Below are 114496 nucleotides of genomic sequence, written 5' to 3'. Positions count from 1 at the left end.
ACCGGCACCTCCGCACCTGCCACGTGCTCGGCGAGGCAGATCCCGACGGGACCGCCGTACGAGCCGCGACGGCGGACCAGGTACTCGCTCGGATCGGGGATCCGCCTGTCGCGTATGCATTCCAGCTCCCAGCACTGCCCTTCGGCGTAGTCCATCTGCGCTTGCAGCATGTCGCGTTTCCACGCCGTGGTCCGGGTCGGGGCCAGCCGCAGCCATATGTCGGCGAGAGACCTCTCGATGGGGTTCTGCGGCTCGGGCATCGCCCGGGCGGAGCCGTCCAGGGGCATGAACAGTGGTAGCCGGTCGACCATGGCCCGTGCGCCGTCGAGATCGCGATCGGCCTTGAAAGTCCGCACGAACAGCAGGTCCAGGGCGAACATCCACGCGTACACGTGGTACATGAGGAACAACTCGTCCCTCGGTGCGACTGGATAGCACCACGCGGCACATTCGGGCAGTCGAATGGCGGACCACTCGTCCGGAGTGGCTGAGACGGGCAGGAGCCCCATGCTGTAGGTCCACGTGTCACCGTCATGCCGCAGCAGGTCGGCGCTCGGATTCTCCCGCCACGCGTAAGGTATCGAGGACGAGGTAATACTCATCGTGCTGATCTCCCGTCGCGTATCCAAGACCTGGAATGGCCAGTCCTTCTCAGGTCCTTCGGCTTGGGTAGGACACGGAATCGAAAGGCGTTCCGGGGTACTCGGGACGCGAGGGGGCGCGGGTCACAGCCAGGGTGACGTGCGCCCGGCGAGGAGTGCGTGCCCGATCAGTGGAACGGCCCGGGCGACTCGCCTGGAGCAGAGCCATTCATGATGCCCTCCGGGTGACGGAGTCGACGAAGTCCATGAACTACGCGTTGTGTTCCTTGCGCCGCGATCGCGGCGTGGCTGAACTCGTGCACGAAACCGGCCTCGTCAACCGCGTGCCCGGCGGCCGTGGTCTTCGCGGCGGCAGCCGGACGGTACGGAGAATCGGTGGCCACCACCGCCACGACAGCGTTGTCGCAGGCGAGGTCGTGGATCATCCCTACCTTCCAGTGCCACCATGGGTTTCGTCAACTGTGCGGGGCGAGTTGACGCTGGTGCGGGGCACTGCGGTGGACGGTGGCGAGGGGTGCGTCCAAGGGAATCCGGTGCGCTGATCTCGGTGACATTCCGGACAGCGCGGTCGGTAAAATACGGGTGTTCGGCACGGGAGGATTCGCACTGGTACACGGTTCAACCGGCGGCGTACGCGCCTCACACGCCCCACGCCCCCAACCCCTCCCGCCACACATCGCAGCCATCCGGCCACCACCCTCACGGGCCCGGGTGCGACACCGCTCATGCTCGCAATTCGCCCTGACAGCCCACCACTTCGCACCATGCGACGATTTCCGGCCGCGGGAAAGGGGGCGCAGCCCCGGCGCACGGAGTGGATCCCCTGGCCGCCGGATGCACGGCCGCGCATTCCAGGCCGCCGATGCGCCGCGGGTACCACCCTCGTTTGCGGCAGTTGGGAAGCAAGTTCGGTGCGGGGACGGCGCGTCCGATCCGGGCGGACCGGGTGGCGAGGGTCGCCGGCCCAGGGCGCGTACCGAGTGTCCGCGTCTCATCTTCGGTGAGAACAAAACCCGTTGGGATGCGTCTCGCGCGGTTGGCAGGATGCGGGTCATGCCGTACCTCACCCGCCCGGTGCTTACACCCGGCACCCTCTCCCGCACCGTCCAGCCCACCCTGCCCACCGGTGACGGCCTGCTCCTGCGCCCCTGGCGGGCCGAGGACGCTTCCGCGGTCCACGCCGCGTTCCAGGACCCGGTGATGCACCAGTGGCATGCCCGTGCCGCCGACTCCGTGGAGGAGGTCGGCGGCTGGATCGCGGAGTGGCGCGGGGCGTGGGCCCAGGAAAGGACCGCTCAATGGGCCGTGGTGGACGTCGGCACCGGCCTGTTGCTCGGCCGGGTGGCGCTGCGCGAGATCCAACTCGACGACGGGCAGGCCGAGATGGCGTACTGGACGACCCAGCAGGCGCGAGGGCGGGGTGTCGCGGCGCGTGCCGCGGTCGCCCTGTCCCACTGGGCTCTCGACGACGTCGGTTTCCACCGACTCGAGCTCCTGCATGCCGTCCGCAACGAGGCGTCCTGCCGGGTCGCGGACAAGGCGGGCTTCCTCCTGGAAGGCACCAAACGGAGTGCGGTGCTGCATCCGGACGGCTGGCACGACATGCATCTGCACGCGCGCGTGCGGGGCGACTGAGGGGCGGAGGGAGACGGACGGGAAGTGACTACGGGAGGGCACTTCCCGCGCCCGTCCCCGACGTACGCTTGCGCACCCCGCTACCCCGCCGACGTACGCCTGCGCACCGCCCGCCACGTCATGCCCAACCCCACCGTGCCCCCCAAGAACAACACGGTGAACCACTGGAAGTACCAGTGCCCGCCCGCCGGGTCGTACACCTCCGCCCTCGGCCACGCCAGGTTGACGGTCATCAGGAGGCCGTAGAGCAGGGCCAGGGCGTTGACCGGGATGCCCCAGCGTCCCAGGGAGAACAGGCGGGCGCCCTCCTCGTCGGTGCCCGATGAGCTGAACTCGCCCCGCACGCGCCGGAGCAGCAGGGGGCCCGTGACCATCGCGTACGCCAGGTACAGCATCACGATGCAGGTCGTGCCGATCGCCAGGAACGCCTCCGGTGAGGCGAAGTTGAGCAGGAGCAGGGCGGCGGCCAGGATGCCGACGACCAGGGCGGGGGCCGTGGGCATGCCCGTGCGGGGGTTCACGCGCGCGAGGCGGCCCGCGAAGGGCAGTTGGCCGTCGCGGGCCATGGAGAAGAGCATGCGGCAGGCCGCTGTCTGGATGGCGAGCGTGGCCACCGCGATCGCGACCACCACGTCGGCCAGCAGAGCCTTGCCGACACCGTCGCCCAGGCTGCTGGTCAGGACGTAGCTGAGACCGTCGACCGCAAGGCGCCCGTCGGTGAGGCTGGGCGCGGCGAGCAGGCCGCCCAGGACGATCAGGCCGCCGAGCGCGCCGGCCGCGCCGAGCGCCGTGAGGATCGTGCGGGGCGCGGTGCGGCGCGGGGACCGGGTCTCCTCGCTCATCTCGCCCGCGCTGTCGAAGCCGATCATCACGTACGCCGCCGTGAAGGAGCCCACCAGCAGTGCCCCGAACAGGCCGTTCTGCGCGGCGCCCGCGGTGTGGAAGGTGATGCCCGGCGTGCGCTCGGAGTGGGTCAGCAGCAGCACGACGATCAGGACGGCGCCGATGATCTCGGCGGTGACGCCGACCCGGTTGACCAGGGACAGGACCCGGTTGTCGAGGACGTTCACGACGGTCGTCAGGACCAGCAGGACCACGCCCAGGACCGCCGCGTTCGCCGCCCCGTCCGCCGAGGTCGGCGCCGGGTCGGTGCCGACCAGCTGGAAGCCGGACCAGATCGCCGGGAGCACCATCTGCAGGGCCAGCGCCGCCGCGGCGACCACGACGATCTGCCCGATCACCATGATCCAGCCGGCGAACCAGCCGAAGGTGAGGTTCGAGAGGCGGGAGGACCACTGGTAGATCGCGCCCGAGAGGGGGTAGCGAGCCGCCAGTTCCGCGAAGCAGGCCGCCACCAGCAGTTGTCCGACCAGCACCGCCGGCCAGGCCCAGAAGAAGACGGGGCCGCCGAACGCGTAGCCGAAGGCGAAGAACTGGAAGACGGTCGTCAGGACCGAGATGAAGGAGAACCCCGCAGCGAAGGACGCGTACCGCCCCAGGCTGCGGTGCAGCTCCTGGTGGTAGCCGAACTCCGCGAGGGACCGGTCGTCGGGGGAGGGGGAGGGGGAGGGGGAGTGCGGGGGATCGGGACGGACGTCGGAGGGGCTGGTCGTCGTCACGCGGCACCTGCCTTAGGCGGCGAATTCCTGTCGGGCGACAGAAATTAGGGAGGTGCTGTTTCCGGTGCATGACGGGGCCGTGTCCGGGCTGGGCCCAAGTCCTCACGCCCTTGCGGAGCCAGCCGCCCGGCGTCCGGTCAAGGGCTGCTCCGGCGGCATGCGACGGCGGCTCGACGCCGCCCTCGGCCTGGTGCACCATCCCGAGGTGACTGGGCGATGGTGGCGGGCCGTTCGGCACTGTCGGCGGACCCCGACCGGGAGGCCGTGACCCCGCTCCGGACCGACGAATGGGGGCGGCACCTGAGAAGGTGCCGCCCCCATTCACGGGCTAGGCCACAGACGAGGTCACAGACAAGGCCACGGGCGAGGCCACTGACGCAGACCCGGGACGTTCGCCTAAGCGGCGGGCGCCGCCCCCTCCTGCTCCGCCTCGATGCGCGCGTTCCAGTCCCGCTTCGAGGCCTGCCAGCCGTCCTCGTTGTGGCCGAGGCGCCAGTAGCCGGAGATGGACAGGTCCTCGCGCGGGATTCCGCGTTCGACCCGCAGCAGGTGGCGAAGCTGCTTCACGAAGTGCGCCTCGCCGTGCACGAACGCGCACAGGCGGCCCTCCGGGAACTCCAGTGCGCGGACGGCCTCCACCAGGGCCTCGCCGACCGGGCGGGAGCCGCGGTGCAGCCAGACGACCTCCACGTCGGAGTCGATCTTCTGCTCCTCCTCGGGCCCCGACACCTCGATGAAGGCGTGCGCGGGGGAGCCGTCGGGCAGCGACTCCAGGGAGCGGGCGATCGCGGGCAGCGCGCTCTCGTCGCCGGCGAGCAGATGCCAGTCGGCGTCGCGGTTCGGGGCGTAGGCGCCGCCCGGGCCCATGAAGCGCACGGTCTCGCCGGGCTGCACGCGCACCGCCCAGGGACCGGCAAGGCCCTCGTCGCCGTGGATCACGAAGTCAAGGCTGAGCTCGCGGTGCTCGGGGTCCCAGTGGCGCACGGTGTACGTGCGCGTCACGGGCCACTGCTCGCGCGGGAACTCCTCGCGGATCCGCTGGATGTCGAAGGGTTCGGGGTAGGTCGCGCCCTCGGCCGGGAACAGGATCTTGACGTAGTGGTCGGTGCAGGTGTCCGCCGCGAAGTCGGCGAGTCCGTCGCCGCCGAGCACCACGCGCTGCATGTGCGGGGTGAGGCGTTCGGTGCGGACGACCTGTGCGGAGTGGGGCTTCCGCGGCTTGCGTCCCGGTCCTTCTGCCATGGCGGCCTCCCAGTCCCTGTGCTTAGGCTTACCTAAGTTAGCATCAGCCCCCCTGGCGACGGCATGCCACTCGTGGAAAGCGAGGGCAATATTTACGCGCCGAGCGTCGTCACCAGCCGCTGCAATGATCCACCCAGTCCCCATCGCTGTGCCAGCTTCTCCAGCGCCGCGGGATCGCGCGGTGCGCGCGGAACCGCGGTCTCCACCTTCGGCAGCGGGACGTCACCGGCCACCCGCACGACCTTCGGTGCCACGGCCACATAGGGCCGCGACTCGTCCAGCCGCTTGCGCTGCGACGGCGTGAGCCTCGCCTTCGGGTCGTCGACCGCGGCCATGATCCCCGCCAGGTCGCCGAACTCGGCAAGGAGCTTGGCCGCCGTCTTCTCACCGATGCCCGGCACGCCCGGCAGACCGTCGCTCGGGTCGCCGCGCAGCAGGGCCAGATCCGCGTACCCACGGCCGTCGACGCCATACTTCTCGCGCAGCCACGCCTCGTCGGTGAGCTGGAGGGTGCCGACGCCCTTGAGGGGATACAGCACCCGCACCTGGCGCTCGTCGTCCACCAGCTGATACAGGTCGCGGTCGCCGGTGACGATGTCGACCGGGCCCGTCGCCCGCGCGGTGAACGTGCCGATCACGTCGTCCGCCTCGTACCCGGCGACCCCCACGCGCGCGATGCCGAGCGCGTCCAGGACCGCCTCGATGACCGGAACCTGCGGCGACAGCGTGTCCGGCACCTCCTCCTCGTCCGGGCCGCTCTCGCGCTCCTCGGCGACGCGGTGCGCCTTGTAGGAGGGGATGAGGTCGACCCGCCACTGGGGCCGCCAGTCGGCGTCCATGCAGGCCACGAGCGCGTCGGGGTGATGGTCCTTGACCAGGCGGTCGATGAATTCGAGGAGGCCGCGCACGGCGTTCACCGGCGTGCCGTCCGGGGCCTTCACCGACTCCGGCACGCCGAAGTAGGCACGGAAGTAGAGCGAGGCGGTGTCGAGGAGCATCAGTCGTCCGGTCACGCCTCGCATCATGCCGTACGGCACCGACAGCGGCCGTCGCCGCTTGACTCGTTCGGCGGTGTGAGCGTCCTGTGAACCGGCACACCGGTGTGTTTGGCCGGAAGGCTTATGGGCAGGCGCGGCCTCGGAGCGAGGCAGGTTGCATCTTCAACTGTTCGCGACCCTTCGTCTCCCACCCAGTGGTCAAGAGACAAGAGGTACGCGTGTCATCACGGCTTGAGGCAGAGCAGCTCTACAAGGTCTTCGGAAGACGGCCGCACGAGGCGGTCGAGAGGCTGCGCGAGGGCGCCGACCGGGAGGGACTGCGCGCGGAGGGCACCACCGCGGCGGTGATCGACGCCTCCTTCACCGTGGACCCCGGCCAGATCTTCGTCGTGATGGGCCTGTCCGGTTCCGGCAAGTCCACCCTGCTGCGCATGCTCAACGGCCTGTTGGAGCCGACCGCGGGCCATGTCCGCTTCGACGGCCAGGACCTCACCGCGCTCACCGACCGCGAACTGCGCGCCGTACGCGCCCAGAAGATCAGCATGGTCTTCCAGCACTTCGCGCTCTTCCCGCACCGCAGCGTCCTGGAGAACGCCGCCTACGGCCTCGCCGTCCAGGGCGTCCCCAAGGCCGAGCGCGTCGAGCGGGCCACCGAGGCCCTGGAGCTGTGCGGACTGGGGGGCTGGGAGAAGTCCTGGCCCGACGAGCTCTCGGGCGGCATGCAGCAGCGCGTCGGCCTGGCCCGCGCCCTCGCCACCGACGCCGACCTGCTCCTCATGGACGAGTCCTTCAGCGCGCTCGACCCGCTGATCCGCCGGGACATGCAGGACCAGCTCCTCAGCCTCCAGAAGACCCTGAAGAAGACCATCGTCTTCATCACCCACGACCTCAACGAGGCCATGCGGCTCGGCGACCGGATCGCCGTGATGCGCGACGGCCGGATCGTCCAGACCGGCAGCGCGGAGGACATCCTCGTGCGGCCCGCCGACGACTACGTCGCCTCCTTCACCAAGGACGTCGACCGCTCCCGTGTCCTGACCGCGTCCGCCGTCATGGACACCGACGTCAGCGGTGACGAGGCCGTCTGCGGTTGCACCGGCGACTGCGAGACCGCGACGCCCGACACGCCGTTCACCGAACTGTGCGCCATGAGCGCCCGCTCGACCCACCCGGTGGCCGTCCTCGACGACAAGCACCGGCTCGTCGGCGTGGTCCCGCAGGACCGCCTGGTCGGCTTCCTCGCCGACGCGGAGGTGGCCCATGCCTAGGATCCCGCTCGGCGACTGGGTCAACGACACCGTCGACTGGCTGCTCACCCACGTGTCCTGGCTCTTCGACTTCCTGAAGACCGTCTTCACCGGCACCTACGACGGCATCGACGCCGTTCTCCAGGCGCCCCAGCCCCTGCTGCTCGCGGGCATCTTCGCCGTGATCGCGTTCTGGCTGCGCGGCACCCTGGCCGGTGTCCTCACCTTCGCGGGATTCGCCTTCATCGCCTCCCTCGACCTGTGGGAGGACGCGATGACGACCCTCTCGCTGGTCCTCGTCGCCACCATCATCGCGCTGGTGATAGCCGTGCCCGTGGGCATCTGGGCGGCCAGCTCGAACCGGGTCAGCGGGTTCGTGCGCCCCGTGCTGGACTTCATGCAGACGCTGCCCGCGATGATCTATCTCATCCCGGCGATCCTGTTCTTCGGCACCGGCGCCTCCGCGGGCATCGTGGCCACCCTGATCTTCGCGCTCGCCCCCGGCGTCCGCATGACCGAGCTGGGCATCCGGCAGGTCGACAAGGAACTCGTGGAGGCGGCCGAGGCGTTCGGCACCACCCCGCGCGACACCCTCCTGCGCGTGCAGCTCCCGCTGGCGCTGCCCACCGTGATGGCCGGCGTCAACCAGGTCATCATGCTCGGCCTGTCCATGGCCGCGATCGCCGGCATGGTCGGCACCGGCGGCCTCGGCGGCGACGTCAACGAGGCCATCGGCCAGCTCAACGTGGGCCTCGGCTCCGAGGCCGGTGTCGCCATCGTGATCCTCGCGATCTACCTCGACCGCATGACCGGCGCGCTCGGCACCCAGGTCTCCCCGCTGGGCCGCCGCGCCGCCGCCAAGGCCCGCGCGAGCCAGGGGCTGCGGATCTGGTCCTACCGCCCCCGCCCCCAGGTCGCCGTGATCGGCGTCGTCGTCCTCGCCCTCGTCGCGGGCGGCATGGGGATCCTCGGCGGCACCTCGGGCGAGGCCACGGCCGTCTCCGGCGGCAAGGACGTCGGCCAGGGCAAGAAGATCAGCATCGGCTACGTCCCCTGGGACGACGGGGTCGCCTCCACCTTCCTGTGGAAGGAGATCCTGGAGGAACGCGGCTACCGGGTGGACGCCGAGCAGTTCGACGCGGGCCCCCTCTACACCTCCGTCGCCTCCGGCAACGCCGACTTCATGACCGGTGCCTGGCTGCCCACCACCCACGAGCAGTACTGGAAGAAGTACGGCAGCAAGCTCGACGACCTCGGCGCCTGGTACGACAGGACGTCCCTGGAGCTGACCGTCCCGTCGTACATGAAGGACGTCGACTCCCTGGCCGACCTCAAGGGCAAGGGCGCGCGGTTCGGCGGCAGGATCACCGGCATCGAGTCCAGCGCCGGTGAGACGGCCCTGCTCAAGAGCAAGGTCCTGAAGGCGTACGGCCTCGACAAGGAGTACGAGGTCGTCGACAGCTCTACGCCCGCGATGCTGGCCGAGCTGAAGCGGGCGTACGCCCAGAAGGCCCCGATCGTCGTCCCGCTCTGGTCGCCGCACTGGGCGTACAACGACTACGACCTGAAGAAGCTCAAGGACCCCAAGGGCGCCTGGGGCTCGGGCGACGGCATCCACACGGTGGCCCGCAAGGGCTTCGCCGAGGAGAACCCGGTCGTCGGCGGGTGGCTGAAGAACTTCAAGCTGGACGAGAAGCAGCTCACCGGCCTGGAGGCCGAGATCAACAAGGCGGGCAAGGGCAGGCAGCAGGACGCCGTGCGCACCTGGCTCAAGCAGCACCCGGGCCTGGTCGACAAGATGGCCCCCGTCAAGGACAGCGGCACTCCGGCCGAGGCGAAGCGGCCGGTGAACGTGGCCTGGTTCCCCTGGGACGAGGACATCGCCGTCACCTACCTGTGGAAGAACGTCCTGGAGAAGCGCGGCTACCGGCTGAACCTCAAGCAGATGGACGTCGGCCCGGTCTACACCGGCCTCGCCTCCGGCGACCTGGACCTCAACTTCGACGCCTGGCTGCCGTACGCCCAGAAGAACTACTGGGACAAGAGCAAGGACAGCCTCGCCGACCTCGGCACCTGGTACCGGCCGACGTCGCTGGAGGTCGCCGTGCCGTCGTACGTCAAGGGCGTGAAGACGTACGAGGACCTCAAGGGCAAGGCGGACCTGTTCGACGGGAAGATCATCGGCATCGAGCCGGGCACCGGCGAGATGAACCTCCTCAAGAACAAGGTCCTGCCGGGCTACGGCCTGGACAAGGAGTACGAGGTCGTCGACGGCTCCACGCCCGCGATGCTGGCCGAGCTCAAGCGCGCCTACGCCAGGAAACAGCCCGTCGCCGTTGTCCTGTGGTCCCCGCACTGGGCGTACAGCCAGTACGACCTGACCAAGCTCAAGGACGACAGGAAGCTCTTCGGGGAGGGCAACACGATCCGCACCATCGCCCACGAGGAGTTCCCGGAGAAGTACCCCCGGCTCACCAAGTGGATCAAGGGATTCCATATGAGTGAGGACGAGCTCGGTACCCTGGAGAGCGAGATCAACAAGTACGGCCAGGGGCACGAGGAGCAGGCGGTCGCCGCCTGGCTGAAGGAGCACCCGGAGATGGTCGGGCGGATGACCCCGTCCTGACCGCTCCGGGAGCACGGTAAGGATCCGGCCAACCACATAGAGCTACGTCATCGCCCGAACTCCGATGCCGACGAGGGGACTTGGGTGGCCCGCGACGGACGGGTGACCGAAACCCGGCCCCCTGGCTGTCTTCAGGGGGCCGGTGGGCTGGCGTGAATCGTGAGGTACGGTCGCACGCCGTACGACCTCGATGTGACGGCCGCGTGAAACGGTTTGCCGAACATGCGTAGGGTGCAGACAACTCATCAGGGGACGGGTCACGGGACCGACGGGCGGAGGAAGGAGCCGGAGCCATGGGCGACCACAAAGAACAGCCCCTCCGGGTCGGCGCGGCCGTGCGCCGCAGGCGCCGGGCCCTGGAGCTCACCCTCGCCGTCGTCGCCGAGCGCAGCGGCCTCTCGGTCCCCTTCCTGAGCCAGATCGAGAACGAACGCGCCCGCCCCAGCCGCAGCTCCCTGGAGAAGGTCGCCGACGCCCTGCGCACCACGGCCGTCGAACTCCTCGCCGCCGCCGACCCGGCGTGCAGCGTGGACGTCGTGCACGCCGAGGGCGCGGAGCCGGGCCTGGAACCCCGGATGCGCTCCCTGGTGCGCGGTCACCACCAGATGCACGCCCAGGAGTTCACCGGCGACCACGACGCCGGCCGTGAGTTCCAGTACCGCAACGACCAGTTGCTGTACGTCGCCGACGGCGCGGTGGACGTCGAGGCCGAGGGGCGCGCGTACCGGCTGGGCCGCGGCGACACCCTGTACCTCACCGGCGGGGTGCGGCACCGCTGGCGGGCGACCGTGGCGGACACCCGCGTGATCGTCGTCGCCGTGGCCGAACATGTCGAGGCGCTCCAGGACCGGCCCCGGCAGTGAGGGTCGTCTCCCTGGTCCCCTCGCTGACCGAGGCGATCGCCCGCTCCGCCCCCGGCGCCCTGGTCGGCGCCACCGACTGGTGCACCCACCCGGCCGACCTGGACGTCCCCCGGATCGGCGGCACCAAGAACCCGGCGCTCGACCGGATCCTCGCCCTCGCCCCCGACCTGGTGATCGCCAACGAGGAGGAGAACCGCGCCCCGGATCTCGAAGTCCTGCGCGAGGCGGGCCTGAAGGTCCTGGTCACCGAGGTGCGTGACGTCCCGCAGGCCTTCCGCGAGCTGGCCCGGGTCGTCGAGGCGTGCGGCGCCCTGCGGCCACGCTGGCTGGACGAGGCCGAGGAGGCCTGGTCGGCGCTCGAACCCCCCTCGCGCCGGGCCACGGCGGTCGTGCCGATCTGGCGGCGGCCGTGGATGGTGCTGGGCCGGGACACCTTCGCGGGTGACGTGCTCTCCCGTCTGGGGGTGGACCACGTGTACACCACCCACGCGGACCGCTATCCGCGCGTCCCCCTGGACGAGCTGCGGGCGGCGGCCCCGGACGTGGTCGTCCTCCCCGACGAGCCGTACCGCTTCACCCCCGACGACGGCCCGGAGGCCTTCCCCGGTCTGCCCTGCGCGCTCGTCAGCGGACGGCACCTGACGTGGTACGGGCCGTCGCTGGCCGAAGCACCACGGGCACTGGGCGAGGCCCTGCGAGCAGCGCTCCGCTGACCAGCCCCCGCGCGGTGTGCACGGCGGCGGTGGTCCAGGCGGCGACGAGGACGACGTAGAGCCCCGTGGCGAGCCAGTCGTAGACGACGAGCCCCGTGTGCCGGGCCAGCGCCTCGGCGCCCGTGACGCAGGTGCCGACCGGGAAGGTGAAGGCCCACCAGGTCATCGCGAACCGCATCCCGTGCCGGCGGGCACGGACCACGTGCGCGGTGGCGAGTGCCAGCCAGAGCAGGGCGAACCCCGTCACGGGAACGCCGTACAGGACCGCGAGGACGCCCAGGCCCTCGCTGTAGGGGGCCGGGACGACACCGGGGGCCACGTCCGCGAACTTGCCGACCGCGGTGGTGGACTGGCCGAGCGGGCCGAGCACCAGGAAGAGGGTCGGGGTCAGGGCGAGGGGGAGCGGGCCGCCGGTGACGGTCCGGGCGAAGACCAGCGGCAGCATCAGCAGGGTGGCGAGAAGACTGAGCCCGAACAGCGCGACGCAGCCGAGGAGGAGGGTCTCGCGAGGCTGGCCCGCGGGGAGATACGGCACCAGGAGCGGTCCGAGGGCCGCCGACACCATGGGCGCGACCAGGGGGAGCAGCCACACCGGCGTGACCTGCCCCGGCTCGGCCTTCTGGTGTACGGCCATGAGGTACGGCACGGCGACGGCGGCCGCGAGCCCCACGGCCGTGCCCGCGGTGAACAGCACGGCGTCGAGCGCGACCGCGGCCGTCGTCCCGATCCAGTCCCGGCCGACGGTGAGGGCACCGCCGCCGACGGCCAGCAGGGCCATGGCGAGGCAGCCGTAGAAGGGGGCCGTGGCGGGGTCGAGGAGGTGGGCGCGGGCTTGGTCGGCGTGATGACGCCAGTGCAGGGCGCGGGCGCCGAGGAGGGCGAGCAGCAGGGCGAGGGACAGCAGCCAGACGGCGGCGCAGATCGTGCGCAGGCCGGGGAGGTGCACGGGGAGCGCGACGCCGGCGGTGGCGACGATCGCGGTGCCCATGACGCAGGCGTACCAGTTCGGCCCGAGGTGACGGACGGCGGTGACCATGGCTCCACGGTGCCGTCGGGGGAGGTCCGCGACCAGGGAGTACGGGTCTATGAGGGCATAAGCTGTCTTTATGAGCGGTGTGGAGGAGCACGGGGCGGCGGCGAGCGGAGGGCTGTCCCACCGGGTGCCGGATCTGGGAGCGCTGGAGCTGCTGCTGGCCGTGGCACGGCTGGGGAGCCTGGGCGGGGCGGCCCGCGAGCTGGGCATCACCCAGCCGGCGGCGAGCAGCCGGATCCGCTCGATGGAACGGCAGCTGGGGGTGGCCCTGGTCGACCGCTCGCCCCGCGGCTCCCGGCTCACGGACGCCGGGGCACTGGTGACCGACTGGGCGCGGCGGATCGTGGAGGCGGCGGAGGCCTTCGACGCCGGGGCGCAGGCGCTGCGGGTGCGCCGGGACTCCCGGCTGCGGGTGGCGGCGAGCATGACGATCGCGGAGTACCTGCTGCCGGGCTGGCTCCTCGCCCTGCGCGCGGGGCGCCCGGACACGGCGGTGTCGCTGCATGCCGGGAACTCGGCGACGGTCGCGGAGCGCCTGCTGTCCGACGAGGCCGACCTGGGCTTCGTCGAGGGCCTGACGGTCCCCTCGGGACTGGACTCGGTGGTGATAGCCCATGACCACCTGATCGTGGTGACCGCCCCGGGGCACGCCTGGGCCCGCCGCCGGCGCCCCCTGGAAGCCGCCGAACTGGCCGAGACCCCCCTGATCCTCCGCGAGAAGGGCTCCGGCACCCGCCAGGTCCTGGACGCGGCCCTCGGCGGCCTGGCCCGCCCTTTGATCGAACTCTCCTCCACCACGGCGGTGAAGGCGGCGGCGGTCGGCGGCGCGGGCCCGGCCGTGCTGAGCGAGCTCGCGGTGGGCGAGGAACTGTCGATGCGGCGGCTGGTGCGCGTACCGGTGGACGGGGTGTCCCTGGCCCGCGACCTGCGAGCGGTCTGGCCCACGGGCCACCGCCCGGTGGGACCGGCGAGGGACCTGCTGTCACTGACGCGCGCTTAGCAGCGGACGGCGGCGACCAGCTCCGCGCTCAGGTGCGGGCGGCGGCGGCCGGCTCATGCTTCACCCGCGTCCAGGTGTGGGCGGCGGCGGCCGGTTCATGCTTGGCCCGCGTCCAGGTGTGGGCGGCGGCGGCCGGTTCATGCTTGGCCCGCGTCCAGGTGTGGGCGGCGGCGGCCGGTTCATGCTTGGCCCGCGTCCAGGTGTGGGCGGCGGCTGGCTCATGCTTGGCCCGCGCTCAGGTGTGGACGGCGGCGGCTGGCTCATGCTTGGCCCGCGCTCAGGTGTGGACGGCGGCGGCTGGCTCATGCTTGGCCCGCGCTCAGGTGTGGACGGCGGCGGCCGGTTCACGCTTGGCCCGCGCTCAGGCGTGGACGGCGGCTGGCTCATGCTTGGCCCGCGCCCAGGTGCGGGCGGCGGCGGCCGGTTCATGCTTGGCCCGCGCTCAGGTGCGGGCGGCGGCGGCCGGCTCACGCATCACCCGCGCCTAGGCGTGGACAGCCGCGGCCACCAGCCCCCGCATCACCCGCAGGTCCTCGCCCATCTCCGGATGCCACTGCACGCCCAGCACCCAGGGCGGACCGGGGAGTTCGACGGCCTCGATCGTGCCGTCCGGTGCGTGGGCGGAGGGCAGGAGGCCCTGGCCCAGGCGGTCCACCGCCTGGTGGTGGTAGGTCGGTACGGAGGTCTCCTCCGGGGCCAGGTCGCCGTAGAGCGTGCCTGGTACCGGCTTGACCGCGTGGCGGCCGAAGACCCCGGGGGTCACCGCGTGGCCGTCGATGTGCTGGGTGAGGGTGCCGCCCAGGGCCACGTTCAGGAGCTGCATGCCCCGGCAGATGCCCAGCAGGGGGGTGCCTGAGGCCAAGGCCGCCCGGATCAGGGCCAGTTCCCAGGTGTCGCGGGCGCGGGCGGGTGGACCCGTGCGCGGGTCGGGGGCGGCGCCGTAGTGGACCGGCTCCACGTCCGGGCCGCCCGCGATCACCAGGCCGTCCAGGCGGGCCACCGCCGCCGCCGCGTGCTCCGGCGCGTCCGGCGGGAGCATCGCGGCCAGGCCGCCCGCCCGCTGCACCAGCCGCGGGTAGCCCACCGGCAGCAGCGCCGCCTCCAGCTCCCAGACGCCCCAGCGCGCCCCGGCCTCCAGATAGGTGCTGACACCGATCAGCGGTCGTACGGTCGTCACTCGGCCCTCCCTGCCCTGTAATGGCCCACGGTCATACCTTTGCGGTTCGGGGCCCGGGAGGCAAGGTCACGCCAGGAAGCCGCGCAGCAGCGCCGCCGTCCCCGCGCAGTGCTCCCGCATCATCTCCCGCGCCCCGTCGGCGTCCCCGTCCAGCACCGCCTCGACCAGCGCCGCGTGCTGGCGCTGCGAGTGCTCCAGGTTGCGGACCAGCAGCGGGATGCAGTCCAGCAGGTCGTTCACCGAGGCCCGCACCGCCGCGTACTGCGCGGTCAGCGTGGGGGAGCCGCACAGTTCCGCGAGGGTCAGGTGCAGCAGCGTGTCCAGCCGCCGGTAGTCCGCCAGCGGAGCCTCCTGCGTGGCCGCCAGCGCCTCCCGCAACCGCCGGGCCTGCTCGTCGGTGAGGCCGTGCGCCGCGCACAGACCCGCCGCACCCACCTCCAGCACCTCCCGGAACCGCAGCACGTCCTCGATGTCCACCTCGGCGGTCCGCCGCCGCAGCTCCTCCTCGCCGACCGCGCTGTGGGTACGGGGCAGCACGAACGTGCCCCCGTAGCGCCCCCGCCGCGACTCCACCAGCCCCTGGTCCTGGAGCACCTTCAGCACCTCGCGCAGCGTCACCCGGCTGATCCCGAGCCGCTCCGCGAGCTCCCGCTCGGCCGGCAGCCGCTCACCCCCCGGCACCAGCCCGAGCCGCACCACCTGGAGGATCTGCTCCAGCGCCTCCTCGAAGCCGTTGCCCGCCCTGACCGGCCGCAGCACCGGCGTCAACCGGTCGTCCGGGCCGCCGTCAGCGTCCACCGACATATGGCCGAGCCCCCTTCCCAAGCAATGGTTCAGAGCAATACCTTATGGCTCCCGGCCCGGTCGGAAAAACGCGCAGCAGCCGAAGGAGCTCTCCCGTGGCAGACCGCACACCCCCGCTCAGTGTCGAGGAGCTGCACGCCCTCGTCGCGAGCGGTGAGATCGACACTGTCGTCCTGGCCTTCCCCGACATGCAAGGGCGGCTCCAGGGCAAGAGGTTCGCCGCCCGCTTCTTCCTCGACGAGGTACTCCACCACGGCACCGAGGGCTGCAACTACCTCCTCGCCGTCGACACCGAGATGAACACCGTCGACGGCTACGCGATGTCCTCCTGGGACCGCGGCTACGGCGACTTCGCCATGCACCCCGACCTCGGCACCCTGCGTCGCGTCCCCTGGAACGCCGGTACGGCCATGCTGATCGCCGACCTCGCCTGGGAGGACGGCTCGCCGGTCGTCGCCGCGCCCCGCCAGATCCTGCGCCGCCAGCTGGAGCGGCTCGCCGAACTCGGGTACACCGCCCAGGTCGGCACCGAGCTGGAGTTCATCGTCTTCAAGGACACCTACGAACAGGCCTGGGACGCGAACTACCGGGGGCTCACCCCGGCGAACCAGTACAACATCGACTACTCGGTGCTCGGCACCGGCCGCATCGAGCCCCTGCTGCGCCGCATCCGCAACGAGATGGCCGCCGCCGGACTCACCGTCGAGTCCGCCAAGGGCGAGTGCAACCCCGGCCAGCACGAGATCGCCTTCCGCTACGACGAGGCCCTGACCACCTGCGACCAGCACGCCGTCTACAAGACCGGCGCCAAGGAGATCGCCGCCCAGGAGGGCATGTCGCTCACCTTCATGGCCAAGTACAACGAGCGCGAGGGCAACTCCTGCCACATCCACCTCTCGCTCGCCGACGCCGCCGGCAACAACGCCATGGCGGGCCCGGACGGCATGTCCGACGTGATGCGGTACTTCCTCGCCGGACAGCTCGCGGCCCTGCGGGACTTCTCGCTCCTCTACGCCCCCAACATCAACTCCTACAAGCGGTTCCAGCCCGGCTCCTTCGCCCCCACGGCCGTCGCCTGGGGCCACGACAACCGCACCTGCGCCCTGCGGGTCGTCGGCCACGGCCGCTCCCTGCGCTTCGAGAACCGGCTGCCCGGCGGTGACGTCAACCCGCACCTCGCGGTCGCCGGACTGGTCGCGGCCGGGCTGTACGGCATCGAGCAGAAACTGGAGCTGCCCGAGGTCTGCACCGGCAACGCCTACACCGCCGAGTACGCCCACGTCCCCACCACCCTGCGCGAGGCCGCCGAGCTCTGGGAGAACAGCCCGATCGCCCGAGCCGCCTTCGGCGACGAGGTCGTCGCGCACTACCGCAACATGGCCCGCGTCGAACTGGAAGCCTTCGACGCGGCGGTCACCGACTGGGAGCTGCGCCGCTCCTTCGAACGTCTGTGAAGTCGACGCCCGTGAGAGGTACTTCGTTGTCGTACGAGCATGAGCTGACCGTCCTCAACCCGGCCACCGAGGAGGTCGTCGCCACCGTCCCCGCCGCCGGCGCGGCCGACGTGGACACCGCGGTCGCCCGCGCGGCGAAGGCACAGGCCCGCTGGGCCGCCCTCGCCCCCGCCGACCGGGCCCGCCTCCTGCGCCGCTTCGCCGACGTCGTCGACGCACACGTGGAGGAACTGGCCCTGCTGGAGGTCCGGGAAGCCGGTCACCTCCTCGGCAACGCCCGCTGGGAGGCCGGCAACGTCCGTGACCTGCTCGCCTACGCGGCGGGCGGCGTGGAACGGCTCAACGGCCGCCAGATCCCGGTCCCCGGCGGGCTCGACGTCACGATCCTCGAACCGCTCGGCGTCGTCGGGGTCATCGCGCCCTGGAACTTCCCGATGCCGATCGCCGCCTGGGGCACGGCACCCGCGCTCGCCGCGGGCAACGCGGTGATCCTCAAGCCCGCCGAGACCACCCCGCTCACCGCCCTGCGCCTCGCCGAACTCGCCCTGGAGGCGGGACTGCCGGAGGGCCTCTTCCAGGTGCTGCCGGGACACGGTCCGGTCGCCGGGACCGCCCTCGTCGAGCACCCCGGCGTCGCGAAGATCGTGTTCACCGGCTCCACCCGCACCGGCCGCGACGTCATGGAACGCTGCGCCCGCCAGGTCAAGCCGGTCACCCTCGAACTCGGCGGCAAGAGCCCCAACATCGTCTTCGCGGACGCCGACCTCGCCCGGGCCGTCGACCCCTTCTCCTTCCTCGACAACTCCGGCCAGGACTGCTGCGCCCGCACCCGGATCCTGGTCCAGGAGACGGTCTACGACGAGGTCCGGGAACTGCTCGCCGACGCCGTGGCGTCCGTCGTGGTGGGCGACCCGGCCGACGAGAAGACCCAGATGGGGCCGCTGATCTCCCGTCAGCAACTGGACCGCGTCCGGCAGTTGGTGCCTGCGGACGCCCCCGGCCTGCGCGGCGGCGCACCCGACGGGCCCGGCTTCTGGTTCGCGCCGACCGTCCTCACCGGCGAGGCGCCCGACTCCGAGGCCGCCCGCGAGGAGATCTTCGGCCCGGTCGCCGTCCTGCTGCCCTTCACGGACGAGGAGGACGCGATCCGGCTCGCCAACGACACCCCCTACGGCCTCTCCGGCTCCCTCTGGACCCGCGACATCGGCCGCGCCCTGCGCCTGTCCCGGGCCGTCAAGGCGGGCAACCTGTCCGTCAACTCCCACTCCAGCGTCCGCTACTGGACCCCCTTCGGCGGCTACAAGCAGTCCGGACTCGGCCGGGAACTCGGCCCGGACGCCCTGACCGCCTTCACCGAGACCAAGAACGTCTTCATCAGCACGGAAGGCCCCGCCCAGTGACCTCTGCGACCCCTGCGACCCCTGCGGCCTCTTCGACCTCTGCGACCGATCAGATCGTGTGCCGCCGCCTCGTCGGCCGTACGGCCGTCATCACCGGAGCCGGCAGCGGCATCGGCCTCGCCACCGCCCGCCGACTCGCCTCCGAGGGCGCGAACGTCGTCTGCGCCGACGTCGACGAGGCCCGCGGCAAGGCCGCCGCCGAGGAGGTGGGCGGCATCTTCGTGAAGGTCGACGTCACCGACCCGGAGCAGGTCGAGGCCCTGTTCGAAACGGCTTACGACACCTACGGCAGCGTCGACGTCGCCTTCAACAACGCGGGCATCTCCCCGCCCGACGACGACTCCATCCTGGAGACCGGCCTCGAAGCCTGGAAGCGGGTCCAGGAGGTCAACCTGACCTCCGTCTACCTGTGCTGCAAGGCGGCCATCCCCTACATGCGGCGGCAGGGCAAGGGGTCCATCATCAACACCGCGTCCTTTGTGGCCAGGATGGGAGCGGCCACGTCCCAGATCTCGTACACCGCCTCCAAGGGCGGGGTGCTCGCCATGTCCCGTGAACTGGGCGTGCAGTTCGCACGGGAGGGCATCCGCGTCAACGCCCTGTGCCCCGGGCCGGTCAACACCCCGCTGCTCCAGGAGCTGTTCGCCAAGGACCCGGAGCGGGCCGCCCGCCGCCTGGTGCACATTCCGGTCGGCCGGTTCGCCGAGGCGGAGGAGATCGCCGCCGCCGTCGCCTTCCTGGCCAGCGACGACTCCTCCTTCGTCAACGCCAGCGACTTCCTGGTCGACGGCGGCATCTCGGGGGCCTACGTCACACCGCTGTAGGAATCTTCCCCACCGGTGACGGGACCGTTCGGACGGGGCTCAGAGGAAGGTGTGGCCTTCCCCGCGGTACGTCGGGACGGTCGCCGTCACCGTGTCCCCCTCGATCAGGTGCAGCGTCTCGAACCGCTCGCACAGCTCACCGGCCTTGGCGTGCCGGAACCACACCCTGTCGCCGAGCAGCAGGTCGTCGGCGGGGGCGCCGAGCAGCGGGGTCTGCACCTCGCCGGGCCCCTCCTGCGGGTCGTACCTCAGCCCCTCCGGCAGATACGGCACCGGCAGCCGGTCGGGACCGGCCGCGCCGGAGGCCGGGTAGCCGCCGCCGAGGACGGTCACCACTCCGACGCCCGGCCTGCGCACCACGGGCTGGGCGAACAGGGCGGCCGGACGCCCGCTGAAGGACGTGTAGTTGTCGAACAGCCGCGGTACATAGAGCCCCGAACCCGCGCCGATCTCCGTGACGGCGTCCTCCGCGGCGGTGTGCTGCACACTGCCCGTGCCGCCGCCGTTGACGAACCGGAGGTCCGGTACGACGGCCCGCACCGCACGCACCACGGCGGCGCGGCGCTCGGCCAGTTCCCGGCGGGCGGTGGCCTGCATCAGCCGGACCGCCCGGGACCGCAGCGGCCGTCCGGCGACCGAGTCCCCGACCCCGGCGATGTGCCCCTCGTAGGCCATGATCCCCACAACCTCGAAGCCGGGCCTGCGGGACACGGCCCGCGCCATGTCGGCCACCTGCGCGGGGGAGTGCAGCGGCGAACGCCGGGCCCCGACCCGCACCTTGCCGCCGAGCAGCTTCAGCGAGGTGTCCAACTCCAGGCAGACCCGGATCACTTCGGTGCCGCCCGCGCGGGAGGCGTCGATGAAGGCGAGCTGCGCGGGGTCGTCGACCATCACGGTCACGGCGGCCGCGAGCTTGGGGTCGGCGGCGAGTTCGGCGTACCCGGCACGGTCGGCGGAGGGGTAGGCCAGCAGAATGTCGTCGAAGCCGCTCCTCGCCAGCCACAGGGACTCGGCGAGGGTGAAGGACATGATGCCCGCGAAGCCGTCCTTCGCCAGGACGCGTTCCAGCAGCGCCCGGCACCGCACGGACTTGCTGGCGACGCGGACGGGTTTGCCCGCCGCACGGCGGACGAGATCGTCCGCGTTGGCGTCGAAGGCGTCCAGGTCCACGATCGCGAGGGGGGCGTCGAGATGGGCGGTGGCCCGGTCGTAACGGGCCCGGTCGGCGGAGCGCGCAGTCATGAACGAAGCCTGCCAGACAGGATTACCGCAGGGTAGGGGGACGTTCCGGGCAGATGCCCCCGGCCTGGTGGACTGGTTCCCGGTCGACCCGCAACAACCCGTAGAGTGACGCGCACGCACGCAGGGCCGTACACCCCCCGTCGCCGCCGCGCCGGGATGGCGGCTCTTCCGTGCGGGTATGCGTGCCCGGACGGCCGTCTTCCACACCGACGACCGCGACGAGGGCCCGCGCACGACCGAGCGGCCCGGACATGAGGAAACGGGGGGTGCATGAGCACGGAAGCACGCCGCGCCTCCATTCCTCCACGCCCGACGACCCCACCGAGGCCGGCCCAGCCGCCGACGGCGGGCGAGGAGCCGGGCGAGCGGATGAACGACGACTCCGACTGGCAGGCCTTCGGCGAACGCAGTGGACGGGGCGGTGGCTCCGCAGCAGCGGCCCGGCCGACGTTCGGCGGGTTCGACTGGCAGGAACCGGAGGAGACCGACAGCCGCGTCCCGGACGGGCCGGGGGGCCGTGCGCCCGGTGACATGAGCACGGGGCGGGAGTCCGGCCTGCCGGGCGGCGGGGAACGGTCCCAGCGGCCGGCCGCCGTGGGCCGGCCGCCGATACGCACGACGAACGGCACCGATCCGGGCGAGCGGGACGGCTCCGTCCCCCAGCAGCCCCGGAGCCCGGGAGCCCCGCGCCCCGGCAGCATCCCGCCCCCGCCCCCGGCCTCGGCCCGCTTCCCCGACGCCCCACCTGCCCCCGGCGACACGGACCCGGCCGGCTCCGCGCCGGGTGACCGGACCCCTCGTCCAGGCCCGAGAGCATCCGTCCCCTCGCCCAGGCCCGAGACCGACACGCCCCCGCCGCCGGCGGGCCCACGCAGACCCGCCCCCGGCCCGATGCCGCCCGCCACGAGCACCGCCGGCGCGCCTGCGTCGCCCTCCGCGAACCCACCTACGGCCGCCCCCGGCCCGATGCCGCCCGCCGAAGACGCCCCGGCCCGCCCGGCGGCCTCCGGTGGTGCGTCCGTGCCGCCCAGGCCGAGGTCGCAGCCCGCCGTGCCCCCCGCCGTGCCCCCGCGTCGCACCGGCGCCCCCGCCGAGACCGCCTCGGAGACGACCTTCCGGATGCGGCCCGTTCCGACGGCCGGGGACGGTCGTACGGGGGCGGAGTCCGGCACCGCCGTACCCCCCAGGCCCGACGGCCGCCCCGTGTTCCCGCCGCGCCCTTCGCGGGAGGCGCCGGGCTCCGTCGGTACGGGGACGCCTCCGCCGCCCGCCACGCCGCCCAGGACCGCCGCCGCTCCCCTCGCACCCGACCCCGCCCTCTCCTGGAGCGCCACCCTGCCCCCGCAAGCCGGAACTCCCGGCAACGGGCGGCCTGTTGTGTCGTTCGCGGAACCCGAGGTCGGTTACCGGGAGCGGTCGTGGGGGGTGCGCATCCCTCCCCGCGTCGCCGCCGTGGCCGCATGCGTCGTGCTCGGACTCGGGCTCATCGGCGGCGCGGTGACCGGGAGTTGGCTGATCGGGGACTCCGGGGACGAGAACGGCGGCGACACCTTCGCCCAGGCCCGCGAGCTGTGGCACAGCGTGCCCGTCGACCGGTTGTTCCCGCCCACCGTGGACGGCCAGGGCGCCGGGCCCGGCGGTGCCGACCGTATCTGGACGCGGATCGCCGTCGCCCCGGACAGCGGCTGCCAGAACGCCTTCGACCCCCTGCTGCGCAAGGCACTCGCCCCCGTCGGCTGCGAACGCCTCCTGCGCGCCACCTACACGGACGCCACCCAGAGCTACGTCACCACCGTCGGCCTCCTGTTCACCGAGGCCGACGCCAGCGCCATGCGCGAGCTCGACACCCGCTTCACCCGGGAGGGCCTCGACACCCGCACCGACCTGATGCCCCTCCCGTACGCCGCGAAGAACACCCTCGCGGCAGGGTTCGGTGCCGGGCAGCGGGCCTCCTGGACGATCTCCGTCCTCACCGACGCCCCCGTGGTCGCCTACGCCGTCTCCGGCTGGGCGGACGGCCGTACCGTCGACACCCCCGAGCCCGCCGAGGAGGCCATGGAGTCCGGCGACACCACCCCCGCCGCCCAGGCCGGCCTCGGCAACGAGGCACAGGGCCTGGCCGACCGTGTCGAACGCACCCTGCGCAAGACCGTCACCACGCCCCCGGAGCAGCCCTCATGAGCCTCACCACCCGCAGGGCTGGCCTCCTGAGCGTCCTCCTCGCCGCCTCCGTCGCCCTCGTCCCGCCCACCGCCGCCCACGCCGACGGCATCCGCGCCAAGCAGTGGGCCCTGGACGCCATGCACACCCAGCAGGCCTGGCAGACCACCAAGGGCGCCGGCGTCACCGTCGCCGTCCTGGACACCGGCGTCGAGAACGACCACCCCGACCTCGTCGGCAACGTCCTCACCGGCAAGGACATGATCGGCTTCGGCGCCACCCGCGGCGACCGCTCCTGGGCCCGGCACGGCACCGCCATGGCCGGCATCATCGCCGGTCACGGACATGGCGTCGGCAACGGCGACGGGGTCATGGGCATCGCCCCCGAGGCCAAGATCATGCCGGTCCGCGTGATCCTGGAGGACGGCGACCCGGCCCGCGCCAAGGCCCGCAACACCCGCGGCAACGCCCTCGCCGAGGGCATCCGCTGGGCCGCCGACCACGGCGCCGACGTCATCAACCTCTCCCTCGGCGACGACTCCGCCTCCGCGCACCCCGAGGCCGGCGAGGACGACGCCGTGCAGTACGCGCTCAAGAAGGGCGCCGTCGTCGTCGCCTCGGCGGGCAACGGCGGCGAGAAGGGCGACCACATCTCCTACCCGGCCGCCTACCCGGGCGTCATCGCCGCCACCGCCGTGGACAAGTTCGGCACCCGCGCCTCCTTCTCCACCCGCCGCTGGTACGCCACGGTCGCCGCCCCCGGTGACGACGTGGTCATCGCCGACCCCGACCACAAGTACTACGAGGGGTGGGGCACCAGCGCCGCCTCCGCGTTCGTCTCGGGCGCGGCCGCCCTGGTCAAGGCCGCCCACCCCGAGCTGACGCCCGCGCAGATCAAGCGCCTCCTGGAGGACACGGCCCGCAACGCCCCCGCGGGCGGCCGCGACGACTCCCGCGGCTTCGGCTTCGTCGACCCCGCGGCGGCGCTCAAGGCGGCGGACCGTCTGCGGCCGCAGGGCCTCGAGCCGGCCTCCTACGGCGAGAAGTACTTCGGGTCGGGCCCGGACACCGCCGAGTCGCAGGACGACACGGCCAGTTGGGCGGCCCCGCTGGCGGGCGGCCTGGGGGTGGCCCTGCTGGTCGCCGCGGTGGTCCTGTGGCGCGGCCGCCGGGGCCCGCGCGGGTCCGGGTCCTACGAAGGCTTCTGAGGCGGGACCGAGGTCTCAGCGGGCCGCCGTGGCGTTCGCCGACGCCGACGCGTCCTCCACCGCCGGCTCCGCACCCGTGAACACGGACACCGCCGCCTTCGCCGCCGCCTCCACCAGTGAAATGCCCTCCGCCTGCGTGGAGTTGCCGTTCGACAGTACGGCCACCAGGTACGCGTGCCCGTCCACCGTCACCCGCCCGATGCTGTTGACGTCCCACAGCCCGGTCGTGCTGCGCGGCAGCCACCCGTTCTTCAGCGCCCAGCCGGACCCGTCGGCCGCGGCCGAGACCCCCCACCGCTGATCGGCCGCGATCCGCCCCATCAGGCCCCGGAGGTAGGCGCGCGAGGACTCGCTCAGCTCCGAGTCGTCCCCGAACACCTGCTGGAGCAGGGTCAGCTGGTCGGCGGCCGTGGTCCGGGTCAGCCCCCACAGTGCCCCGTCGCCGCCCTCGGTGCCGGTCAGCCCGAACCGCTCGTTGGCCGCGTCCAGCCCCGAGGCCCTGCCGATGGCGTCCCACAGCGCGGACGCCGCGGTGTTGTCGCTGTTCTCGATCATCGTCGTGGCGTAGGCCTTCTCCTGCGCGCTCAGCCGCGTCCCCGCCTGCTGGTGCCGGAGCAGCAGCGCCGCCAGGATGTCGACCTTCACGATGCTCGCGGTGTCGAAGGCGCCCTCGCCGTGGACCGCGCTGTCGCCCGACTCCGGGTCGAGCACCGCCACCGAGACCTGCTGCTCGCCCGTCACCTCCACCGACCCCATGGCGTCGGCCAGCCGCTCGTCGTAGTCCACCACCGGCTCCGCCACGGCCGCCTCCTGAGTCGTGGTCGCCGGCGAGGACGAGACCGACGGCGTCGCCGCCGACGATACGGCGCTCCCGCCGGTGTGCGCCTGCGCCTTCACGTACACGGTCCCGCCGGCCGTGGCGCCGACGACGGCGAAGGCGGCGAGCGCGGTGTACAGCAACGGCCGTCGAGGGGACCTGCGGGCACGGCGCCCGGCGGCTCTGGAGGACTCCATGGCGCCGATGCTCGGGCCGCCGACTGTGCGGGCCGTTAGCCGGAGGTTAGAGCTGTGTCAGCGAACTCTGAGAAACCCGTGAAAGCCGTCACGGGCGGGTTTCCGGGCCCGCACAACCGCAGCAGCAAGCCCCCGATAGGGTCGGTGACCGTGGCGAACAAGAACATTCCCGACCCCGGCTTCTCCGACGACGACGGCTCCGCCGATCCCGGGCTGAGCGCGGCGCTCGCGGCCTGGGCCGAGGACCGTGCCGCCGTCGGCCCCGTCCTCGCGGCCCTCAAGGGCGCCCGGCTGCTCGTCCCCGTGGTGGCCGTGCTCGGCGAGGTCGAGGAGGACGAGAACGGGCTGCGCCGCGAGAAGACCAGCGACATGGCCGTGCCGACGCTGAAGGCCGGATCCCGCACCGCCCTGCCGGCCTTCACCTCCACCGACTCGCTGGCCCGCTGGGACCCCGCGGCCCGCCCCGTCGCCGTACCCCTGCACCAGGCGCTCCAGGCCGCCGCGCACGAGAAGGCCGACACGGTCGTACTGGACCTGGCGGGTCCGGTGCCCTTCGAGCTGACCGGCCAGGCGCTGCTGGCCCTCGCCGAGGGCCGGGTGAGTGCCGACCCGCTGACCGACCCGGCCGTGATCGGGGCCGTGCGGGAGGCCGTGGCCGCCGAGCCCGGGGTTCTCCGCGCCCACCTGGGGCCCGGACAGGCCGACGGCACGCTGGCTCTCGTACTGGAGCCGTCCGCGACGCCCGCGGAGGCCGCGCGGGCGGTCGCCGAGCGCCTGGCCGCCGACGAGACACTGAGGGCTCGCCTGGTGCGCGGCCTCGACCTGGCAGTCCTGCCAGCCGGGGCCACGCCCCCTGGCGAGCCCTTGTACGTACGGGGGTGAACTAGCCGTAGACCGGCCCGGTGTACTTCTCACCGGGGCCCTGGCCCGGCTCGTCCGGGACCAGGGACGCCTCGCGGAAGGCCAGCTGGAGGGACTTCAGGCCGTCCCGGAGCGGGGCCGCGTGGAAGGAGCTGATCTCCGTCGCGCTCCCGTCGAGCAGACCGGCGAGGGCGTGGATCAGCTTGCGGGCCTCGTCCAGGTCCTTGTACTTGTCCCCCTCCTCGGTCAGACCGAGCTTCACGGCGGCGGCGCTCATCAGGTTGACCGCGACCGTCACGATCACCTCGACGGCGGGGACCTCGGCGATGTCGCGGGTCATCTCGTCGAAGTCGGGCGAGCCGGGGGCGCCGGCGGACGGGGGAGGGGTGTCACTCATGCCCCACACGATAGGGCCCGGTGCCCGCCGGTTCGCACCACCCCCTCGATGCTGCTAACCTTGTGTGACGACCGGCCGGACACGCATGTGTGACATTGTGACCGGCCCACAAGTGGAGGCTCCGATCTCCCACCCGACCGCCCCCTGGGACGGCGGGTCACCCCGGTCAGGCGGCCACCATCGTTCCGTACGGACGATGGAGTCGCCCGAAAGCGCGCCCCGCGTCATCGCGGCGGTGCTCCGGCAGTGTTTGGAGCCCCGTCTGTGATCGTCCGGGGCATTTTTTGTGCTTCGGCGCGGTTAGGTCTTAACGAAAAGACATACGCGGCTGTCCGCCAGACCGCCGTGTGGTGCTAACCGAGGAGGATCCATCAGCGCCGAGCCCCGCATCAACGACCGGATTCGCGTTCCCGAGGTGCGACTTGTCGGTCCCAGTGGCGAGCAGGTGGGCATCGTCCCGCTGGCCAAGGCACTGGAGCTTGCGCAGGAGTACGACCTGGACCTGGTCGAGGTCGCGGCGAACGCCCGTCCGCCCGTGTGCAAGCTCATGGACTACGGGAAGTTCAAGTACGAGTCGGCCATGAAGGCCCGTGAGGCGCGCAAGAACCAGGCGCACACGGTCATCAAGGAGATGAAGCTCCGGCCGAAGATCGACCCGCACGACTATGACACCAAGAAGGGTCACGTCGTCCGGTTCCTCAAGCAGGGCGACAAGGTCAAGATCACGATCATGTTCCGTGGTCGCGAGCAGTCCCGGCCGGAACTCGGCTACCGACTGCTGCAGCGTCTCGCGGAGGACGTCCAGGACCTCGGCTTCGTGGAGTCGAATCCGAAGCAGGACGGCCGAAACATGATCATGGTTCTCGGTCCGCACAAGAAGAAGACCGAGGCGATGGCCGAGGCCCGCCAGGCGCAGGAAGCCCGCAAGGCAGACGCGAAGGCCAACCCCGGCAAGTCGCAGAACGCCGCGGAGTCCGACGAGGCCGGGACCGAGTCCGAGGCCGAGGCCCCGGCAGAGGCTTCCGCCGAGGCGTGACCCCCGGGGACGCGAGTCCCCAGGACACAACCGATACAAGAGCGACGCTCACAGTGCCCGGTTTCAGGACCGGGCACCGGAGCGCCACCGACGAGGAGAGAACGGCGCTATGCCGAAGAACAAGTCGCACAGCGGTGCCAGCAAGCGCTTCAAGATCACCGGCTCCGGCAAGGTGCTCCGCGAGCGCGCCGGCAAGCGCCACCTGCTCGAGCACAAGTCGTCCCGTGTGACGCGTCGCCTCACCGGCAACGCCGAGATGGCCCCGGGCGACGCCGCGAAGATCAAGAAGCTTCTCGGCAAGTGACGTACGCGGCGCTCCGCCTGAGCGCCGTACGTCTGGACCGGGACCCCATCGATACCGGGCCGTGTGAGTCCAACCACGGCCCCGCTACAAGGAGTTAAAAAGTGGCACGCGTCAAGCGGGCAGTCAACGCCCACAAGAAGCGCCGGGCGATCCTCGAGGCGGCCTCCGGCTACCGCGGTCAGCGTTCGCGCCTGTACCGCAAGGCCAAGGAGCAGGTCACCCACTCGCTGGTCTACAACTACAACGACCGCAAGAAGCGCAAGGGTGACTTCCGCCAGCTGTGGATCCAGCGCATCAACGCCGCTGCCCGCGCCAACGGCATCACGTACAACCGCTTCATCCAGGGTCTGAAGGCCGCGAACATCGAGGTCGACCGCAAGATCCTGGCCGAGCTGGCCGTCAACGACGCCACCGCGTTCGCCGCGCTGGTCGAGGTGGCGCAGAAGGCCCTGCCGGCCGACGTCAACGCCCCCAAGGCGGCCTGACGCCGCACCGGGCCTAGGCCGACGTGACTGAGCGGACCCGTGGGTTATTGCCTGCGGGTCCGTTGCGTTGAACAGATGGTGAAAGTGAGTCCGATGAGTGCTGCCCCCGAGCTGATCTCCCCCCGTTCCGCCCGCGTCGCGGCCGCCCGGCGGCTCGCCCGGCGGAACTTCCGGGGCAAGGAGCGACTGTTCCTGGCCGAGGGGCCGCAGGCCGTGCGGGAGGCCGCGGGGCACGGGCTGGTGGAACTGTTCGCCACCGTGGAGGCGGCGGAGCGGTACGCCGACATCATCGAGGACGCGCGCGCCGTGGGCGCCCGGCTGCACCTCGCCTCCGAGGACGTCGTCGCCGACATCTCGACGACCGTCACCCCGCAGGGGCTCGTCGGGGTCTGCCGGTTCCTGGACACCCCCTTCGAGGAGATCCTCGCCGCCCGGCCGAAGCTCGTCGCCGTGCTCGCCAACGTGCGGGACCCCGGCAACGCCGGCACCGTCCTGCGCTGCGCCGACGCCGCCGGTGCCGAGGCCGTCGTCCTGACCGACGCGTCCGTCGACCTCTACAACCCCAAGGCCGTACGCGCCTCGGTCGGCTCCCTGTTCCACCTGCCCGTCGCCGTCGGTGTGCCCGTGGAAGAGGCCGTCGCGGGGCTCAAGCGGGCGGGGGTGCGCATCCTCGCCGCCGACGGGGGCGGTACCGACGACCTGGACGACGAGCTCGACAAGGGCACCATGGGCGGCCCGACCGCCTGGGTGTTCGGCAACGAGGCGTGGGGGCTCCCGGAGGAGACCCGCGCACTCGCGGACGCCGTGGTGCGCGTCCCGATCCACGGGAAGGCCGAGAGCCTGAACCTCGCCACCGCCGCCGCCGTATGTCTCTATGCGTCGGCCCGTGCACAGCGCGCCTTCGGAGGGTGCCGCTCCGTCACCGAGAACCAGTAGGGTGACCAGCTCGGGGCCCCTCAGACGCCTGAGAGGTGGGGTACGGGGATGAGTGTCGGCACGAGGAGCACGCAGGGCGTGTCCGAGGCCTGCGCCGGTGGTCCCGCCGAGCTCGGCCTCGACCCTGACCAGCTGCCCGACGGCCTCGTCGTCGCGGACGCACAGGGCCGCGTGATCCGCTTCAACGCCGCCGCGGCCCGGATCACCGCCCTGCCCGCCGAGGAGGCCCTCGGACAGCGCCTGGAGAAGGCCCTCCCGTTGGAGGACCTGGAGGGGCGGCGCTGGTGGCAGCTGACCGACCCGTACGGCGGTCTGGCGATCCGCAGGCGGCAGCCGGAGCGGAACCTGCTGCTGCCGGGCGGCCGTGAGGTCCTGGTGGCCGCGCAGTACGTGCGCACCGAGCCCACCGGACCCGTCCACCGGGTCGTCGTCACCCTCCGGGACACCGAGGCCCGCCGCCGCACCGAGCGCAGCCACGCCGAGCTGATCGCCACCGTCGCCCACGAGCTGCGCTCCCCGCTCACCTCCGTCAAGGGCTTCACCGCGACCCTCCTCGCCAAGTGGGAGAGGTTCACCGACGACCAGAAGCGGCTGATGCTGGAGACCGTCGACGCGGACGCCGACCGGGTCACCCGGCTCATCGCCGAGCTGCTGGACATCTCACGCATCGACTCCGGGCGCCTTGAGGTCAGGCGCCAGCCCGTCGACATCGGTGCCGCCGTCGGACGCCACATCCAGGCCTACGTCGCCGCGGGACTCGCCGCCGACCGCTTCCTGCTCCGGCTCGAACAGCCGCTCCCGGCGCTCTGGGCCGACCCCGACAAGATCGACCAGGTGCTCAGCAACCTGCTCGAAAATGCGGTGCGGCACGGCGAGGGAACCGTCACCATTGACATCACGCCCACGGCGTCCCCCCGCGAAGGGGAGGACACCGGCACGTCGGTCACGGTGAGCGACGAGGGTCCCGGCATCCCGGAGGAGTCCATGAACCGCGTCTTCACCCGCTTCTGGCGGGGCAGCAAGCGCGGTGGCACCGGCCTCGGGCTCTACATCGTCAAGGGCATCGTCGAAGCCCACGGCGGCACCATCACGGTCGGCCGCGGCCCCCAGGGCGGCGCCGAGTTCCGATTTACGTTGCCCGTGAGCGCTCCGGCCTATCTGAGCTGAGTGCCCGCGGGCGCATCCGTACATCCCCACCCCGTTAGACTCGGCCTTTGGCACCCATGTGTCCCATGGACGGCCCTCTGACCTCTGAGTGAGTCGGTGACGGGGACCTTCAGCCAGCCAATCGGAAGCACGGGAAGAGATGTCGGCACCGAACAAGTCGTACGACCCTGTAGAGGTCGAGGCCCTGAAACCGGAAGAGATCGAGCGCATGCGGGAGGAGGCGCTCGCCGCCTTCGCCGCCGCGGACTCCCTCGAAGCGCTCCAGGAGGCCAAGGTCGCCCACACCGGGGGCACCTCCCCGCTGGCCCTCGCCAACCGCGAGATCGGCGCCCTGCCCCCGCACGCCAAGGCCGCCGCCGGCAAGCTCGTCGGCCAGGCCCGGGGCGCGGTGAACAAGGCCCTCGCCGGCCGGCAGGCCGAACTGGAGGCCGAGCGCGACCAGCGCGTGCTGGTCGAGGAGGCGGTGGACGTCACCCTGCCGTACGACCGCGTGCCGGCCGGCGCCCGCCACCCGCTCACCACGCTCTCCGAGCGCATCGAGGACGTCTTCGTGGCCATGGGCTACGAGGTCGCCGAGGGCCCGCAGGTCGAGGCCGAGTGGTTCAACTTCGACGCGCTCAACATCGGCCCGGACCACCCAGCCCGCGGCGAGCAGGACACCTTCTTCGTCGAGGGCCCCCAGGGCGGCACCGAGTCCGGTGTCGTGCTGCGCACCCACACCTCGCCCGTGCAGATCCGCTCGCTGCTCTCGCGGGACCTGCCGGTGTACGTGATCTGCCCCGGTGTCGTCTACCGCACCGACGAGCTGGACGCCACGCACACCCCGGTCTTCCGCCAGGTGGAGCTGCTGGCCGTCGACGAGGGCCTCACCATGGCCGACCTCAAGGGCACCATGGACCACATGGTCCAGGCGCTGTTCGGCGAGGGCATGAAGACCCGGCTGCGCCCGAACTTCTTCCCCTTCACCGAGCCGTCCGCCGAGATGGACATGGTGTGCTACGTCTGCCGCGGCGAGTCCGTCGGCAACCCCGACCGCCCCTGCCGCACCTGCTCCTCGGAGGGCTGGATCGAGCTGGGCGGCTGCGGGATGGTCAACCCCAAGGTGCTGACCGCCTGCGGCGTCGACCCGCAGAAGTACAGCGGCTTCGCCTTCGGGTTCGGCATCGAGCGGATGCTGATGTTCCGCCACAACGTCGAGGACATGCGAGACATGGTCGAGGGTGACGTCCGGTTCACCCGGCCGTTCGGGATGGAGATCTGATGCGGGTCCCGCTTTCTTGGCTGCGGGAGTACGTCGACCTGCCGGCGACCGAAACCGGCCGTGACGTCCAGGCCAAGCTCGTTTCCGCAGGGCTCGAGGTCGAGACCGTCGAGCACCTCGGCGCCGACCTCAAGGGCCCCCTGGTCGTCGGCCAGGTGCTGACCATCGAGGAGCTGGAGGGCTTCAAGAAGCCCATCCGCTTCTGCACGGTCGACGTCGGCCAGGCCAACGGCACCGGGGAGCCCCAGGAGATCGTCTGCGGCGCCCGCAACTTCGCCGTCGGCGACAAGGTCGTGGTCGTGCTCCCCGGAGCCACCCTGCCCGGCGGCTTCTCGATCTCGGCGCGCAAGACGTACGGCAAGACCTCCCACGGCATGATCTGCTCCGGCGACGAGCTGGGCATGGGCGACGACGGCAGCCACGGCATCATCGTGCTGCCTCCGGAGACCGAGGTCGGCAAGGACGCCATCGAGCTCCTGGAGCTGGTCGACGAGGTCCTCGACATCGCCGTCACCGCCAACCGCGGCGACTGCCTGTCCATCCGCGGTGTGGCCCGCGAGGCCGCCATCGCCTACGGCCTGCCGCTGCGCGACCCCGCCCTGCTCGACGTGCCGGGCCCGAACGCCTTCGGCTACCCGGTCCAGGTCTCCGACCCGTTCGGCTGCGACCGCTTCACCGCGCGCACCGTCACCGGTCTGAGCCCCGAGGCCCGCTCCCCGCTCTGGCTCCAGCGCCGGCTCCAGAAGGTCGGCATGCGCCCGATCTCGCTCGCCGTCGACGTCACCAACTACGTGATGATGGAGCTCGGCCAGCCGCTGCACGCCTACGACCGCTCCCTGGTCCAGGGCACCATCGGGGTGCGCCGGGCCGAGGAGGGCGAGCAGATCAAGACCCTCGACGGCGTCGAGCGCAAGCTGCACGCCGAGGACCTGGTCATCACGGACGAGCGCGGCCCGATCGGCCTCGCCGGTGTGATGGGCGGTGCCAACACCGAGATCGCCGACCACGCCGAGGGCGAAGGCACCACCGACGTCGTCATCGAGGCCGCCCACTTCGACGCGGTCTCCGTCGCGCGTACGGCCCGTCGCCACAAGCTGTCCTCCGAGGCGTCCCGGCGCTTCGAGCGCGGGGTCGACCCGCAGGCCGCCGCCGCTGCCGCCCAGCGCACGGTCGACCTGCTGGTGCTGCTCGCGGGCGGCACCGCCGAGGCCGGTGTCACCGAGGTCGTCGCCCCGTCGGCCCCGCACACCATCAGCATGCCGGCGGACCACCCCGACAAGGTCGCGGGTGTCTCCTACGGCCGCGAGACGGTCGTACGGCGTCTTCAGGAAGTCGGCTGCGACGTGTACGGGCAGGACGAGCTCATCGTCACCGTGCCGTCCTGGCGCCCCGACCTCCAGGAGATCAACGACCTGGCCGAGGAGGTCATCCGGCTGGAGGGCTACGAGAACCTGCCCTCCACGCTGCCCAAGCCGCCGGCCGGGCGCGGTCTGACCCACCGCCAGCGGCTGCACCGCCGGGCGGGCCGGGCACTGGCCGGGGCCGGGTACGTCGAGGCGCCGAACTACCCCTTCGTCGGTGAGCAGGTCTTCGACCAGCTGCTGCTGGACGCGGGCGACCCGAAGCGCCGGGTCGTCAGGCTCACCAACCCGCTCAACGACGAGGAGCCCGCGCTCCGTACGTCCCTGCTGCCGGGCCTGTTCGGCGCGCTGCGGCGCAACGACGGCCGGGGCTCGCACGACCTGGCGCTGTTCGAGACCGGCCTGGTCTTCCTGCCGCGCGAGGAGCAGCGGACCGCCGCGGTGCTGCCGGTGGACCGGCGGCCGACCGACGAGGAGATCGCCGAGCTGGACGCCGCGCTGCCCGAGCAGCCTCGCCATGTGGCCGTGGTGCTCGCCGGTGCGCGCGAGCAGGCCGGCTGGTGGGGCAAGGGCCGTCCGGCCGACTGGGCGGACGCGGTGGAGGCGGCACGGGTCGTCGCTCGCGAGGCCGGGGTCGAACTGGTCGTCCGCGGTGGGCAGTACGGGCCGTGGCACCCGGGCCGGTGCGCCGAGCTCCTGGTCGGCGACACCGTCGTCGGTCACGCCGGTGAGCTGCACCCGCGGGTCGTGAAGGCGTTCGGGCTGCCCGCGCGGACCTGCGCGATGGAGCTCGACCTGGACGTCCTGGAGACGGTCGGCGACGACACTCCGCAGGCGCCCGGCATCTCCACGTTCCCGGTGGCCACGCAGGACGTCGCCCTGGTGGTCGACAAGTTCGTGCCCCACGCCGAGGTCGAGGCCGCGCTGCGGGCGGGCGCGGGTGAACTCCTGGAGGGCATCCGGCTGTTCGACGTGTACGAGAACGAGGAGCAGCTCGGCGACGGCAAGAAGTCGCTGGCGTACGCGCTCCGGTTCCGGGCCGGGGATCGGACTCTGACCGTGGATGAGGCTTCCGCGGCTCGGGACGCGGCGGTTGCCCTTGCGGGGGAGCGGACCGGGGCAGTGCTGAGGGCCTAGTCGCCGTGGGGGCTTCGGGCGTCCGGCGGCTGCGGCTCCGTCGTGGCTTGTCGTGCAGTTCCCCGCGCCCCTGGTGGGGTGTGGGGCTGCGCCCGCACACCCCCCATATCCGGTCACCTCACTCGATAGGGTGAGTTCTCCCGGTGATCTGGCCCATCTGGGCCATCTGCTCGACAGAATCGGACCGGCCTCTCGAGGCCGGTCCGATTGCGTGTGCAGGGCCTAGTTGGGGGGCCATCGGCATGATGTGCTTCAAGGCTGCGGTTCCCCGGCGGGGGTCGCTGCGCCGTGTGCTCTCGATGGGGCTGCCCACCATGTGGGGTGCCGTCGCGATCACCTACAAGCTGACCTGTCCGCTCGCGCAGCAGAACGGCATGGGTGCGCGGGCCGTCACCAGTGCCGTGTTCTTCGCGGTGGGCACCGGACTGATCCTCCATGTGCGGCGCACCCTGCTGCGCGAGCTGCGGCAGGCCCGCCAGGTCGCGGGTGCCGCCCAGAGCGTGCTGCTGCGGCCGTTGCCCCCGCACATCGACGGGCTGACCGTCGCCGCGGCCCAGATGTCCGCCGACCGGGGTGCCACCATCGGCGGCGACCTGTACGAGGCCGTCGCCACCGAACACGGAGTGCGGGTCGTCATGGGGGACGTCCGCGGCCACGGCCTCGCCGCCATCGGCACCGCCGCCGCGGTCCTCGGCAGTTTCCGTGAGGCCGTGCACGACGAGCCCGACCTCCAGGGGGTGCTGCGCAGACTCGACCGCGCGCTCGCCCGGCACCTGCGCGAGCGCGCCGAACGGGACGGCACGGTCGCCGAGGAGTTCGTCACCGTACTGCTGCTGGAGATCGGGCAGGACGGCGAGCTGTGCGCCCTCAACTGCGGTCACCCGTGGCCGTACCTGCTCAGCGGCTCAGTGGTCGAGCCGCTGTCCCGCGCGGACCCGATGCCACCGCTGGGCCCGTTCCCGCTGCCCGCCGACTTGGCGGGGCTGCGGTGCGGCCATCTCCTGCCGGGGGAGAGCCTGGTCCTGCACACGGACGGTGCCGAGGACGCCCGGGACGCTCATGGCCGGTTCTTCTCGCTGCCGGAAGCGCTGCGCGAGGCTGTGCACGGCACACCTCAGGTGGTCCTGGGCGCGGTCCTCACCGCGCTCCTGAACCACACGGGGGCGACACCGACCGACGACGTCGCCCTACTGGTCCTTCAGAACACACGCCAACGCGGGCGTGGTTCAGGGGCGCGGGGAACTGCGCGACCAGCCGCCACCCACCCGCAGCCGACAACGCACCTCACCTGAACCCCGGTCAAGCCCACGGCCAGGCCACCGCACTGTACGAGGGGGAGCCGGCGGCCCGGCCGGCCTCTTGCGAGGCAATTCAGTCAACCGGCCGGGAACTCTCCGCAACAGTGCGCACACCCTGCGGATTCGAGCACTCCGATCACACCCCGTGTGAAAGCGAACCCACTAATCTGACGGCACCGAGCCACCCGGGGGGCACAGATGCAGCCCAACACTCTGCTCGACGCGATCCTCGACGAAGCCGGGATCTCGCACGCAGGGCTTGCCGCACACGTGAACCAGGCCGGCAGGGCACGCGGCCTGGCGCTCAGGTACGAACACACCGCCGTGGCGCGCTGGTTGAAGGGCCAGCGCCCGCGCGGCCAGGTGCCCGACCTGATCTGCGAGGTGCTGGCGGGCCGCCTGCAACGCCCCGTCACCCTCGACGACATCGGCCTCGGCGTGCCCGGCGAACCCTCCGCCCCGCACGGCACCTCGCTGTCCGGCTTCGTCGAGCGGGCCACCGCCCTGTGGCGCTCCGACGAACAGCAGCGCCCGCACATCCTGGGCGCCCCCGCGGTCACCGGGACACCCGCGGTCATGCCGGTGTGGGAGTGGGAGAACCCGCCCGAGGACGTCGACGTCTCCCGCGGTGGCCGGCACCGGGTCACCCCCGCCGACATCGAGATGCTGCGCGCGGCCCGCACCCACTACGAGCAGATGTACCGCAAGGCGGGTGGCATAGCGACCCGGACGAGAATCGTGGGCTTCCTCAACGCCGAGGCGGCCCCGCTGCTGCGCGGCAGCTACACCGACGAGACGGGCCGCCAACTGCACCGGGCCACCGGAGGGCTGGTCGCCGTCGCCGGCATCTGCGCCTACGACTCCGACGCCCACGGTCTCGCCCAGCGCTACTTCCACCAGGCCCTCAGGCTCGCCAAGGCCAGCGGGGACCGGGGACTGGGCGCGTATGTGATCGCACTCCTGGTCAACCAGTCCCTGTTCATGCGGGAACACCGTCAGGCCGTCGCCTTCGCCGAGGCCGCGCTCAGGGCCGCAGGCAAGCACATCACTCCGGCGCTCGCCTGCGACCTGTACGCGATGCAGGCCAAGGCGTACGCCCACCTCGGCGACGGCACGACCGCGCTGTCGTGCATCCGGCGGGCCGAGCAGGCCGCCGAACGCATCCGGCGCGGATACGAGCCCGACGAGACGGGCTATGTCCAGCCGGGCCTCGTCAACGTCCAGGTGGCGGAGGCGCTCCTCAGCCTCGGCGAGCTCGCGGCCGCCGCCGCCCATGCCGCGGCCGCCGTCGACAACCCGGCCCACGACCGCGGCCGGGTGCACCGGCTCGCGATGCTCAGCACGATCGAGCTGCGCCAGGGCAACGCCGACAAGGCGGTGGCCACCGCCGTGCAGATGGCGGAACAGGCGCGGGGGATGGAGTCCCAGCGGCTGCGCGACAGACTCAGAGCGGTGCGCGAACACCTGGTCCGGAGTGGCTGCGCGGGCACGTCCGAGGCAGCCGAACTGATCGACGGCGCACTGCGCGTGCCCCTGTAGGTCGGCACACGGACGCCGACACCCCACAGTCCCTGCTGCGATATTGCCACTTACTCGACGGAAGGTGGCAGAACCGTGCAGTGGACGAAACAGAACGAACAAACTGTGTATGAAAACCGCTGGTTCAGCGTCAATCTCGCCGATGTCGAACTGCCGGACGGCCGGCATCTCGACCACTTCCTGATACGGCTGAGGCCCGTCGCCGTCGCCACGGTGGTGAACGAGGCCAACGAGGTCCTGCTGCTGTGGCGCCACCGCTTCATCACCGACAGCTGGGGCTGGGAGCTCGCCGCGGGTGTGGTCGAGGACGGCGAGGACATCGCCGTCGCGGCCGCCAGGGAACTCGAGGAAGAGACCGGCTGGCGGCCGGGACCGCTCCAGCACCTGATGAGCGTGGAGCCCTCCAACGGACTCACCGACGCCCGGCACCACATCTACTGGGCCGAGACGGGCGAGTACATCGGGCACCCCGTGGACGACTTCGAGTCCGACCGCCGGGAATGGGTCCCCCTGAAACTCGTTCCCGACATGGTCGCCCGTGGGGAGGTCCCGGCCGCCAACATGGCGGCCGCGTTACTCCTGTTGCACCATCTGAGGCTCGGTCAGGACACCTAGGGCCTGCCCTGATCCCCCACCCGGGTGCCCCGCGGCCTCAGTGGCCGAAGGCCTGCCAGATCGCCACGACGAGCGCGCCCACGGCGGTGATCGCCGCGACCGCGGGCAGCGGCCAGCGGGCGTGCTCCAGGGCGATGATCCGTGCGCTGAGATCGTCGATCTCCTTGTCCGTCTCCTCCGTACGGTGATGGAGCAGAGCGAGGCCTCCCTCGACGCGTGCGTACGCGACATCGAGGCGGCGCCGTAACTCTGCGAGTTCTCCATGGACCACGGGATGCTCCGGGTCGGCGGTCACGGGTCCGCTCCTTTCCGTAGTCGTCACATCCCTTGCATGCGCATGAAGAGTCAACTCGCCTGGTGGGCGCGTGGGGAGAGTGTGCGACAGGCATATGCGGGCCCGGCGCGCACACGGTGTGTGAATGACGCGGGCCCGGCACTCCGAGAAGTGCCGGGCCCGCGGTCGTAGCACTGTGTCACCGGCACCCTGGAACGGACAGGGTGCGGGTCAGCCGTAGGTGTAGAACCCCGAGCCGGTCTTGCGGCCCAGCCGGCCCGCGTCGACCATGCGCTGGAGCAGCGGCGGAGCGGCGTACAGCGGCTCCTTGTACTCCTCGTACATGGAGAAGGCGACCGAGGCGACGGTGTCCAGGCCGATCAGGTCGGACAGCTTCAGCGGGCCCATCGGGTGGGCGCAGCCGAGCTCCATGCCGTTGTCGATGTCCTCGCGGCTCGCGATGCCCGACTCGAACATCCGGATCGCGGACAGGAGATACGGGATCAGCAGCGCGTTGACCACGAAGCCGGAGCGGTCCTGGGCGCGGATCGCGTGCTTGCCGAGCAGCTTCTCGGCGAACTGCTGGGCGCGGGCCAGGGTGCCCTCGGAGGTGGTGAGCGCCGGGATCAGCTCGACGAGCTTCTGTACCGGGGCCGGGTTGAAGAAGTGGATGCCGACGACCTGGTCGGGACGCGAGGTGGCGACCGCCAGCTTCACCAGCGGGATCGAGGAGGTGTTGGACGCCAGGATCGCGTCCGGGCGGGTCACCACCTGGTCGAGGACCTGGAAGATCTCCGTCTTCACCTGCTCGTTCTCCACGACGGCCTCGATGACGAGGTCGCGGTCCGCGAACTCGCCGAGGTCGGTGGTGAAGGAGAGCCGGGCCTGGGTGGCCGCCAGCTCGTCCGCCGTGATCTTGCCGCGTTCGGCGGCCTTGGTCAGGGAGTTGAACAGCCGGGTGCGGCCGATCTCCAGGGCCTCGCCGGTGGTCTCGGCGACCTTCACGTCCAGACCGGCGCGGGCGCACACCTCGGCGATGCCCGCCCCCATCTGGCCGCAGCCCACCACTCCGACGCGCGCGATGTCTCCCGCGGGGAAGTCCGTCACTTCGTCCCTTTCGCTGGTCTTCACCTGGTGGCAGTCCGGCGGTGGCCGGATCCTGCTCCGTTCGAGCACGTTACTCCCAAGTATCGATGATCGATCGTCTGGGGCCGCCCTCGTTCGTGCATTCTGGGGCGCGGAGACGATCCGTGACCGAGCGGATCCGTGGTGTAGGGGGAGTGTGCACATGGGACGTCTGTCGCGCCGGGCCTTCGCGCTGGCCGCGCTGTCCACCCTGACGACGGCCTCGGGAGCGGCCGCCGCGCCGGGCCGTCCGAGGCGGCGGGCGGCGACCGAGATGCGGGGCGTGTGGCTCGCCACCGTGTCCAACCGGGACTGGCCCTCGAAGCCGGGGCTGAGCGCCGCACAGCAGCGCGCGGAGCTGATCGCCCACCTCGACCGGGCGGCGGCGGACCGCCTGAACGCGGTGATGTTCCAGGTACGGCCCACCGCCGACGCCCTGTGGCCCTCGCCGTACGAGCCCTGGTCGCAGTACCTCACCGGGACGCAGGGCAGGGACCCGGGCTGGGACCCGCTCGGCACCGCCGTCACCGAGGCGCACCGGCGGGGACTGCAACTGCACGCCTGGTTCAACCCTTACCGGATCGCGGGCCACGCGGATCCGGCCAGGCTCGTCGCCTCCCACCCCGCCCGACAGCACCCGGACTGGGTGGTGCCGTACGGCGGGAAGCTCTACTACAACCCCGGACTGCCCGAGGTCCGCGCCTTCGTCCAGGACGCGATCTTCGACGCGGTGCACCGGTACCCGCTGGACGCGGTCCACTTCGACGACTACTTCTACCCGTACCCGGTGGTCGGCCAGACCTTCGACGACGACGCGGCCTACGACGCGTACGGCGGCGCCTTCTCCCGGCGGGCCGACTGGCGGCGCGACAACATCGACCGGCTGGTCCTGGAGACCGCGGCCCGCATCAAGCGGGTCAGGCCCAGCGCACAGTTCGGCATCAGCCCCTTCGGGGTGTGGCGCAACGCGGCCACCGATCCGCTCGGCTCGGACACGCGCGCGGGTGTGCAGTCGTACGACGACAACTTCGCGGACACCCGCAAGTGGCTGCGCGAGGGCTGGATCGACTACCTCGTGCCGCAGCTGTACTGGCACATCGGCTTCGCGGCGGCCGACTACGCCGAACTCGTGGCCTGGTGGGCGCGACAGGCGCGGGGCAGCAGGACCAGGCTGTACCTCGGCGAGGCGCTCTACAAGGCGGGCGACCCGGCGCAGCCCGCGGCCTGGCAGGATCCCGCGGAGCTCTCCCGCCATCTCACGCTTGCGCGCGAGTACGAACAGGCGCGCGGACACGTCTTCTTCGCCGCGAAGGAGGTCGCCTCCGACCCCGTCGGGGCGATGGCGCGGGTGGTCGCCGACCACTACCGGAAGCCGGCGGCGCCCTCGCGCCGGATCACCGGCCCAGCTGCTCGAACCGGTGCCTGATCTCGGTGTCGGGGCCGGGTGAGCACACGCCCTCGTGCCCGTCCTCGAAGCGGACGCGGTACGGGGGGTTGCCCTCCTGACCCATCACCTCGACGATCTCGCCGACCTTGTCCTGCTGTCCGACCACCCTGCCGTGCTGGACAAGCTGGTCGCCCACGGTTGCACGCATCGTCTGGGGCCTCCTCACCAAGTGCGGGAGCAGCGGTCCGTGGCCCCGATTCTACGGCGCGGGGGCCTGGTTGCGACCTGCGCGTGCACGCCGGTCAGCCCCGCGCCCGCTGCGTGACGGCGATGCACACGAGCACCGCCGCGGCCGTCAGCGGGGCGGCCACCGTCAGGTGCTCGCCGAGCAGCAGCACCGACCACACCAGTGTGAGCAGGGGCTGAGCCAACTGCAACTGGCTGGCCTTGGGAATCCCGATCGCCGCCATGCCGCGGTACCAGACGACCAGGCCGACGAACTGCGAGCCGACCGCGACCCACACCAGCCCGGCGACGCTGTGCGCGGTGAGATGCACGGGCTCGTACGACAGCGCGAGCGCCGCCGCGGGCACACTGACCGGCAGGCACAGCACCAGCGCCCAGCCGATGACCTGCCAGCCGGGCATGGTCCGGGCCAGCCGGCCGCCCTCGGTGTAACCCGCCGCGCACACCAGCAGCGCGGCGAAGAGATACAGGTCGGCGGTGGTCAGGGCACCGCCGCTCTGCTGCACGGTGAAGGCGACCACCGCGGCGGCGCCCGCGAGGGCAGCCGTCCAGAAGGTGCGCGAGGGGCGGGTGCCCATGCGCAGGGCCGACAGCAGCGCGGTCGTCAGGGGGAGCAGGCCGACCACGACGGCGGCGTGCGCGGTGGTCGACGTCCGCAGGGCGAGCGTGGTGAGCAGCGGGAAGCCGACCACGACCCCGGCGGCCACGACCGCGAGCCCGGGCCGGTCCCGGCGGCTCGGCATCGGCACACGCAGCGCGAGGAGACAGCCGCCCGCGACGAGGGCCGCGAGGACGCTGCGCACGGCGACCAGGGACCAGGGCCCGAAGCCCTCCAGACCCCACGCGGTGGCGGGGAAGGTGAGGGAGAAGGCGGCGACGCCGAGGGCGGCCTGCACGGTGCCGAAGGTCTTCGCCGGGGCCGGAACCGCTATCCCGGTCGGTGCGGTAGCGCTACTCTGTGCTCTCATGCAAGAGCGTAGCAGCGTGACCGAACTGGCGGAACAGCTGAGGAGAGAGCTCGACCGCTACTCTCCGGGTGGAAAGCTCCCGTCGAGCCGGGCCCTCGTCGACCGGTTCCGGGTCAGCCCGGTGACCGTCTCCCGCGCCCTCGCCCAGCTCGCCGCCGAGGGGCTGGTGATCACCCGCCCCGGTGCCGGTGCCTTCCGTGCCCAGGCGCGCTCCGCCGGGGCCCCGGCCGGGGACACCTCCTGGCAGGAGGTCGCGCTGAGCGCCGACGGCGCCGCCGACCTCGTACCGCGCTCGGTGGACGCGTCCGGCGTCCTGGTCTCGCTGGCCGCTCCGCCGCCCGGGGTGGTCGAATTCAACGGCGGCTATCTGCACCCCGTCCTCCAGCCGGAGCGCGCGATGTCCGCGGCCCTCGCCCGTGCGGGCCGCCGCCCCGGGGCGTGGGGGCGGCCGCCGACGGAGGGCCTGCCGGAACTGCGCGAGTGGTTCGCGCGGAACATCGGCGGCGCGGTCACGGCCGCGGAGGTGCTGATCACCGCGGGCGGACAGTCGGCGCTCACGACCGCGCTGCGCGCCCTGGCCCCGCCCGGCGCGCCCGTGCTCGTCGAGTCGCCCACCTATCCCGGCATGCTGGCGATCGCGCGCTCGGCGGGCCTTCGTCCGGTCCCCGTGCCCGTGGACGCGGAGGGTGTGCGGCCCGCCCTGCTCGCCGACGCGTTCCGGGCGACCGGCGCCCGGGTGTTCGTCTGCCAGCCGCTGTTCCAGAACCCGACCGGCGCGGTGCTGGCCCCCGGACGCCGGGGCGAGGTGCTGCGGATCGCCCGCGAGGCCGGTGCGTTCGTCGTCGAGGACGACTTCGTACGACGCCTCGTGCACGAGGACGCCGGGCCGCTGCCGCGTCCGCTGGCCGCCGACGACCCCGACGGAGTGGTCGTCCATGTCAGTTCGCTGACCAAGGCGACCTCGCCCAGCTTCCGGGTGAGCGCGCTCGCGGCACGCGGCCCGGTGCTGGAGCGGCTGCGCGCGATCCAGATCGTCGACACCTTCTTCGTCCCCCGGCCCCTCCAGGAGGCCGCCCTGGAACTCGTCGGCTCACCGGCCTGGCCCCGCCATCTGCGCACGATCTCGGTGGAGTTGAAGGCGCGCCGGGACACGATGACCACGGCCCTTCGCCTCACCCTTCCCGAACTCGCCCTCCCGCACGTCCCGTCGGGCGGCTACCACCTCTGGCTCCGCCTCCCCGACGGCACGGACGAGACCGCCCTGACCGCGGCGGCCCTGCGCGCGGGTGTCGCGATCACCCCGGGCCGCCCGTACTTCAGCGCGGAACCCCCGGCGGGGCACCTGCGGTTGAGCTTCGCGGCGGTGGCGGGGCCTCAGGAGATCCACGAGGGTGTACGGCGGCTCCGTACGGCCTGTGAGGAGGTGCTCTAGCCGCGCGGCACGGTCCCGCACAGGAACGCGGCGGTGGCGAACAGCTCCGGTGTCGGCCGTATGCCGGTCAGACGGTGGGCGAGGGCGAAACAGGCGCCGGTCAGGGTGGCGTAGTAGGCGTCGTGGTCGCCGTCCTCGTCGCGCTCGGAGAGGTCGAAGCCCGACTCCCGCATCTCCGTGAGGAGCTCGTCGGGACGGCTGCCGTACCGCTCGTCGGCGAACAGGGGCTGGAAGTCCAGGCGCAGATCACCGTCCTGGTACCAGCAGAAGCGGTCCACCGCGTTGACATTCAGGAAGTGGGAGACGATGCGGCGACCGCGGGAGAGGGGCAGCATGGCCTGGTCGGTGACGCCGAGGCAGCCGTTGAACTCCACCATGAGGGTCCAGTCGTCCACGGCCGCGGCGCCGACGAACATCCTGGAGGGGCCGGAGAGTTCGTACGCCGGCCCGCTCAGCCCGTCCACCCCGACGACCCGCCCGTGCCCCTCGGCCCCCAGCTCCCCGAGCAGCCCTTCGGGCGCGATGTCCCGGACCAGCGTCACGCAGTACGCCTCCATCAGGAACCGGTACCGCTCCTTCAGCCACGCGTAGTCCGCGGCGGTGCTCGTCCCCGTCATGTCCCGCAGCATCGCACCCGGCACTGACACTGTCCTTGGCGGAAAACCGTTCGACGCCGGTGCTCGCGGCCTGGAAACCTCCCGGCATGACCGACACCCCGCCCCTCGCCCAGGGCTACGAGATCTCCGCCGACCCCGACCGCATCGACGCCGGGCGGGTGCACCGCTGGCTGTCGACGGACGCGTACTGGGCGATCGGGCGGCCGCGTGAGAAGCAGGACCGGGCGATCGCCGGATCGCTCAACTTCGGGGTGTACGCGGCGGAATCGGGAGAGCAGGTGGCGTATGCCCGGGTGGTCACCGACCTGGCCACGTTCGCCTGGCTGTGCGACGTGTACGTGGACCGGTCGGTGCGGGGCGAGGGCATCGGGACGGCGCTGGTCGGGGCCGTGCGCGAGCACCTGCGGCCCTACGGCCTCAGGCGGATCCTGCTCGCCACCCACGACGCCCACGGGGTGTACGGGAAGCTCGGGTTCGCGCCGCTCGCCAAGCCCGATCACTGGATGGCGCTGGTCTTCGGCGAGTAAGCCCCGAGGCACCCTCGGTAACTCCCCGGTAACGCCTCTTGACCTGCACACTTTCACGGCTCACGATCGCCGCATGCAACTTCGGGTCACGTTCGTCGCCGCCGCGCGCAGTTCCTCGCTGCTCGCCGAACGGTTCGAGGACGACCGTCCTCTCGACCAGGCCGGCTGGGACCAGGTGCTGGCCGTGGCGCCCGACCTGCTGCCGCTCGCGGCGGCCGAGCTGCGGTACTGCTCACCCGCGCCCCGCAGCCGTGCCACCGGCGACGCGCTCGGGTACTCCCCGCTGGTCCAGCTGGCCCTGCGGGACTGCGACATGGGGCGCTGGCGCGGGCTGACCCTCGGCGAGGCGATGGCCCGCGAACCGGAATCCGTGGACGCCTGGCTCGCCGACCCGCGGGCGGCCCCGCACGGCGGCGAGTCCCTGCTCGACTTCATCACCCGGGTCGGCGGCTGGCTCGACACCCGCCCCTTCGAGGACGGCGGCCGTGTCGTCGCGGTCGCGGAACCGTCGGTGGTCCGTGCCGCGCTGGTGTACGCCCTGAAGGCCCCGCCGTCCACCTACTGGAACCTCGACGTACGCCCCCTGTCCGCCGTCACGGTGACCGGCCGGGCGGGCCGCTGGAACCTGCGCTTCGACGGGACGCCGACCCGGGCTGCGCGGGCGTAGCGGGCCGTTCGGGAAGTGCCGTTGTGCCGGCGGCAGTGGAGTCTGTCTCGCGCGGCGAGTTGCCGGTTCTCGTGTCAGCGGATGTGCGCCCCCTGCCGGGCACCTGTGCTCCCCGGGAGGCCGGTCAGGGGGCGGTCGGCCGCACTGCGCGGCCGTCCTTCCGCTCGCGCGCGTAGTCGGTCGTCAGGACCAGGTCCTTCGCCGGGCCGCCCACCCGCCACACCGTGCGCCAGTGGTCCGCGTCCAGGATCGTGAACTCGCCGCGGTAGAGGTCGGCCGCGCAGGGGTGGTCGGCGACGTGCCGGCCGGAGGTGAGGTCGAGGTCGTGGAAGGGGCGGCCGTCGGCGAAGCGCACGTCCGCCGTCCCCGAAGTCGCGCCGGGAAGGAACCGGAGGGTGCGCTCGGCGGGGCGCGGGACGCCCTGCCAGACGAACATGCCCGACTCCTGGGACAGCAGCCCGCCACTCTCCAGTCGGCCGAAAGCAGTCGTACCGGAGAACCGCCCTTCGTCCCCGCTCGCCAGATCCCGCACGGTTCGCTCGGTCCGCCAGCTCCCCGCCAGGTACTCCAGCGCATCCGCCACTGGCCAGAACCCGCCCATCAGCCCCTGCCTTCCGACACTTTCGAAACCGCGTGACCCGTTGACGCTCCGGATCACCCTCCCTATCTTGCCGTTCGAAGTGCTGATCACCGTTCGATATTTAGAACGTCACCTTCGACAGAGAGCCGCGGAGCATCCATGTCACGCACCCGCTGGAGACTCGGTCTCGGCGCCACCGCCCTTCTGGTGGCCTCCGGTCTGATCCCCGCCCCCGCCCATGCCGAGGACGTCACCGACTACGCGATCACCGTCGACCCGTCCGCCCGGGGCGCGAAGATCGACGACACGATGTACGGCGTCTTCTTCGAGGACATCAACCGCGCCGCCGACGGCGGTCTGTACGCCGAGCTCGTGCAGAACCGGTCCTTCGAGTACTCCGCCGACGACAACGGTTCGTACACCCCGCTGACCTCCTGGACGGTCGCCGGCACGGCCCGGGTCGTGAACGACGCCGGACGGCTCAACGCCCGCAACCGCAACTACCTCTCCCTGGGCGCCGGTTCGTCCGTCACGAACGCCGGATACAACACCGGCGTCCACGTCGAGGCGGGCAAGAAGTACGACTTCTCGGTGTGGGCCCGCGCGGACGCCGGCACCGCCCTCACCGTCTCCCTTCAGGACGCCGACGGCCCGCTCGCCGCCGCCCGCCAGGTGGCCGTCACCAAGAGCGGCTGGGCCCGGTACAAGCTCACCCTCACCGCCGGCCGCACCAGCTCCGCCGGCCGTCTCACCGTGGCCTCCTCCGCCGCGGCCGCCCTCGACATGGTGTCCCTCTTCCCACGCGACACCTACCGGGGTGAACCCAACGGACTGCGCAAGGACCTCGCCGAGAAGATCGCCGCCCTGCACCCCGGCTTCGTGCGCTTCCCCGGCGGCTGCCTGGTCAACACGGGCTCGATGGAGGACTACAGCGAGGCCTCCGGCTTCCAGCGCAAGCGGTCCTACCAGTGGAAGGACACCATCGGCCCGGTCGAGGAGCGTGCCACCAACGCCAACTTCTGGGGCTACAACCAGAGTTACGGCCTCGGCTACTACGAGTACTTCCGCCTCGCCGAGGACATCGGCGCCATGCCGCTCCCCGTCGTCCCCGCCCTGGTGACCGGCTGCGGCCAGAACAAGGCCGTCGTCGACGAGGCCCTGCTCAAGCGGCACATCCAGGACACCCTCGACCTCATCGAGTTCGCCAACGGCCCGGCGAGCTCCCGGTGGGGCAAGGTGCGGGCGAAGATGGGCCACCCCAAGCCCTTCCGTCTCACCCACATCGAGGTCGGCAACGAGGAGAACCTGCCGCACGAGTTCTTCGCCCGGTTCAAGGAGTTCCGCGCCGCCATCGCGGCGAAGTACCCGGACATCCAGGTGATCTCCAACTCCGGCCCGGACGACTCCGGTACGACCTTCGACACGGCCTGGCAGCTCAACAAGGACGCCAAGGTCGACATGGTCGACGAGCACTACTACAACAGCCCCCAGTGGTTCCTCCAGAACAACGACCGCTACGACTCCTACGACCGCACCGGCCCGAAGGTCTTCCTCGGCGAGTACGCCTCCCAGGGCAACACCTTCAAGAACGCCCTCACCGAGGCCGCGTTCATGACCGGCCTGGAGCGCAACGCCGACGTCGTCGAACTCGCTTCCTACGCCCCGCTGTTCGCCAACGAGGACTACGTCCAGTGGCGGCCGGACCTGATCTGGTTCAACAACCACGCCTCCTGGAACTCCGCCAACTACGAGGTGCAGAAGCTGTTCATGAACAACGTCGGCGACTGCGTGGTGCCCTCCACGGCCACCGGCACGCCCTCGCTGCTCGCCCCGATCACCGGCGCCGTGGGCCTGTCGACGTGGGCGACGACGGCGGCGTACGACGACGTGCAGGTCACGGATGCCGACGGCCGGGCGCTGCTCACCGACGACTTCTCCTCCGGTGCCGCGCAGTGGACGCACACCGGTGGCGGCAGCTGGAGCGTCCAGGACGGGCAGTACGTGCAGACGGACGTGAACGCCGAGAACACCATGGTCTCGGCCGGCGACCCGTCCTGGCACGACTACGACCTGAAGGTGAAGGCCACCAAGAAGGCCGGCAAGGAGGGCTTCCTCGTCGCCTTCGGGGTCAAGGACACCGGCAACTACTACTGGTGGAACATCGGCGGCTGGAACAACACCCAGACCGCCGTCGAACAGGCCGTGGACGGCGGCAAGTCGACGCTGATCTCCAAGGCCGGCTCGGTCGAGACCGGCCGCGCCTACGACATCGACGTCAAGGTGCGCGGCCGTCACGTGACCCTCTACCTCGACGGACAGGAGTGGGGCAGCTTCACCGACGACAAGCCGGCCGAGCCGTTCCGTCAGGTCGTCACCCGGGACCAGAAGACCGGTGACCTGATCGTCAAGGTCGTCAACGCCCAGAACGCGGCGGCCCGCACGGCCGTCGACCTCGGCGGCGCCAAGGTGGCGTCCAGGGCCCGGGTGACCACCCTGGCGGCCGCCCAGGACGCCGTGAACAGCGAGACCTCGACCACGGTCGCCCCGGTGACGTCCACCTTCGACGGGGTCGCGGGGAAGTTCTCGTACACCTTCCCGGCGAACTCGGTCACCTTCCTGAGGATCAGGCAGAAGTAGCCGGTGGGCGGTGGGGTGGAGCGGCACTTTTCGTTCGCTTCCGGATAGCGCCGAATTCACCCCACCGCCATCGCCGGGAGCACAACCAAGCGAATTCACCCCCCGTCTAATTCGGCGCAGAAACAACGCGCTGGGGCGAAGGCCCCGGACGGGGGCCTGAATTGACCAGCGACCAGAGCGTGCGACCGACCGTCCCGCCCGAACCGAAGACCCTGGGCGACCGCACGGGAGAGCAGCCGCCCGCCGGACCGGGGCGGGCCGCCCTGCTGGCGGCGACGATCACCGTCCTCGTGCTCTGCGCGGCCGACGCCGTCGCCCGCAGCCACCCCTTCGGCCCGCGCACCCGGAACGTCAACGACCTGGGCAACCAGTACGTCCCGTTCCACGCGCACCTGTGGGACCTGCTGCACGGGCGGGGCACCGGCGGCCTCCTCGTCAACTGGCAGTCGGGGTACGGGGCAAGCTTCCTGCCCGACCTCGGCACCTACCTCACCAGTCCGTTCGCGCTGCTCGTGGCCCTGTTCCCGAGGGACCGGATCGACCTCGCCGTGTACGTGATCACTGTGCTGAAGATCGCGTGCGCGGGTGCCGCCATGACCTGGCTGCTGCTGCGGCTGCGCCCCGGGCGCTGGTGGGCGGCGGGGCTGCTGGGCGCGTCCTACGCCCTGTGCGGCTGGACCGTGGCGACCGCCTCGTACAACCTCATGTGGCTCGACGGGCTGATCGCCCTGCCGCTGCTGTGCCTGGTCGGCGAGTGGGTCCTGAGCGGCCGGCGCCCGCTGCTCGGGGTGCTGGTCGTGACGGCCGTCTGGATCGCGAACTTCTACACCGCCTACATGGCGACCCTCGCCGCCGTGCTGGTGTTCCTGCTGAGGCTGTGGCCGGCCGGGCTGCCGTACCGGCGCAGGCTCGCCGCGGCCGGCCGGGCCGCCGTGACCTTCGCGCTCGGCATCGGCCTGGCCGCGCCCCTGGTGACGGTCGTCTACTTCGGCAGTGCGCACGCCTCCGAGGGCCGCTTCACCCGGTTCGCGCCGGTGGGCACCGAGGACCTGCTGGCCCGGCTGCTGCCGACGACGTACAGCTACGGTTCCCCGGCGCTCTTCGTCGGCACCACGGCACTCTTGCTCGCCCTCGCCCTGCCCTTCCACCGGGCGGCGCCCCGACGGGTGCGGGCCGGATGGACCCTGCTGGTGCTCGTCGTGACCCTGTCGATGCAGTGGGGCCCGACCCACCTGATGTGGCACGCCTTCGCCGCACCGCAGGGCAGCTCGTACCGCCAGACCTTCGTGGTGTGCGCCCTGCTGGTGATGGCGGCCTGGCACGCGCTGTCCTACGGCCCCCTCGACCGCCGGGCCCTGGGCGCCGCGGCCGGACTGCTCGCCCTGATCGCGGCCGTCGCGAGCGGGAGTCAGCTGGTCCGTTCCTTCGCCTGGCCGGTGTTCCTGACGGCGGCCCTGGGCGCGCTGCTCGGCCTTGTCCTGCTCGGCCGTGAGCGCCCCGTGCTGCGGGTGGCCCCGGCCGCGCTCGCCGCGGTCCTGCTCGTCGGCGTGCAGCTCGGTGAGGCCACCGCCACCGACGCCGTGGCCACCCGGATGCGGTTCGGGCACATGGACGACTACGCCCCCTGGGGCGACCGGCAGCAGCAACAGGCCGACGCGATCGACCGGTCCGACGGCTGGCCCCGCTACCGCACCGACCCCGGCCGGGAGCAGACCGTCGGCAACGACCCGCTGGAGCTCGGCGGCCAGGGCGCCCAGTACTACAGCAGCCACACCTCCGCCGTGCTGAGCAGTACGCTCACCGCCCTCGGCTTCGGCTGGACCTCGGGCGGCCGCAGCCTCCAGAGCCTGGACAACGCGGTCACGGACGCCGTCTTCTCGGTGGGCGCCCGGGTGCACTCCCCGCCGGACCCGCACCAGAACTGGTTCCCGCAGGACGGCAGCGCGGTGACCGTGACCCGCGAGGACGTCCCGCCCCTCGTGACGGTACGGCCGTCCGCCGCGACCGGTGCCTTCGGGCCGTCCCCGTACCGCAACCAGGAGCTGCTGCTGGGCGCCCGGGTCTACACCCTGCCCCGCATCACCGTCCTCAACGGCGCCGGGAAGCGGCCTTACCGCAGCACCGACCGCCGCCAGGGCGTGCGGGTCGGGGCGAAGGCGACGATCACCGCCCGGTGCCGCGCGGGCAGCGAGGTCTACCTCTGGGCGCCGTACTTCTCGGGCACCGCACGGCTCGCCGGCCCTTCCGCCTATGGTCCGACCGGCCGGTTCCGGGCCGACTGGCGGCCCCTCACCAAGATCGCCGCCATGGCGCGGCTCGGCACGGTCCCGGACTCCGGGCGCCTGACGATCGAGCTGTCCGCGAACCGGCTGGGGGTCGTGCCGGACCAGGCGGTCGGCTGCCTGGACACCGGGCGTCTGCACTCCGTCGTACGACAGCTCCGGGCCACCGGCGCCACCCGGGTGACCGTCTCCGGCTCCGGCGGCACACTCCGGGCCGCGCTCCCGGCCGGCAGCAAGGGCATCGCCGTCGTCGCCGCGCCCCGGATCGCCGGCTGGCGCTGCGCCGCCGGTGACGGGGCCCTCGTACCCGCGAGGCAGTACCACGGGCTGATCGCCGTGCCCCTCGACGGCACCGCAACCAGTGTGACCTGCGCCTTCCGTCCGCCGGGTCTGCGCCTGGGTACGGCGATCGGGGGTGGTTCCCTCGCGGTGCTCGCCGGGCTCGGTGTGTTCGGGGCCGTGCGCCGGCGGAGGGGCGTGAATATGCAGCCGGTTGCATAAACGTGCAGCGAAACGTATAGTCATGCCATCCAGGAGGAGGATGACATGGCGGTACGGGCGGCAGTGGCCGGAGCGAGCGGATACGCGGGCGGTGAGGTCCTGCGCCTGCTCCTCGCGCACCCCGAAGTCGAGGTCGGCGCGCTGACCGGCAACTCCAACGCCGGGCAGCAGCTCGGCGCGCTCCAGCCCCACCTGCTGCCGCTGGCCGACCGGGTGCTCCAGGAGACCACGGCAGACGTCCTCGCCGGACACGACGTCGTCTTCCTCGCCCTGCCCCACGGACAGTCCGCCGCCGTGGCCGAACAGCTCGGCCCGGACGTCCTCGTCGTCGACATGGGCGCCGACTTCCGGCTGAGGGACGCGGCCGACTGGGAGCGGTTCTACGGCTCCCCGCACGCCGGCACCTGGCCCTACGGCCTTCCCGAACTGCCGGGCGCCCGCGCCGCGCTGGAGGGGTCCAAGCGCATCGCGGTCCCTGGCTGCTACCCGACCGCCGTCACGCTCGCCCTCTTCCCGGCGTACGCCGCCGGGCTCGCCGAGCCCGAGGCGGTGATCGTCGCCGCCTCCGGCACCTCCGGCGCGGGCAAGGCGCCCAAGCCCAACCTGCTGGGCAGCGAGGTCATGGGCTCCATGTCGCCGTACGGCGTGGGCGGCGGGCACCGGCACACGCCCGAGATGATCCAGAACCTCAGCGGGGTGGCCGGTTCCCAGGTGAGCGTCTCCTTCACGCCGACCCTCGCGCCGATGCCCCGCGGCATCCTCGCCACGTGCAGCGCCTCCGTGAAGCCCGGCGTCACCGCGGAGTCCGTCCGCGCCGCCTACGAGAAGGCCTTCGCCGACGAGCCCTTCGTGCACCTGCTGCCCGAGGGCCGGTGGCCCGCCACGGCGTCCGTCCACGGTTCGAACGGCGTTCAGGTGCAGGTCGCCCTCGACGAGTCCGCGGGCCGCATCATCGCGATCAGCGCCATCGACAACCTGACCAAGGGCACCGCCGGCGGTGCCGTCCAGAGCATGAACATCGCCCTCGGCCTCCCCGAGGAGCTCGGTCTTTCCACGATCGGAGTCGCACCGTGAGCGTCACGGCAGCCAAGGGATTCCAGGCGGCGGGCATCGCCGCCGGAATCAAGGAGAACGGCAACCCGGACCTGGCCCTCGTGGTCAACACCGGGCCCCGCCGCGCCGCCGCCGGCGTCTTCACCTCCAACCGTGTGAAGGCCGCGCCCGTGCTGTGGTCCGAGCAGGTCCTCAAGACCGGTGAGCTGACGGCCGTCGTCCTCAACTCCGGGGGCGCCAACGCCTGTACGGGTCCGAAGGGCTTCCAGGACACCCACGCCACCGCCGAGAAGGTCGCCGAGGTGCTGGAGATCGGCGCGGGCGAGGTCGCCGTCGCCTCGACCGGACTCATCGGGGTCCTGCTCCCGATGGACAAGCTGCTGGCGGGGGTCGAGACGGCGGCCGCGTCCCTGAACGAGCACGGCGGTGAGAAGGCCGCCATCGCCATCAAGACCACCGACACCGTCCACAAGACGTCCGTCGTCACCAAGGACGGCTGGACGGTGGGCGGTATGGCGAAGGGGGCGGGCATGCTCGCCCCCGGCCTCGCCACCATGCTGGTCGTCCTCACCACCGACGCCGACCTGCCGAGTGACGTACTGGACAAGGCACTTCGGGCCGCGACCCGGACCACCTTCGACCGCGTCGACTCCGACGGCTGCATGTCCACCAACGACACCGTGCTGCTGCTCGCCTCCGGCGCCTCCGAAGTCACCCCGGCCCACGAGGAGTTCGCGGAAGCCGTACGGCAGGTCTGCGACGACCTCGGCCAGCAGCTCATCCGGGACGCCGAGGGTGCCAGCAAGGACATCAAGGTCGAGGTGATCAACGCGGCCTCCGAGGACGACGCCGTCGAGGTGGGCCGCTCCATCGCCCGCAACAACCTCCTCAAGTGCGCCATCCACGGCGAGGACCCCAACTGGGGCCGCGTGCTCTCCGCGATCGGCACCACCCGGGCCGCCTTCGAGCCGGACCAGCTGAACGTCGCCATCAACGGCGTCTGGGTCTGCAAGAACGGCGGAGTCGGCGAGGACCGCGACAAGGTCGACATGCGCTACCGCGAGGTGCACATCGTCGCCGACCTCGCCGCCGGATCCGAGACCGCCACGATCTGGACCAACGACCTCACCGCCGACTACGTCCACGAGAACAGCGCCTACTCGTCATGAGCACCACGCGTAAGCACACCGCGCTCCCCAAGGCCCAGATCCTCATCGAGGCGCTGCCCTGGCTGGTCCGGCACAACGGCAAGACCGTCGTCATCAAGTTCGGCGGCAACGCCATGATCGACGAGGACCTCAAGGCCGCCTTCGCCCAGGACGTCGTCTTCCTGCACCACGCCGGGCTCAAGCCGGTCGTCGTGCACGGCGGCGGTCCGCAGATCAGCGCCGCCCTCGACAAGCACGGCATCGTCAGCGAGTTCAAGGCCGGCCTGCGCGTCACCACCGAGGACGCCATGGACGTCGTACGGATGGTGCTGGCCGGGCAGGTGCAGCGCGAGCTGGTCAACCTGCTCAACGAACACGGGCCGCTCGCCGTCGGGCTGACCGGCGAGGACGCGCACACCATCACCGCCACCAAGCACCAGCCCGAGATCGACGGAGAGTTGGTCGACATCGGGCGGGTGGGCGAGATCACCGCGATCGACACGGGCGCGATCGAGGCACTGCTCGCCGACGGCCGGATCCCGGTCGTCTCGTCGATCGCCCGGAGCCAGGACGACGGACATGTCTACAACGTCAATGCTGATACGGCGGCTGCGGCACTCGCTGCTGCTCTGGACGCCGAAACCCTCATGGTCCTCACGGACGTCGAGGGTCTCTACGAGGACTGGCCGCACAGCGACGAGGTGATCAGCCGCCTCACGGCCTCCCAACTGGAGAAGCTGCTGCCGGAGTTGAGCTCCGGCATGGTCCCGAAGATGGAGGGCTGCCTGCACGCCGTGCGCAACGGCGTGCACACCGCCCGGGTCATCGACGGACGGGTCCAGCACTCGATCCTGCTGGAGATCTTCACCGACGAAGGAATCGGCACGATGGTCGTGCCGGACGCGCAAGAGGGGGATGCCGTATGACCGGCAATCAGGAGCTCGCCCAGCGCTGGCAGGGCTCGCTCATGAACAACTACGGCACCCCGCGGCTGCCCCTCGTCCGCGGCGAGGGCCTCAAGGTCTGGGACAGCGAGGGCAGGCAGTACCTCGACTTCGTCGGCGGGATCGCCACCAACGCGCTCGGCCACGCCCACCCCGCGATCGTCGAGGCCGTGACCCGGCAGATCGCCTCCCTCGGCCACATCTCCAACTTCTTCATGGCGGAGCCGACCGTCGCCCTCGCCGAGCGGCTGCTCCAGCTCTTCGGCCGGGACGGCAAGGTCTTCTTCTGCAACTCCGGCGCGGAGTCGGTCGAGGCGGCCTTCAAGATCGGCCGGCTGACCGGGCGCACCCACATGGTCGCCACCGAGGGCGGCTTCCACGGCCGGACCATGGGTGCCCTCGCGCTCACCGGCCAGCCCGCCAAGCAGACTCCGTTCCTGCCGCTGCCGGCCGACGTGACGCATGTGCCGTACGGCGACGCGCAGGCCCTGGCCGCCGCGGTCACCGAGGAGACCGCGCTGGTCGTCATCGAGCCGATCCAGGGCGAGAACGGTGTCGTGGTGCCCCCGTCCGGCTATCTCAAGGCGGCCCGGGCGATCACGGCGGCCAAGGGCGCGCTGCTGGTCCTCGACGAGGTGCAGACCGGCATCGGCCGTACCGGGCACTGGTTCGAGTACCAGGCCCACGAGGGCGTGCTGCCGGACGTGGTCACCCTCGCCAAGCAGCTCGGCGGCGGACTGCCGCTCGGCGCGACCGTCGCCTTCGGGCGGGCCGCGGACCTGCTCCAGCCGGGCCAGCACGGGACGACCTTCGGCGGGAACCCGGTCGCGTGCGCCGCGGGACTCGCCGTTCTCGACACCATCGAGAACGAGGGGTTGCTGGAGAACGTCAAGCGGCAGAGCGAGAGGTTGCGGGACGGAATCGAGTCACTGGGACACCCGCTGGTCGCCCGTGTCCGGGGTGCGGGACTCCTCCTGGGTATCGTGCTCACCGAGCCGCTCGCACCGCAGGTGCAGAAGGCGGCTCAGGACGCCGGTCTCCTGGTGAACGCGCCCGCACCCGATGTCGTACGGCTGATGCCGCCGCTGAACCTCGGCGACGACGAAGTGGACGCGCTTGTCCAGGCCTTCCCCGGCATCCTTGGTGCCGCCGAGGGAGACGGATGATCCGGAGAATGAGACGACGATGAGCCATGCGCAGGAACACGAGCACAACGGGGGCGCGGGGCCCGCGGTGCCGCAGACGCGTACCGCGCGCCACCGCCGGATCGTGGACATCCTCAACCGGCAACCGGTGCGGTCGCAGAGCCAGTTGGCGAAGCTGCTGTCCGACGACGGGCTGAGTGTCACGCAGGCGACCCTCTCCCGGGACCTGGACGAGCTGAACGCGGTGAAGATCCGCAACACCGACGGCGACCTGATCTACGCGGTGCCGAGTGAGGGGGGTTTCCGGACCCCCCGTGCTCCGCTGGGGGAGTCGGCGAAGGAGGAGCGGATGCGGCGGCTCTCCCAGGAGCTGCTGATCTCCGCGGAGGCTTCGGCGAACCTTGTGGTCCTGCGTACGCCTCCGGGTGCGGCTCAGTTCCTTGCGTCGGCGATTGACCAGGCTGAGCTGCATGACATCTTGGGCACGATCGCCGGTGACGACACGTTGATGCTGATCAGCCGGAACCCTACCGGGGGACAGGCGCTCGCTGAGCATTTGTTGCGGTTGGCTCAGAACGGGCATTGACGGTTGTTCGTCGGGCGCGGGTGAGTGGGGGCTTGTCGCGCCCACGCGGCGGAGCCGCATATCGACACAGCCCCGCGCCCCTCAAGACAAAAGACTCACCCGAGCCTCGCTGCCAAGCCCCCCGTGATCAGCACCTCTTCGCCCGCCGTGATCAGCAGGGCCTCCACATCCGGCAGCGCCTCCAGCCAGGCCAGGCCCTCCCGCGAACCCATCGCGAAGGCTGCCGTGGCCCAGCAGTCCGCCCAGGTGATGGTCGGGGCCACCACCGTCACCGACAGCAGATCCGTGACCGCCGAGCGGCCCGTGCGGGGATCGACGATGTGGGCGCCGCGTTCGGCCGTGCCGGACGTCGCCACCGCCAGCTCCGCCGCGCCCGCCGCCGACACCACGGCCGCCAGACCGCCCGGGCGGAGTGGGTCCGAGACGCCTACGCGCCAGGGGCGTTCGGGGCCCGGTACGCCCAACAGCTGGACGTCCCCGCCGCCGTTGACGCTCACTCCCGTCGCGCCCGACTCGGCCACCCGGCGGGCCGCGCGTTCCACCGCCCAGCCCTTGACGATGCCGGTCGGGTCGAGGCGGCCCTCGTAGCGCAGGCTGAACCAGCCTTCGCTCAACCGCTCGGCCTCGGCGCCGAGTTCGAGGACCTCGGCGACCTCGGGATCGCAGTCGCCGAGCGTCAGCTCACCGCGGGCCAGGCGGGAGACCTGGCTGTCGTCGCGGTAGGTGCTGAACACCTCGTCCACGCGGTGCAGCCCCGCCACCGCCTCCCGCAGTGCCGCCTGTACGGCAAGGGGTTCCCCGCCACGGACGTCGAAGGAGAAGACCGTCCCCATGACCTCCTCCGCGTGACGTACCGCGGCGGGAGCTTGTGCCGACTCGGCCACCGTGTCAGCCACCGGCCTGGTCCAGCGCGGACTGGAGCGACTTCTTGTAGCCCTCGCTGGTGTAGGTGGCACCGGAGACCGAGTCGATGTCCGCGCTGCCGGCCGCCACGGCCTCCTGGTTGAGCTTGGGGATGGACAGCGCCGTCTTCTGGTCGCTCGTCCCGCCCTTCGGCGCCTGCACGGCCTCGGCCTTGGTGATCTTGCCGCCGCTGACCGTGATCCGGACCTGGACCGGGCCGTACTGGGTCTGGGAGACGGCTCCGGTGACCGTCTTCGCGGCCGCCGCCCCACCACCGTCGGCGGGCTGGGAGGGCTGGGCCGAGGGCTGCGCCTGGGAGGCCGCCTCGTTCGCCTTGTCGATCGCCGACTGGAGCGACTTCTTGTAGCCCTCGCTGGTGTAGGTCGCTCCCGACACCGTGTCGATCTGCGCGCTCTGCTTGGCGACCACGTCCTGGCTGAGCTTCGGCACGGACAGGGCGGTCTTCTGGTCGCTCTCGCCGCCCTTGGGTGCCTGGACCGCCTCGGCCTTGGTGATCTTGTTGCCGCTGACCGTGATCCGGACCTGGACAGGACCGTACTGCGTCTGGACCACGTCCCCGGTGACCGCGCCGCCGGCGGCCGCCCCGGTGCCGCCCTGGGCCGACTCCTGCGCCGCCGCCGTCTGCTGCGGGATCGTTCCGCCCGCCTGGGCGGACGCCGGGTCCGAGGACGGCTTCAGCGACAGCATCAGCACGACACCGGAGACGGTGGCGGCGGTCGCGAGCACGACTCGACGGACGGGGTGACTCTTCCTCATCGCTTCAACAGCTCCTGAATTCCCGTCGTCACATCTCGAACGACTCGTGATGGATGCGGCGGGCGGGCACACCCGCGCCGCGCAGTGCTTCGTACACGGACTGCGCGAAACCGGCCGGCCCGCACATGAACACGTCGTGCTTGTCGATGTCGGGGAGCTTGCGCTGGAGGGACTCGGCGGAGATGTCCGGGCGCTCCCCGTCCGGACTGTTCACCGCGTACATCAGCCGGGCGCCGCGCTCGTCCGCGATGGTGGCGAGCTCGTCCCACAGGGCCAGGTCCTGGGTGGTGTTGGCCCGGTACAGCAGGGTGATGTCACCCGCCGCGCCCGGCAGCGTCTCGAACAGGGCCCGCATCGGCGTGATGCCGACACCGCCGGCCACCAGCAGCACCTTGCCGCGACTGCGGCGCTGGGCGGTCAGGGCGCCGTACGGCCCCTCGGCCCACACCTTGGTGCCGGGCTCCAGCTCGCGCAGCCGCTCGCTGTGGTCGCCGATCGCCTTCACCGTGATCCGCAGCATGCCCGGTCGGGGCGCCGCGGACAGCGAGTACGGGTGGGAGCTGAACCGCATGCCCGGCGCGAGGAACCGCCAGCGGAAGAACTGGCCCGCCTCCGCGCCCATCCGGTGCAGCTTGCGCCCGCCGATCAGCACCGACACCACGCCCGGCGTCTCCTCGACGACCGCCTCGACGTACATCCGGTGGCGCAGGTTCAGCCGGATCGGCGTGAGGATCCGGTACCAGACGACCAGCGCCGTGACCGAGCCGTACAGCGCGTACCAGACGGTCTTGGCGACCGGCTCGACCGCGAAGTCGTTGCCGGTGGTCAGCTGGTGCCAGAACGTCAGGAAGACCGCCGCGTAGGTCAGCAGGTGCACGTGGTACCAGGTGTCGTACGGGATCCGCCTGCGTACTCCGCCGATCGAGATCAGCCCGATGAGGAACAGCAGGCCGGTGCCGATGGCCGCCTTGCCCATGTCGGGGAGCTGGTTGATGGAGTCCGTCGTCTGCTGGACGATGTCGCCGAGCCCCTTGCCTGCCTGCAGGGCGTAACCCCACATGATCAGGAAGACGTGGGCGACGACCAGGCAGAGCGTGTAGCGGCCGGTCATCGCGTGCCAGCGGGCGACCCGGTCGGAGCCCACCCGGCGTTCCAGCGCGGGCACCCGGGCCATCTGGAGCACCACGAGCGCCATCAGGTAGCCGGCCAGCAGACCGGTGATCCGGCCCGCGTTGAGGATCTTGCTGTTGTCGTCCGCCACGGCCGGGGTGTTGTGCCACCACAGCCACAACACCCCGGCCGCGCCCGCCCATACGGCGATCAGCAGGACGGTCGCCGGGGAACGGCGCGGGCGGATGCGGCGCATCGTCTGACGGCGGGCGGCGCGGCCGCTGGCGAGCGTGGTGGTCACGTTTCCTCCGGGGACGGGGGCAAGGGGGGTGGGCGTGGTCCCTTGGTCCTTGGATACGTGCCGTGACGCCGGTGTGTTCAGCCGCCCGCGGAGTCCAGTGCGGACTGGAGTGACTGGCGGTAACCGTCACTTGTGTAGGTGGCCCCGGAGACCGTGTCGATGTCCGCGCTCTGGGTCTGGAGGGCCTCGCTGCGCAACCGGGGGATCGCATAGCTGTTGATCTCCTGGTCCCGGGGGTTCCCGGTCGGGTAGGTGACCGCCGTGACCTCGGTGAGCCTGCCGTCCTTGATGGTGACGCGGACCTGGACCGGACCCCAGCGGGTCTGGATCGTGTCGCCGGTGACGGTCTTCGTGCCGGTGGTGGCGGATCCGGTGCCGCCTGAGGCACTCGCGCTGCCGGAGGGCGCCGGCAGCACCAGGGCGGTCTGCGGTGCCGCGTGCGGTTTCAGGGACAGCAGCATCACCATCCCGGAGACGGTCGCGGCGCTCGCCAGGACGATCCGGCGCAGTGGGCGGTTCTTCTTCAGGGCGTGCACTTCTACGGCCTCACAGGTCTCAGAGCTCGAAGGACTCGTGGTGGATCCGGCGGTCCGGGACCCCGGCGGCCCGCAGTTCCTCGTACAGGTCCCGGGCGAAGCCGTGCGGGCCGCAGATGTAGACGTCGTGACCCGCGAGGTCCGGGACGGCCGACCGCAGGGAGCGAGCGGTCAGGTCCGGGCGGCGGCCGTCCGGTCCGTTGAGCGCGTACAGCACCTTCGCGCCGCGCCAGCGGGCCAGGGCCTCCAGCTCACCCCCGAGGGCGAGATCCTCGGCGGTGCGGGCCCGGTAGAGGAGGGTGACCTCGCCCGGGAGGGTCTCGAACAGGGCCCGCATCGGTGTGATGCCGACGCCGGCCGCGACGAGCAGGGACTTCGGCGAGGACTGCCGGTCCGCGGTCAGCGAGCCGTACGGCCCCTCCGCCCACACCCGGGTGCCCGGCCGCAGCAGCGCGACGGCCGTACTGTGGTCGCCCAGCGCCTTGACGGTGATCCGCATGCGGTCGCGGCGGGGCGGCGCCGAGAGGGAGTACGGCGTCGAGGTCCAGCCCATGCCCTCCCCGAGGAACCGCCAGCGGAAGAACTGCCCCGCCTGCGCGCCCAGTTCGTCCAGCCGCCGGCCGCGCACCACGACCGACCACACGCCCGGCGCCTCCCGGTGCACCGACTCCACCCGCAGCCGGTGCCGCAGGTTCAGCCGCACCGGGGCGAGGATCCGGAACCACAGCACCAGGGCGGCGACGCCGAGATAGAGCGCGTACCAGGCCGCCGTCGCCGCCGTGTTTCCGTTGAAGTCGTTGCCGAGGGCCAGTTGGTGGCCGAAGGAGAGGAACACGGCCGCGTAGGTCAGGAGGTGGACGTAGTACCAGAACTCGTGGCTGGTGCGGCGGCGCACCGCTCGCGCCGAGGTGAGACCGACGGCGAGGAGGATCACCGTACCGGCGGTGGCCTTGAGCATCTCCGGGTAGTCGAGGACCACCGTGAGCGTCTCGTGCCAGAGCGAGGCACCGTCCTGGGCCGCGTACCCGGCGAGGATGAGCCCGATGTGGGCGAGCAGCAGACTGACGGTGTAGCGGCCGGCCATCGCGTGCCAGCGCGCGACCCGGTCCGAGCCGATCCGCCGCTCCAGCAGCGGGACCCGCGCCATCAGACCCACCAGCACCGCGCAGGCGTACCCGCACAGCAGCCCGGCGATCCGCCCGGCCCCGGTCAGCCACCCGGCCGCGCCGACCACGGACCCCGTGTCCGACCACCACAGGGCGAGCACGGCCGCCGCCCCGGCCCACAGCAGGGCCAGCACGACACCCGCGGGGGATCGTCGTGCGGGCGGCGCCACGGCCGGTGCGGCCCGCCGCTCGTACACGGTGGTCATGGGGGTGTCCTTTCGCCGTCCTGGCCACCACTGTGCGAAAGGAACCTCTCAGGAACCTCTGAACGGGCACCCGCAGAGCGCACTCAGAGGAAACTCAGAGCATCCGGCGGTGTCCGCCGCCCGCGCCGGGGGTGATCCTGGAGAGGACATGAACACCGCACGCTCCGGCCGCCCCGCCCTCACCCGCCCCGACGGCACCCCGCTGCGCGTCCTCGTCGTCGACGACGACCCGGACCTCGCCGAGGTCCTGTCCGGCGCCCTGCGCTACGAGGGCTGGCAGGTCCGCACGGCCGGCGACGGCGCCTCGGCGGTGACGGCCGCCCGGGAACTGCTCCCCGACGCCGTGGTCCTGGACGTGATGCTCCCCGACACCGACGGCTTCGCCGTGCTGCGCGCCCTGCACACCGTGAAGTCCGACGTCTGCGTGCTCTTCCTGACCGCCCGGGACGCCGTCGAGGACCGCATCAAGGGCATCACGGCGGGCGGCGACGACTACGTCACCAAGCCCTTCAGCCTGGAGGAGGTCGTCGCCCGGCTGCGCGGACTGCTGCGCCGCGCGGGCATGGCCCGGCAGCTCGACGAGGGCCCCCGGCTGACCGTCGGTGACCTGGTCATGGACGAGGAGGCCCGCGAGGTCACCCGCGGCGGCGAGCTGATCGAGCTGTCCCCGACCGAGTTCGAGCTGCTGCGCTTCCTCATGCGCAACCCCCGCCGCGTGCTCAGCAAGGCGCAGATCCTCGACCGGGTGTGGTCCTACGACTTCGGCGGCCGTGCCCATGTCGTCGAGCTGTACATCTCCTACCTGCGCAAGAAGGTGGACGCGGGCCGGGAGCCGATGATCCACACCGTGCGCGGGGCGGGATACGTGATCAAGCCGGTGACGCCGTGAGGGACCTCAGGCCGCACACCCTGCGGGCCCGGCTCACCCTGGGCCTGGTGGTGCTGCTGGCGGTGAGCTGCGCCGCGGTCGGCGTCGCCGCGGTCCTCGGACTGAAGGGCTTCCTCATCAGCCGTCTCGACGAACAGCTCACCGAGGCGGGCAACAGGTTCGCGGTCAGCCTGGAGCACAAGGACGAGCCGCAGAAGGACGACCACGACGGCGACGAGCGCGCCGACACCCGCCGCCAGGCCACGGGTACGTTCGGCGCCCGGCTGGTGGACGGCACCGTCACCAACGCGGCCGTCGTCCGCTCCAGCGGCACCCTGAAGGTCGACCTGAGCAGCGGCGACCGGAAGCGGCTCGCGGAGATCGTGCCCGACGGCCGCGGCCACAGCGTCGACCTGTCCGCCCTCGCCGACTACCGGGTGATCGCCACCCGGGGGCTGGACGGCGACGTCCTGATCACCGGGATGCCCCTGGAGTCCGTCGAGGCCACCGTCCACCGCCTGGAACTGGTCGCCGGGATCGTCTTCGGCGCCGCCCTCACCGCCGCCGGAGTCGCGGGCGCCCTGTGGGTGCGCTGGTCCCTGCGCCCGCTCAGCCGGGTCGCCGCGACCGCCACCCGGGTCAGCGAACTCCCGCTCGCCAGCGGGGAGGTGGCCCTGCCGCCGCGCGCCCCCGAGTCCGACCCGCGCAGCGAGGTGGGACAGGTGGCCGGCGCCTTCAACCGCATGCTCGGCCATGTCGAGGACGCCCTCACCAAACGCCACGCCAGTGAGGAACGGCTGCGCAGCTTCGCCGCCGACGCCAGCCACGAACTGCGCACTCCGGTCGCCTCGGTACGCGGCCACGCCGAACTCGCCCTGCTGCACCCCGGCCCGCTGCCGCCCGAGATCACCCGGGCCCTGGAACGCATCGCCGCCGAGTCGACCCGTATGGGGGCCATGGTCGACGACCTCCTCCTGCTGGCCCGCCTGGACGCGGGGCGCCCCCTGGAGACCGCCCCCGTCGACCTCACCCGCCTGGTCCTGGACGCCCTCACGGACGCGCGGGCCACGGGCTCCGGCCACCGCTGGGAACTGGACCTCCCCGAGGACCCGGTCACCGTGTCCGGCGACGAACACCGTCTCCACCAGGTCCTGGCCAACCTGCTGTCCAACGCCCGGCTGCACACCCCGGCCGGCACCAAGGTGACGGTGACCCTGGAGCGGGACGGCACCGCGGCCGTGCTCAGGGTCCACGACGACGGCCCCGGCATCCCCGAGGAGATCCAGCCCGGCGTCTTCGAACGCTTCACCCGCGCCGACCGCAGCACCAAGGCGGAGACCGGCGGCGCGGGCCTCGGCCTGTCGATCGTGGCGGCGGTGGTGGAGGCGCACGGGGGAAGCGTGGCGGTGGACAGCCGGCCGGGCTCGACGACCTTCACCGTCCGGATCGGCGGCAGGGAGTGAGTCAGACCGCCGACGGCGGCAGCGGCAACGGCACCCCGGGCAGACCGTCCAGGCTCGTGGCGATGTGCTCCTTCTTGGCGAAGTACGCGCTGAGCGACTCGTCGTCCTCGCGCGAGAACCGCTTGGCGTGCAGCTCGCGGTCGCTCTCGTACGACATGTACGGCACCGCGTAACCGCAGGAGTCGCGGACCAGTTCGGCCGTCACGACGATGATCGCCCGCAGGCCGTGCGCGCTCGGGTCGATGTCCGGGAAGCGGGCGAGCAGTTCCCCGAAGCGCGGGTCGTCCCGGAAGACCGGCTCACCGCGCCCGTGCACCCGGACGATGTTCGGCGGCCCCTGGAAGGCGCACCACATGAGAGTGATCCGGCCGTTCTCCCGCAGATGCGCCACCGTCTCCGCGTTGGATCCGGCGAAGTCGAGGTAGGCCAGGGTGAGTTCGTCGAGAATCGCGAAGGAGCCGCGCAGGCCCTTGGGGGAGAGGTTGACCGTACCGTCCCCGGAGAGAGGAGCGGTCGCGGTGAAGAAGAGGGGCTGCGCCTCGATGAAGGAGCGGAGCCGGCCGTCTATGCGCTCATAGGTCTTTCCCATGTCTAAGCATTATGGGCGAAAAACCTTTCGACTGTCTAAGGAATTCGGGCATCCACTTGCGCGGACATGCCCGTGGCCGCCCCGGCCGGCGCTCACACGGGGCGGCCACAGCGCCTGTCACGTCACTTGGTGAGCGTGCAGGCGGCCAGGGAGTCGAGGCCCTGCGGCTTGGCGGCGGTGCGGCCGATCGAGATGGCGATGCGGTCGATGGTCGACTTCCGCTTGTCGGCCAGCGGGCCGAGGATGGCGTTGTTGACGAAGTTGGGTCCGCCCTGGCCGACGGTGTCGACGAGCCGCTTGTTGGCCTCGTTGATCTGGGTCTGGAGGAGGGTGAGGTTGCGGGTGACCTCGGCCTGCGCGGTGGCCGGGATCGCGGGCAGCTTCGAGGCCACGTCCGGGCAGGTGATCGTGCCGGCGGCGGTCGCGGCGTTGCCTCCGGCGTTGGCGTTGCCCCCGGCGTTCCCGTTGTTGTTGCCCGCGTTGCCGTTCGCGTTGCCGTTCCCGTTGGCGTTGCCGCCCGCGTTGCCGTTGTTGGTGCCGCCCGCGCCGGCGCCGTTCAGCGTGCACGGCGCGAGCGCGTCCAGGCCGGTCGGCTTGGCCGCCGTACGGCCGATGGCCGTGGCGATGCGGTTGACCGTGGCCACGCGCTTGTCCTTCAGCGGGCCGAGGATGGCGTTGTTGACGAAGTTGGGTCCGCCCTGGCCGACGGTGTCGACGAGCCGCTTGTTGGCCTCGTTGATCTGGGTCTGGAGGAGGGTGAGGTTGCGGGTGACCTCGGCCTGTGCGGTGGCCGGGATCGCGGGCAGCTTCGAGGCGACGTCCGGGCAGGTGATGCTGCCGGGGGCTGCGAGGGTGCGGGCGGTGGCGTTGCCGCTGCTCTTGGAGGTCTCCCCGGCGAGGGCGGTACCGGCGACGATCGCCCCGGTGAGTGCCACGGCGGCGGCGCCGCCGATGATCGCCACGCGGCGCTTGTTGTACTTCGGAAGAGCCCTGGACATGCGGATGCCTCACTCGGGGTCGGGAAGTGGTCTGCGTTGACAAACGCGGCGCCTGCGTTCGGCGTGGAATACGGGCAAGCGGTTTCTCGTGTTCAAAGGGACCGCAAATTCTCTGCCGCTCCGGTTCCTGGGGACACCGCCCCACCGCTCCAGATTGACGAATCATGCAGGACTCTGCATAATCATGCATACCCTTGGAGTGCAGCGGTGAGGAGCAACGCAAGTGAGCAGCAACAGCGGTGACGTCCGGCTCTGGGGCGGTCGTTTCGCCGACGGTCCCGCCGAGGCGCTGGCGAAGCTGTCCGCGTCCGTCCACTTCGACTGGCGCCTCGCGCCGTACGACATCGCCGGTTCCCGCGCCCACGCGCGCGTGCTGCACAAGGCGGGCCTGCTGAGCGACGACGAGCTCCAGCGCATGCTCGCCGGGCTCGACAGGCTGGAGGCCGACGTGGCCGACGGCTCCTTCGTGGGCACCATCGCCGACGAGGACTGCCACACGGCCCTGGAGCGCGGCCTGCTGGAGCGCGTCGGTGCCGACCTCGGCGGCAAGCTGCGCGCCGGCCGCTCCCGCAACGACCAGATCGCCACCCTCTTCCGTATGTACCTGCGGGACCACGCCCGGATCATCGGCGGCCTGATCGCCGAGCTCCAGGACGCCCTGATCGGCCTCGCCGAGGCCCACCCGGACGTGGCGATGCCCGGCCGCACCCACCTCCAGCACGCCCAGCCGGTGCTGTTCGCCCACCACGTCCTGGCCCATGTCCAGTCCCTGTCGCGGGACGCGGAGCGGCTGCGCCAGTGGGACGAGCGCACGGCGGTCTCGCCGTACGGCTCGGGCGCCCTGGCCGGCTCCTCGCTGGGCCTGGACCCCGAGGCGGTGGCCAAGGACCTCGGCTTCGAGCACGGATCGGTCGGCAACTCCATCGACGGCACGGCCTCCCGTGACTTCGTCGCGGAGTTCGCCTTCATCACCGCGATGATCGGCGTCAACCTCTCCCGGATCGCCGAGGAGATCATCATCTGGAACACGAAGGAGTTCTCCTTCGTGACCCTGCACGACGCGTTCTCCACGGGCTCGTCGATCATGCCGCAGAAGAAGAACCCGGACATCGCGGAGCTGGCGCGCGGCAAGTCCGGCCGCATGATCGGCAACCTGACGGGTCTGATGGCCACGCTCAAGGCCCTGCCCCTCGCCTACAACCGCGACCTCCAGGAGGACAAGGAGCCCGTCTTCGACTCCTGCGACCAGCTGGAGGTCCTGCTCCCCGCCTTCACCGGCATGATGGCGACCCTCACGGTCAACCGCGAGCGCATGGAGGAACTGGCCCCGGCCGGCTTCTCCCTCGCCACCGACATCGCCGAGTGGCTGGTCAAGCAGGGCGTCCCCTTCCGCGTGGCGCACGAGGTCGCCGGCGAGTGCGTCAAGGCGGCCGAGGCCGAGGGCAAGGAGCTGAACGACCTGACGGACGACCAGTTCGCCAAGATCAGCGCCCACCTGACTCCCGAGGTGCGGACCGTCCTCGACGTCCCCGGCGCCCTGGCGTCCCGCAACGGCAGGGGCGGCACGGCCCCGAGCGCGGTGGCGACCCAGCTGGCGGAGGTGAAGACGAACGTGGCCGCGCAACACGCGTGGGCTGAACGCCGCTGAGGGGTGCGGGGCTGTATCGGTGTGCGGCTCCGCCGCGTGGGCGCGACCAGCCGCGACGGCCCCGCACTCGCCAGAACACCGCACATCCCACCCCCTGAGCCGACAGAGGTGAAGGCGAACCCGGCCGCACAAAACCAGTGGGCCCGTCGCCTTCAGGGGCGCGAGGCTGTATCGGTGTGCGGCTCCGCCGCGTGGGCGCGACAAACCCCCACCGAGCCGCACCCGCCACATCACCGAACAACTCACCCCGTGAGGCGAAGGGCATCCCGCGTTACGTTGTGGACATGCCCTTCGCCCGCCTCGCCACAGCAACCACCCCCACCTGCCACATCGGCCTCGGCCTCGCCGCGGTGGGCCGCCCCGGCTACATCAACCTGGGCCGAGACGAAGACCTGGGAGACGACCGGAGCGTCGAGACGCTACGGACCCGCACCCACGAACTCCTCGACGCCGCCTACGCCCAAGGCGTCCGCTACTTCGACGTGGCCCGCTCCTACGGCCGCAGCGAGGAGTTCCTCGCGGCCTGGCTCAGGAACGACCCCGGCCGGGACGACGTGGTCATCGGCAGCAAGTGGGGCTACACCTACACCGCCGGCTGGACCACCGACGCCGAGAAGCACGAGGTCAAGGACCACAGCGTCCTGACGTACGAGCGTCAGCGCGCCGAGACCGACGAACTGCTCGGCGACCGCCTCGACCTCTACCAGATCCATTCGGTGACCCCGGACAGCCCGGCCCTCACCGACAAGGAGCTGCACGCGAGGCTCGCGGAGGCGGCCGCCCAGGGCACCACGATCGGCTTCTCCACCAGCGGCCCCGCACAGGCCGACGCCATCCGCGCCGCACTGGAGGTGACCGTCGACGGCGAACCCCTCTTCCGTACCGTCCAGTCGACGTACAACGCCCTGGAGACCTCGGCCGGCCCCGCCCTCGCGGAGGCCCACGACGCCGGCCTCACGGTGATCGTCAAGGAGGGCATGGCCAACGGCAGGCTCGCCGCGCCGCACGCCCCGGACGCGCTGAAGACCGTAGCCGAGGAGATGTCCCTGGGGTGTGACGCCGTGGCCCTCGCGCTCATCCTCCGCCGGCCCTGGGCCGGAGTCGTCCTCTCGGGAGCCGCCACCACCGGCCAGCTCGCGTCCAACCTGCACGCGGCCGTCGTGGACCTGGACGACGAGCAACTGTCCCGGCTCGCGACGCTGGTGGAGGAGCCGCAGGAGTACTGGGAGCGGCGCGGGCAGCTGCCCTGGCACTGAGAAAAGCCCTGCTCGACCGGCATGGATGAGACGCCTGTACCTCGTGTGAGACACGAATGTCTCAAGCGAGGTACTCTTGTCTCATGGCTGTCGATCGTGACCACGTGCTGCGCAGTGCCGCGGCCCTGCTGACCCGCAAATCCACCGCGACCATGGACGAGGTCGCCAAGGCGGCCGGGATCAGCCGGGCCACCCTGCACCGCCACTTCGCCGGACGGGACGCGCTGGTGCGGGCACTGGAGGAGCACGGCATCGCCGAGTGCGAGGCGGCCCTCGACGCGGCCCGTCTCGACGAGGGGTCCGCGAGCGACGCCGTACGCAGGCTCGTACGCGAGGTCGAGCCCGTCGCCGGCCTGCTGTCCTTCCTCTACGGCGAGAACGAACTGTGGGAGGACGGCGGGGGCGACTCCTGGGCGCGGCTCGACCTGCGGATCGCCTCGGTGTTCGTGCGCGGCCAGCAGAGCGGCGAGTTCCGCATCGACCTCAGCCCGGTGTGGCTCACCGAGGCGCTCTACGGACTGGTCGCCTCCTGCGCCTGGGCCACCCAGGCGGGCCGCGTGGCCCCCAAGGACTTCACCCACATGATCACCGGGCTGCTGCTCGGTGGCGCACTACGGAGAGAGGAATCATGACCAGCACCCTGCGGCCGGCGACCACGACCGAGGCGGTGCAGCGTCCGGGCCGTTGGCTCGCGCTGTCCGTCCTGGTGCTCGCCGTGCTGCTGGTGGCCGTCGACGCGACCGTCCTCGGCCTCGCGACCCCGTACATCAGCGAGGACCTCAGGCCGACCGGGACCCAGCTCCTGTGGATCGGTGACGTCTACTCGTTCGTCATCGCGGGCCTGCTGGTGTCGATGGGCAGCCTCGGCGACCGCATCGGCCGCAAGCGGATCCTGCTGCTGGGCGCGACCGCGTTCGGCGCGATATCGGTTCTGAACGCCTATGCGACCACACCGGAGTTGATGATCCTGGCGCGGGCTCTGCTGGGTGTCGCCGGCGCGACCCTCATGCCCGCCACCCTGGCCCTGATCCGCAACCTCTTCCACGACCCGCGCGAACGCAGCCTCGCCGTCGGCGTCTGGGGCGCGACCGCCTCCGCCGGCACGGCGGTCGGCCCGATCGTCGGCGGCTTCCTGCTCGAACACTTCTGGTGGGGCTCGGTCTTCCTGATCAACCTGCCGGTGATGGCCGTCCTGGTCCTCGTCGGCATCAAGCTGCTGCCGGAGTCCCGCAACCCGAATCCGGGCCCCTGGGACACGATCAGCGTCGCCCTGTCCCTGGTCGGCATGATCGCCGTGGTCTACGCGGTCAAGGAAGCCGCCTCGCACGGCATCACGTGGGAGCCGGTCACGGCGGGCCTCCTGGGTGCGGCGGCCCTCTGGGCTTTCGTCCGCCGCCAGTTGACCCTGCCGACCCCGCTCCTCGACATGCGTCTCTTCCGCAACCGCGGTTTCAGCGGCGCCGTCCTGGCCGACCTCCTGACCATCCTCGGCCTCTCCGGCCTGGTCTTCTTCCTCTCCCAGTACCTGCAACTGGTCCAGGAAAGGCCCCCGTTGGAGGCGGGCCTGGCGGAACTCCCGGCTGCGGTGGGCGCGGTGGCGGCGGGCCTGGTCGCGGGCACGCTCGCTCGCCGCTGGTCGGTACGCGCGGTCGTCTCCGGCGGCCTCGCGGCCATCGGCCTGGCCCTGGCCTTCCTCACCCTGCTCGACGAGTCCACGGGCTACCCGATGCTGGGCGCGGCCCTGCTGCTGGTCGGCGTGGGCGCGGGGTTCTCCTTCACGGTGACGGCGGACGTGATCCTGTCGAGCGTCCCGAAGGAACAGGCGGGCGCGGCGTCGGCGGTCTCCGAGACGGCGTACGAACTGGGCGCGGCTCTGGGCATCGCCGTCCTGGGCTCGATCGTGACGGGCGTCTACCGGGGCTTCGCGGCTCCGGCGGGCACCCCGGAGGGAGCACACGAATCGCTGGGCGGCGCGGTGGAGGCGGCGTCCGGGCTGCCGTCGAACACGGCGCAGGCGCTGCTGACGTCAGCGAGGGGGTCCTTCGTGGACGGCCTTGCGACAGCTGCGGGAGCCGGAGCGCTGGTCCTGCTGGTGACGGCGATCGCAGCGTGGTTCATGCTTCGCGGCCAACGGTTGGACAAGGACTTTTAGGGGCGCGGGGAACTGCGCGAGAAGTCCCATCGGGCCGCACCCGACAACGAACCCCTACGCGGCCTTCGCCTTCGTGGCGTACATGTCCACGTACTCCTGCCCCGACAGCCGCATGACCTCGGTCATCACAGAGTCCGTGACAGCCCGCAGCACATACCGGTCCCGGTCCATCCCGTCGTAACGGGAGAACTCCATCGCCTCGCCGAACCGAACCGTGACCCGCCCGGGCCGGGGCATCCCGGAGCCCCCCGGCTGCAACTTGTCCGTGCCGATCATCGCGAAGGGCACGACGGGCGCGCCCGTCATCAGCGTCAGACGGGCGATCCCCGTGCGTCCCCGGTACAGCCGCCCGTCGGGCGAGCGCGTGCCCTCGGGGTAGATCCCGAAGACCTTCCCCTCCTCCAGGACCCGCCGCCCGGTCATCAGCGCCGCCACGCCGCCGCGACCGCCGTCGCGGTCCACCGGGATCATGCCGACGCCGGTGAAGAACCACGCCATCAGGCGGCCCTTGAGCGACTTCCCGGTGACGTACTCGTCCTTGCCGATGAAGAACACCTGCCGGTCGCAGACCAGCGGCAGGATCATCGAGTCGATGAAGGTGAGGTGGTTGCCGGCCAGGATGACGGGACCGTCACCCGGGATGTGCTCCGCGCCCTCCACCTGTGGGCGGAACATCAGGCGCATGATCGGTCCGAGCACTGCCTTGATGAGCGCGAAGCGGGACAACGGGCCCTCCGGAGTCAAGAGAACGGCCAGGGAAACTGTATGAGTCTGTGCAGGTGAGGACATTACTCGCGGCTCGGGGGATCGCGCACATCGGGCGCTCGGGGTTCACCGAGGTCTTACGCACTGTTGACACTCGTTTACCTGCGGATGGGCCCCGTTGCCTCCCGGCAACCCGGGCGGAACGATGTGACGGAGGTCGCCCCGACGGACGCGTACCCTGGCCCTCGGCCATGAAGCCGACGAACCATCAGACATCTGTTCCCATACGACATCACGCGTCACCCCCGTGTTCCGCCGGAGGTCTCCCGCCCGTCACGGACCCGGACCTACGATCGGCCCGCATCGAAGAGGCGACGGCAGGAGGGGTCCACATGGGATCGCAGGACGAGCACACGGACGGCACCGGACGACGGGCACTTCTCGGGGCCGCGATGCTCGGCGCCGGGGGAGCGGTCCTGGGCCTGTCGGGCACGGCGAGAGCCGCCACCGCCGGCTCCGCGGGGCACGGTGGGGGCGGGCTGAAGAGCCTGCCCGTGCCGACGGTCATCGGACACCGGGGTGCCAGCGGCTACCGCCCCGAGCACACCTTCGGCTCCTACCAGCTCGCCCTCGACCTGGGCGCCGACATCGTCGAGGCCGGCGACCTCGTCCCGACCAAGGACGGCCACCTCGTCTGCCGCCACGAACCGGAGATCGGCGGCACGACCGACGTCGCCGACCACAAGGAGTTCGCCGACCGGAAGAAGACCAAGGTCCTCGACGGCGTCTCCACCACCGGCTGGTTCACCGAGGACTTCACCCTCGCCGAGCTCAAGACGCTCCGCGCGATCGAGCGCATCCCGGCCAACCGGCCGCACAACACGCTCTACAACGGCCGCTGGGAGATCCCCACCTTCGAGGAAGTCCTCAGGTGGCAGGACGAGCAGACCCGCAAGCGCGGCAAGCAGGTGTGGATCTACCCCGAGACCAAGCACCCCACCTATTTCCGGGGGCTCGGCCTGGGCCTGGAGGAGCGGGTCGCGAAGCTCCTGCGCAAGCACGGCAAGGACCGGCGGAACTCCCCGGTCATCCTCCAGTCCTTCGAGCCGACCAGCATCCAGCGCCTCAACAAGCTCGTCGACAACCCCCTGGTCGTCCTGCTGTCCGCCGCGAACACCCGCCCCTGGGACTTCGTGGCGACGGGCGACCCGCGCACGGTCGCCGACCTGATCACCCCCAAGGGCCTCAGGGAGATCGCGGGCTACGCCCAGGGCATCGGCCCGACCCTCGACCTGGTCGTCACCAAGAAGGCGGACGGCAGCCTCGACAAGGAGACCACCCTGGTCGCCGACGCCCACAAGGTGGGGCTGATCCTGCACCCCTACACCCTGCGCAACGAGAACCCGTTCCTGCCGGCCGAGTTCCGCAAGGGCACGGACGCGGACGCCTACGGGGACGCCTTCGGCGCCTTCAAGAGGTACTTCGCCACCGGCATCGACGGCGTCTTCACCGACAACCCGGACACCGGCCTCCTCGCCCGCCAGGACTTCGTCAACGGCTGAGCCACCAGCCCCCGATCGGGCTGACTTGCGGCCGCCCGGGCAACCCACGGCCCGGGCGGCCGTGTCGTACCGCATATGACGCACGACCTGGTCGCCACCCTGCGCCCGCTGCTCACCGCCGAGGCCTCCGCGGAGGCACATGCCTCCGGTACGGAACCGGCCGACCTGGAGCAGGCGGTCTGGCTCCGCCTCCTGGAACACCTGGAGACGCAGGGCCCGCCCCTCGACCCGCCCGGCTGGCTCCGCAGGGCCGTCCGCTCCGAGTCCCGCCGCAGCCGTCGTACGACCCGCCTCGAACGGCCCTACGCCACCGAACCCGCGGTGGACGACGACCGCACCCCCGAACAGCTCGCCCTCGCCGCGGCCCGGCGCACGGCCCTGCACGACGCGGTGCGCCGCCTGCCCGGCCGCTGCCCCTCGCTGATGGCGGCCCTCCTCTCCCCGAGGGACCTCACCTACCGGGAGATCGCGGGGGAGTTGGGTATCTCACAGGGCAGTCTCGGTCCGGAACGTTCCAGATGCCTGGGATGTCTGCGGCGACTGCTTGCACCGGAGGTTGCGACACGCCGAACGCGGGGATAGGAGTGGGGGACAACAGGCGATCAGGTGAGCGGGAGGCGTGCGCACATGGGCATGAGCGTGACCATCTCTGCGGCGGCCGAGCAGGACGCGGAGCAGATCTTCAGGCTGCAGTACCTGTGCTTCCAGAGTGAGGCGGCGCTCTACGGCAACTACCGCATCGATCCGCTCGTCCAGACCCTGGACTCGGTCCGCGCGGAGGTGGCCTCGGACTGCGTCTTCGTGGCCCGCCTGGGAGACGAGGTGGTCGGCTCGGTCCGCGGCCGCGTCACCGAGGACGGCTCGGCCGCCATCGGCAAACTCTGCGTCCACCCCCGCCTCCAGGGCCACGGCATCGGGGCCCGCCTCCTCCGGGCGGCCGAAGCGGCCCTCGCGGACGAGCGCGGCGCCACCAGCTTCCGCCTCTTCACCGGCCACCGCAGCGAGGGCAACCTCCGCCTCTACCGCAAGGTCGGCTACCAGACGGTGGGCACGTCGGAGGGCGCGGACGGCGTCCCGATGATCGTCCTGGAGAAGCCCGCGGGAACATATGCGGCCACCGCATGAGTCTTTAGGGGCGCGGGGAACTGCGCGACCAGCCCCCACGGACCGGATGCCGCCGGACGAACCTCAGGCGGCATCCCCCTTGGGCGCACCCTTCCGCAGCCAGTAGATGGCCGACAGGGGAAGCAGTACGGGGATGAACAGGTAACCCATCCCGAAGTCCGACCACACCGTCGCATCCGGAAACGCGGACGGCTCGACCAACGTCCAGGTGCCCACGGTCAAAACCCCGAGCAGCTCGACGACACAGCACACCAGAGCCACCTTGCGAGCCGTCTCTCCGCCCCGCACCAGCGTGTACGTGATGAACCCGTACACGACACCCGCCACCGCGGACAGCGAGTACGCAAGCGGCGCCCGGTCGAACTCGGTGGAGATCTGGTACGCGGACCTCGACACCGCTCCCACGACCATCACGCCGTACAGCCACACCAGCAGCGTCCCCGGCCCACTGATCAACCGTCGGCTCACGTCAGCTTCCCCAGATGTCATAGAGCCGCACCTCCAGAACGGCCAGCACCACACCGCCGGCGGCGACCGTCACCGATCCCCACCGCGTCCGCTCCGCGAGCGACATGAACCCCGCCGCCGGCACGCACGCGAACGCCCCCAGCAGATAGGCGACGAAGATCGTCGTGCCCTGCTCCGGCTTCTCGCCCCGCGCGAGCTGCACGATCCCCACCACGAGCTGGACCAGCGCCAGCACCGACACCACGGCCATCCCGATGAAGTGCCAGTCCTTGGTGGGCTCGTCACGGTAGGCGGCCCAGCCGCACCAGGCGGCCAGCAGCAGTGCGGCGACGCCGGTCACCAGCGTCAGGGCATCAAACATGCGGCGAGCCTATTACGGTCCAAAAGGCCTGATGCGGCCGCCCCCGCACCGCACCGTAGGGTCGAGGACATGACGATCCACGCCGAAGCCCTGCTGTTCGACAACGACGGAACCCTCGTCTCCTCCCTGGAATCGGTGCACCGCTGCTGGACGCGCTGGGCCGGGGAGTACGGCATCACCGCCGAGGCCTTCGCACGGGTCGAACTGCACGGACGTACGGCCGTGGAGATAGCCGCCGACCTGCTGCCCGCCGATGTCGTACCGGCGGCCGTCGCGCGGATCGAGGAACTGGAGGTGGAAGACGTGCCCAACGGAGGTGTCCACCTGCTCCCCGGGACCCGGGCCTTCCTCGACTCCCTGCCCGCCGACCGCTGGGCCGTCGTCACCTCCGCCACCCGCCGGCTGGCCGAGGCCCGCCTCGAAGCCGTCGGCATCCTCCCCAAGACCCTGGTCGCCGCCGACGACGTGACCCGCGGCAAGCCCGACCCCGAGCCGTATCTGCTCGCCGCCCGCGAACTCGGCGTCGACCCGGCCCGCTGTGTCGTGTTCGAGGACGCCCCCGCCGGTCTGCGGGCCGGCCGTGCCGCCGGGATGACCACGGTGGCGTTGACCACAACCCACCAGGCCCACGAGCTCGACGCCGACCTGGTGGTCGAGGACCTGTCGGCCCTGTCGGCCCTGGTCACCGCCGCCGGAGTGGAGATCTCCGCCCGGGTCTGAGACCTGTCCACCGCTGTCCGCCATTCGGACAGCGGGTTCTTGGTCGCTCCCATACGTCTGCTTTACTGATCGCATGACCACGACGAGCTGCCGCACCCTTGCGACCGAGGCGACCATGACGCCCGGTGCTCGTTGTATGTGTCGAATGTGCGCCTGTTAGAGGGCCCCCGCACCACCTCCTGAGCCTCGCGCCCCGAAGCGAGCCGCCCCGGCACGTCCGTACGCCGTCCACGCCGTACGTGACCCATGTGCCCGCGCACGACTTCTCTCCCGTACCAGGGCACACCCACGCCCGGGTACTCGACAGTGACGGAACCCCAGTGATCACGACAACAGGCCTGACCAAGGTCTACCGCTCGCGCGGCCGTGAGGTCACCGCCCTGGACGGCGTCGATCTGCACGTCCGCGAAGGCGAGGTGTACGGCGTCATCGGCCAGTCCGGCGCCGGCAAGTCCTCGCTCATCCGCTGCGTCAACCTGCTGGAGCGCCCCACCGCCGGCACCGTGACCGTCGACGGACAGGACCTCACCGCCCTCGCGGGCCGCGGACCGCGCGCCGGCCGGGAACTGCGGCAGGCGCGCAGCCGTATCGGCATGGTCTTCCAGCACTTCAACCTGCTGTCCACCCGGACCGTGCAGGACAACGTCGAACTGCCGCTGGAGATCCTCGGCAAGTCCGGCAAGGAGCGCTCGCGCAAGGCGCTCGAACTCCTCGACCTCGTCGGGCTGGCCGACAAGGCCAAGGCGTACCCCGCCCAGCTCTCCGGCGGCCAGAAGCAGCGCGTCGGCATCGCCCGCGCCCTGGCCGGCGACCCCAAGGTGCTCCTGTCCGACGAGGCCACCAGCGCCCTCGACCCCGAGACCACCCGCTCGATCCTCCAGCTGCTGCGCGACCTGAACCGGCAGCTCGGCCTGACCGTCCTGCTCATCACCCACGAAATGGACGTCGTGAAGTCGATCTGCGACTCGGCGGCCCTGATGGAGAACGGCCGCGTCGTCGAGTCCGGCACGGTCAGCGAACTGCTCGCGACCCCCGGCTCCGAGCTGGCCTCCGCGCTCTTCCCCGTCGGCGGCGCCGCCACCGGCGAGGACCGGACCGTCGTCGACGTCACCTTCCAGGGCGAGGCGGCCACCCAGCCCGTCATCTCCCAGCTCTCGCGCACCTACAACATCGACATATCGATCCTCGGCGCCGCCATCGACACCGTCGGCGGTCTCCAGGTCGGCCGGATGCGCATCGAACTGCCCGGCCGCTACGAGGACAACGTCGTGCCCGTCGGCTTCCTGCGCGAACAGGGCCTGCAGATCGATGTCGTCGGCGAGCGCGAGCCCGCCAAGGAAGGTGCCAAGTGACCTGGTCCGAGATGCAGCCCCTGTTGGAGCAGGCGTGTTGGGACACCCTCTACATGGTCGGCTGGTCCACCCTGATCGCCGTCGTGGGCGGCCTGCCGCTCGGTGTCCTGCTGGTCCTCACCGACCGGGGCGGACTCCTCCAGAACGTCGTCGCGAACAAGGTCATCGGGCAGGTCGTGAACATCGCCCGCTCGATGCCGTTCATCATCCTGATGGTCGCGCTGATGGGCTTCACCCGCTCGATCACGGGCACCACCATCGGCCGTGAGGCCGCCATCGTGCCGCTGGCCATCGGAGCGATCCCGTTCTTCGCGCGCCTCGTCGAGACGGCTGTCCGCGAAGTGGACGGCGGACTGGTCGAGGCCGTGCAGTCGATGGGCGGCAACACCTGGACGATCGTCCGCAAGGTCCTCGTCCCCGAGGCCCTGCCCTCGCTGATCGCCAGCACCACCACCACGGTCGTCGCCCTCATCGGCTATTCCGCGATGGCCGGCACGGTCGGCGCCGGCGGCCTCGGCGACATCGCCATCCGCTACGGCTACCAGCGCTTCGAGACCCAGCTCATGTGGATCACCGTCGCGATCCTCGCCGTCGTCATCTCGCTCATCCAGTCCGCCGGCGACTACGCGGCCCGCTCGCTGCACCGCCGCGGCGGACGCTCCGGACCCGCTCCGAAACTCCGTCTGCTGAAGGCCTCGACGGCGGACACCAAGACCGTCTGACGCGCTCCCAGATGTCCCGTGCACCCATTCACGGGGTCACTGCACCCAAAAGGAAAGGCACTTTTCGTGCGTAACACCGCAAAGCTCACCACCGCCGTCCTCGCCGCCGGAACCCTGACCTTCGGGCTCAGCGCCTGCGGTTCGTCCGGCTCCGACTCCGCCTCCGACACCAGCGGGGCGCTGGTCGTCGCCGCGAGCCCCACCCCGCACGCCGAGATCCTGAACTACGTCAAGGAGAACCTGGCGAAGAAGGCGGGCCTCGACCTGGAGGTCAAGGAGTTCACGGACTACGTGACCCCGAACACGGCCACCGAGGACGGCTCGGTGGACGCCAACTACTTCCAGAACCAGCCTTACCTCGACGACTTCAACAAGAAGCGCGGCACCCACATCGCGCCCGTCGTCACGGTCCACCTGGAGCCGCTCGGCCTCTACTCCCACAAGGTCAAGGACGCCGACGCCCTCAAGAGCGGCGCGACGATCGCGGTCCCGAACGACAGCGTGAACGAGGCGCGCGCCCTCAAGCTGCTCGCCGCGAACGGCCTGATCACCCTCAAGGACGGCGTGGGCAACGAGGCGACCCCCTCCGACATCACCAAGAACCCGAAGAACCTCAAGTTCAAGGAGCTGGAGGCGGCCCAGACGCCGCGCTCCCTCGACGACGTCGACGCCGCGGTCGTCAACGGCAACTACGCCATCGAGGCCGACCTCAAGCCCGCCTCGGACGCCCTGGTCCTGGAGTCCGCCGACAACAACCCGTACGGCAACTTCCTCGCGGTCAAGGAAGGCAACGAGAACGACCCGCGGGTCAAGAAGCTCGCCAAGCTGCTCACCTCCGCCGAGGTCAAGAAGTTCATCCAGGACAAGTACGCCGGTTCCGTCATCGCGTCCTTCTGAACGACGCAGGGCTGAACGACGCAGGGCTGAACGACGCAGGGCTGAACGACCTAGCGCTACCGGCGCGTATACGACGTTTCGCCACGCACGGGGTCCACTCGCTCACCATGTGTGGGCCCCGTGATGCGGTTCGGTGCTTTCATGCTGCATGCTGGGCAGTTCAGCAGGCCTCGCAGGTTTTCCGACGGTTACGGAGTGGCGCATGACTGGCACCTTCCCCAACATCTCCATCAGCACGGAGCGGTTGGTGCTGCGCCCCCTCGACGAGGACGACGTGCCCGCGCTGGCCGAGATGATGAACGACGAGCAGGTCGGGGCCTGGACCGACGTGCCCCAGCCCTACAGCGAGGACCAGGCGCGCGACTGGATCACGCACCACGCGCCGGCCGAACGGGAGGCCGGCCGCGGCATCACCTTCGCCGTCACCGAGTTCCTCACCCAGCGCCTGGTCGGCACGGTCCAGCTCGCCAGGACCAACTGGCACGTCCGCTCCACCGAGTTGTCGTACATCATCGCCCCCTGGGCCCGCGGCGAGGGCTACGCCTCCGAGGCCGCGCTCGCCACCGCCCAGTGGCTGTTCACCGACCAGAAGTTCGAGCGGATCGAGCTGCGCACGGCGGCCGACAACACCGCCTCCCAGCAGGTCGCCCAGAAGATCGGCTGTATCAGCGAAGGCGTCCTGCGCGGCGCCTGCATAGCGCGCGTCCGCGCCGACGACGGCACCTGGAGCGACGTCCGCACCGACTTCATCGTGTGGAGCCTGCTGCCCGAGGACCTCGACGGGGCGGGCGACCAACTGGCCGACTCGGACGGCTTCACGACGTACTCAGACTGGAACTGACCGGATTCGCAGGCAGGCCCGGCGAAAACGCTTCCGCAGCGCAGCGGGTACCCTCACGGAGCCGCCAGCGGGCTGCCCACCGACGACGGCCCGCGCACACCCCCCCTGGAGACTGAGAGACGATGGCCGACCGGGTCACGGTGATCGGCTGGGACGGCTCGCCGCTGACCGCCGCGGCACGCTCCGCCCTCGGCGCCGCCACGCTGGTCGCGGGCGCCGCCCACCACCTGGCACTCCCCGAGGTGCCCCCCACCGCCGAACGCATCCGCCTCGGCAGTGTCGCCCTCGCCGCCCGCCGCATCACCGGCCACCGCGGCACCGCGGTCGTGCTCGCCGACGGCGACCCCGGGTTCTTCGGAGTCGTACGGACCCTGCGCGCACCCGAGTTCGGCCTGGAGGTCGAGGTCGTCCCCGGTGTCTCCTCGGTCGCCGCCGCCTTCGCGCGAGCCGGTATGCCCTGGGACGACGCCCAGGTGGTCGTCGCACACCGGCGCACCCTGCGCCGCGCGGTGAACGTGTGCCGGGCCCACCCCAAGGTCGCCGTCCTCACCTCGCCCGGCGCCGGACCAGCCGAACTCGGCCTGCTGATGGAGGGCGTGCACCGCACCTTCGTCATCTGCGAGGAACTGGGCACCGACCGCGAACAGGTCACCGTCGTCACCTCGGACAAGGCCGCCGACCACACCTGGCGCGACCCCAACATCGTCATCGTCATCGGCGGCACCGCGCCCGTGACCGAGGACGGCGGCTGGATCGCCGGCCGCGACCCGGCCGCAGCCCCGCGCGGCTGGACCCTGCCCGCCGAGTCCTACGGCGGCCTCATGGGCGAGGGCGAACTGGAACCGCTGCGCGCCGCCCAACTCGCCCGGCTGGGACCGCGCGTCGGCGACCTCGTGTGGGACATCGGCTGCGGCAGCGGTGCCTTCGCCACCGAGGCCGCCCGGGCCGGCGCCGCCGTCATCGCCGTCGACCGCGACCTGAGGGCCTGCGAGCGCACCGAGGCCAACGCCCGCGCCTTCGGACTCCAGGTCCAGATCGTCCCCGGCACCGCCCCGCACGTCCTGGAGAACCTCCCCGAACCGGACGTCGTGCGCGTCGGGGGCGGGGGAGTGGCCGTGGTCTCCGCGGTCGCCGACCGCCGCCCGCAGCGCATCGTCGCCCACGCGGCCACCCGCGACGAGGCCGAACTCGTCGGCCGGGATCTCACCGAACACGGCTACCGCGTCGAGTGCGCCCTCCTCCAGTCCGTCGAACTCGACACCCGGGCCTGGACGGAGACGGAACGGAGTGTCGCGTTCCTGCTCAGCGCGGTGCTCCCGGACCGTACGGCCTGACCCCGACCGTCGCGCTCCGCCGTCCCCCGTGATCCTGTTGTCGTACTGCGCGCGGTAGGCTGGCCGACTGTTGTACCGCACCCGGTGGCCCGGCATTCGTTCGTCAATGTCCGGAAAGCGCGCCCGTTTTGGGATGGGTGTGGTACGGCAGAACCGGAGGACGCGCAACGTGGCGCAGTCCACAGCGGGCTGTCGCGGATCAACCTGTCGCGACGGGGGAACGGCCGGGACAATGCCAGTTAATGGCTTTGTCGTCTTTCTCGGCGGGCCGTTCGTGCCGCTGGGCACGCACGCTCGTTCTTCACCACGGGGGCGGTCGGTGCGCCGTCCCCGGCGAGCTGGTCGTAGAAGCACTAACCGATGGGCGAGGGGTACGCATGACCGACACCGGCCAGGTCCCGGGCGAGGGACTGCCGGAGAACGCAGGCATGGTGGAACAGCCGGGCGTCCCTGCGCCGGGTGCGTACACCTACCTCTCCGAGACCACCGCCGAGGACGAAGACCTGTTGCTGCTGCCGGGCGCCCAGAGCCCCTGGGGCAACGAGGTCGCCCCGCCCGCTCCGGAACCGGTCGTCGAGACCGTCCACGAGCCGGGCCCGCACGAGATGTCCGGCCGGGACAGCGGGGCGCACGATCTGAGCGCCGTCCGCACCCCCCAGGTCCAGGCTCCTACGGTGCCGATCCCGCCCATCACCCCCCGCCGGCCCCTGCACCTCGGCCCGCCGATCCCCGACGCCTCCGCGAGCCCGGTCCGTTCCCTCGCCGACCGCGGGCCCGCGGGTGTGCCCGTACGGCAGCCGGCCGCGGCCACGCCGGGCCCCGAGTACTTCGACGCCCCGCAGCCGCAGGGCGCGGTCCCCTGGGGTGCCCCGGCCCAGGCCGCCGTACAGGCGCCGGTGGGCACCGTGGCCCCGGCTGCCGAAACGGTTGTTCCGGCGCCGGAACCGGAACCGGTGGGCGCTGCGCAGGCCGCCGGGTACGAGGGGACGGCTGTGGTGCCGGACGCCGTACCGAGCCCGGAGGCCGCACCCGCGCCGGAGCCGTCGCAGCCCCCGATCGCCGAAGCGGGCCAGGTCGCGGCTGACGGTCCCGTGCCCGACGGAACCCAGCCCGCCGAGACCGGGCCGGCTGCCGTCGTCGACTCCGGCCCGGATGCGGGTCAGGCATCGGGAGACGGTTCCCTGCCCGAGGAGGTTCCGGCCGTCCCCGCGGACCCGACCGTGCCTGCCGGACCCGACCCCGACACGGCCGTCGGTGCCACGGAGGACGCGGTCCACGCCGCCGAGGTGCCGCCGGTGATGGAGGACACCCAGGCGGGCGAGGCCGCCGAGCAGGTGCCCGCGCCCGAGGCCGTGCCGGCCGTCGAGGCCGTCGTGGCTGAGCCGCCCGCGGACGAGCCGGTCGTGGCCGAGCCTGTCGTCGCGCAGCCCCTGGCCGAGGCGGAGGTCGCCGGAACCGAGGCGGGGACGGAAGGGCAGGAGGAGGCGGAGGCGGCGGCCGCCGTCGCCGGGCAGCCTGTTGCCCCGCAGCCTGTCGCCGCCCAGGAGCCGGCCGTTCCGGAGCCGGTCGGTGTCGTCCAGGAAGCGGTCGTCCAGGAAGCGGTGACGGCCGGGGAACAAGCCGCTGTCGCCCCCGAGACGGGCGCGATCCTGGACCCCGAACCCGTCGCGGTCGCGGTCCAGGAAGCGGACGCCCCCCAGGAGGCTCCGGCTGCTCCGGACTCCGTCCAGGAAGCCGTGGCGGCCCCGGAGCCCGCAGCTCCCGACCTCGCACCGCCCGCCGAGGACGCCGTCGCCACGGCCGTCCCGGACGCCCCCGAAGCCGTGACTCAGGCTGCCGCGGAGACCGGACAGGTTCCGCAGCCGGTGGAGCCCGTCACCGCGCCGGTCGAGGACCTCCCCGTCACCGCGCCGGTCGAGGACCTCCCCGTACCCGCGGAGAACGCATCCGCGCCCGAGGCCCCCGAGCCGCTCCCCGCCGAGCAGCCGGCAGCGGCGGCCGATCAGATCCAGGAGCCCGCTCCGGCCCTGCCCGCCGAGGAACCGCAGGCCCCGGACCTCGTCCAGCCCGTCGCGGCGGACGCGGCGGAGGCTGCCGACACCGTCGTACCGGCGACGGACCCGATGGCCCAGGCAGCCGCAGTCCAGCCCTCAGAGCCCGCCGCGCAGGAGGAGTTCCCGCCCACCCCGGACCAGGCACCGCAGGGCCCGCAGACGCCGGCGCCCCAGCCGCTCGCGGCCCAACTCCCGGGCGCACAGACCCAGTTCGCCGCCCCCGGCTCCGCCGCGCCCCCCGTCGTGCTGCCCGCCGGCGTCCCCCTGGAACCCCGACCGGGACAGGCCCTGGGCGAGTTCGTGCCCGTGGAAGGCTCCGTGCCGACCACCCCGCACCTCGCGCCGACTCCGCCCCACCCCGTGGCGCTTCCCGCGGACGGCGTACAGCAACCCGTGGTCCCGGCCCCGCGCGAGGCGGCCGGGGACCCCCGATTCGCCCAGCAGGCGGACGACCTGGACACCCGGGCGGCCGAACAGGAAGACCAGGAAGAACAGGCAGTCCAGGAAGTGAGCACGGCTCCCGTGGAAGAGGCACGACAGTCCACGGGCCCCGCCGCGCCCGCCTACGACGACGCCGAGCGCGAGGCCGTCCTCAAGGTCATGCGCGAGCGCCGCGACATCCGCAACGGCTTCCGCAGCGACCCGATCCCGCACGAGGTGCTGCTCCGCGTCCTGGAGGCCGCCCACACGGCCCCGTCCGTCGGGCACTCGCAGCCCTGGGACTTCGTCGTCATCCGCTCCGCCGAGACGCGCGCCGCGATGCAGGACCTGGCCCAGCGCCAGCGCGAGGCGTACGCCAAGTCGCTGCCCAAGGGCCGGGCCAAGCAGTTCAAGGAACTGAAGATCGAGGCCATCCTCGAGACCCCGGTGAACATCGTCGTCACCGCCGACCCGACCCGCGGCGGCCGCCACACCCTCGGCCGGCACACCCAGCCGCAGATGGCCCCGTACTCCGCCGCGCTCGCCGTGGAGAACCTCTGGCTCGCCGCCCGCGCCGAGGGCCTCGGCGTCGGCTGGGTCAGCTTCTTCGACGAGCGCGAGATGGTCCGCGCCCTCGGCCTGCCCGAGCACCTGGAGGTCATCGCCTACCTGTGCGTCGGGTACGTCGACGAGTTCCCGGACGAGCCCGAGCTGATGCAGGCCGGCTGGTCCAAGCGGCGCCCGCTGTCGTGGGTCGTGCACGAGGAGACCTACGGCCGCCGCGCCCTGCCCGGCGAGGAGCCGCACGACCTGCTCGGCGAGACCGTCGCCCAGATCCGCCCGCTGGACGCCAAGGCGCTCGGCGAGGCCTGGGAGCGGCAGAAGCGGATGACCAAGCCGGCCGGCGCGCTCGGCATGCTGGAGATCATCTCCGCCCAGCTGTCCGGGCTCTCCCGGCAGTGCCCGCCGCCGATCCCCGAGCCCGCGGCCGTCGCGATCTTCGCCGGTGACCACGGCGTGCACGCCCAGGGCGTCACCCCCTGGCCGCAGGAGGTGACGGCCCAGATGGTCGCCAACTTCCTCGGCGGCGGCGCCGTCTGCAACGCCTTCGCCGGCCAGGTGGGTGCCGAGGTGTGCGTGGTCGACGTCGGTGTGGCCTGCGAACTCCCGGCCACCCCGGGCCTGTTGCCGCGCAAGATCCGGGCGGGCACGTCCGACATGACCACCGGGCCCGCGATGACCCGCGAGGAGGCCAAGCAGGCCATCGAGGTCGGCATCGAGACCGCGCGCGACCTGGTCGCGGCCGGCAACAAGGCCCTGCTCACGGGCGAGATGGGCATCGCGAACACCACCGCGTCCGCCGCCCTCATCTCGGTCTTCACGGACACCGACCCCGCCGAGGTCACCGGCCGCGGCACCGGCATCAACGACGAGACCCTGGCCCGCAAGACCGAGGTCGTCCGCCGTGCGATCGAGCTCCACCAGCCGGACCCGGCCGACCCGATCGGGGTCCTGGCGGCGATCGGCGGCTTCGAACACGCGGCGATGGTCGGCCTGTTGCTGGGCGGTGCCTCGCTCCGCACCCCGGTCATCCTCGACGGTGTGAGCGCGGGCGCCGCCGCCCTGGTGGCCCGCGCGATCGCCCCGGAGGTCCTCGCGGCCTGCATCGCGGGCCACCGCAGCGCGGAACCGGGCCATGTGGCCGCCCTGAACAAGCTCGGCCTGCGCCCCCTGGTCGACCTCGACCTGCGTCTCGGCGAGGGCACGGGCGCGCTGCTGGCCCTGCCGCTGGTGCAGAGCACGGCACGGGCCATGCACGAGGTGGCGACGTTCGACTCCGCGGGGGTCACCGAGAAGTAGGCGTCTGCGAGGGGGACGCGGGGACGGGGTCCGCGCGTCCCTTCCCCTGCCGTGAGTCCGAGGGCAGTCGTCTCGCAGGCCCCGGGACGGGGGGCACGGACTCACGCGCCCGGTCGTCCCGCAGGCCGGGACGAGTAGGCACGGACTTACGCACCCAGCCGTCCCGCAGGCCAGGACGGGCGGGCACGGACCCACGCACCCGCACCCGGCGACGACGCCCAGCCACTGGACACCTGCGCCGCCGCACGCCGCCACCCCGTAAAATCCGCACGTCAGGGCCACCGCCAAGCCCCGGAGGAGCCGCACCCTCATGGCCGAGAACCCCGCCTACCCCGTAGGCCTCCGCCTCACCGACCGCAAGGTCGTCGTCCTCGGCGGCGGCCAGGTCGCCCAGCGCCGCCTCCCGGCCCTGATCGCGGCGGGCGCGGACGTCCTCCTCGTGTCCCCGGCGGCGACCCCCTCCGTGGAGGCGATGGCGGACGCGGGCGAGATCACCTGGGAACGGCGGCCGTACCAGGAAGGCGACCTGGAAGACGCCTGGTACGCCCTCATCGCCACCAGCGACAGCGAGGCGAACACCCGCGCCTCCGCCGAAGCGGAGCGGCACCGTGTCTGGTGCGTCCGCTCCGACGACGCCGACGCCGCCACCGCCTGGACCCCGGCGACGGGCCACAGCGAGGGCGTCACGGTGGCCGTGCTCACGACGAACGCCAAGGGCCGCGACCCCCGCCACACCGCCGCCATCCGCGACGCGGTCGTGGAGGGCCTGCGCGACGGCACCCTCGTCGCCCCGCACCACCGCACCCGCACCCCCGGCGTCGCCCTCGTCGGCGGCGGCCCCGGCGACCCCGACCTGATCACGGTCCGCGGCCGCCGCCTGCTCGCCGAGGCCGACGTCGTCATCGCCGACCGCCTCGGCCCCCGCGACCTCCTCGCCGAGCTCCCGCCGCACGTCGAGGTCATCGACGCGGCGAAGATCCCGTACGGCCGTTTCATGGCCCAGGAGGCCATCAACAACGCCCTGATCGAGCACGCCAAGCAGGGCAAGTCCGTCGTACGGCTGAAGGGCGGGGACCCTTACGTCTTCGGCCGTGGCATGGAGGAGCTGCACGCCCTCGCCGAGGCCGGCATCCCCTGCACGGTCGTCCCCGGCATCTCCAGCTCGATCTCGGTCCCGGGCGCGGCCGGCATCCCCGTCACCCACCGGGGCGTGGCCCACGAGTTCACGGTGGTCAGCGGCCATGTGGCGCCGGACGACGAACGCTCCCTGGTCGACTGGTCGTCCCTCGCGAGGCTCACCGGCACGCTGGTGATCCTCATGGGCGTCGACAAGATCGGCAGGATCGCCGAGACCCTGGTCGCGCACGGCAAGTCGCCCGACACCCCGGTGGCCCTGGTCCAGGAGGGGACGACGGCCGCCCAGCGCCGGGTCGACGCGACCCTGGCGACGGTGGCCGAGGTGGTCGTCGCCGAGGACGTGAAGCCCCCGGCCGTCATCGTCGTCGGCGAGGTCGTCGGCGTGGGGCTGCGGACATTGGCGTAACCCGGGGGTAACCCAACCCGTCCCCAGCCGTTGGCACCGCACCCAGGACAAGGCAGTATCACCCTGTGGCCGATCTCATCACCGTCGAGGATCCCGACGACCCGCGCCTGCACGACTACACGGGCCTGACCGACGTCGAGCTGCGCCGCAAACGCGAGCCGGCCGAGGGCCTGTTCATCGCCGAGGGCGAGAAAGTCATCCGCCGGGCCAAGGACGCGGGCTACGAGATGCGCTCCATGCTGCTGTCCGCCAAGTGGGTCGACGTCATGCGCGACGTCATCGACGAACTCCCCGCCCCGGTCTACGCCGTCAGCCCCGAGCTCGCCGAACAGGTCACCGGCTACCACGTGCACCGCGGCGCGCTCGCCTCCATGCAGCGCAAACCGCTGCCCACCGCGGGCGAGTTGCTCCAGACCGCCCGCCGTGTGGTGGTCATGGAGTCCGTCAACGACCACACCAACATCGGCGCCATCTTCCGCTCGGCGGCGGCCCTCGGCATGGACGCGGTCCTGCTCTCCCCGGACTGCGCCGACCCCCTGTACCGCCGCAGCGTCAAGGTCTCCATGGGCGCGGTCTTCTCCGTCCCCTACGCCCGTCTCGACACCTGGCCCAAGGGCCTGGACTCGGTCCGCGAGGCCGGCTTCACCCTCCTCGCCCTCACCCCCGACGCCAAGGCCAGGACCCTCGACGAGGCCGCCCCGCACAAGATGGACCGGGTCGCCCTGATGCTCGGCGCCGAGGGCGACGGCCTGACCACCCAGGCCCTGGTCGCCGCCGACGAATGGGTCCGCATCCCGATGGCCCACGGCGTGGACTCCCTCAACGTGGGCGCGGCGGCAGCGGTCGCCTTCTACGCGGTGGCCACGGGCCGACCGCAGGCCTGACCAGCGGTTTCCTCCGGTCCTGGGCAACGCCTACGACGGTCCCGGCGGCGCGGCTCAGTCCGTGCCGCCGACCGACCCCTGCTGCGGTGCCTGGTCCGGCGACGCGTGCACCTGTCCCTGCCGCTGTTCGCGCACGACACCGTCACCGCCGCCGAGTCCGCGCGGCGGCCCCTGGCAGCCCTGGGCCGCGGCGATGCCGAGCGCCACGAGCAGGGTCACCACGACGAACACGAACAGCCGCTGACGTAGGAGGCGGGGGTTGGCGGGACGCAGCCCCGTCTTGGTGTTCCTGGGGGCCGGGCGGCCGCTACCGCTGCGCGGCGCGGGCCGGCTTCCGCTGCCGGAGCGGGTCGTGTTCCGCGAGGAGGCGGGGGTGGGCCGGGGGCCGGAGCGGGAGGAGGGCACGCCGTTGCCGCGCGGGGTGCTGCCGCCGCGCGACGGCACTCCGCCGCGCGCCGGGGTCTGGCCCCGCGCCGGTCCGGAGCCGCGCGCCGAGGAAGCCCCCTGCGAACCGGAGGTGCCCGAAGAACCCTGCGGGCGGCGCTGGGCGGCCCGCTCCGGGTAGGTGTCGGCGATGCGCCCGGTGGGCCGGTCCGCCTCACCGGCACGAGGGACGGGCGGGCGCAGATCCGGCAGGCCCTGCGCCTCGCGGGCCGCGATCTCCTTGAGCCGCAGCGACAACTGGAGGGTGCTCGGCCGCTCCTCGGGATCTTTCGCCAGGCACGCGCGGATGAGCGGGGCGACCGCGTCGGGCACGCCGTGCAGCTGGGCCTCCTCGTGCACCACGCGGTACAGCATCACCTCGGAACTGCCGTGCCCGAAGGGCGAGTCGCCCATCGACGCGTACGCCAGGGTCGCGCCCAGCGAGAACACGTCCGTGGCCGGCGTCACCGCGGCGCCGCGCACCTGCTCGGGCGCGAGGAAGCCGGGGGAGCCGACGGCGGTGCCGACATGGGTCAGGGTGGAGGCACCGGTCGCCCAGGCGATGCCGAAGTCGATGATCCGGGGGCCCTTGGGGGAGAGGAGGATGTTCGACGGCTTGAGGTCGCGGTGCACCACCCCCGCCTCGTGCACGGCGACGAGCCCCTCCGACAGGGCGGCCCCGATGGAGGCCACCTCGGCGGCGCCGAGCGCACCCTCGTCGACGACCTTGTCGTGCAGGGAGGGGCCGGGCACGTACTGGGTGGCGAACCACGGACGGTCCGCCTCCAGGTCGGCCGCGACGAGCCGGGCCGTGCAGCCGCCACGGATCCGCCGGGCCGCGGAGACCTCGCGCGCGAACCGTGACCGGAACTCCTGGTCCTCGGCCAGATCCGGCCGGATGACCTTCAACGCGACCCGCTGTCCCTTGCGGTCGGAGCCCAGGTAGACGACCCCCATACCCCCCGCGCCGAGCCGTCTGTGAAGCCTGAACGAGCCGACGACGCGCGGGTCCTCGCGCCTCAGGCGCATCATCGCCATGTTCATCCCCGCTGCCCGGTCCGTGTGACGAGCCACAGCTTACGTTTCCGCGGGCCGCCGCGCGCAGAGGCCGCGCCCTCTCGTCCCGTCGGATTGTCAGTGCCGGGTGGGAGAATTGAGGGGTGGTCAGGGAGCCGGAGGGCGGGCGGACTTCGGTTCGGATGTGATCCCAACCACCCGTCGCAGAAGGGGGATTGAACCCGTGAAGGGTGATCGCGTGGAGATAGTCGTGGACGCAGGGGACACGACGCGTACGTACGAGGTGGTGGCGAGCAGGGCGGGCCGCCGGGTGGAGACGGCGGTGCGACGAGGAGTCGTCGAAGTGAGCGAAGTCACGCGAAACGGATCGGTGGTGCGGACGGCCCGTTTCATGGCGACCCGGGTGCTGGCTCTGGTGGAGCAGCCGGTGCCGCGCGAGGACGGCTCGGAGAAAGCGGGGCAGACCGGGCGACCCCTCCGGGAAGACCCGGAGACCTAGGTCCCCGTCTCCACCCACGGGAGTACTCCGCTGGTCATGGCTCATCCTCGGGGAGGCCCGGCAATCGGTACGAGGGCATGACGTGCGGAGAGCTCATGACGCCTAGATTTGAGGTCAAGCGGCGGGTGCAGCACTCGTCCCCCGAGGTCAGACACCCGCCGCTGCCAACGACAACAGAACGGTCAGGAGAGGGACCATGGCTCTTACGGCACCGCGGACACTGTCCCGCACACGCCAGCCCCGCCGTACGGGCCGTCGCCACCCGCTGGTGGCGACGCTCATGGCCCTGCCCCTGGCGGTCCTGCTCCTCGTCGTCTTCGACGGCTGGGAGACAGTGACCACACAGGCGTCGTCCGTGGGACTGATGCTGGGGCGCTGAGCGGCGACCCCAGGCCCGGAAGAGCGGTCCGGGCGGGGACATCAACCCATGAAACCCCGTGGGGACGGGGGTGCGGCGGACGGCAAAATGCCGGCGCAGCTGGGGAGCTGCGCCGGCATTGCTTTTCCCTCCGGGGGTTGAGCGGCTTCGTGTGCGGGTTGGGTGGGGGCGGGCGTTGTGCGCAGTTCCCCGCGCCCCTGAATGCCTGCGGCGGCCCGTGACGGCTTCGGTGGGGGCGTGCGTAGCGCATGCGGTCCGGTGGGTGGGTCGGTGCCGGGGTGGGGGGTATCCGTCCTCGGTCCGGCGGCTCGGCTCCTTGAGCAGTGCCCTGTGACGGACGCCGGCCGCTGCGGGCGGACACCCCCCACCCCGTCCCCTTCCCGCCGTACGCGGCCAGCCGCCCGTCGTGGCGCGCCGTCCGGCCAACGGCCCGTCGTAGCGCGGGCGACTGCCCCCACCCCGGGGGCGCGGGGAACTGCGCGACCAGCCACGACGCACCCGCACCCGCCCCACAAACCGGCGGCTGAGGAGACGACCGGTCCGTCGCGGCCCCGGTGACTGCACCTCCCCAGGGGCGCGGGGAACTGCGCGACCAGCCACGACGCACCCGCACCCGCCCCACAACCGGCGGCTCAGGAGACGACCGGTCCGTCGCGGCGCCGGTGACTGCACCTCCCCAGGGGCGTGGGGAACTGCGCGACCAGCCACGACGGACCCGCACCCGCCCCACAACCGGCGGCTCAGGAGACGACCGGTCCGTCGCGGCGCCGGTGACTGCACCTCCCCAGGGGCGTGGGGAACTGCGCGACCAGCCACGACGCACCCGCACCCGCCCCACAACCGGCGGCTGAGGAGACGACCGGTCCGTCGCGGCCCCGGTGACTGAACCTCCCCAGGGGCGCGGGGAACTGCGCGACCAGCCACGACGCACCCGCACCCGCCCCACAACCGAACCCGGCACCCCCGCAGGCGCCCCGCCCAAGCCCAGCGCAGCGGATACGCTCGCGAGCAGACCACCCGCCGCCCAGGGAGCCCCGTGACCCCCCACCCCCTCCTCACCGAGCTCAAACTCAGAGCGAGAAGAGAGGCTCACCTTCGGCAGCCCACGGCGTGCCCCTGCGGCGCGGCCACCCTCGCCGACCGCCCCGACGCCACCGTCGTACGGCACGAGGACACCGTCGCCAAGGCCCACGCCCCCGGCACCACCCCCGCCGACCTGACCCCCCGCCTCACCACGGCCGCCCACCTCCCCGGCATCTTCCTGCCCCCGCTCCACGCGACGCACGTCGACCTGCACGGCAGGCTCGTCACCTTCTGGCCGTACGGCGAACCCGTGGACCCGGAGGACCCCGACGCCGCCCCCTGGGAACAGGCCGCCACCCTGCTCGCCCACCTCCACCGCACCCCCGCCCCACCCGGGCTGCCCCCCATGCGGGGTCCGGTCAAGGCCGCCCTGGCCGTCGCCCGCCTGCTCCGGGCAAGCCGGGACAGACCGCACCCGGCCGTCGTCCCCGTACTCCGCGCGTGGACCAGCCTCCCGGCCTGGGCCCGCGCCGAGGCCCCCATGTCCGACACCTCGACCCTCTGCCACGGCGACCTCCACCTCGGTCAGCTCGTGCGTCACCCCACCCCTGACGGCCCCTGGCGCCTCATCGACGTGGACGACCTCGGAGTGGGGGAGCCCGCCTGGGACCTCGCCCGCCCCGCCGCCTGGTTCGCCTGCGGCCTGCTGTCGCCCGAGGACTGGTCCCGTTTCCTCGGCGCCTACCGCGCGGCCGGCGGACCCGCGGTCCCCGCCGACGGCGACCCGTGGCCCGCCCTGGACGTGCCCGCCCGCGCTCTCACCGCGCAGACCGCGGCCCGGGCGCTCGCCAAGGCCATCGACGCGGACCGGCCGCTGGACGACGTGGAGCAGGCGGTCGTCGACGCCTGTGACCGAATGGGTGCCACCCCGCCGGAGTTGGCGGACGGTTTCGCGAAGTAGGGTGCAACCGACCAGAGCCGGACAGAGTCTGTCCTGGCGTAACGCTAAGCAGGATCAACCGGCGAGGAGTTGAGCCGACGATGCAGTGTCCGAAGTGTCACGCCCCGATGCACACGTACAACCGCAACGGTGTCCAGATCGAGCAGTGCAGCGGCTGCCGCGGGATCTTTCTCGACTACGGCGAGCTGGAGGCGCTGACCCGGCTGGAGGGCCAGTACGGCGGCGGCCCCATGGTTCCCCCGCCGCCGGCCGCTCCGCAGTACCCCGCCGCGCCCGGCGCACCGGCCTGGGGCGCCCCGCAGCACGGCGGTCACTACGGCGGCCACGGCGGTCACCACCGCAACCGCGGCTTCGGCCACATGCTGTTCTCCAGCTGACGGAGAGAACGAGGAAGCCCCCGGCCGCAGGGCCGGGGGCTTCGGTGTGTGCGCGATACTGGGATTGAACCAGTGACCTCTTCCGTGTCAGGGAAGCGCTCTCCCGCTGAGCTAATCGCGCGGGGACCACGATCGTGATCTTGTGTGCTGCGTGCGCGATACTGGGATTGAACCAGTGACCTCTTCCGTGTCAGGGAAGCGCTCTCCCGCTGAGCTAATCGCGCGGGTCAGACCTTCGATGATCTGTCGAAGATCCAGTGGACGATACTGGGATTGAACCAGTGACCTCTTCCGTGTCAGGGAAGCGCTCTCCCGCTGAGCTAATCGTCCTTGGAGGTGGAGACGGGATTTGAACCCGTGTAGACGGCTTTGCAGGCCGTTGCCTCGCCTCTCGGCCACTCCACCAGGAGTGCAGGGGCTCGGGAAGATCCCCTGGTTCCATCGAGCGGACGACGAGGCTCGAACTCGCGACCTCAACCTTGGCAAGGTTGCGCTCTACCAACTGAGCTACGTCCGCTTGTCGTTTCGTTCCGCTCTCGCGGCCCGGCGACGAGTTGAACTCTAGCGGATTCCGGGGCCAGTACAAAAACGCGTTTGCGCAGCGTGCTGCGGTGCGCATGTCGACGTCCGTGGTCAGGGCGGCCTGAAGGACATGGCCAGGTCACCTGCGGGACACCCGCCATAGACTCGACCACGTGCTCGACCTCGCTCCTCTCACCCGTTTCGGCGACCGCGTCGCCACCGGCCTCCTCGATGTCACCAGCGACCCCGCCGCCCTGGACTCCACCGGCTTCTGGGCCGTCGCCGCCGACTTCGAGGGCGGTGTGACCTGCGCCCGCTTCGCCGACGTACGCCATGAGCCGGTGCCCGCCCCGGTGCCGGGCGCCTGGCGGGGACCGGCTGCCGGTGACTGGACGTCATCGCTGGATCGCGGGGCGTACATGGAGGGCGTCCGGCGGATCCGCGCGCACATCGCCGCCGGCGAGGTCTACCAGGCCAACCTCTGCCGGGTCCTGAGCGCGCCCCTGGCGCCCGGCGCCGACGTGGACGCGCTGACCGCGCTGCTGGCCCGCGGCAACCCGGCGCCGTACGCAGGAACGATCCGGCTGCCCGGACACGGGGTCGAGATCGCCACCGCCTCCCCCGAACTGTTCCTGCGCAGGACGGGCCGGGTCGTGGAGTCGGGGCCGATCAAGGGGACCGGGCGGACCGAGGACGACCTGCTGGCCAAGGACTACGCCGAGAACGTGATGATCGTCGACCTGGTCCGCAACGACCTGGGCCGGGTGTGCGCCACGGGCACTGTCACCGTTCCCGATCTGTGCGCGGTGGAGAAGCACCCCGGTCTCGTCCATCTCGTGTCGACCGTGCGGGGAGAGCTGCGCGAGGGTGCCGGCTGGGCCGAGCTGTTCGGCGCCGCCTTCCCGCCCGGCTCGGTCACCGGCGCGCCCAAGTCCAGCGCCCTGCGGATCATCGACGCCCTGGAGACCGCGCCCCGTGGGCCCTACTGCGGAGGCGTCGGCTGGGTCGACGCCGACCGGGGTACCGGGGAGCTGGCCGTCGGCATCCGCACCTTCTGGATCGACCGCGCCGAGGGAGTGCTGCGCTTCGGCACCGGCGCCGGCATCACCTGGGGGTCCGACCCCGAGGGGGAGTGGCGGGAGACCGAGCTGAAGGCGTCCCGGCTGCTCGCGGTAGCGTCGGGGACGTACGAGGTGAGTGGAGGGACCCTTACGTGAAGATCTGGCTCGACGGCGGGCTCCAGGACATCGAGACCGCCCGCGTCTCCGTCTTCGACCACGGACTGACCGTGGGCGACGGCATCTTCGAGACCGTGAAGGCGGTGGACGGCCGTCCCTTCGCCCTCACCCGGCATCTCGACCGGCTCACGCTGTCGGCACGGGGCCTCGGACTGCCCGACCCCGACCCCGACCACGACGAGGTCCGCCGCGCCTGCGCCGCCGTACTGGAGGCGAACCCGATGCCGCTCGGGCGGCTGCGCATCACCTACACCGGCGGCCACGGTCCCCTCGGTTCCGACCGGGGCGAGCACGGGCCGACCCTGGTGGTCGCCCTCGGCGAGTCCGCCCCGCGGCCGGACTCCACGGCCGTGATCACCGTCCCGTGGACCCGGAACGAGCGGGGCGCCCTCACCGGGCTCAAGACCACCTCGTACGCCGAGAACGTCGTCGCACTCGCACGCGCGCGTGCGGACGGCGCCTCGGAGGCGCTGTTCGCGAACACGGTCGGGCAGCTGTGCGAGGGCACCGGCTCGAACGTCTTCGTCGTCCTCGACGGCGAGATCCACACCCCGCCGCTCGCCTCCGGCTGCCTCGCGGGCATCACGCGCGCGTTGACCGTCGAATGGACCGGGGCCAAGGAGACCGACCTGCCGCTGGACGTCCTGGAGCGGGCCGACGAGATCTTCCTCACCTCGACCCTGCGGGACGTCCAGGCCGTCCACCGCGTCGACGCGCGCGAACTGCCCGGCGCGCCCGGCCCGGTGACCGCCAAGGCCATGCGGATCTTCGAGGAGCGGGCCGGGGACGACCTCGACCCGTAGAAGCCCGGGATATTCGGCTGCTCCGGCGCGCGGCAGCGGGTAGAACTCCGGTGATGACCACCACCCTGCGGCCGACCGAGCCGCTCCAGCGCGGCGCCGACGGGGCGCTGTCCCGCCACTTCACCGTGTGCGTGAACAGCCGTCCCGTCGGAGCGATACACCTCGCGACCCACCCGTCCTTCGGACCGGCCGTCGCCCAGATCCGGGACCTGCGGATCGACGAGCCGGACCGCAGGCGCGGCCGGGGCACGGTCGCCGCGCTCGCCGCCGAGGAGGTGGCGCGGGGCTGGGGCTGCGGGCAGTTGGAGATCAGGGTCCCGGCCGACGCCGAGCCCGCGCTGCGACTCGCCACCGTGCTCGGCTACGTCCACCGCAACCGCGGCATGGAGAAGCGGCTCGGCGCCACCGCGCCCGGACTGCCCGCGGGCAGTCGCGGCAGGCCCATGACGCAGGCCGAGTTCGAGGAATGGGCGGAGCGCGCCGTCGCGGAGTACACCCGGGACTGGAGCGAGCGAGGGGTGCCCGAGGCCTTGGCGTGGGCGAGGTCGAAGGAGGACAACGAGCACGTGACGGAGCGCGGTCCGGCGACGGAGGACGCGCTGTACAGCGTGCTGGAGCACGACGGCGTCCGGGTCGGGATCCTGTGGCTGGAGTTCATCGGCGACAAGGCCTCCGTCTACGACGTCGAGACCGAGGAGGCCTTCCGCGGCCGCGGGCACGGCAGGTCGCTGATGCTGCTGGCCGAGGCCCAGACCATCGCCTCCGGCAGACGGCTCCTGAGCCTCAACGTCTTCGCGGGCAACACACCGGCCGAGCGGCTGTACGAGTCGCTGGGATATGTGACGGTGGGTTACTCGATGTACAAGAGCCTGCTCTGAGGCCGGCTCACTCCTGCCCCGCGAGGAGCCGGTCCGCGATCTCCTCGATCCGCTCGCGCAGCCCCGCCTGGGACTTGCCGCCGTCGAGCCGCTCGCCGTCGATGACGTACGTCGGCGTCCCGCTCACCCCGATCGCCTTGCCCTCGGCCTGGTCGGCGTCCACGATCAGGATGTGCCGGCCGTCGATCAGCGCGGTGTCGAACTCCTCGGCGTCGAGCCCCAGTTCGCGGGCCGTCTCGACCAGGAAGGGCTCTCCCTTGCGGCCCAGCTCCTCGACGCGCCCCAGGACGGCCTCGACGTACTCCCAGCCCCTGCCCTGCTCCAGGGCCTCCTCGGCGGCCTGCGCGGCGGCGAAGGCGTGCTTGTTCTTCTCCAACGGGAAGTGCCGCAGCCGCAGGTCCAGACGGTCGCCGTAGCGGGCCCGCAGGGCCCGGACGTCGTCCAGCGCGTCACGGCAGTCCGGGCACTGCAGATCGCACCAGACCTCGAGGACGGGCGCGGCCGGACGAACGGGGGAGGGGTCGCTCATGGGCCCAGTCTCCCAGCTCGCGCCCACCCGGACGAACCGCCCCCGCCGTTGCCCGACCGCGTCCGTCCGCCGCATAGGTACGCCCGACCGGCACCTGCGGAGGAGGTGACCCGGAGATGTCCCTGATGTCCTGCCGGAGCATGGCCCGGTCGGGGTCTCCAGGTGCAGGATGGATAGGGATGAAGCGGCACGTTGCCGATCGAGCCCTGCCTGGAGGACCGGATGATTGCCGAGACCGTCTGTTCCGCCGTCGCCGCGGCCGGCCTGGGCATCGCCGCGGTCAGCGCGTACCGGAAGCGTTTCCTCGCCGCCACGCGGATCGCCGCCTACTCCCTCGTCCCGCTCGGTCTGGTCATGACCGGTGTCGTCGACTGGCTCGCGGACACCGCCTTCAGCCCGACCGCCTGGGCAGGCTTCGGTGTGCTCGGTCTGTCGTGGGTGCTCTTCTCGACCTCACGCATGGTGGAGCGCCGCCGCGGCGGCACCCGCAAGGAGCGCAGGGCGGCCCGCGACGCCGGGCAGGACGCGGTGGCTCCCGCGGCCTCGGCACCCTTCCTCGGCCCCGCCGCGCGCACCCCGGCGACTCGCCCCGCGGGCAAGTCCAGGACCACCGAGTCCGCCGCGGACGACTTCAGCGACATCGAGGCCATCCTCAAGAAGCACGGCATATGACGGTCGTGCGGCGAACTGAAACGTTCGCAGGGGGAGCCATGCAGGTCCGTAAGTGATCACGAGTCGAAACGGACATCACGGAATCCGGCGAACTCCCGCTCATTCCGGGCGTGTTGATCGCGCCGGGGGTGCGGACTGCGCCATCATCGCCGCGAGATGCTGGACACCAAACAGAGCGATACCGCGCCGCCTCAGGACGAGCCGCGTGGATGCCTCTTCGCCCTTTCCCAGCCACCGCTGATGATCTTCCTTGCGGTGATCGGGTGTCTGCTGCTCATGGCTGCGCTGCACGACCTGCTGCTGCTCTGAGCCGTACCCGTGGGTCCCCGGCGCCACCCGCCGGGGACCACGTCGACACCCCTGCCGGACCCCGGCCACCCCGAACCGGCTCCCAGCACAGCGACACGCGTCTCCCCGACCACCGCAGCACCACCCGACCTGCGCTCCGCCGCCCGCGCCGCAGCGTCCAAACACGCGGTCCTGCACAACCACCTGCCGACCTGCACTCCATCGCCTGCGCCTGGCCGACTGCCCGTGGCCTGCTCACCCCCGCCCACCCGACCTGCGCCTCCGCCGCCCGCGCCTCGGCAGCCAGACACACGGGCCCGCTCCCCACACGGCATGGGCGAAGCCCGCCTCCAACCCGATCTGCACTCCGGCGCCCGCGCCTGGGCGCCTGCTCACCACCGCCCACCCGACCTGCGCTCCGCCGCCCGCGCCTCGGCAGCCAGACACACGGGCCTGCTCCCCACACGGCATGGGCGAAGCCCGCCCCCGACCCGGCCTGCGCTCCGGCGCCCGCGCTTCGGTCACGGTCCGTGGGTCTGCTCCCCGACGCCCGGTCTGTGCTCCGGCGCCCGCGCCTCGGCGACTGTCCGCGGCCTTGATCACCACCGACCGCCCTGCAGCTCCACCACCTGCGCGCCCCCGCAACCACCCCCGAGCCTGATCACCACCGCCCAGCCTCCGGCACGCGACAGCCTGCGCCTCCGCGTCACCGCCCGGCCTTCCAGCGCGACAGGCTGAGCCTCAGCGGCACGCGACCGCACGGTTCAGCACGCCCGCCCGGCGTCTTGGGGGCGCGGGGAACTGCGCGACCAGCCACGACGGCGAGTCAGTCGACCGGCGGCCGGTGGGGGCCGGCCCGGACCTCAGCCCGCCGCCTCCTTGCGCCGCGCCCGGTACGCGGCCACATGCAGACGGTTCCCGCAGGTCCGGCTGTCGCAGTAGCGTCGCGAGCGGTTGCGGGACAGGTCCACGAAGGCCCGTCGGCAGTCGGGCGCCTCGCAGCGCCGCAGCCGCTCTTGCTCCCCGGCCACCACGAAGAACGCCAGCGCCATCCCGCAGTCGGCCGCCAGATGGTCGGCGACGGAGGCGCCCGGCGCGAAGTAGTGCACATGCCAGTCGTAGCCGTCGTGGTCCGTGAGCCGGGGGGTGGTGCCCGCGGCGGCGACCAGCTCGTTGATGAGGGTGGCGGCGGCCCGGGCGTCCTCGGCGGCGAACACCGAGGCGAACCGGCCGCGGATCTTGCGCACGGCCGACAGGTCGAACTCCGAGAGCACCCCGACATCGCTGATCTCGTGGTTTCGTACGAATTCCGCGAGCGCCGCGACATCCGGCAGCGCGTCCGCGGACGCGTCGTCCTCCGGTGCGGTGTTCACCAGATCGACCACGGTGTCGAGGGCGCACCGGGTGTCGTGGGTGATCAGCACGATTCGCTCCCTGGCCTGGGGGTCGGGCGGACGCCCGCCGATGCTGGCCGATGGTAACGGCTCGCCGGGATCCGGTGCCGGGCCGCACGACAGGCGCCGTGGCTGCGGAGCGCTCCGCAGCCACGGCGCCTGTCGTTCCCTATGCGGTTGTACCTGCCCGAGCCGTCTCCCCGAGTGGACGGCGCCGGGCGGCTCCGTGCGCCCTCGCCCTAGCTTTCCGCCAGGATGTGCGAGAGCTCCTGATCCAGATCGAAGTGGCGATGCTCCGTGCCCGGGGGCACGGCGGCGTCCGTCCGCTTCAGGAACGACTCCAGGGCCCGCGCCGGGGCCTCGAGCAGTGCCTCGCCTTCAGGAGAGCTCAGGGCGATGCAGACGACGCCCTGACCGTGGCTGCGCGACGGCCAGACTCGGACGTCGCCGGTTCCGGTGGGCCGGTGGAGGCCCTCCGCGAGGAGGTCGCGGGCGAACACCCACTCGACGGTCTCCTCGGCTCCGGTGTGGAAGGTGGCGTGCACGGCGTAGGGGTCGGCCGTGTCGTACCGCAGGCCTGCGGGGACAGGCAGGGAGGACTCGCTCGACACAACGAGGCGCAGGTGCAGCTCGCAGCTGACCGTGGTGTTCATAAGCGCCAGGGCCTTTCGCTCAGTGTGCGCTCGGGGATTCGCACGTCGGCGAAATCGACATGCCACCTACGGTGCCGTTGTAAACCCCTCTGAGTGTTTTGCGTGCCTTTACGTAACTCTTCCGGCCGAGGGTCCCTTGGGACGGTACGACCATTCCGGTGACCGGTTTCTCTCCGGTAGGGTTCGGCTGTATGAATACGGGGAGTGACGAGCCGCGCGAGGTCGCCGTGGCGGACGAGCAGACCGGCAACAAGTCGGACGAGGCGCACGACGAGCAGGGGCTCGGTTCCAGGGCGCCGGAATTCATCAGGTCGCGGCGGCTGCTGCACCTGAGCTGGCAGGTCCTGGTCTTCGTGATCGGCCTCGCGGTGGTGGTCGCCGGCATCATCATGCTGCCGCTGCCGGGCCCCGGCTGGGTCGTGATCTTCGGCGGTATGGCGATCTGGGCGACCGAGTTCGTCTGGGCCCAGCTCGTGCTCCGCTGGACCAAGCGCAAGGTGACCGAGGCGGCCCAGCGCGCCCTCGACCCCAAGGTGCGCCGGCGCAACATCATCCTGACCTCGATCGGCCTGGTGATCATCGGCGTGATCCTCGGGGTCTACCTGTGGAAGTTCGGTTTCGAGATGCCCTGGAACATCAAGGACCAGTGAGCCGCGCGGGGGTGCCGGGGCTGTCACCGCTGGTCACGTGCACCCCCTGACATGGGGTAATGTTCTTCCTGCGTCCGGGCGATTAGCTCAGTGGGAGAGCGCTTCGTTCACACCGAAGAGGTCACTGGTTCGAACCCAGTATCGCCCACCCGGACCGACGGCCCGCCCGCGAGATCGCGGACGGGCCGTCGGCGTGTGCGCGTACCAATGCGCGGTCAGAGGGTGGCCGGCTCCGCTTGTGCGACCGCCCGCAGTGGCCCGCACCGCCGCCGTCCTTTTTCGGCCGCCCCCCGATTCCGTACGGCGGTCTGCGGGGTGTTCGGTCGGTCGATCCCGCGCCTCTCACCTGGGGCGTCGTCAGCTCCCCGGTGGCGTGCGCCGGTTGGAGGCGCTTCGCTTCCTCACCACACTCTCAATAAATTCCTGTCCGAATCATTGACGCACCTCCGGGGCCTCCGTAACTTGTGCCAGCAAGCGCTTACTTGAAACGATTCATGCAGGCGGCGACGCTGCGGGGAGGGGCCCGACTGTGGGAACCAACAGGAATGTCGAGAGGCGAACGATCCTGAAGGCGGCCGGGGCTACAGCGGCGACGCTGGGGCTGGCCGCGACGACGGGGTGCGGTGGTGACAGCGGCAGTTCCGGAGACGGAACCGTGACGCTGCGTTACGCCTGGTGGGGTGGCGAGCCGCGCACCATCGCCATCAAGAAGACGATCGCGCTCTTCGAGAAGAAGTACCCGAAGATCAAGATCAAGCCCGAATTCACCGACTACGAGGCGTTCTGGGAGAAGTTCCAGACCCAGGCCTCCGGCGGTAATCCGCCGGACGTTTTCCAGAATGCGGTCGGTTTCCTGCGCAAGTACGACAAGCGCGGTGTTCTGCTGGATCTCAAGCAGCAGGCGGACGCCGGGAATCTGAGCCTCGACAACTTCCGCAACGGCGTTCTGGCGAACGGTCAGGTCGACGGCAAGCAGATAGCCGTTCCGGTCGGCGCCAACACCATGTCGCTCGTCATCGACCTCAAGGCCTTCAAGAAGGCGGGCGTCGAGGCGAAGTTCGGCTGGACCTGGGACGAGTACTTCGCCGCGCTCCAGACGATCCAGGACAAGCTGAAGATCGCCGGTGACACCGGTTACTTCAGCATCATGTACCTCTACGACCTGTATCTGCGTCAGAACGGAAAGGCCTTCTTCACCGACTCCGATCTCGGCTTCACCGAGGACGATCTGACGCAGTGGTGGACGGACGGCTACAAGCGCGTCAAGTCCGGGCTCGTCGCCGACCCGAAGAAGATCGAGCAGGTCAAGCCCAAGTCCGGTCTCTCGGCGGGCCTCGCCGCGTCCGAGTTCACCTGGGACAACTTCTCCATCCGCTACGAGGGCGAGGGCGAGTCGGACTACGGGCTCGCGCCGATCCCCACCACGGACGGAAAGAACACCGGCCAGTACCTCGGTTCGCTGATGCTGAGCGCCTTCTCCGAGACCAAGCACCCCAAGGAGGCCGCCCAGTTCATCTCCTTCATGGTCCACGACCCCGAGGTCGGCGCGATCATGGGCTACGACCGCGGCATCCTCGCCACCACCGAGCAGTACGACGCGTTCAAGCCCACCGATCCCAACAACAAGGGTGTCGCGGCCTACGAGGACGAGGTAGCCAAGGCCGGGGTGCTCGGGAAGATCACCCCGCACCCGTCCGGCGCCGATGTCATCGAGGCGGCGTTCCTGCGCCTCGGCGGTGAGGTCGCCCAGGGCAAGTCCAAGCCGGCCGATGCCGCCAAGTCGCTGTTCAGCGAGGCCAAGGCCGCGTTCGCGGGCTGAGGGGACGTACCACCATGACGCTCGTCAAGGAAGCGCCCGTGCGCCCGGCCGGGAAGCGGCCCGCCGCTCCCGCCGCCGGGCGGCGCGGGCGGCGCCGCGAGAACCTCGCCGGCTATCTCTTCATGTCGCCGTGGATCGCGGGATTCCTGCTGCTCACGGCGGGGCCGATGATCGCGTCGCTGTACTACGCGTTCACCCGGTACAACCTGTTCACCCCGCCCGAGTGGGTGGGCTTCGACAACTTCACGACGATGTTCCAGGACCCGCGCTGGCAGAAGTCGGTGGAGGTCACGCTCAAGTACGTCGTCGTGGCCACCCCGCTGAAGCTGCTGCTCGCGCTCGGGGTCGCGCTGCTGCTCGCGCAGAGCCGGCGCGGACAGGGGCTGTACCGGGCCGCGTTCTACATGCCCTCCCTCATCGGCGCCAGCGTCTCCGTCGGCTTCGTGTGGAGGGCGCTGTTCTCGGACGACGCGATCGTGGACCGTACGCAGAAGATCTTCGGCGTCGACGTGGGCGGCTGGATCGGCAACCCGGACTACGTCCTCTACTCCCTGGTGGCCCTGAGCATCTGGCAGTTCGGGGCGCCGATGGTGATCTTCCTGGCCGGTCTCAAGCAGGTCCCCCGGGAGCTGTACGAGGCCGCCGAGGTGGACGGGGCCGGCCCCTTGCGCAGGTTCTGGAACATCACGCTGCCGATGATCTCCCCGGTGCTGTTCTTCAACGTGCTGCTGGAGTCGATCCACGCGTTCCAGGTGTTCGGCTCCGCCTACGTCGTCTCCGACACCCGGTGCGGGCCCGCGGACGCCACCCTCGTCTACACCTGCTACCTCTACCAGAAGGGCTTCAAGGAGGCCCAGATGGGCTTCGCCGCCGCGATGGCCTGGTCGCTGGTGGTGGCGGTGGCGCTGGTCACGGCGGTCCTGTTCTGGTCGCAGAAGAAGTGGGTGCACTACGAGGAGGCCGCCAAGTGACCACCGTGACCAGCCCGGTCGTGCGCACCGCGAACGAGCGGCGGCGCTTCGGATCGATCGCCTGGCATCTCGGCGCGCTCGTCATCCTCGCGGTCATCCTGTACCCGGTGATCTGGGTCCTCGGCGCCTCGTTCAAGCCGAGCAAGGACATCATCGCCAGCATCGACCTGCTGCCCGCCAAGCCGGTCTGGGCGAACTTCTCCGGCCTCGCCGACGGCATCTCCGGCATCTCCATCAGCAGCTTCTTCCTGAACTCGCTGACCTACGCGGGTCTCGCCGTGGCCGGCGTGGTGCTCTCCAGCTCCCTGACCGCGTACGCCTTCGCCAAGATCCGCTTTGCCGGGCGGAACCTGCTGTTCACGCTGATGATCGGCACCCTGCTGCTGCCGTACCACGTGCTGCTCATCCCGCAGTACGTGATGTTCCGCAAGCTGGAACTCGTGGACACGCTGGTGCCGCTCGTGGCCGGCAAGTTCCTGGCGACGGAGGCGTTCTTCGTCTTCCTGATGGTGCAGTTCATGCGCGGGCTGCCGCGCGAGCTGGACGAGGCCGCCAAGCTCGACGGCTGCGGGCACCTGAGGACCTACTGGTCGATCGTGCTGCCGCTGTGCCGTCCCGCCCTCATCACCAGCGCGATCTTCACCTTCATCAACGCGTGGAACGACTTCATGGGGCCGTTGATCTACCTCAACACTCCCTCCAAGTACACCGTCTCGCTCGGCCTGATGATGTTCCGCGACCAGGAGGGCATCTCCAACTACGGCAGCATGATCGCGATGTCGCTGGTGGCGCTGGTGCCGGTCATCGCCTTCTTCATGGCCTTCCAGCGGTATCTGATCGACGGTATGGCGACCTCCGGACTGAAGTGAGGCGGTCAGCGTGGCGCAAGCACGTGTGAAGGCCCGTAAGGCGTCCGTGTTCGGCGGTGAGCGTTTCGCGCTCTTCGCCGAGTCCCTGCTCACCGGTGTGTGGATCGCCGTGGCCTGCCTCGGCGTGGTCACCTACCCCGCGGCCTTCGCCGCCGGCGCCCGGCATGTGCGTCGGCGTACCGGCCACGAGGGCGGCGGCCTGCGGGAGTTCGTCGCGGACTTCCGTACGGCCGTGCGCCGCGGGTGGCTCGTCGGGGTGGCCGGGTGGGCCGCGGCGGCCGCGGTGTGGGTGGACGTCCAGGCCGCGCGGGCCGGGATCCCCGGCGGCCCGCTGGTCGGGGCCGTCGGACTGTTCGCGCTGATCGCTCTCGCGGTGGCCGGACTGCGGGCGGCGGCGGTCTGGGCGCCGGGCACCTCCTGGCGCGCGCTGCTCGCGGACGCCGTACGCCGGACCCTGCGCGATCCCGCCGGGTCCTTCCTGATCGTCGCGGGCCTGGCCGTCGTCGCCCTGTCCGCGGGGTTCGTCGCACCGCTGGCGGTCCCGGTCCTCGGGGCCGTCGCGGCGGCGGCCGTGGCCGTGGAGGAGCGCTACCGGCGCCGCTGACGAGCGGTGCCCTTGTCATCACGGGGTCGGCGCCTCCGCGTCGCACCTCTCCCCGTCATGCCCCTGACCAGACTGTTCCATGGAAGGAATGGCCATGTCCCCCATCCCCCGCAGATCCATTCTCAAGGCGGCCGCCGTCGCCGGTGCCGCCGCCCAGTTCAGCTGGGCGCTGGGAGCCAAGGACGTGCAGGCCGCGCCCGGAGCCGCCGAGGCCGACGACTCGCCCGTGACCCTGGACTGGCTGGAGGACGGCGGTCTCGGTGCCGCGCCCGGTTCCACCGTCGGTGTCCCCTGGCCCAAGGGCGTCTTCCAGGAGGGCCAGAAGTTCGCGGTCCGGGACGCCGACGGCAAGGCCGTGCCCGTCCAGTCCTGGCCGATCGCCTACTGGCCCGACGGCTCGCTCAAGTGGACCGCCCACGCGGTCAGTTCGGGCAACGGCAAGCTCTCGCTGAGCGCCGGAGACGCCGCCGTGCCCGACAAGAAGGTCACCGTCGACCAGGGCGGCGGCGCCATCACGGTCTCCACCGGTGTCATCACCGTGAAGATCGGCAGATCCGGCGCCACCCTCGTCAAGTCGGTCACCCGCGGGTCGACGGAGATCGCCAGGAACGGGCGGCTCGTGCTGATCCGCCAGCCCGAGATCGAGGACGAGGACCAGGGCACGGTGAAGACCGAGCGTTTCGAGGGAGCCGTCTCCGCGGTCACCGTCGAGCAGTCGGGCCCGGTCCGCGCGGTCGTCAGGATCGACGGCAAGCACCGCAAGGGCGACCGGAGTTGGCTGCCGTTCTCGATCCGCCTCTACTTCTACGCGGGCGCCGACTCCTTCCGCATGGTGCACACCATCACCTACGACGGCACCCAGGAACCCGGCAAGGCGAGCGGCGACTTCATCCGCGGCCTCGGCGTCCGCTTCGACGTGCCGATGCGCGACCAGTCCTACGACCGCCACATCCGCATCGGCGGCGAGGGCACCGGCCTGCTGCGGGAGGCCGTCAAGGGCATCACCGGACTGCGCCGCGACCCCGGCATCGCCGTGCAGGAGGCCCAGTACGCGGGCAAGAAGCTGCCCGACCCGTCCACCTGGGACCAGCGGGTCACCACCCGGCTCCAGTACATCCCCGAGTGGGGCGACTACACCCTCTCCCAGCTCTCCGCCGACGGCTTCACCGTGCGCAAGCGCACCAAGAAGGGCCACGGCTGGATCGGTGCCGGCGGCGGTCGGCGGGCCTCCGGCTTCGGTTACGTCGGTGGCGCGAGCGGCGGATTCTCCTTCGGGCTGCGGGACTTCTGGGAGCGGCACCCCTCCCAGCTCGACATCCGCGACGCCCAGACGGACGAGGCCGAGGTCACCCTCTGGCTCTGGTCGCCCGAGGCCCAGCCCATGGACCTGCGCTTCTACCACGACGGCATGGGCCAGGACACCTTCGCCGAACAGCTCGAGGGCCTCAACATCACCTACGAGGACTACGAGCCCGAGTTCGGCACGCCCTACGGCATCGCCCGCACCTCGGAACTGCTGTTCTGGGCCAACGAGTCGACGCCGTCCCCGGAAGCCCTGGCCCAACAGGTCGAGGCCGTACGGGTGCTGCCGCAGCTCGCCGCCCCGCCCAGGCAGCTCATCAAGGCGAAGGTGTTCGGGCCGGGCCTCTACTCCGAGCCCGACCGGTCCACCCCGGCCAAGGCGAAGATCGAGGACCACCTCGACTTCCTCTTCACCTACTACAAGGACCAGGTGGAGCAGCGCCGCTGGTACGGCTTCTGGGACCACGGCGACATCATGCACACCTACGACACCGTCCGGCACCAGTGGCGGTACGACATCGGCGGCTACGCCTGGGACAACTCCGAGCTCTCGCCGGACCTCTGGCTGTGGTTCGCGTACCTCAGGTCGGGTCGCGCGGACATCTTCCGGTTCGCCGAGTCCATGACCCGGCACACCGGCGAGGTCGACGTCTACCACCTCGGCAAGTGGGCCGGGCTCGGCACCCGGCACGGTGTGCAGCACTACGCCGACAGCGCGAAGCAGCAGCGGATCGCCAACACGACGTACCGCCGCTACTACTACTTCCTCACCGCGGACGAGCGCGTCGGCGACCTCATGCACGCCAACGTCGACTCCGACGAGACCTTCCTCGTGCTCGACCCGCTGCGCAAGGTGCGCACCGACCCGTACACGCCCGACCGGCACGCCCTGTCGGTCGGCTTCGGCACGGACTGGAGCGGGCTGGTCTCGGCCTGGCTGACCGAGTGGGAGCGCAAGGGGCCCAAGTGGGAGAAGGCCAAGGCGCGCGTCCTGTCGACGATGGAGGGCATCGCCGCACAGCCCAACGGCTTCGTGCAGGGCAGCGGCCTGTACGACCTCGACACGGGCAGGTTCGCGGTGGCCGCGACGCCGGTCGTCGGGGTCTCGCACCTGTCCGCCGTGTTCGGTCTCAACGAGCTGTGCGCCGAGCTCATCGACCTCGTCGACATGCCGAAGTTCAACGAGGCGTACTTCGACTACTGCCGCTACTTCAACGCCACCAAGGCCGAGCAGGCGGCCCGCTACGGGTCCAACTTCGGGACGCTGCTGCTGTTCCAGGGGCACTCGCGGCTCGACGCGTACGCGGCCGTGCAGACCGGGGACGCGAAGCTCGCCGCTCGCGCGTGGGACAAGTTCTACAACTCCGACGGGTACAAGGAGTCGGCGCCCTGGAAGACGGAGGCGTTGAGCGGGCCGGTCGCGTTGGTGGCGGGCAGTGAGGCGGCCTGGGTGTCGACCAACGACACCGCGCTGTACGGGCTTGCCGCCATCGAGAACCTGGCGTTGCTCGGGGACAAGATGCCTTCGTAGGGGTTGAGGTGGTGGGGAACCGCGCGTCCGTCGTGGCCGGTCGCGCAGTTCCCCGCGCCCCTGGGTGGGGTCAGCGCAGGCTGCCCAGGAAGTCCCGCATCCTTCGGGCGTCCCTCAGGCGTCGCTCGTACGTCGCCCCGAGCGCGAGCAGGAGCAGGCCGGCCAGAGCCGGGGGTACCCAGCGGGGGAGGGCGTCCGTGACCTGGACGAGGTACGGGGCCAGTTCGTGCAGGGCGTCCAGGGTCAGGACCGCGCCGCCCAGCAGCAGGGGTGCCTGGAGGTGGTGGCGGGCGCCCAGCAGGGTGACCAGGAGGGCGGCCAGGCCCAGGAGCAGGGGACGGGTCCAGTGCGGGTCGTCCCAGGCCGCCATGAGGCTGGGCACCAGGGCGGCGGTGAGACCCGGAGCGTAGGCCGTCCAGGACGACGTCCCGGGGGCGTGGCGCCGGCGCAGGGCTCCGACCAGCAGGGCCGGGACGGCGGCCGGGAGGGTGTACGCCTCGACCGTCCCCACGTCCCAGGCCACCAGGCGGACCCAGGTCGCCAGCAGGAACAGGGCGGCGGCCGGGTAGCCGAGGCCACGGCGGTCCTCGCGGACGGCCGTGCCCGCGATGATCACCGCGCACAGGGCCAGGACCAGGGCGAACATCGGCAGGTCGGTGACGGCCAGGGCGACCGCCAGGAGCGCGGTCGTGGCTCCGGCCAGCTCGATCGGCAGGCTCGCTCGGGGGAGTCGGTGAGCCGCCAGGCCAGTAGGGCCGCGGCCGCGGGGACCGTCAGGACGAGCAGGGCGGTGTGCGGGGCCGACCAGTCCGCGGCGGCGCCCGTCGCGCAGGCGAGGGCGGCGGCGTACCCGAGGGCGGCGGGCGCCGTGACGGGCGCGGCACGCCAGGAGGCCACAGCGAACAGCACGACCAGGGCGCACAGCGTGGTGAGGGTCGCCGGCCGGGTGGCGAGGGAGAGGAAGGCGAGGCTCACGGAGGCCACGAGCGCCGGGACGAGAGCGACGGGCCTGGACAGCAGGACGGCCGACGCCAGGACCCCCGCGGTCGCCGCTCCCTGAACCAACAGGCCGACGGCGTAGGGGAGTTCCAGTACTGCCGGGACGGTGAGGAACGTGGCCCAGGCCAGGCCGAGGGCGGCGGTCAGTGCCCTCGGGCGCCAGGTCGTGTCGCGCACGGCCAGAGCGAGGACGCCCGCCAGGACCGCCAGGACCAGCGGAACCGTCCCGGAGTACGGCGGCCAGGTCAGGTGGGACGTCACCGCGGCGCGGGAGTCCGGCGGGGTGCCGGTCCACGCCTGCGAGGCCCAGGAGAGCGGCCCCAGCACGACCACGCCGACGACGGGCAGCGTCCACAGCAGGGACAGTGCCTGTACCGCACCGGACGCCCACAGCAGACCCCGCCGTACCGTCTCCGGCAGCCGGGCCGACCGCAGCGCCGCCAACAGGGCGATGCCGAGGGCCAGATGGACCGGAACCGTCCACACCCCGGGCAGCGCGGACCGGGCCACCCCGCCGAGGGCGGCCACCGCGAGCAGGCCGGCGGTGAGGGCGAGACCGCGGGACTGCTCCTCGCCGGGCGCGCGGGTCGCCTCACGACCACTCCGCCACCCGGCGGTCAGCGCGATCGCGCTCGCCAGGAGAAGGAGCGCCGCCGCACGGGCGGCGGCGCTCGGGCCGGAGGCTGTCCAGGTCAGCCAGCCGGCGGCCAGTACGCCCGAGGCGCCCACGCCGTACGCGCCGCTCGCGGCGACCACGCGGAGGGACCTGGACGTCGTCCGGAGCGCCACGACCGTGTCGGACGCGGCCGTCACCAGGAGCGCGGCCGTGATGCCGAACGACCCCGCGTCCGCGGCCACCGCCCAGAAGAACAGCGGGAGTTGGGCCGCGACCAGGGCGGCCGGGCGCGGCAGGCGCAGCTCGGAGGCGTGCGGCAGGAGGCCGTAGGCCGCCCAGAGCCCCGTGAGCAGGGCCGAGGCGACCGCGGTGTACGGCGCCCCGGGGGCCTCGGTGAACACGGCCCCGTGCAGCGCGACCGCGTCCAGGACCGTCAGTGCCAGGCCCAGGCCGGCCACCGACTCGGCCGTCGAGCGCAGCCCGCGCTTCAGCAGCGGGAGCGGCGCGGCGAGCACGGCCGCCGTGACCGCGCCGAGCACCAGGGACCGGCCGGCGATCCCCAGGTGACCCCAGCTGACCAGGGTGAACACCATCGCCGCGACGGTGAGCAGGACACCGCCGAGGACCAGGAGCGCGTTCTGCACGCTCGGTGCGCTCGCCTCGGGGCGCGGGGATGCGGAGGGCCTCGGGCCGGTCGGCTGCGGCGCCTGCCACTGCGGCTGGAGTGCGGCGACCAACCAGGCCCGGCGGGCCAGCAACTGACTGCGGCGGGTGTCCAGTTGCCACAGCTCGGCGTCGATGAGCCGCAGCTCCTCGGCCGGGGGCGGGATGTGCGTCATGCCCTGAAGTGTGGGCTGGGTCACGCGGCACGACATGAGTACACGTACTCAGAACGTACTCGTATCCGATGCCAGACTCTCCCCATGGACTGGACCCGATACCGCTTCCGCAGCCTGTGGTCCCTGCCCGCGAAGCCCGCCGTCGTCTACGACGTGCTGGAGCGTGCCGAGGAGTACCCGCGCTGGTGGCCCCAGGTGCGCGAGGTGCGGCGGCTGGACGACACCAGCGGTGTGATCACGATCCGCGCGGTGCTGCCGTACGACCTGGTCTTCACCGCCCGCGAGGTGCGGCGCGACCCGGCGGCCGGGGTGCTGGAGATCGCCATGGACGGTGACCTGGACGGCTGGGCGCGCTGGACGATCACCCCCGACGGCGACGGCAGCCTCGCCCACTACGACCAGGTCACCGAGGTGCGCAAACCGCTGCTGAGGCGCTTCGCGGTGCCCGGACGGCCGGTCTTCCTGGCCAACCACCGCTGGATGATGCATGCCGGACGGCGGGGGCTGGTCGCCTACTTGGAAGCGGTTTGAAGGAAGGCCGCGGGGACCTGTATTGTTCAGTGCGTTCCCGGGCGATTAGCTCAGTGGGAGAGCGCTTCGTTCACACCGAAGAGGTCACTGGTTCGAACCCAGTATCGCCCACCGGGAAAAGCCGGTCCGCAGCAGCGGACCGGCTCTTTTCATGCCGCCGCCGGCAGGTCCGGCCGCAGCGGCCACGAGGTGTCCACGATCTCGTAGGTACCGCTGCGCGCGAACCACGCCTGCAGCCCACGGGCCTGCGCCGCGTGCCAGGTCGCCTGCAAGGTGTGCAGCTCGGCGGGGGACAGGCGCTCCAGCCGGGCCGCGAAACGGCGCCCGAGCGACCGTACGACGTCCAGTGCGGCCAGCGCGTCCGCGGCCGCGTCGTGGGCGCCCTCCAGCGGCACCTCGTAGTGCGCGCACAGATCCGTCAGGGTGCGGCGGCCCTTGCGGTAGCGGTCGAGGTGCCTGTCCAGGACCCGCGGATCCAGGACCCGCAGCGTCGAGGCCTGCAACCAGCGGTCCAGCGACGAGGCGCGGTGCCGGCGCAGCTCGCGGTCCAGCAGCGTCAGGTCGAAGGGTGCGTTCATCACGACCAACGGCCGGTTCGCCGCCGCCTGTTCGGCCAAAGCCTCCGCTATCTCGTACATCACCGGCGCCGGCCAGCGGCCGTTGCGCTGCAGGTGTTCGTCCGTCAGACCGTGCACCGCCGTCGCCGCCTCGGGCACCGGCACACCGGGGTTGACCAGCCAACGGGTCACCCGGGGCCGACTGCCCGGCGCGTCCTGGACGACGACGGCGGCCGACACGATCCGGTCGCTCTCCACGTCGACGCCCGTGGTCTCCGTGTCGAAGGCCGCGAGGGGCCCCTCGTACCAGCACGTCATGCCTACCCAACTCCTCCGTCAAGCCCGGCAGCTGACGTCCCGTCTTCTGCCTGTTTGGTGATACCCGGGCTGTTTGCGCACTACGCCGGAAGGACACAACACAAGTACGGGTCTGCGCAGTTCAGCGGCCCGTCACAGGGAATCACCTGGTTCGGAAGGCTGTTGGTCATGGCGATAGCGCAGCCCGAGCGGGGCGGGCTGCTGCCCGGACGCACGGGCCCCCTTCGCGGCACGCTCGCCACCACCGCCTGCATGGAGACACTGCAGGTGGGCTATCTGCACGCCGTCGCGGCGGCGGCCGGCTGCTCCTTGTCGCAGCCCTTCCCGGACAACGGCATCGACTGGCACGTCAGCCACGGCTCGCCCGGACACACCGTCGACGACGAGGTCACCATCAAGGTGCAGCTCAAGTGCACCTACCAGGTGGCCCCCAACCCGGCGGGCCGCTTCTTCTCCTTCACGCTCGACAACGACCACCTGCGCAAACTCGCCCGCACCCCGGTGTCGGTGCACAAGATCCTGGTCGTGATGCTCGTGCCGAGGGCCCAGGACGACTGGCTGCGCGCCGGCCACGACCGCCTGGACCTCCGGCACTGCTGCTACTGGGTCAACCTGGCCGGCCACCCCGTCACCGGCCGGACCCGGACCACCGTGCGGATCCCCACCAACCGCATCTTCGACGACCGGGCCCTGTGCGAGATCATGACGCGGGTCGGGACGGGAGGCAGACCATGACCCACCGCCCGCTTCAGGAGCCACTGCGCGCGGTACGCCCCCACCCCGAGGCCCACTGGGACCGCCCGCCGACCCCCGACGAGGTCGACCCCGCCGTCCTCAGCGCCCTGCTGCACCGGCACGGCTGGCAGCGGCGCGGCGGCGCCCCCGGTCGCTACGGCCGCTGGACCCCGCCCGGTCCCGGCGGCGGAACCAGCCTGCTCGTGCCCGAGAGCCGCGCCTTCCCCGACAGCGAGGACCTCCTCGGGGAGGCACTCGTAGCCCTGTCCCGCAGCGGCACGCCCTCCGCGCGCGAGGTGCTCGTCGGCCTCGCCGTGCCCAGCGACGAGATCCGCTGGTGGCGGGACGTCCCGACCGGCCCCGCCGACGCCACGGCATGGACCGTCGAGGAGCAACTGCGCGCCGCCGCCCGCCAGACCCTGCTCGCCGGCGCGCTCGCCACCCGCGCCCGGGCCGGCTACTACGGCGCCCGCTACCGCCGTACGGCCGCCGCCTCCCTCGACAGCGTCCTGGTCGGCTCCGCCGCCGGTGGCCGCCGGCTCACCGCCTTCGTGCCCGTCGGCACCGGCCGCCCCCTCGCCGTCCGCCTCCACCAGGCCCTGTGCGCCGCCCGCGAGGCCATCGACTACCAGCGGGCCACCGGCGGCATGGACGCCTTCGACGGGGCCGTGGAGGCGGGCGTCAGCCGGGAGCTCACCGAGGCGCTGATCGCCCTCGTCCGCGGCACGGAGGGCGCCCGTGTCGCCGTCGAGTGGGCGCCCGCGGCCGGGGTCCCCGAAGGGTGCGCGGCGTCCGGCGAGGCCGTCGAGTTCTCGCCCGGCGACCTGCCCGTGCTGCGCGAGGCCGGGGCCCGCTTCCTGCGCGAGGAGCCCTCCGTCGCCGTGCGGATCACCGGCACGGTGGTACGGATGCGCAGGTCGGGGCCGCGCGGCGACGGGTCGGTACGGCTGCGGGTACTGGCCGGCGCCGAGATACCGCACGTCCGGCTGAGCCTGGACGAGGAGGCGTACCGCATCGCCGGGCACGCCCATCTCGTCGGGCTGCCGGTCCGGGTGCACGGCAGGCTGGAGAGCCGCGGCGGCTTCCGCAGGCTCACGGGAGCCACGGACGTCGTGCCCGTGCAGGTCGACGAGGCCGAGCGGGACCGGCTGATGAAGTCCCTCCAGGAGAATCTCGACTTCTTCGAGGAGGCCTGCGGAGGGGACTGAGACCGGGACTGATTTCGCGGAGGTGGGTGCCGGGTCGGTACGATCCCCTATTGCGCGCGCTCCCGGTATGGCGCCGCATCCACCTTCAGTCAGGAGAGACCGGTGTCAGACGTCCGTGTGATCATCCAACGCGATTCCGAGCGGGAAGAGCGCGTGGTGACGACGGGCACTACGGCCGCCGAGCTCTTCGCCGGCGAGCGCTCGATCGTCGCCGCGCGCGTGGGAGGCGAGCTCAGGGACCTCGCGTACGAGCTGCGCGACGGCGAGACCGTCGAGGGCGTCGAGATCTCCTCCGAGGACGGTCTCAACATCCTGCGCCACTCCACCGCGCACGTGATGGCGCAGGCCGTCCAGGAGCTCTTCCCGGAGGCCAAGCTGGGCATCGGCCCGCCGGTCAAGGACGGCTTCTACTACGACTTCGACGTCGAGAAGCCGTTCACCCCCGAGGATCTCAAGGCCATCGAGAAGAAGATGCAGGAGATCCAGAAGCGGGGGCAGAAGTTCTCCCGCCGTGTGGTGACCGACGAGGCGGCCCGCGAGGAGCTCTCCGACGAGCCGTACAAGCTCGAACTGATCGGCCTCAAGGGCTCGGCCTCCTCGGACGACGGAGCGGACGTCGAGGTCGGCTCCGGTGAGCTGACGATCTACGACAACCTCGACGCCAAGACCGGCGACCTGTGCTGGAAGGACCTCTGCCGCGGTCCCCACCTGCCGTCGACCCGTGCGATCCCGGCGTTCAAGCTGATGCGCAACGCGGCCGCCTACTGGCGCGGCAGCGAGAAGAACCCGATGCTCCAGCGCATCTACGGCACCGCCTGGCCCACCAAGGACGAGCTGAAGGCGCACCTCGACTTCCTCGCCGAGGCCGAGAAGCGCGACCACCGCAAGCTGGGCAGCGAGCTCGACCTGTTCTCCATCCCGGAGCAGATCGGCTCCGGCCTCGCGGTCTTCCACCCCAAGGGCGGCATCATCCGCCGGGTGATGGAGGACTACTCGCGCCGCCGTCACGAGGAGGAGGGCTACGAGTTCGTCTACACCCCGCACGCGACGAAGGGGAAGCTCTTCGAGCAGTCCGGGCACCTGGACTGGTACGCCGACGGCATGTACCCGCCCATGCAGCTCGACGAGGGCGTGGACTACTACCTGAAGCCCATGAACTGCCCGATGCACAACCTGATCTTCGACGCGCGCGGGCGGTCGTACCGCGAACTGCCGCTGCGCCTGTTCGAGTTCGGGACCGTGTACCGGTACGAGAAGTCGGGCGTCGTGCACGGCCTCACGCGTGCGCGTGGCTTCACGCAGGACGACGCGCACATCTACTGCACCCGTGAGCAGATGTCGGAGGAGCTCGACAAGACGCTCACCTTCGTCCTCGGCCTGCTGCGCGACTACGGCCTGACCGACTTCTACCTGGAGCTGTCCACCAAGGACCCGGAGAAGTTCGTCGGCTCGGACGAGGTCTGGGAAGAGGCCACGGAGACCCTGCGGCAGGTCGCCGAGAAGCAGGGCCTGCCGCTGGTTCCCGACCCCGGTGGCGCCGCCTTCTACGGCCCCAAGATCTCCGTCCAGACCAAGGACGCGATCGGCCGTACCTGGCAGATGTCCACGATCCAGCTGGACTTCAACCTGCCGGAGCGCTTCGAGCTGGAGTACACCTCGCCGGACGGCTCCAAGCAGCGCCCGGTCATGATCCACCGCGCGCTGTTCGGTTCCATCGAGCGGTTCTTCGCGGTGCTCCTCGAGCACTACGCGGGCGCCTTCCCGGCGTGGCTGGCCCCCGTCCAGGCGCTCGGCATCCCGATCGGTGACGCGCACGTCGAGTACCTGGAGAAGTTCGCGGCCGCGGCCAAGAAGAAGGGCCTGCGGGTCGAGGTCGACTCCTCGTCCGACCGGATGCAGAAGAAGATCCGCAACGCCCAGAAGCAGAAGGTGCCCTTCATGGTCATCGCGGGCGACGAGGACATGGCGAACGGCTCGGTCTCCTTCCGCTACCGCGACGGCTCGCAGGAGAACGGCATCCCGTTCGACGAGGCCATCGCGAAGATCGTGCAGGTCGTGGAGGAGCGGGCACAGGTCTGACGCCCGTACGACGGGGCCCTCGGGGAGTTCAGCTCCCCGGGGGCCTCTCGTCGTCCTCCCGCGAGAACACCTGGAGCAGCCAGGAGGCGAAGGTGCCGGTCACCGCGGCGAGCAGGGCCATCCCGATCATCATCACGCCGACCGCGATCAGCCGTCCCAGCGGGGTGACCGGGGTGACGTCGCCGTAGCCGACGGTGGTCAGGGTGGCGCAGGTCCACCAGACGGCGTCGCCGAAGGTGGGCATGGTGGTACCAGGGGCGTGGCGTTCCTGCTGGTACACGGCGAGGGCACCGGCGAAGCCCAGCAGAAGGGTCGACAGACCGGAGTACGCCATCACGCGGGCGTGCAGGGCGAGGCGGGGCCGCCCACGGCGGCGCAGCACGGTCTCGTACACCTTCACCACCCTGAGCGGCCGCAGCAGCGGCAGGAGCAGGACCACGGTGTCCAGCACATGCGTCCGTACGAAACGCAGCCGCTGCCCGCTGAGGCGCCAGCGGACCGCGTAGTCGACGGCGAACAGCGCCCACGCGGCCAGCGTCACCGCCAGACACAGGTCGAGCACGGCCTGCGGAAGACCGGGGGCCAGGACGCGCAGCGCGTAGGCGGCGAGGAAGGCGAGGGAGGCGACGGCGAGCGGAATCTCGACGTGCTGCTCCCAGGCGGTGTGGGGGTGGGCGGGGCCGGGGGTTCCGGCGCGGGCCGGGTGGCCGGGGGGCCGACGGTGGGCGGCGGGGTCCGACGTGCTGCGGCCCTGGTGCCAGGCGGGGTTGCGGGGCCCGGGTTCGTCGGCGGGGCGGGGGTGGTGACCGGCGTGGTCCGGGGACCGGGGTTCCTGGCGGCCGGGGCGCTGGTGATCAGCTGGGCTGTGGGGCTGGTCGCCTGCGGGGTCCTGGTCCGCGTGTGTGCCGGTGGCGTGGGGTCGGTCGCCCCGTACAGCGGGGCGTTCGGGCCTGCCGGCGCCATGGGCCGTCTCATCCCCTCCCGTGCCCTGGTCCGTGTGCTTGCCGGGCACCT

At 71.7% G+C, this 114496-nt stretch carries 103 protein-coding genes, 7 tRNA genes and 1 pseudogene (1 of these 111 only partly in view); 72 read left to right on the top strand and 39 right to left on the bottom strand.

Annotated features, from left to right (window positions below; genetic code table 11):
* Together M2163_RS13505 and M2163_RS13500 are read right to left on the bottom strand one after the other, a co-directional pair.
* Window positions 1–401: the 5' portion of a terpene synthase family protein gene (locus M2163_RS13505; RefSeq protein WP_280894068.1), read on the bottom strand. Its footprint begins 304 nt before the window's first position; 401 of the gene's 705 nt are visible here — the first part of the coding sequence; it begins with the start codon at window positions 399–401; the stop codon falls past the left edge of the window.
* Window positions 402–769: 368 nt separating this feature from the next.
* Window positions 770–1027 (bottom strand): hypothetical protein, encoded by a 258-nt coding sequence (locus tag M2163_RS13500; protein WP_280894067.1) that lies wholly within the window; start codon window positions 1025–1027, stop codon window positions 770–772.
* Window positions 1028–1655: 628 nt separating this feature from the next.
* On the opposite strand from M2163_RS13500, the gene M2163_RS13495 reads away from it, so the two are divergent.
* On the top strand, window positions 1656–2237 hold the full coding sequence (locus M2163_RS13495; protein WP_280894066.1) for a GNAT family N-acetyltransferase: 582 nt from the start codon (window positions 1656–1658) through the stop codon (window positions 2235–2237).
* An 80-nt stretch (window positions 2238–2317) separates the two neighbouring features.
* Here M2163_RS13495 and M2163_RS13490 read toward each other — a convergent pair whose 3' ends face one another.
* From M2163_RS13490 to M2163_RS13480, 3 genes are all read right to left on the bottom strand, one after another.
* Window positions 2318–3856 (bottom strand): amino acid permease, encoded by a 1539-nt coding sequence (locus M2163_RS13490; protein ID WP_280894065.1) that lies wholly within the window; start codon window positions 3854–3856, stop codon window positions 2318–2320.
* Window positions 3857–4252: 396 nt separating this feature from the next.
* Window positions 4253–5098, bottom strand: a complete 846-nt coding sequence (locus M2163_RS13485; protein ID WP_280894064.1) for a siderophore-interacting protein — start codon at window positions 5096–5098, stop codon at window positions 4253–4255.
* 92 nt (window positions 5099–5190) lie between these two features.
* Window positions 5191–6120: a 5'-3' exonuclease gene (locus M2163_RS13480; protein ID WP_280854245.1), complete on the bottom strand. Its 930-nt coding sequence runs from the start codon at window positions 6118–6120 to the stop codon at window positions 5191–5193.
* A 194-nt stretch (window positions 6121–6314) separates the two neighbouring features.
* On the opposite strand from M2163_RS13480, the gene M2163_RS13475 reads away from it, so the two are divergent.
* The 4 genes from M2163_RS13475 (at window position 6315) to M2163_RS13460 (ending at window position 11545) form a co-directional block, all read left to right on the top strand.
* On the top strand, window positions 6315–7364 hold the full coding sequence (locus M2163_RS13475) for a betaine/proline/choline family ABC transporter ATP-binding protein (protein ID WP_280852551.1): 1050 nt from the start codon (window positions 6315–6317) through the stop codon (window positions 7362–7364).
* Window positions 7357–9969 (top strand): ABC transporter permease/substrate binding protein, encoded by a 2613-nt coding sequence (locus tag M2163_RS13470; protein ID WP_280894063.1) that lies wholly within the window; start codon window positions 7357–7359, stop codon window positions 9967–9969. Before M2163_RS13475 ends, M2163_RS13470 begins: the two co-directional genes overlap by 8 nt.
* A 293-nt stretch (window positions 9970–10262) precedes the next feature.
* On the top strand, window positions 10263–10832 hold the full coding sequence (locus M2163_RS13465) for an XRE family transcriptional regulator (protein ID WP_280852553.1): 570 nt from the start codon (window positions 10263–10265) through the stop codon (window positions 10830–10832).
* Complete coding sequence (locus M2163_RS13460; RefSeq protein ID WP_280894062.1) at window positions 10829–11545, top strand: helical backbone metal receptor; 717 nt, start codon at window positions 10829–10831, stop codon at window positions 11543–11545. Before M2163_RS13465 ends, M2163_RS13460 begins: the two co-directional genes overlap by 4 nt.
* Here the strand turns inward: M2163_RS13460 and M2163_RS13455 are convergent.
* The gene (locus M2163_RS13455; RefSeq protein WP_280852555.1) at window positions 11457–12581 is read right to left on the bottom strand and encodes a TDT family transporter; all 1125 of its coding nucleotides are present in this window, start codon (window positions 12579–12581) and stop codon (window positions 11457–11459) included. The genes M2163_RS13460 and M2163_RS13455 overlap by 89 nt on opposite strands.
* Before the next feature lie 70 nt (window positions 12582–12651).
* Between M2163_RS13455 and M2163_RS13450 the strand changes: the two genes are divergently transcribed.
* Window positions 12652–13578 carry a LysR family transcriptional regulator gene (locus M2163_RS13450; RefSeq protein WP_280852556.1) on the top strand — a complete coding sequence of 309 codons (927 nt, stop codon included), beginning with the start codon at window positions 12652–12654 and terminating at the stop codon, window positions 13576–13578.
* A gap of 484 nt (window positions 13579–14062) precedes the next feature.
* Here M2163_RS13450 and M2163_RS13445 read toward each other — a convergent pair whose 3' ends face one another.
* Complete coding sequence (locus M2163_RS13445; RefSeq protein ID WP_280852557.1) at window positions 14063–14755, bottom strand: gamma-glutamyl-gamma-aminobutyrate hydrolase family protein; 693 nt, start codon at window positions 14753–14755, stop codon at window positions 14063–14065.
* A 66-nt stretch (window positions 14756–14821) separates the two neighbouring features.
* Window positions 14822–15559 (bottom strand): FCD domain-containing protein, encoded by a 738-nt coding sequence (locus tag M2163_RS13440; protein ID WP_280852558.1) that lies wholly within the window; start codon window positions 15557–15559, stop codon window positions 14822–14824.
* A gap of 95 nt (window positions 15560–15654) precedes the next feature.
* Between M2163_RS13440 and M2163_RS13435 the strand changes: the two genes are divergently transcribed.
* The 3 genes from M2163_RS13435 to M2163_RS13425 are packed head-to-tail and all read left to right on the top strand — an operon-like array spanning window position 15655 to window position 19237.
* Entirely contained in the window at window positions 15655–17013 is a 1359-nt protein-coding gene (locus tag M2163_RS13435; RefSeq protein WP_280894061.1) for a glutamine synthetase family protein, read from the top strand.
* Between the two features lie 26 nt (window positions 17014–17039).
* Window positions 17040–18413, top strand: coding sequence for an aldehyde dehydrogenase family protein (locus tag M2163_RS13430; RefSeq protein WP_280894060.1), 1374 nt, complete (start codon window positions 17040–17042; stop codon window positions 18411–18413).
* A 53-nt stretch (window positions 18414–18466) separates the two neighbouring features.
* Entirely contained in the window at window positions 18467–19237 is a 771-nt protein-coding gene (locus M2163_RS13425) for a 3-oxoacyl-ACP reductase (RefSeq protein WP_280854246.1), read from the top strand.
* 39 nt (window positions 19238–19276) lie between these two features.
* On the opposite strand, the gene M2163_RS13420 is transcribed toward M2163_RS13425, so the two are convergent.
* Window positions 19277–20479: an amino acid deaminase/aldolase gene (locus M2163_RS13420; RefSeq protein ID WP_280852560.1), complete on the bottom strand. Its 1203-nt coding sequence runs from the start codon at window positions 20477–20479 to the stop codon at window positions 19277–19279.
* Window positions 20480–20749: 270 nt separating this feature from the next.
* Between M2163_RS13420 and M2163_RS13415 the strand changes: the two genes are divergently transcribed.
* Both M2163_RS13415 and mycP read left to right on the top strand, forming a co-directional pair.
* A complete protein-coding gene (locus M2163_RS13415) occupies window positions 20750–22660 on the top strand; it encodes a hypothetical protein (RefSeq protein WP_280894059.1) in 1911 nt (636 codons plus the stop codon).
* Window positions 22657–23847 carry a type VII secretion-associated serine protease mycosin gene (gene mycP / locus M2163_RS13410; RefSeq protein WP_280894058.1) on the top strand — a complete coding sequence of 397 codons (1191 nt, stop codon included), beginning with the start codon at window positions 22657–22659 and terminating at the stop codon, window positions 23845–23847. The genes M2163_RS13415 and mycP overlap by 4 nt, the downstream gene beginning before the upstream one ends.
* A gap of 15 nt (window positions 23848–23862) precedes the next feature.
* Here the strand turns inward: mycP and M2163_RS13405 are convergent, their stop codons facing one another.
* Complete coding sequence (locus M2163_RS13405) at window positions 23863–24861, bottom strand: serine hydrolase (RefSeq protein WP_280894057.1); 999 nt, start codon at window positions 24859–24861, stop codon at window positions 23863–23865.
* 150 nt (window positions 24862–25011) lie between these two features.
* Between M2163_RS13405 and M2163_RS13400 the strand changes: the two genes are divergently transcribed.
* Window positions 25012–25743 carry an SseB family protein gene (locus M2163_RS13400; RefSeq protein WP_280894056.1) on the top strand — a complete coding sequence of 244 codons (732 nt, stop codon included), beginning with the start codon at window positions 25012–25014 and terminating at the stop codon, window positions 25741–25743.
* A gap of 1 nt (window position 25744) precedes the next feature.
* Here M2163_RS13400 and M2163_RS13395 read toward each other — a convergent pair whose 3' ends face one another.
* The gene (locus M2163_RS13395; protein ID WP_280852565.1) at window positions 25745–26119 is read right to left on the bottom strand and encodes a DUF1844 domain-containing protein; all 375 of its coding nucleotides are present in this window, start codon (window positions 26117–26119) and stop codon (window positions 25745–25747) included.
* A 370-nt stretch (window positions 26120–26489) separates the two neighbouring features.
* Here M2163_RS13395 and infC point away from each other — a divergent pair, with 370 nt between their 5' ends.
* The 10 genes from infC (at window position 26490) to M2163_RS13345 (ending at window position 37258) form a co-directional block, all read left to right on the top strand.
* The gene (gene infC / locus M2163_RS13390; protein ID WP_280854247.1) at window positions 26490–27155 is read left to right on the top strand and encodes a translation initiation factor IF-3; all 666 of its coding nucleotides are present in this window, start codon (window positions 26490–26492) and stop codon (window positions 27153–27155) included.
* A gap of 109 nt (window positions 27156–27264) precedes the next feature.
* Window positions 27265–27459 carry a 50S ribosomal protein L35 gene (gene rpmI / locus M2163_RS13385; protein WP_003977225.1) on the top strand — a complete coding sequence of 65 codons (195 nt, stop codon included), beginning with the start codon at window positions 27265–27267 and terminating at the stop codon, window positions 27457–27459.
* A 101-nt stretch (window positions 27460–27560) separates the two neighbouring features.
* Entirely contained in the window at window positions 27561–27944 is a 384-nt protein-coding gene (rplT, locus tag M2163_RS13380; protein WP_007380809.1) for a 50S ribosomal protein L20, read from the top strand.
* 93 nt (window positions 27945–28037) lie between these two features.
* Complete coding sequence (locus M2163_RS13375; protein WP_280894055.1) at window positions 28038–28880, top strand: RNA methyltransferase; 843 nt, start codon at window positions 28038–28040, stop codon at window positions 28878–28880.
* A gap of 48 nt (window positions 28881–28928) precedes the next feature.
* Complete coding sequence (locus M2163_RS13370; protein WP_280894054.1) at window positions 28929–30047, top strand: ATP-binding protein; 1119 nt, start codon at window positions 28929–28931, stop codon at window positions 30045–30047.
* Between the two features lie 139 nt (window positions 30048–30186).
* Entirely contained in the window at window positions 30187–31308 is a 1122-nt protein-coding gene (pheS, locus tag M2163_RS13365) for a phenylalanine--tRNA ligase subunit alpha (RefSeq protein ID WP_125191436.1), read from the top strand.
* On the top strand, window positions 31308–33806 hold the full coding sequence (gene pheT, locus M2163_RS13360; protein WP_280894053.1) for a phenylalanine--tRNA ligase subunit beta: 2499 nt from the start codon (window positions 31308–31310) through the stop codon (window positions 33804–33806). Before pheS ends, pheT begins: the two co-directional genes overlap by 1 nt.
* Window positions 33807–34051: 245 nt before the next feature.
* Entirely contained in the window at window positions 34052–35098 is a 1047-nt protein-coding gene (locus M2163_RS13355) for a PP2C family protein-serine/threonine phosphatase (protein WP_280854248.1), read from the top strand.
* A 204-nt stretch (window positions 35099–35302) separates the two neighbouring features.
* Window positions 35303–36643, top strand: a complete 1341-nt coding sequence (locus M2163_RS13350) for a hypothetical protein (protein WP_053848917.1) — start codon at window positions 35303–35305, stop codon at window positions 36641–36643.
* Window positions 36644–36718: 75 nt separating this feature from the next.
* A complete protein-coding gene (locus M2163_RS13345) occupies window positions 36719–37258 on the top strand; it encodes an NUDIX hydrolase (RefSeq protein WP_280852569.1) in 540 nt (179 codons plus the stop codon).
* Window positions 37259–37295: 37 nt separating this feature from the next.
* On the opposite strand, the gene M2163_RS13340 is transcribed toward M2163_RS13345, so the two are convergent.
* Both M2163_RS13340 and M2163_RS13335 read right to left on the bottom strand, forming a co-directional pair.
* On the bottom strand, window positions 37296–37553 hold the full coding sequence (locus M2163_RS13340; protein WP_053848919.1) for a hypothetical protein: 258 nt from the start codon (window positions 37551–37553) through the stop codon (window positions 37296–37298).
* A 210-nt stretch (window positions 37554–37763) separates the two neighbouring features.
* On the bottom strand, window positions 37764–38663 hold the full coding sequence (locus tag M2163_RS13335; RefSeq protein ID WP_280852570.1) for a 3-hydroxybutyryl-CoA dehydrogenase: 900 nt from the start codon (window positions 38661–38663) through the stop codon (window positions 37764–37766).
* 157 nt (window positions 38664–38820) lie between these two features.
* On the opposite strand from M2163_RS13335, the gene M2163_RS13330 reads away from it, so the two are divergent.
* Complete coding sequence (locus M2163_RS13330; RefSeq protein WP_280852571.1) at window positions 38821–40083, top strand: family 10 glycosylhydrolase; 1263 nt, start codon at window positions 38821–38823, stop codon at window positions 40081–40083.
* On the opposite strand, the gene M2163_RS13325 is transcribed toward M2163_RS13330, so the two are convergent.
* Complete coding sequence (locus M2163_RS13325) at window positions 40052–40252, bottom strand: DUF1918 domain-containing protein (RefSeq protein WP_280852572.1); 201 nt, start codon at window positions 40250–40252, stop codon at window positions 40052–40054. The genes M2163_RS13330 and M2163_RS13325 overlap by 32 nt on opposite strands.
* A gap of 94 nt (window positions 40253–40346) precedes the next feature.
* On the bottom strand, window positions 40347–41258 hold the full coding sequence (locus M2163_RS13320) for a DMT family transporter (protein ID WP_280852573.1): 912 nt from the start codon (window positions 41256–41258) through the stop codon (window positions 40347–40349).
* Here M2163_RS13320 and M2163_RS13315 point away from each other — a divergent pair.
* On the top strand, window positions 41257–42690 hold the full coding sequence (locus tag M2163_RS13315; RefSeq protein WP_280852574.1) for a PLP-dependent aminotransferase family protein: 1434 nt from the start codon (window positions 41257–41259) through the stop codon (window positions 42688–42690). The two genes, M2163_RS13320 and M2163_RS13315, sit on opposite strands and share 2 nt — an antisense overlap.
* Here the strand turns inward: M2163_RS13315 and M2163_RS13310 are convergent.
* The gene (locus M2163_RS13310; protein WP_280852575.1) at window positions 42687–43307 is read right to left on the bottom strand and encodes a DUF6461 domain-containing protein; all 621 of its coding nucleotides are present in this window, start codon (window positions 43305–43307) and stop codon (window positions 42687–42689) included. The two genes, M2163_RS13315 and M2163_RS13310, sit on opposite strands and share 4 nt — an antisense overlap.
* 86 nt (window positions 43308–43393) lie before the next feature.
* Between M2163_RS13310 and M2163_RS13305 the strand changes: the two genes are divergently transcribed.
* Window positions 43394–43834 (top strand): GNAT family N-acetyltransferase, encoded by a 441-nt coding sequence (locus M2163_RS13305; protein ID WP_280852576.1) that lies wholly within the window; start codon window positions 43394–43396, stop codon window positions 43832–43834.
* A gap of 73 nt (window positions 43835–43907) precedes the next feature.
* On the top strand, window positions 43908–44501 hold the full coding sequence (locus M2163_RS13300; protein ID WP_280852577.1) for a histidine phosphatase family protein: 594 nt from the start codon (window positions 43908–43910) through the stop codon (window positions 44499–44501).
* Window positions 44502–44625: 124 nt separating this feature from the next.
* Here the strand turns inward: M2163_RS13300 and M2163_RS13295 are convergent, their stop codons facing one another.
* On the bottom strand, window positions 44626–45102 hold the full coding sequence (locus M2163_RS13295; RefSeq protein WP_280852578.1) for a DUF6314 family protein: 477 nt from the start codon (window positions 45100–45102) through the stop codon (window positions 44626–44628).
* Between the two features lie 138 nt (window positions 45103–45240).
* On the opposite strand from M2163_RS13295, the gene M2163_RS13290 reads away from it, so the two are divergent.
* The 7 genes from M2163_RS13290 to M2163_RS13260 all read left to right on the top strand — a co-directional run bounded on the left by M2163_RS13290 (window position 45241) and on the right by M2163_RS13260 (window position 55377).
* The gene (locus M2163_RS13290) at window positions 45241–47718 is read left to right on the top strand and encodes an alpha-L-arabinofuranosidase C-terminal domain-containing protein (protein ID WP_280852579.1); all 2478 of its coding nucleotides are present in this window, start codon (window positions 45241–45243) and stop codon (window positions 47716–47718) included.
* 212 nt (window positions 47719–47930) lie between these two features.
* Window positions 47931–50501: a YfhO family protein gene (locus M2163_RS13285; protein ID WP_280897252.1), complete on the top strand. Its 2571-nt coding sequence runs from the start codon at window positions 47931–47933 to the stop codon at window positions 50499–50501.
* Window positions 50502–50546: 45 nt separating this feature from the next.
* Window positions 50547–51575: an N-acetyl-gamma-glutamyl-phosphate reductase gene (gene argC, locus M2163_RS13280; RefSeq protein WP_280894052.1), complete on the top strand. Its 1029-nt coding sequence runs from the start codon at window positions 50547–50549 to the stop codon at window positions 51573–51575.
* The gene (argJ, locus tag M2163_RS13275) at window positions 51572–52723 is read left to right on the top strand and encodes a bifunctional glutamate N-acetyltransferase/amino-acid acetyltransferase ArgJ (RefSeq protein ID WP_280852581.1); all 1152 of its coding nucleotides are present in this window, start codon (window positions 51572–51574) and stop codon (window positions 52721–52723) included. Before argC ends, argJ begins: the two co-directional genes overlap by 4 nt.
* Window positions 52720–53628: an acetylglutamate kinase gene (gene argB, locus M2163_RS13270; RefSeq protein ID WP_280852582.1), complete on the top strand. Its 909-nt coding sequence runs from the start codon at window positions 52720–52722 to the stop codon at window positions 53626–53628. Before argJ ends, argB begins: the two co-directional genes overlap by 4 nt.
* Window positions 53625–54812: an acetylornithine transaminase gene (locus M2163_RS13265; RefSeq protein ID WP_280894051.1), complete on the top strand. Its 1188-nt coding sequence runs from the start codon at window positions 53625–53627 to the stop codon at window positions 54810–54812. The genes argB and M2163_RS13265 overlap by 4 nt, the downstream gene beginning before the upstream one ends.
* A gap of 19 nt (window positions 54813–54831) precedes the next feature.
* Window positions 54832–55377: an arginine repressor gene (locus tag M2163_RS13260; RefSeq protein ID WP_020138005.1), complete on the top strand. Its 546-nt coding sequence runs from the start codon at window positions 54832–54834 to the stop codon at window positions 55375–55377.
* Window positions 55378–55472: 95 nt separating this feature from the next.
* Here the strand turns inward: M2163_RS13260 and M2163_RS13255 are convergent, their stop codons facing one another.
* The 5 genes from M2163_RS13255 to M2163_RS13235 form a co-directional block, all read right to left on the bottom strand.
* Window positions 55473–56273, bottom strand: a complete 801-nt coding sequence (locus tag M2163_RS13255; RefSeq protein WP_280852584.1) for an FAD:protein FMN transferase — start codon at window positions 56271–56273, stop codon at window positions 55473–55475.
* Entirely contained in the window at window positions 56266–57057 is a 792-nt protein-coding gene (locus tag M2163_RS13250) for an FMN-binding protein (protein ID WP_280852585.1), read from the bottom strand. The genes M2163_RS13255 and M2163_RS13250 overlap by 8 nt, the downstream gene beginning before the upstream one ends.
* A 28-nt stretch (window positions 57058–57085) precedes the next feature.
* Window positions 57086–58468: a ferredoxin reductase family protein gene (locus M2163_RS13245; protein ID WP_280852586.1), complete on the bottom strand. Its 1383-nt coding sequence runs from the start codon at window positions 58466–58468 to the stop codon at window positions 57086–57088.
* 77 nt (window positions 58469–58545) lie between these two features.
* A complete protein-coding gene (locus M2163_RS13240) occupies window positions 58546–59004 on the bottom strand; it encodes an FMN-binding protein (RefSeq protein ID WP_280852587.1) in 459 nt (152 codons plus the stop codon).
* 19 nt (window positions 59005–59023) lie between these two features.
* Window positions 59024–60376, bottom strand: coding sequence for a ferredoxin reductase family protein (locus tag M2163_RS13235; protein WP_280852588.1), 1353 nt, complete (start codon window positions 60374–60376; stop codon window positions 59024–59026).
* Window positions 60377–60524: 148 nt separating this feature from the next.
* Between M2163_RS13235 and M2163_RS13230 the strand changes: the two genes are divergently transcribed.
* Both M2163_RS13230 and M2163_RS13225 read left to right on the top strand, forming a co-directional pair.
* Window positions 60525–61265 carry a response regulator transcription factor gene (locus tag M2163_RS13230; protein WP_280894050.1) on the top strand — a complete coding sequence of 247 codons (741 nt, stop codon included), beginning with the start codon at window positions 60525–60527 and terminating at the stop codon, window positions 61263–61265.
* Window positions 61262–62707 carry a HAMP domain-containing sensor histidine kinase gene (locus M2163_RS13225; RefSeq protein ID WP_280852590.1) on the top strand — a complete coding sequence of 482 codons (1446 nt, stop codon included), beginning with the start codon at window positions 61262–61264 and terminating at the stop codon, window positions 62705–62707. Before M2163_RS13230 ends, M2163_RS13225 begins: the two co-directional genes overlap by 4 nt.
* Window position 62708: 1 nt before the next feature.
* On the opposite strand, the gene M2163_RS13220 is transcribed toward M2163_RS13225, so the two are convergent.
* Window positions 62709–63296, bottom strand: a complete 588-nt coding sequence (locus tag M2163_RS13220; RefSeq protein ID WP_280852591.1) for a pyridoxamine 5'-phosphate oxidase family protein — start codon at window positions 63294–63296, stop codon at window positions 62709–62711.
* Window positions 63297–63418: 122 nt separating this feature from the next.
* Window positions 63419–64294: a hypothetical protein gene (locus M2163_RS13215; RefSeq protein ID WP_280894049.1), complete on the bottom strand. Its 876-nt coding sequence runs from the start codon at window positions 64292–64294 to the stop codon at window positions 63419–63421.
* A gap of 223 nt (window positions 64295–64517) precedes the next feature.
* On the opposite strand from M2163_RS13215, the gene argH reads away from it, so the two are divergent.
* The 4 genes from argH to M2163_RS13195 all read left to right on the top strand — a co-directional run bounded on the left by argH (window position 64518) and on the right by M2163_RS13195 (window position 69350).
* Window positions 64518–65942, top strand: coding sequence for an argininosuccinate lyase (gene argH / locus M2163_RS13210; protein WP_280894048.1), 1425 nt, complete (start codon window positions 64518–64520; stop codon window positions 65940–65942).
* A gap of 284 nt (window positions 65943–66226) precedes the next feature.
* Window positions 66227–67198: an aldo/keto reductase gene (locus M2163_RS13205; RefSeq protein WP_280894047.1), complete on the top strand. Its 972-nt coding sequence runs from the start codon at window positions 66227–66229 to the stop codon at window positions 67196–67198.
* Window positions 67199–67281: 83 nt separating this feature from the next.
* The gene (locus M2163_RS13200) at window positions 67282–67830 is read left to right on the top strand and encodes a TetR/AcrR family transcriptional regulator (protein WP_280852595.1); all 549 of its coding nucleotides are present in this window, start codon (window positions 67282–67284) and stop codon (window positions 67828–67830) included.
* Window positions 67827–69350 carry an MFS transporter gene (locus tag M2163_RS13195; protein ID WP_280894046.1) on the top strand — a complete coding sequence of 508 codons (1524 nt, stop codon included), beginning with the start codon at window positions 67827–67829 and terminating at the stop codon, window positions 69348–69350. The genes M2163_RS13200 and M2163_RS13195 overlap by 4 nt, the downstream gene beginning before the upstream one ends.
* Window positions 69351–69404: 54 nt before the next feature.
* Here the strand turns inward: M2163_RS13195 and M2163_RS13190 are convergent, their stop codons facing one another.
* Complete coding sequence (locus tag M2163_RS13190; protein ID WP_053848947.1) at window positions 69405–70076, bottom strand: lysophospholipid acyltransferase family protein; 672 nt, start codon at window positions 70074–70076, stop codon at window positions 69405–69407.
* A 371-nt stretch (window positions 70077–70447) separates the two neighbouring features.
* Here M2163_RS13190 and M2163_RS13185 point away from each other — a divergent pair, with 371 nt between their 5' ends.
* The 3 genes from M2163_RS13185 (at window position 70448) to M2163_RS13175 (ending at window position 72742) form a co-directional block, all read left to right on the top strand.
* Window positions 70448–71617 carry a glycerophosphodiester phosphodiesterase gene (locus tag M2163_RS13185; protein ID WP_280852597.1) on the top strand — a complete coding sequence of 390 codons (1170 nt, stop codon included), beginning with the start codon at window positions 70448–70450 and terminating at the stop codon, window positions 71615–71617.
* Between the two features lie 75 nt (window positions 71618–71692).
* Window positions 71693–72199, top strand: a complete 507-nt coding sequence (locus M2163_RS13180) for a sigma-70 family RNA polymerase sigma factor (protein WP_280894045.1) — start codon at window positions 71693–71695, stop codon at window positions 72197–72199.
* A 45-nt stretch (window positions 72200–72244) separates the two neighbouring features.
* Entirely contained in the window at window positions 72245–72742 is a 498-nt protein-coding gene (locus M2163_RS13175; protein ID WP_280852599.1) for a GNAT family N-acetyltransferase, read from the top strand.
* A gap of 63 nt (window positions 72743–72805) precedes the next feature.
* Here M2163_RS13175 and M2163_RS13170 read toward each other — a convergent pair whose 3' ends face one another.
* Complete coding sequence (locus tag M2163_RS13170) at window positions 72806–73231, bottom strand: hypothetical protein (RefSeq protein ID WP_280852600.1); 426 nt, start codon at window positions 73229–73231, stop codon at window positions 72806–72808.
* The gene (locus M2163_RS13165; RefSeq protein WP_028807693.1) at window positions 73212–73571 is read right to left on the bottom strand and encodes a hypothetical protein; all 360 of its coding nucleotides are present in this window, start codon (window positions 73569–73571) and stop codon (window positions 73212–73214) included. The genes M2163_RS13170 and M2163_RS13165 overlap by 20 nt, the downstream gene beginning before the upstream one ends.
* Before the next feature lie 69 nt (window positions 73572–73640).
* On the opposite strand from M2163_RS13165, the gene M2163_RS13160 reads away from it, so the two are divergent.
* The 9 genes from M2163_RS13160 to M2163_RS13120 all read left to right on the top strand — a co-directional run bounded on the left by M2163_RS13160 (window position 73641) and on the right by M2163_RS13120 (window position 86198).
* Window positions 73641–74291, top strand: a complete 651-nt coding sequence (locus tag M2163_RS13160) for an HAD family hydrolase (protein ID WP_280894044.1) — start codon at window positions 73641–73643, stop codon at window positions 74289–74291.
* 320 nt (window positions 74292–74611) lie between these two features.
* Complete coding sequence (locus M2163_RS13155; RefSeq protein WP_280852602.1) at window positions 74612–75643, top strand: ATP-binding cassette domain-containing protein; 1032 nt, start codon at window positions 74612–74614, stop codon at window positions 75641–75643.
* Window positions 75640–76365, top strand: coding sequence for a methionine ABC transporter permease (locus M2163_RS13150; RefSeq protein ID WP_280894043.1), 726 nt, complete (start codon window positions 75640–75642; stop codon window positions 76363–76365). The genes M2163_RS13155 and M2163_RS13150 overlap by 4 nt, the downstream gene beginning before the upstream one ends.
* A 66-nt stretch (window positions 76366–76431) precedes the next feature.
* Window positions 76432–77262 carry a MetQ/NlpA family ABC transporter substrate-binding protein gene (locus tag M2163_RS13145; RefSeq protein WP_280852604.1) on the top strand — a complete coding sequence of 277 codons (831 nt, stop codon included), beginning with the start codon at window positions 76432–76434 and terminating at the stop codon, window positions 77260–77262.
* 202 nt (window positions 77263–77464) lie between these two features.
* Window positions 77465–78103 carry a GNAT family N-acetyltransferase gene (locus tag M2163_RS13140; RefSeq protein WP_280894042.1) on the top strand — a complete coding sequence of 213 codons (639 nt, stop codon included), beginning with the start codon at window positions 77465–77467 and terminating at the stop codon, window positions 78101–78103.
* Between the two features lie 122 nt (window positions 78104–78225).
* Window positions 78226–79437, top strand: a complete 1212-nt coding sequence (cbiE, locus tag M2163_RS13135) for a precorrin-6y C5,15-methyltransferase (decarboxylating) subunit CbiE (RefSeq protein ID WP_280894041.1) — start codon at window positions 78226–78228, stop codon at window positions 79435–79437.
* A gap of 377 nt (window positions 79438–79814) precedes the next feature.
* Window positions 79815–83771 (top strand): nicotinate-nucleotide--dimethylbenzimidazole phosphoribosyltransferase, encoded by a 3957-nt coding sequence (gene cobT, locus M2163_RS13130; RefSeq protein WP_280894040.1) that lies wholly within the window; start codon window positions 79815–79817, stop codon window positions 83769–83771.
* A gap of 310 nt (window positions 83772–84081) precedes the next feature.
* Window positions 84082–85314 (top strand): uroporphyrinogen-III C-methyltransferase, encoded by a 1233-nt coding sequence (cobA, locus tag M2163_RS13125; protein ID WP_280852608.1) that lies wholly within the window; start codon window positions 84082–84084, stop codon window positions 85312–85314.
* A gap of 65 nt (window positions 85315–85379) precedes the next feature.
* On the top strand, window positions 85380–86198 hold the full coding sequence (locus M2163_RS13120) for an RNA methyltransferase (protein WP_280852609.1): 819 nt from the start codon (window positions 85380–85382) through the stop codon (window positions 86196–86198).
* Window positions 86199–86252: 54 nt separating this feature from the next.
* Here the strand turns inward: M2163_RS13120 and M2163_RS13115 are convergent, their stop codons facing one another.
* Entirely contained in the window at window positions 86253–87665 is a 1413-nt protein-coding gene (locus tag M2163_RS13115; protein ID WP_280854250.1) for a serine/threonine-protein kinase, read from the bottom strand.
* 196 nt (window positions 87666–87861) lie between these two features.
* Between M2163_RS13115 and M2163_RS13110 the strand changes: the two genes are divergently transcribed.
* From M2163_RS13110 to M2163_RS13095, 4 genes are all read left to right on the top strand, one after another.
* Window positions 87862–88137, top strand: a complete 276-nt coding sequence (locus M2163_RS13110; protein WP_057614212.1) for a hypothetical protein — start codon at window positions 87862–87864, stop codon at window positions 88135–88137.
* A gap of 196 nt (window positions 88138–88333) precedes the next feature.
* Window positions 88334–88516, top strand: coding sequence for a hypothetical protein (locus M2163_RS13105; protein WP_280852610.1), 183 nt, complete (start codon window positions 88334–88336; stop codon window positions 88514–88516).
* A gap of 1036 nt (window positions 88517–89552) precedes the next feature.
* The gene (locus tag M2163_RS13100) at window positions 89553–90500 is read left to right on the top strand and encodes an aminoglycoside phosphotransferase family protein (protein ID WP_280852611.1); all 948 of its coding nucleotides are present in this window, start codon (window positions 89553–89555) and stop codon (window positions 90498–90500) included.
* 80 nt (window positions 90501–90580) lie between these two features.
* The gene (locus M2163_RS13095) at window positions 90581–90877 is read left to right on the top strand and encodes a zf-TFIIB domain-containing protein (RefSeq protein WP_280852612.1); all 297 of its coding nucleotides are present in this window, start codon (window positions 90581–90583) and stop codon (window positions 90875–90877) included.
* Between the two features lie 49 nt (window positions 90878–90926).
* Here M2163_RS13095 and M2163_RS13090 read toward each other — a convergent pair.
* The 5 genes from M2163_RS13090 to M2163_RS13070 form a co-directional block, all read right to left on the bottom strand.
* Window positions 90927–90998, bottom strand: a tRNA-Val gene (locus tag M2163_RS13090).
* Between the two features lie 31 nt (window positions 90999–91029).
* Window positions 91030–91101 (bottom strand) — tRNA-Val (locus tag M2163_RS13085).
* A gap of 34 nt (window positions 91102–91135) precedes the next feature.
* A tRNA-Val gene (locus M2163_RS13080) sits at window positions 91136–91207 on the bottom strand.
* Window position 91208: 1 nt separating this feature from the next.
* Window positions 91209–91282, bottom strand: a tRNA-Cys gene (locus M2163_RS13075).
* A 39-nt stretch (window positions 91283–91321) separates the two neighbouring features.
* Window positions 91322–91394, bottom strand: a tRNA-Gly gene (locus M2163_RS13070).
* 178 nt (window positions 91395–91572) lie between these two features.
* On the opposite strand from M2163_RS13070, the gene M2163_RS13065 reads away from it, so the two are divergent.
* Genes M2163_RS13065 through M2163_RS13055 form a run of 3 tightly spaced genes read left to right on the top strand, consistent with a single transcriptional unit; the run spans window position 91573 to window position 94318 of the window.
* A complete protein-coding gene (locus tag M2163_RS13065; protein WP_280894039.1) occupies window positions 91573–92616 on the top strand; it encodes a chorismate-binding protein in 1044 nt (347 codons plus the stop codon).
* Entirely contained in the window at window positions 92613–93440 is an 828-nt protein-coding gene (locus M2163_RS13060; protein ID WP_280894038.1) for an aminodeoxychorismate lyase, read from the top strand. Before M2163_RS13065 ends, M2163_RS13060 begins: the two co-directional genes overlap by 4 nt.
* A gap of 50 nt (window positions 93441–93490) precedes the next feature.
* Window positions 93491–94318: a GNAT family N-acetyltransferase gene (locus M2163_RS13055; RefSeq protein WP_280894037.1), complete on the top strand. Its 828-nt coding sequence runs from the start codon at window positions 93491–93493 to the stop codon at window positions 94316–94318.
* Window positions 94319–94325: 7 nt separating this feature from the next.
* Here the strand turns inward: M2163_RS13055 and M2163_RS13050 are convergent, their stop codons facing one another.
* A complete protein-coding gene (locus tag M2163_RS13050; RefSeq protein WP_280894036.1) occupies window positions 94326–94847 on the bottom strand; it encodes a DsbA family protein in 522 nt (173 codons plus the stop codon).
* A 222-nt stretch (window positions 94848–95069) separates the two neighbouring features.
* Here M2163_RS13050 and M2163_RS13045 point away from each other — a divergent pair, with 222 nt between their 5' ends.
* Together M2163_RS13045 and M2163_RS13040 are read left to right on the top strand one after the other, a co-directional pair.
* Window positions 95070–95519, top strand: coding sequence for a hypothetical protein (locus tag M2163_RS13045; protein WP_280894035.1), 450 nt, complete (start codon window positions 95070–95072; stop codon window positions 95517–95519).
* Between the two features lie 156 nt (window positions 95520–95675).
* Window positions 95676–95828, top strand: a complete 153-nt coding sequence (locus tag M2163_RS13040; protein WP_167348056.1) for a hypothetical protein — start codon at window positions 95676–95678, stop codon at window positions 95826–95828.
* A gap of 842 nt (window positions 95829–96670) precedes the next feature.
* On the opposite strand, the gene M2163_RS13035 is transcribed toward M2163_RS13040, so the two are convergent.
* Window positions 96671–97231 (bottom strand): CGNR zinc finger domain-containing protein, encoded by a 561-nt coding sequence (locus M2163_RS13035; protein ID WP_280894034.1) that lies wholly within the window; start codon window positions 97229–97231, stop codon window positions 96671–96673.
* A 209-nt stretch (window positions 97232–97440) separates the two neighbouring features.
* Complete coding sequence (locus M2163_RS13030) at window positions 97441–97854, bottom strand: SsgA family sporulation/cell division regulator (protein WP_004002642.1); 414 nt, start codon at window positions 97852–97854, stop codon at window positions 97441–97443.
* 191 nt (window positions 97855–98045) lie between these two features.
* Between M2163_RS13030 and M2163_RS13025 the strand changes: the two genes are divergently transcribed.
* The 7 genes from M2163_RS13025 (at window position 98046) to M2163_RS12995 (ending at window position 105600) form a co-directional block, all read left to right on the top strand.
* Window positions 98046–98504, top strand: coding sequence for a TIGR02611 family protein (locus M2163_RS13025; RefSeq protein WP_280852619.1), 459 nt, complete (start codon window positions 98046–98048; stop codon window positions 98502–98504).
* Window positions 98505–98580: 76 nt separating this feature from the next.
* A tRNA-Val gene (locus tag M2163_RS13020) sits at window positions 98581–98652 on the top strand.
* 381 nt (window positions 98653–99033) lie between these two features.
* Entirely contained in the window at window positions 99034–100323 is a 1290-nt protein-coding gene (locus M2163_RS13015; protein WP_280894033.1) for an extracellular solute-binding protein, read from the top strand.
* Between the two features lie 14 nt (window positions 100324–100337).
* Window positions 100338–101294 (top strand): sugar ABC transporter permease, encoded by a 957-nt coding sequence (locus tag M2163_RS13010; protein WP_280852621.1) that lies wholly within the window; start codon window positions 100338–100340, stop codon window positions 101292–101294.
* On the top strand, window positions 101291–102163 hold the full coding sequence (locus M2163_RS13005; RefSeq protein WP_280894032.1) for a carbohydrate ABC transporter permease: 873 nt from the start codon (window positions 101291–101293) through the stop codon (window positions 102161–102163). Before M2163_RS13010 ends, M2163_RS13005 begins: the two co-directional genes overlap by 4 nt.
* Window positions 102164–102173: 10 nt before the next feature.
* The gene (locus M2163_RS13000) at window positions 102174–102767 is read left to right on the top strand and encodes a hypothetical protein (protein WP_280894031.1); all 594 of its coding nucleotides are present in this window, start codon (window positions 102174–102176) and stop codon (window positions 102765–102767) included.
* A gap of 94 nt (window positions 102768–102861) precedes the next feature.
* Window positions 102862–105600, top strand: a complete 2739-nt coding sequence (locus tag M2163_RS12995; protein WP_280894030.1) for a Tat pathway signal sequence domain protein — start codon at window positions 102862–102864, stop codon at window positions 105598–105600.
* 70 nt (window positions 105601–105670) lie between these two features.
* Here the strand turns inward: M2163_RS12995 and M2163_RS12990 are convergent.
* Window positions 105671–108090: pseudogene (locus M2163_RS12990) on the bottom strand (hypothetical protein).
* 48 nt (window positions 108091–108138) lie between these two features.
* Here M2163_RS12990 and M2163_RS12985 point away from each other — a divergent pair.
* Window positions 108139–108585, top strand: coding sequence for an SRPBCC family protein (locus M2163_RS12985; RefSeq protein ID WP_280852626.1), 447 nt, complete (start codon window positions 108139–108141; stop codon window positions 108583–108585).
* A gap of 39 nt (window positions 108586–108624) precedes the next feature.
* Window positions 108625–108696: transfer RNA gene (locus M2163_RS12980), tRNA-Val, on the top strand.
* A 38-nt stretch (window positions 108697–108734) separates the two neighbouring features.
* Here M2163_RS12980 and M2163_RS12975 read toward each other — a convergent pair.
* Complete coding sequence (locus M2163_RS12975; RefSeq protein ID WP_280894029.1) at window positions 108735–109460, bottom strand: 3'-5' exonuclease; 726 nt, start codon at window positions 109458–109460, stop codon at window positions 108735–108737.
* Window positions 109461–109628: 168 nt separating this feature from the next.
* Here M2163_RS12975 and M2163_RS12970 point away from each other — a divergent pair, with 168 nt between their 5' ends.
* The 3 genes from M2163_RS12970 (at window position 109629) to thrS (ending at window position 113482) form a co-directional block, all read left to right on the top strand.
* On the top strand, window positions 109629–110195 hold the full coding sequence (locus tag M2163_RS12970; protein ID WP_280894028.1) for a DUF4365 domain-containing protein: 567 nt from the start codon (window positions 109629–109631) through the stop codon (window positions 110193–110195).
* Window positions 110192–111403, top strand: coding sequence for a hypothetical protein (locus tag M2163_RS12965; protein WP_280852628.1), 1212 nt, complete (start codon window positions 110192–110194; stop codon window positions 111401–111403). Before M2163_RS12970 ends, M2163_RS12965 begins: the two co-directional genes overlap by 4 nt.
* 102 nt (window positions 111404–111505) lie before the next feature.
* A complete protein-coding gene (thrS, locus tag M2163_RS12960) occupies window positions 111506–113482 on the top strand; it encodes a threonine--tRNA ligase (protein WP_280852629.1) in 1977 nt (658 codons plus the stop codon).
* A 28-nt stretch (window positions 113483–113510) separates the two neighbouring features.
* On the opposite strand, the gene M2163_RS12955 is transcribed toward thrS, so the two are convergent.
* Window positions 113511–114122 (bottom strand): potassium channel family protein, encoded by a 612-nt coding sequence (locus M2163_RS12955; protein WP_280897251.1) that lies wholly within the window; start codon window positions 114120–114122, stop codon window positions 113511–113513.
* Window positions 114123–114496 lie beyond the last annotated feature (374 nt).

Origin of the sequence: Streptomyces sp. SAI-135 (assembly GCF_029893805.1) — a bacterium.
Taxonomy (GTDB): domain Bacteria; phylum Actinomycetota; class Actinomycetes; order Streptomycetales; family Streptomycetaceae; genus Streptomyces.
The sequence above is the reverse complement of the archived record's forward strand: the minus strand, read 5'-3'. Positions and strand labels throughout refer to the sequence as shown.

Coding starts and splice junctions, on each gene's coding strand:
- M2163_RS13500 (WP_280894067.1), bottom strand. CDS start 1,027: ATGATCCACGACCTCGCCTGCGACAACGCTGTCGTGGCGGTGGTGGCC.
- M2163_RS13495 (WP_280894066.1), top strand. CDS start 1,656: ATGCCGTACCTCACCCGCCCGGTGCTTACACCCGGCACCCTCTCCCGC.
- M2163_RS13485 (WP_280894064.1), bottom strand. CDS start 5,098: ATGGCAGAAGGACCGGGACGCAAGCCGCGGAAGCCCCACTCCGCACAG.
- M2163_RS13480 (WP_280854245.1), bottom strand. CDS start 6,120: ATGCGAGGCGTGACCGGACGACTGATGCTCCTCGACACCGCCTCGCTC.
- M2163_RS13470 (WP_280894063.1), top strand. CDS start 7,357: ATGCCTAGGATCCCGCTCGGCGACTGGGTCAACGACACCGTCGACTGG.
- M2163_RS13465 (WP_280852553.1), top strand. CDS start 10,263: ATGGGCGACCACAAAGAACAGCCCCTCCGGGTCGGCGCGGCCGTGCGC.
- M2163_RS13455 (WP_280852555.1), bottom strand. CDS start 12,581: ATGGTCACCGCCGTCCGTCACCTCGGGCCGAACTGGTACGCCTGCGTC.
- M2163_RS13450 (WP_280852556.1), top strand. CDS start 12,652: ATGAGCGGTGTGGAGGAGCACGGGGCGGCGGCGAGCGGAGGGCTGTCC.
- M2163_RS13440 (WP_280852558.1), bottom strand. CDS start 15,559: ATGTCGGTGGACGCTGACGGCGGCCCGGACGACCGGTTGACGCCGGTG.
- M2163_RS13420 (WP_280852560.1), bottom strand. CDS start 20,479: ATGACTGCGCGCTCCGCCGACCGGGCCCGTTACGACCGGGCCACCGCC.
- M2163_RS13415 (WP_280894059.1), top strand. CDS start 20,750: ATGAGCACGGAAGCACGCCGCGCCTCCATTCCTCCACGCCCGACGACC.
- mycP (WP_280894058.1), top strand. CDS start 22,657: ATGAGCCTCACCACCCGCAGGGCTGGCCTCCTGAGCGTCCTCCTCGCC.
- M2163_RS13405 (WP_280894057.1), bottom strand. CDS start 24,861: ATGGAGTCCTCCAGAGCCGCCGGGCGCCGTGCCCGCAGGTCCCCTCGA.
- M2163_RS13395 (WP_280852565.1), bottom strand. CDS start 26,119: ATGAGTGACACCCCTCCCCCGTCCGCCGGCGCCCCCGGCTCGCCCGAC.
- rpmI (WP_003977225.1), top strand. CDS start 27,265: ATGCCGAAGAACAAGTCGCACAGCGGTGCCAGCAAGCGCTTCAAGATC.
- M2163_RS13375 (WP_280894055.1), top strand. CDS start 28,038: ATGAGTGCTGCCCCCGAGCTGATCTCCCCCCGTTCCGCCCGCGTCGCG.
- M2163_RS13370 (WP_280894054.1), top strand. CDS start 28,929: ATGAGTGTCGGCACGAGGAGCACGCAGGGCGTGTCCGAGGCCTGCGCC.
- pheS (WP_125191436.1), top strand. CDS start 30,187: ATGTCGGCACCGAACAAGTCGTACGACCCTGTAGAGGTCGAGGCCCTG.
- pheT (WP_280894053.1), top strand. CDS start 31,308: ATGCGGGTCCCGCTTTCTTGGCTGCGGGAGTACGTCGACCTGCCGGCG.
- M2163_RS13355 (WP_280854248.1), top strand. CDS start 34,052: ATGTGCTTCAAGGCTGCGGTTCCCCGGCGGGGGTCGCTGCGCCGTGTG.
- M2163_RS13350 (WP_053848917.1), top strand. CDS start 35,303: ATGCAGCCCAACACTCTGCTCGACGCGATCCTCGACGAAGCCGGGATC.
- M2163_RS13330 (WP_280852571.1), top strand. CDS start 38,821: ATGGGACGTCTGTCGCGCCGGGCCTTCGCGCTGGCCGCGCTGTCCACC.
- M2163_RS13325 (WP_280852572.1), bottom strand. CDS start 40,252: ATGCGTGCAACCGTGGGCGACCAGCTTGTCCAGCACGGCAGGGTGGTC.
- M2163_RS13315 (WP_280852574.1), top strand. CDS start 41,257: ATGCAAGAGCGTAGCAGCGTGACCGAACTGGCGGAACAGCTGAGGAGA.
- M2163_RS13320 (WP_280852573.1), bottom strand. CDS start 41,258: ATGAGAGCACAGAGTAGCGCTACCGCACCGACCGGGATAGCGGTTCCG.
- M2163_RS13310 (WP_280852575.1), bottom strand. CDS start 43,307: ATGACGGGGACGAGCACCGCCGCGGACTACGCGTGGCTGAAGGAGCGG.
- M2163_RS13305 (WP_280852576.1), top strand. CDS start 43,394: ATGACCGACACCCCGCCCCTCGCCCAGGGCTACGAGATCTCCGCCGAC.
- M2163_RS13300 (WP_280852577.1), top strand. CDS start 43,908: ATGCAACTTCGGGTCACGTTCGTCGCCGCCGCGCGCAGTTCCTCGCTG.
- M2163_RS13295 (WP_280852578.1), bottom strand. CDS start 45,102: ATGGGCGGGTTCTGGCCAGTGGCGGATGCGCTGGAGTACCTGGCGGGG.
- M2163_RS13290 (WP_280852579.1), top strand. CDS start 45,241: ATGTCACGCACCCGCTGGAGACTCGGTCTCGGCGCCACCGCCCTTCTG.
- argC (WP_280894052.1), top strand. CDS start 50,547: ATGGCGGTACGGGCGGCAGTGGCCGGAGCGAGCGGATACGCGGGCGGT.
- argB (WP_280852582.1), top strand. CDS start 52,720: ATGAGCACCACGCGTAAGCACACCGCGCTCCCCAAGGCCCAGATCCTC.
- M2163_RS13265 (WP_280894051.1), top strand. CDS start 53,625: ATGACCGGCAATCAGGAGCTCGCCCAGCGCTGGCAGGGCTCGCTCATG.
- M2163_RS13260 (WP_020138005.1), top strand. CDS start 54,832: ATGAGCCATGCGCAGGAACACGAGCACAACGGGGGCGCGGGGCCCGCG.
- M2163_RS13250 (WP_280852585.1), bottom strand. CDS start 57,057: ATGAGGAAGAGTCACCCCGTCCGTCGAGTCGTGCTCGCGACCGCCGCC.
- M2163_RS13235 (WP_280852588.1), bottom strand. CDS start 60,376: ATGACCACCGTGTACGAGCGGCGGGCCGCACCGGCCGTGGCGCCGCCC.
- M2163_RS13230 (WP_280894050.1), top strand. CDS start 60,525: ATGAACACCGCACGCTCCGGCCGCCCCGCCCTCACCCGCCCCGACGGC.
- M2163_RS13220 (WP_280852591.1), bottom strand. CDS start 63,296: ATGGGAAAGACCTATGAGCGCATAGACGGCCGGCTCCGCTCCTTCATC.
- M2163_RS13215 (WP_280894049.1), bottom strand. CDS start 64,294: ATGTCCAGGGCTCTTCCGAAGTACAACAAGCGCCGCGTGGCGATCATC.
- M2163_RS13205 (WP_280894047.1), top strand. CDS start 66,227: ATGCCCTTCGCCCGCCTCGCCACAGCAACCACCCCCACCTGCCACATC.
- M2163_RS13200 (WP_280852595.1), top strand. CDS start 67,282: ATGGCTGTCGATCGTGACCACGTGCTGCGCAGTGCCGCGGCCCTGCTG.
- M2163_RS13195 (WP_280894046.1), top strand. CDS start 67,827: ATGACCAGCACCCTGCGGCCGGCGACCACGACCGAGGCGGTGCAGCGT.
- M2163_RS13185 (WP_280852597.1), top strand. CDS start 70,448: ATGGGATCGCAGGACGAGCACACGGACGGCACCGGACGACGGGCACTT.
- M2163_RS13180 (WP_280894045.1), top strand. CDS start 71,693: ATGACGCACGACCTGGTCGCCACCCTGCGCCCGCTGCTCACCGCCGAG.
- M2163_RS13175 (WP_280852599.1), top strand. CDS start 72,245: ATGGGCATGAGCGTGACCATCTCTGCGGCGGCCGAGCAGGACGCGGAG.
- M2163_RS13170 (WP_280852600.1), bottom strand. CDS start 73,231: ATGACATCTGGGGAAGCTGACGTGAGCCGACGGTTGATCAGTGGGCCG.
- M2163_RS13165 (WP_028807693.1), bottom strand. CDS start 73,571: ATGTTTGATGCCCTGACGCTGGTGACCGGCGTCGCCGCACTGCTGCTG.
- M2163_RS13160 (WP_280894044.1), top strand. CDS start 73,641: ATGACGATCCACGCCGAAGCCCTGCTGTTCGACAACGACGGAACCCTC.
- M2163_RS13140 (WP_280894042.1), top strand. CDS start 77,465: ATGACTGGCACCTTCCCCAACATCTCCATCAGCACGGAGCGGTTGGTG.
- cbiE (WP_280894041.1), top strand. CDS start 78,226: ATGGCCGACCGGGTCACGGTGATCGGCTGGGACGGCTCGCCGCTGACC.
- cobT (WP_280894040.1), top strand. CDS start 79,815: ATGACCGACACCGGCCAGGTCCCGGGCGAGGGACTGCCGGAGAACGCA.
- cobA (WP_280852608.1), top strand. CDS start 84,082: ATGGCCGAGAACCCCGCCTACCCCGTAGGCCTCCGCCTCACCGACCGC.
- M2163_RS13115 (WP_280854250.1), bottom strand. CDS start 87,665: ATGAACATGGCGATGATGCGCCTGAGGCGCGAGGACCCGCGCGTCGTC.
- M2163_RS13105 (WP_280852610.1), top strand. CDS start 88,334: ATGGCTCTTACGGCACCGCGGACACTGTCCCGCACACGCCAGCCCCGC.
- M2163_RS13095 (WP_280852612.1), top strand. CDS start 90,581: ATGCAGTGTCCGAAGTGTCACGCCCCGATGCACACGTACAACCGCAAC.
- M2163_RS13050 (WP_280894036.1), bottom strand. CDS start 94,847: ATGAGCGACCCCTCCCCCGTTCGTCCGGCCGCGCCCGTCCTCGAGGTC.
- M2163_RS13045 (WP_280894035.1), top strand. CDS start 95,070: ATGATTGCCGAGACCGTCTGTTCCGCCGTCGCCGCGGCCGGCCTGGGC.
- M2163_RS13040 (WP_167348056.1), top strand. CDS start 95,676: ATGCTGGACACCAAACAGAGCGATACCGCGCCGCCTCAGGACGAGCCG.
- M2163_RS13030 (WP_004002642.1), bottom strand. CDS start 97,854: ATGAACACCACGGTCAGCTGCGAGCTGCACCTGCGCCTCGTTGTGTCG.
- M2163_RS13025 (WP_280852619.1), top strand. CDS start 98,046: ATGAATACGGGGAGTGACGAGCCGCGCGAGGTCGCCGTGGCGGACGAG.
- M2163_RS13010 (WP_280852621.1), top strand. CDS start 100,338: ATGACGCTCGTCAAGGAAGCGCCCGTGCGCCCGGCCGGGAAGCGGCCC.
- M2163_RS12995 (WP_280894030.1), top strand. CDS start 102,862: ATGTCCCCCATCCCCCGCAGATCCATTCTCAAGGCGGCCGCCGTCGCC.
- M2163_RS12985 (WP_280852626.1), top strand. CDS start 108,139: ATGGACTGGACCCGATACCGCTTCCGCAGCCTGTGGTCCCTGCCCGCG.
- M2163_RS12975 (WP_280894029.1), bottom strand. CDS start 109,460: ATGACGTGCTGGTACGAGGGGCCCCTCGCGGCCTTCGACACGGAGACC.
- M2163_RS12970 (WP_280894028.1), top strand. CDS start 109,629: ATGGCGATAGCGCAGCCCGAGCGGGGCGGGCTGCTGCCCGGACGCACG.
- M2163_RS12965 (WP_280852628.1), top strand. CDS start 110,192: ATGACCCACCGCCCGCTTCAGGAGCCACTGCGCGCGGTACGCCCCCAC.